This window comes from Pseudomonas sp. RIT357 (assembly GCF_000632245.1).
GTDB classification, from domain to species: Bacteria; Pseudomonadota; Gammaproteobacteria; order Pseudomonadales; family Pseudomonadaceae; genus Aquipseudomonas; species Aquipseudomonas sivasensis.
The window spans coordinates 108,884-224,226 of sequence record NZ_JFYX01000034.1 but is presented as its reverse complement, the minus strand read 5'-3'; the positions used below and the strand labels follow the sequence as shown (position 1 = coordinate 224,226).

General features: G+C 59.8%; 100 protein-coding genes and 1 pseudogene (2 of these 101 running past the window's edge). 49 read left to right on the top strand and 52 right to left on the bottom strand.

The features are described 5' to 3' along the window. A protein-coding gene (locus tag BW43_RS08810) for a LysR family transcriptional regulator (protein WP_032888875.1) crosses the window boundary here: on the top strand, positions 1-362 show its 3' portion. It extends 544 nt beyond the left edge of the window; 362 of the gene's 906 nt are visible here — the last part of the coding sequence; the start codon falls outside the window, past its left edge; it ends in the stop codon at positions 360-362. Here the strand turns inward: BW43_RS08810 and BW43_RS08815 are convergent. Beyond that, positions 359-982 (bottom strand): HAD family phosphatase, encoded by a 624-nt coding sequence (locus BW43_RS08815; RefSeq protein WP_032888873.1) that lies wholly within the window; start codon positions 980-982, stop codon positions 359-361. The genes BW43_RS08810 and BW43_RS08815 overlap by 4 nt on opposite strands. A gap of 304 nt (positions 983-1,286) precedes the next feature. Here BW43_RS08815 and BW43_RS08820 point away from each other — a divergent pair, with 304 nt between their 5' ends. Next, positions 1,287-2,456: an anthrax toxin-like adenylyl cyclase domain-containing protein gene (locus BW43_RS08820; RefSeq protein WP_081797758.1), complete on the top strand. Its 1,170-nt coding sequence runs from the start codon at positions 1,287-1,289 to the stop codon at positions 2,454-2,456. Positions 2,457-2,519: 63 nt separating this feature from the next. Here BW43_RS08820 and fabV read toward each other — a convergent pair whose 3' ends face one another. Further along, a complete protein-coding gene (gene fabV / locus BW43_RS08825) occupies positions 2,520-3,716 on the bottom strand; it encodes an enoyl-ACP reductase FabV (RefSeq protein ID WP_032889283.1) in 1,197 nt (398 codons plus the stop codon). 192 nt (positions 3,717-3,908) lie between these two features. Here fabV and BW43_RS29330 point away from each other — a divergent pair. From BW43_RS29330 to BW43_RS08835, 3 genes and pseudogenes are all read left to right on the top strand, one after another. Next, a pseudogene (locus BW43_RS29330) lies at positions 3,909-4,007 on the top strand (beta-hydroxylase); the annotation flags it as partial. Between the two features lie 148 nt (positions 4,008-4,155). Continuing rightward, a complete protein-coding gene (gene ppnN / locus BW43_RS08830) occupies positions 4,156-5,529 on the top strand; it encodes a nucleotide 5'-monophosphate nucleosidase PpnN (protein WP_032888871.1) in 1,374 nt (457 codons plus the stop codon). A gap of 194 nt (positions 5,530-5,723) precedes the next feature. Next, positions 5,724-6,095 carry a hypothetical protein gene (locus BW43_RS08835; protein ID WP_032888869.1) on the top strand — a complete coding sequence of 124 codons (372 nt, stop codon included), beginning with the start codon at positions 5,724-5,726 and terminating at the stop codon, positions 6,093-6,095. An 8-nt stretch (positions 6,096-6,103) separates the two neighbouring features. Here the strand turns inward: BW43_RS08835 and BW43_RS08840 are convergent, their stop codons facing one another. Next, the gene (locus BW43_RS08840) at positions 6,104-6,433 is read right to left on the bottom strand and encodes a YXWGXW repeat-containing protein (RefSeq protein WP_032889281.1); all 330 of its coding nucleotides are present in this window, start codon (positions 6,431-6,433) and stop codon (positions 6,104-6,106) included. Between the two features lie 212 nt (positions 6,434-6,645). Continuing rightward, entirely contained in the window at positions 6,646-8,292 is a 1,647-nt protein-coding gene (gene mqo / locus BW43_RS08845) for a malate dehydrogenase (quinone) (RefSeq protein ID WP_032888867.1), read from the bottom strand. Positions 8,293-8,729: 437 nt separating this feature from the next. On the opposite strand from mqo, the gene BW43_RS08850 reads away from it, so the two are divergent. From BW43_RS08850 to BW43_RS08875, 6 genes are all read left to right on the top strand, one after another. Continuing rightward, positions 8,730-9,302: a fimbrial protein gene (locus tag BW43_RS08850; RefSeq protein ID WP_032888865.1), complete on the top strand. Its 573-nt coding sequence runs from the start codon at positions 8,730-8,732 to the stop codon at positions 9,300-9,302. A 66-nt stretch (positions 9,303-9,368) separates the two neighbouring features. Next, a complete protein-coding gene (locus tag BW43_RS08855; RefSeq protein ID WP_032888863.1) occupies positions 9,369-10,067 on the top strand; it encodes a molecular chaperone in 699 nt (232 codons plus the stop codon). Positions 10,068-10,108: 41 nt separating this feature from the next. Further along, positions 10,109-12,685 (top strand): fimbria/pilus outer membrane usher protein, encoded by a 2,577-nt coding sequence (locus BW43_RS08860; protein WP_032888861.1) that lies wholly within the window; start codon positions 10,109-10,111, stop codon positions 12,683-12,685. 3 nt (positions 12,686-12,688) lie between these two features. Continuing rightward, positions 12,689-13,597, top strand: coding sequence for a fimbrial protein (locus BW43_RS08865; protein WP_256226621.1), 909 nt, complete (start codon positions 12,689-12,691; stop codon positions 13,595-13,597). Positions 13,598-13,604: 7 nt separating this feature from the next. Beyond that, a complete protein-coding gene (locus BW43_RS08870) occupies positions 13,605-14,072 on the top strand; it encodes a fimbrial protein (RefSeq protein ID WP_032888859.1) in 468 nt (155 codons plus the stop codon). Continuing rightward, positions 14,069-14,557: a fimbrial protein gene (locus BW43_RS08875; protein WP_032888857.1), complete on the top strand. Its 489-nt coding sequence runs from the start codon at positions 14,069-14,071 to the stop codon at positions 14,555-14,557. The genes BW43_RS08870 and BW43_RS08875 overlap by 4 nt, the downstream gene beginning before the upstream one ends. A 5-nt stretch (positions 14,558-14,562) precedes the next feature. Here the strand turns inward: BW43_RS08875 and BW43_RS08880 are convergent, their stop codons facing one another. The 4 genes from BW43_RS08880 to BW43_RS08895 all read right to left on the bottom strand — a co-directional run bounded on the left by BW43_RS08880 (position 14,563) and on the right by BW43_RS08895 (position 22,271). Beyond that, positions 14,563-15,210 carry a response regulator gene (locus tag BW43_RS08880; protein WP_032888855.1) on the bottom strand — a complete coding sequence of 216 codons (648 nt, stop codon included), beginning with the start codon at positions 15,208-15,210 and terminating at the stop codon, positions 14,563-14,565. Between the two features lie 28 nt (positions 15,211-15,238). Further along, the gene (locus tag BW43_RS08885; RefSeq protein WP_032888853.1) at positions 15,239-18,136 is read right to left on the bottom strand and encodes an ATP-binding protein; all 2,898 of its coding nucleotides are present in this window, start codon (positions 18,134-18,136) and stop codon (positions 15,239-15,241) included. Between the two features lie 125 nt (positions 18,137-18,261). Beyond that, the gene (locus BW43_RS08890) at positions 18,262-19,461 is read right to left on the bottom strand and encodes an EAL domain-containing protein (protein ID WP_032888851.1); all 1,200 of its coding nucleotides are present in this window, start codon (positions 19,459-19,461) and stop codon (positions 18,262-18,264) included. Beyond that, positions 19,458-22,271, bottom strand: a complete 2,814-nt coding sequence (locus BW43_RS08895; protein ID WP_032888849.1) for an ATP-binding protein — start codon at positions 22,269-22,271, stop codon at positions 19,458-19,460. The genes BW43_RS08890 and BW43_RS08895 overlap by 4 nt, the downstream gene beginning before the upstream one ends. Positions 22,272-22,434: 163 nt before the next feature. Between BW43_RS08895 and BW43_RS08900 the strand changes: the two genes are divergently transcribed. The 5 genes from BW43_RS08900 (at position 22,435) to tal (ending at position 28,177) form a co-directional block, all read left to right on the top strand. Continuing rightward, positions 22,435-23,622 carry an MFS transporter gene (locus BW43_RS08900; RefSeq protein ID WP_032888847.1) on the top strand — a complete coding sequence of 396 codons (1,188 nt, stop codon included), beginning with the start codon at positions 22,435-22,437 and terminating at the stop codon, positions 23,620-23,622. A gap of 160 nt (positions 23,623-23,782) precedes the next feature. After that, the gene (locus BW43_RS08905) at positions 23,783-24,622 is read left to right on the top strand and encodes a lipopolysaccharide kinase InaA family protein (protein WP_032888845.1); all 840 of its coding nucleotides are present in this window, start codon (positions 23,783-23,785) and stop codon (positions 24,620-24,622) included. A 530-nt stretch (positions 24,623-25,152) separates the two neighbouring features. After that, a complete protein-coding gene (locus BW43_RS08910) occupies positions 25,153-25,881 on the top strand; it encodes a metallophosphoesterase (protein WP_032888844.1) in 729 nt (242 codons plus the stop codon). Between the two features lie 152 nt (positions 25,882-26,033). Then, on the top strand, positions 26,034-27,020 hold the full coding sequence (gene dusA, locus BW43_RS08915; RefSeq protein WP_032888842.1) for a tRNA dihydrouridine(20/20a) synthase DusA: 987 nt from the start codon (positions 26,034-26,036) through the stop codon (positions 27,018-27,020). A gap of 230 nt (positions 27,021-27,250) precedes the next feature. Then, a complete protein-coding gene (gene tal / locus BW43_RS08920; RefSeq protein ID WP_032888840.1) occupies positions 27,251-28,177 on the top strand; it encodes a transaldolase in 927 nt (308 codons plus the stop codon). A 183-nt stretch (positions 28,178-28,360) separates the two neighbouring features. Here tal and rssC read toward each other — a convergent pair whose 3' ends face one another. Both rssC and rssB read right to left on the bottom strand, forming a co-directional pair. Then, positions 28,361-28,843 carry an anti-sigma factor antagonist RssC gene (gene rssC, locus BW43_RS08925; RefSeq protein ID WP_032888838.1) on the bottom strand — a complete coding sequence of 161 codons (483 nt, stop codon included), beginning with the start codon at positions 28,841-28,843 and terminating at the stop codon, positions 28,361-28,363. After that, positions 28,843-30,024, bottom strand: a complete 1,182-nt coding sequence (rssB, locus tag BW43_RS08930) for a two-component system response regulator RssB (protein ID WP_032888836.1) — start codon at positions 30,022-30,024, stop codon at positions 28,843-28,845. The genes rssC and rssB overlap by 1 nt, the downstream gene beginning before the upstream one ends. Before the next feature lie 278 nt (positions 30,025-30,302). Here rssB and BW43_RS08935 point away from each other — a divergent pair, with 278 nt between their 5' ends. Beyond that, positions 30,303-30,599, top strand: a complete 297-nt coding sequence (locus BW43_RS08935; RefSeq protein ID WP_032888834.1) for a PilZ domain-containing protein — start codon at positions 30,303-30,305, stop codon at positions 30,597-30,599. A 62-nt stretch (positions 30,600-30,661) separates the two neighbouring features. Here BW43_RS08935 and BW43_RS08940 read toward each other — a convergent pair whose 3' ends face one another. Further along, a complete protein-coding gene (locus BW43_RS08940) occupies positions 30,662-31,351 on the bottom strand; it encodes a VacJ family lipoprotein (protein ID WP_032888832.1) in 690 nt (229 codons plus the stop codon). A 195-nt stretch (positions 31,352-31,546) separates the two neighbouring features. Between BW43_RS08940 and BW43_RS08945 the strand changes: the two genes are divergently transcribed. Further along, entirely contained in the window at positions 31,547-32,155 is a 609-nt protein-coding gene (locus tag BW43_RS08945; protein WP_032888830.1) for a hypothetical protein, read from the top strand. Positions 32,156-32,265: 110 nt separating this feature from the next. Further along, positions 32,266-32,532, top strand: coding sequence for a DUF4404 family protein (locus BW43_RS08950; RefSeq protein WP_032888829.1), 267 nt, complete (start codon positions 32,266-32,268; stop codon positions 32,530-32,532). 125 nt (positions 32,533-32,657) lie between these two features. On the opposite strand, the gene queF is transcribed toward BW43_RS08950, so the two are convergent. Beyond that, positions 32,658-33,488 (bottom strand): NADPH-dependent 7-cyano-7-deazaguanine reductase QueF, encoded by an 831-nt coding sequence (queF, locus tag BW43_RS08955; RefSeq protein ID WP_032888827.1) that lies wholly within the window; start codon positions 33,486-33,488, stop codon positions 32,658-32,660. Between the two features lie 66 nt (positions 33,489-33,554). Continuing rightward, positions 33,555-34,067 carry a plastocyanin/azurin family copper-binding protein gene (locus BW43_RS08960; protein WP_032888825.1) on the bottom strand — a complete coding sequence of 171 codons (513 nt, stop codon included), beginning with the start codon at positions 34,065-34,067 and terminating at the stop codon, positions 33,555-33,557. Between the two features lie 157 nt (positions 34,068-34,224). Between BW43_RS08960 and BW43_RS08965 the strand changes: the two genes are divergently transcribed. Together BW43_RS08965 and BW43_RS08970 are read left to right on the top strand one after the other, a co-directional pair. Beyond that, on the top strand, positions 34,225-34,905 hold the full coding sequence (locus tag BW43_RS08965; protein WP_032888823.1) for a heavy metal response regulator transcription factor: 681 nt from the start codon (positions 34,225-34,227) through the stop codon (positions 34,903-34,905). Then, positions 34,902-36,257: a heavy metal sensor histidine kinase gene (locus tag BW43_RS08970; protein ID WP_032889276.1), complete on the top strand. Its 1,356-nt coding sequence runs from the start codon at positions 34,902-34,904 to the stop codon at positions 36,255-36,257. The genes BW43_RS08965 and BW43_RS08970 overlap by 4 nt, the downstream gene beginning before the upstream one ends. A gap of 104 nt (positions 36,258-36,361) precedes the next feature. Here BW43_RS08970 and BW43_RS08975 read toward each other — a convergent pair whose 3' ends face one another. From BW43_RS08975 to BW43_RS08985, 3 genes are read right to left on the bottom strand one after another with little or no spacing between them, the layout of a single operon-like run. Beyond that, on the bottom strand, positions 36,362-37,606 hold the full coding sequence (locus BW43_RS08975; protein ID WP_032888822.1) for a lipoprotein-releasing ABC transporter permease subunit: 1,245 nt from the start codon (positions 37,604-37,606) through the stop codon (positions 36,362-36,364). Between the two features lie 58 nt (positions 37,607-37,664). Further along, a complete protein-coding gene (gene lolD, locus BW43_RS08980; protein WP_024074097.1) occupies positions 37,665-38,348 on the bottom strand; it encodes a lipoprotein-releasing ABC transporter ATP-binding protein LolD in 684 nt (227 codons plus the stop codon). 7 nt (positions 38,349-38,355) lie between these two features. Next, positions 38,356-39,606, bottom strand: coding sequence for a lipoprotein-releasing ABC transporter permease subunit (locus tag BW43_RS08985; protein ID WP_032888819.1), 1,251 nt, complete (start codon positions 39,604-39,606; stop codon positions 38,356-38,358). A gap of 94 nt (positions 39,607-39,700) precedes the next feature. Between BW43_RS08985 and BW43_RS08990 the strand changes: the two genes are divergently transcribed. Both BW43_RS08990 and BW43_RS08995 read left to right on the top strand, forming a co-directional pair. After that, positions 39,701-40,279 carry a PilZ domain-containing protein gene (locus BW43_RS08990; RefSeq protein WP_032888817.1) on the top strand — a complete coding sequence of 193 codons (579 nt, stop codon included), beginning with the start codon at positions 39,701-39,703 and terminating at the stop codon, positions 40,277-40,279. Between the two features lie 44 nt (positions 40,280-40,323). Beyond that, positions 40,324-41,046 carry a glycerophosphodiester phosphodiesterase gene (locus BW43_RS08995; RefSeq protein WP_032888815.1) on the top strand — a complete coding sequence of 241 codons (723 nt, stop codon included), beginning with the start codon at positions 40,324-40,326 and terminating at the stop codon, positions 41,044-41,046. Positions 41,047-41,088: 42 nt separating this feature from the next. Here the strand turns inward: BW43_RS08995 and sthA are convergent, their stop codons facing one another. Beyond that, on the bottom strand, positions 41,089-42,483 hold the full coding sequence (gene sthA, locus BW43_RS09000) for a Si-specific NAD(P)(+) transhydrogenase (RefSeq protein WP_032888814.1): 1,395 nt from the start codon (positions 42,481-42,483) through the stop codon (positions 41,089-41,091). Positions 42,484-42,744: 261 nt separating this feature from the next. On the opposite strand from sthA, the gene BW43_RS09005 reads away from it, so the two are divergent. Beyond that, positions 42,745-43,278, top strand: coding sequence for a chalcone isomerase family protein (locus tag BW43_RS09005; RefSeq protein ID WP_032888812.1), 534 nt, complete (start codon positions 42,745-42,747; stop codon positions 43,276-43,278). A 194-nt stretch (positions 43,279-43,472) separates the two neighbouring features. Here the strand turns inward: BW43_RS09005 and BW43_RS09010 are convergent, their stop codons facing one another. Continuing rightward, positions 43,473-44,936 carry a glyceraldehyde-3-phosphate dehydrogenase gene (locus BW43_RS09010; protein ID WP_032888810.1) on the bottom strand — a complete coding sequence of 488 codons (1,464 nt, stop codon included), beginning with the start codon at positions 44,934-44,936 and terminating at the stop codon, positions 43,473-43,475. Between the two features lie 340 nt (positions 44,937-45,276). Here BW43_RS09010 and mfd point away from each other — a divergent pair, with 340 nt between their 5' ends. Genes mfd through BW43_RS09025 form a run of 3 tightly spaced genes read left to right on the top strand, consistent with a single transcriptional unit; the run spans position 45,277 to position 52,001 of the window. Continuing rightward, positions 45,277-48,726, top strand: a complete 3,450-nt coding sequence (gene mfd, locus BW43_RS09015) for a transcription-repair coupling factor (RefSeq protein WP_032888809.1) — start codon at positions 45,277-45,279, stop codon at positions 48,724-48,726. An 11-nt stretch (positions 48,727-48,737) separates the two neighbouring features. After that, complete coding sequence (locus BW43_RS09020) at positions 48,738-49,304, top strand: CsiV family protein (protein ID WP_032888806.1); 567 nt, start codon at positions 48,738-48,740, stop codon at positions 49,302-49,304. A gap of 9 nt (positions 49,305-49,313) precedes the next feature. Then, positions 49,314-52,001, top strand: a complete 2,688-nt coding sequence (locus BW43_RS09025; protein WP_032888805.1) for a DEAD/DEAH box helicase — start codon at positions 49,314-49,316, stop codon at positions 51,999-52,001. A gap of 87 nt (positions 52,002-52,088) precedes the next feature. Here the strand turns inward: BW43_RS09025 and nagZ are convergent, their stop codons facing one another. After that, positions 52,089-53,099 carry a beta-N-acetylhexosaminidase gene (gene nagZ / locus BW43_RS09030; RefSeq protein WP_032888802.1) on the bottom strand — a complete coding sequence of 337 codons (1,011 nt, stop codon included), beginning with the start codon at positions 53,097-53,099 and terminating at the stop codon, positions 52,089-52,091. A gap of 144 nt (positions 53,100-53,243) precedes the next feature. Continuing rightward, positions 53,244-53,951 carry a TetR/AcrR family transcriptional regulator gene (locus BW43_RS09035; protein WP_032888800.1) on the bottom strand — a complete coding sequence of 236 codons (708 nt, stop codon included), beginning with the start codon at positions 53,949-53,951 and terminating at the stop codon, positions 53,244-53,246. Between the two features lie 263 nt (positions 53,952-54,214). On the opposite strand from BW43_RS09035, the gene lexA reads away from it, so the two are divergent. Next, the gene (lexA, locus tag BW43_RS09040; RefSeq protein WP_003172575.1) at positions 54,215-54,823 is read left to right on the top strand and encodes a transcriptional repressor LexA; all 609 of its coding nucleotides are present in this window, start codon (positions 54,215-54,217) and stop codon (positions 54,821-54,823) included. Positions 54,824-54,833: 10 nt separating this feature from the next. After that, a complete protein-coding gene (gene sulA, locus BW43_RS09045; RefSeq protein ID WP_032888798.1) occupies positions 54,834-55,307 on the top strand; it encodes an SOS-induced cell division inhibitor SulA in 474 nt (157 codons plus the stop codon). A 258-nt stretch (positions 55,308-55,565) separates the two neighbouring features. Here the strand turns inward: sulA and BW43_RS09050 are convergent, their stop codons facing one another. From BW43_RS09050 to BW43_RS0127635, 7 genes are all read right to left on the bottom strand, one after another. Further along, on the bottom strand, positions 55,566-55,799 hold the full coding sequence (locus BW43_RS09050) for a hypothetical protein (protein ID WP_032889274.1): 234 nt from the start codon (positions 55,797-55,799) through the stop codon (positions 55,566-55,568). Positions 55,800-55,917: 118 nt separating this feature from the next. Next, positions 55,918-56,439 carry a DUF6586 family protein gene (locus BW43_RS09055; RefSeq protein ID WP_032888796.1) on the bottom strand — a complete coding sequence of 174 codons (522 nt, stop codon included), beginning with the start codon at positions 56,437-56,439 and terminating at the stop codon, positions 55,918-55,920. Positions 56,440-56,566: 127 nt separating this feature from the next. Beyond that, on the bottom strand, positions 56,567-59,188 hold the full coding sequence (topA, locus tag BW43_RS09060) for a type I DNA topoisomerase (protein ID WP_032888794.1): 2,622 nt from the start codon (positions 59,186-59,188) through the stop codon (positions 56,567-56,569). A gap of 114 nt (positions 59,189-59,302) precedes the next feature. Next, positions 59,303-59,539, bottom strand: a complete 237-nt coding sequence (locus tag BW43_RS09065; protein WP_010212074.1) for a DUF1653 domain-containing protein — start codon at positions 59,537-59,539, stop codon at positions 59,303-59,305. Positions 59,540-59,636: 97 nt separating this feature from the next. Further along, positions 59,637-60,812 (bottom strand): acetyl-CoA C-acyltransferase FadA, encoded by a 1,176-nt coding sequence (fadA, locus tag BW43_RS09070; RefSeq protein ID WP_024074080.1) that lies wholly within the window; start codon positions 60,810-60,812, stop codon positions 59,637-59,639. Positions 60,813-60,841: 29 nt separating this feature from the next. Beyond that, positions 60,842-62,989 (bottom strand): fatty acid oxidation complex subunit alpha FadB, encoded by a 2,148-nt coding sequence (fadB, locus tag BW43_RS09075; RefSeq protein ID WP_032888792.1) that lies wholly within the window; start codon positions 62,987-62,989, stop codon positions 60,842-60,844. Between the two features lie 493 nt (positions 62,990-63,482). Continuing rightward, positions 63,483-63,920, bottom strand: coding sequence for a hypothetical protein (locus BW43_RS0127635; protein WP_032888790.1), 438 nt, complete (start codon positions 63,918-63,920; stop codon positions 63,483-63,485). A gap of 105 nt (positions 63,921-64,025) precedes the next feature. Between BW43_RS0127635 and BW43_RS09080 the strand changes: the two genes are divergently transcribed. Beyond that, a complete protein-coding gene (locus BW43_RS09080; protein ID WP_032888788.1) occupies positions 64,026-64,466 on the top strand; it encodes a universal stress protein in 441 nt (146 codons plus the stop codon). Positions 64,467-64,604: 138 nt separating this feature from the next. Here the strand turns inward: BW43_RS09080 and BW43_RS09085 are convergent, their stop codons facing one another. Beyond that, positions 64,605-66,524 carry an ATP-binding cassette domain-containing protein gene (locus BW43_RS09085; protein ID WP_032888786.1) on the bottom strand — a complete coding sequence of 640 codons (1,920 nt, stop codon included), beginning with the start codon at positions 66,522-66,524 and terminating at the stop codon, positions 64,605-64,607. 213 nt (positions 66,525-66,737) lie between these two features. Between BW43_RS09085 and BW43_RS09090 the strand changes: the two genes are divergently transcribed. Together BW43_RS09090 and BW43_RS09095 are read left to right on the top strand one after the other, a co-directional pair. Continuing rightward, the gene (locus tag BW43_RS09090; RefSeq protein WP_032888785.1) at positions 66,738-68,666 is read left to right on the top strand and encodes a transglycosylase SLT domain-containing protein; all 1,929 of its coding nucleotides are present in this window, start codon (positions 66,738-66,740) and stop codon (positions 68,664-68,666) included. A 209-nt stretch (positions 68,667-68,875) separates the two neighbouring features. After that, positions 68,876-72,772, top strand: a complete 3,897-nt coding sequence (locus tag BW43_RS09095; protein WP_032888784.1) for a hypothetical protein — start codon at positions 68,876-68,878, stop codon at positions 72,770-72,772. A gap of 22 nt (positions 72,773-72,794) precedes the next feature. On the opposite strand, the gene BW43_RS09100 is transcribed toward BW43_RS09095, so the two are convergent. After that, positions 72,795-74,561 (bottom strand): ABC transporter transmembrane domain-containing protein, encoded by a 1,767-nt coding sequence (locus BW43_RS09100; RefSeq protein WP_032888782.1) that lies wholly within the window; start codon positions 74,559-74,561, stop codon positions 72,795-72,797. 243 nt (positions 74,562-74,804) lie between these two features. On the opposite strand from BW43_RS09100, the gene BW43_RS29020 reads away from it, so the two are divergent. Further along, on the top strand, positions 74,805-74,978 hold the full coding sequence (locus BW43_RS29020; RefSeq protein ID WP_032888780.1) for a PA1571 family protein: 174 nt from the start codon (positions 74,805-74,807) through the stop codon (positions 74,976-74,978). A 53-nt stretch (positions 74,979-75,031) separates the two neighbouring features. On the opposite strand, the gene pdxB is transcribed toward BW43_RS29020, so the two are convergent. Beyond that, the gene (gene pdxB, locus BW43_RS09110; protein ID WP_032888779.1) at positions 75,032-76,174 is read right to left on the bottom strand and encodes a 4-phosphoerythronate dehydrogenase PdxB; all 1,143 of its coding nucleotides are present in this window, start codon (positions 76,172-76,174) and stop codon (positions 75,032-75,034) included. A gap of 256 nt (positions 76,175-76,430) precedes the next feature. Between pdxB and BW43_RS09115 the strand changes: the two genes are divergently transcribed. After that, entirely contained in the window at positions 76,431-77,825 is a 1,395-nt protein-coding gene (locus BW43_RS09115) for an MATE family efflux transporter (protein ID WP_032888778.1), read from the top strand. Here BW43_RS09115 and tusA read toward each other — a convergent pair. Together tusA and rlmM are read right to left on the bottom strand one after the other, a co-directional pair. Next, positions 77,822-78,073 (bottom strand): sulfurtransferase TusA, encoded by a 252-nt coding sequence (tusA, locus tag BW43_RS09120; protein WP_032888777.1) that lies wholly within the window; start codon positions 78,071-78,073, stop codon positions 77,822-77,824. The genes BW43_RS09115 and tusA overlap by 4 nt on opposite strands. 13 nt (positions 78,074-78,086) lie before the next feature. Beyond that, on the bottom strand, positions 78,087-79,163 hold the full coding sequence (gene rlmM, locus BW43_RS09125) for a 23S rRNA (cytidine(2498)-2'-O)-methyltransferase RlmM (protein ID WP_032888775.1): 1,077 nt from the start codon (positions 79,161-79,163) through the stop codon (positions 78,087-78,089). Between the two features lie 190 nt (positions 79,164-79,353). On the opposite strand from rlmM, the gene acnA reads away from it, so the two are divergent. Next, complete coding sequence (gene acnA / locus BW43_RS09130; RefSeq protein ID WP_032888773.1) at positions 79,354-82,095, top strand: aconitate hydratase AcnA; 2,742 nt, start codon at positions 79,354-79,356, stop codon at positions 82,093-82,095. Positions 82,096-82,252: 157 nt separating this feature from the next. Here acnA and BW43_RS09135 read toward each other — a convergent pair whose 3' ends face one another. Both BW43_RS09135 and cysK read right to left on the bottom strand, forming a co-directional pair. After that, positions 82,253-83,191 (bottom strand): aspartyl/asparaginyl beta-hydroxylase domain-containing protein, encoded by a 939-nt coding sequence (locus BW43_RS09135; protein ID WP_032888770.1) that lies wholly within the window; start codon positions 83,189-83,191, stop codon positions 82,253-82,255. A 145-nt stretch (positions 83,192-83,336) separates the two neighbouring features. Next, positions 83,337-84,311, bottom strand: coding sequence for a cysteine synthase A (gene cysK / locus BW43_RS09140; protein ID WP_032888769.1), 975 nt, complete (start codon positions 84,309-84,311; stop codon positions 83,337-83,339). Positions 84,312-84,435: 124 nt separating this feature from the next. On the opposite strand from cysK, the gene BW43_RS09145 reads away from it, so the two are divergent. From BW43_RS09145 to BW43_RS09155, 3 genes are all read left to right on the top strand, one after another. After that, on the top strand, positions 84,436-85,512 hold the full coding sequence (locus BW43_RS09145) for a DUF748 domain-containing protein (protein WP_032888766.1): 1,077 nt from the start codon (positions 84,436-84,438) through the stop codon (positions 85,510-85,512). 185 nt (positions 85,513-85,697) lie between these two features. Next, positions 85,698-86,543, top strand: coding sequence for a MoxR family ATPase (locus tag BW43_RS09150; protein ID WP_003210690.1), 846 nt, complete (start codon positions 85,698-85,700; stop codon positions 86,541-86,543). Then, on the top strand, positions 86,543-87,721 hold the full coding sequence (locus BW43_RS09155; RefSeq protein WP_032888763.1) for a VWA domain-containing protein: 1,179 nt from the start codon (positions 86,543-86,545) through the stop codon (positions 87,719-87,721). Before BW43_RS09150 ends, BW43_RS09155 begins: the two co-directional genes overlap by 1 nt. A gap of 149 nt (positions 87,722-87,870) precedes the next feature. On the opposite strand, the gene BW43_RS09160 is transcribed toward BW43_RS09155, so the two are convergent. From BW43_RS09160 to BW43_RS09170, 3 genes are read right to left on the bottom strand one after another with little or no spacing between them, the layout of a single operon-like run. Then, positions 87,871-88,779: a biotin-dependent carboxyltransferase family protein gene (locus BW43_RS09160; protein WP_032888761.1), complete on the bottom strand. Its 909-nt coding sequence runs from the start codon at positions 88,777-88,779 to the stop codon at positions 87,871-87,873. Continuing rightward, positions 88,776-89,480 carry a 5-oxoprolinase subunit PxpB gene (gene pxpB / locus BW43_RS09165; RefSeq protein WP_032888758.1) on the bottom strand — a complete coding sequence of 235 codons (705 nt, stop codon included), beginning with the start codon at positions 89,478-89,480 and terminating at the stop codon, positions 88,776-88,778. The genes BW43_RS09160 and pxpB overlap by 4 nt, the downstream gene beginning before the upstream one ends. Continuing rightward, positions 89,477-90,217, bottom strand: coding sequence for a 5-oxoprolinase subunit PxpA (locus BW43_RS09170; protein WP_032888756.1), 741 nt, complete (start codon positions 90,215-90,217; stop codon positions 89,477-89,479). The genes pxpB and BW43_RS09170 overlap by 4 nt, the downstream gene beginning before the upstream one ends. Before the next feature lie 177 nt (positions 90,218-90,394). Between BW43_RS09170 and BW43_RS09175 the strand changes: the two genes are divergently transcribed. Further along, positions 90,395-91,309, top strand: a complete 915-nt coding sequence (locus BW43_RS09175) for a LysR family transcriptional regulator (protein WP_032888752.1) — start codon at positions 90,395-90,397, stop codon at positions 91,307-91,309. Between the two features lie 123 nt (positions 91,310-91,432). On the opposite strand, the gene BW43_RS09180 is transcribed toward BW43_RS09175, so the two are convergent. The 3 genes from BW43_RS09180 to BW43_RS09190 are packed head-to-tail and all read right to left on the bottom strand — an operon-like array spanning position 91,433 to position 93,318. Beyond that, positions 91,433-91,975 (bottom strand): DUF2937 family protein, encoded by a 543-nt coding sequence (locus BW43_RS09180; protein WP_032888750.1) that lies wholly within the window; start codon positions 91,973-91,975, stop codon positions 91,433-91,435. 11 nt (positions 91,976-91,986) lie between these two features. Further along, positions 91,987-92,763: a class II glutamine amidotransferase gene (locus tag BW43_RS09185; RefSeq protein ID WP_024074057.1), complete on the bottom strand. Its 777-nt coding sequence runs from the start codon at positions 92,761-92,763 to the stop codon at positions 91,987-91,989. Positions 92,764-92,784: 21 nt separating this feature from the next. After that, positions 92,785-93,318, bottom strand: a complete 534-nt coding sequence (locus BW43_RS09190; protein ID WP_032888746.1) for a hypothetical protein — start codon at positions 93,316-93,318, stop codon at positions 92,785-92,787. Positions 93,319-93,342: 24 nt separating this feature from the next. Between BW43_RS09190 and BW43_RS09195 the strand changes: the two genes are divergently transcribed. Continuing rightward, a complete protein-coding gene (locus BW43_RS09195; protein ID WP_032888744.1) occupies positions 93,343-95,385 on the top strand; it encodes a S9 family peptidase in 2,043 nt (680 codons plus the stop codon). A 67-nt stretch (positions 95,386-95,452) separates the two neighbouring features. Then, entirely contained in the window at positions 95,453-95,926 is a 474-nt protein-coding gene (locus tag BW43_RS09200) for a cyclic nucleotide-binding domain-containing protein (RefSeq protein ID WP_032888741.1), read from the top strand. Here BW43_RS09200 and BW43_RS09205 read toward each other — a convergent pair. Then, positions 95,923-96,201 carry a hypothetical protein gene (locus BW43_RS09205; RefSeq protein ID WP_032888738.1) on the bottom strand — a complete coding sequence of 93 codons (279 nt, stop codon included), beginning with the start codon at positions 96,199-96,201 and terminating at the stop codon, positions 95,923-95,925. The genes BW43_RS09200 and BW43_RS09205 overlap by 4 nt on opposite strands. A 78-nt stretch (positions 96,202-96,279) precedes the next feature. Here BW43_RS09205 and BW43_RS09210 point away from each other — a divergent pair, with 78 nt between their 5' ends. Next, positions 96,280-96,966 carry a spermidine synthase gene (locus BW43_RS09210; protein ID WP_032888736.1) on the top strand — a complete coding sequence of 229 codons (687 nt, stop codon included), beginning with the start codon at positions 96,280-96,282 and terminating at the stop codon, positions 96,964-96,966. A 131-nt stretch (positions 96,967-97,097) separates the two neighbouring features. Here BW43_RS09210 and BW43_RS09215 read toward each other — a convergent pair whose 3' ends face one another. Further along, the gene (locus BW43_RS09215) at positions 97,098-98,018 is read right to left on the bottom strand and encodes a ParB/Srx family N-terminal domain-containing protein (protein ID WP_032888733.1); all 921 of its coding nucleotides are present in this window, start codon (positions 98,016-98,018) and stop codon (positions 97,098-97,100) included. Positions 98,019-98,119: 101 nt separating this feature from the next. Here BW43_RS09215 and BW43_RS09220 point away from each other — a divergent pair, with 101 nt between their 5' ends. The 3 genes from BW43_RS09220 to BW43_RS09230 all read left to right on the top strand — a co-directional run bounded on the left by BW43_RS09220 (position 98,120) and on the right by BW43_RS09230 (position 99,548). Then, positions 98,120-98,494: a YajD family HNH nuclease gene (locus tag BW43_RS09220; RefSeq protein ID WP_003210675.1), complete on the top strand. Its 375-nt coding sequence runs from the start codon at positions 98,120-98,122 to the stop codon at positions 98,492-98,494. Between the two features lie 168 nt (positions 98,495-98,662). Next, positions 98,663-99,130 carry an RNA methyltransferase gene (locus BW43_RS09225; RefSeq protein WP_003189607.1) on the top strand — a complete coding sequence of 156 codons (468 nt, stop codon included), beginning with the start codon at positions 98,663-98,665 and terminating at the stop codon, positions 99,128-99,130. A 67-nt stretch (positions 99,131-99,197) separates the two neighbouring features. Then, positions 99,198-99,548, top strand: coding sequence for a DUF2892 domain-containing protein (locus BW43_RS09230; protein ID WP_032888730.1), 351 nt, complete (start codon positions 99,198-99,200; stop codon positions 99,546-99,548). 145 nt (positions 99,549-99,693) lie between these two features. On the opposite strand, the gene BW43_RS09235 is transcribed toward BW43_RS09230, so the two are convergent. Both BW43_RS09235 and BW43_RS09240 read right to left on the bottom strand, forming a co-directional pair. Further along, positions 99,694-100,914 carry a hypothetical protein gene (locus tag BW43_RS09235; RefSeq protein ID WP_032888727.1) on the bottom strand — a complete coding sequence of 407 codons (1,221 nt, stop codon included), beginning with the start codon at positions 100,912-100,914 and terminating at the stop codon, positions 99,694-99,696. 13 nt (positions 100,915-100,927) lie between these two features. After that, positions 100,928-101,377, bottom strand: coding sequence for a YcgN family cysteine cluster protein (locus tag BW43_RS09240; RefSeq protein WP_003172524.1), 450 nt, complete (start codon positions 101,375-101,377; stop codon positions 100,928-100,930). Positions 101,378-101,530: 153 nt separating this feature from the next. Here BW43_RS09240 and BW43_RS09245 point away from each other — a divergent pair, with 153 nt between their 5' ends. Beyond that, a complete protein-coding gene (locus BW43_RS09245; protein WP_032888724.1) occupies positions 101,531-102,115 on the top strand; it encodes a nitroreductase family protein in 585 nt (194 codons plus the stop codon). A 46-nt stretch (positions 102,116-102,161) separates the two neighbouring features. On the opposite strand, the gene BW43_RS09250 is transcribed toward BW43_RS09245, so the two are convergent. The 6 genes from BW43_RS09250 to BW43_RS09275 all read right to left on the bottom strand — a co-directional run bounded on the left by BW43_RS09250 (position 102,162) and on the right by BW43_RS09275 (position 109,496). Next, the gene (locus BW43_RS09250) at positions 102,162-104,696 is read right to left on the bottom strand and encodes a hypothetical protein (protein WP_155989977.1); all 2,535 of its coding nucleotides are present in this window, start codon (positions 104,694-104,696) and stop codon (positions 102,162-102,164) included. Positions 104,697-104,838: 142 nt separating this feature from the next. Further along, positions 104,839-105,771 carry a D-2-hydroxyacid dehydrogenase gene (locus tag BW43_RS09255; RefSeq protein ID WP_032888721.1) on the bottom strand — a complete coding sequence of 311 codons (933 nt, stop codon included), beginning with the start codon at positions 105,769-105,771 and terminating at the stop codon, positions 104,839-104,841. 107 nt (positions 105,772-105,878) lie between these two features. Beyond that, complete coding sequence (locus tag BW43_RS09260; protein ID WP_032888718.1) at positions 105,879-106,172, bottom strand: YcgL domain-containing protein; 294 nt, start codon at positions 106,170-106,172, stop codon at positions 105,879-105,881. Beyond that, the gene (gene rnd / locus BW43_RS09265; protein WP_032888717.1) at positions 106,169-107,302 is read right to left on the bottom strand and encodes a ribonuclease D; all 1,134 of its coding nucleotides are present in this window, start codon (positions 107,300-107,302) and stop codon (positions 106,169-106,171) included. Before rnd ends, BW43_RS09260 begins: the two co-directional genes overlap by 4 nt. Positions 107,303-107,424: 122 nt before the next feature. Then, complete coding sequence (locus BW43_RS09270; protein ID WP_032888714.1) at positions 107,425-108,024, bottom strand: class I SAM-dependent methyltransferase; 600 nt, start codon at positions 108,022-108,024, stop codon at positions 107,425-107,427. A 101-nt stretch (positions 108,025-108,125) separates the two neighbouring features. Beyond that, complete coding sequence (locus BW43_RS09275; RefSeq protein ID WP_032888711.1) at positions 108,126-109,496, bottom strand: glutamine synthetase family protein; 1,371 nt, start codon at positions 109,494-109,496, stop codon at positions 108,126-108,128. A gap of 367 nt (positions 109,497-109,863) precedes the next feature. Here BW43_RS09275 and BW43_RS09280 point away from each other — a divergent pair, with 367 nt between their 5' ends. Both BW43_RS09280 and BW43_RS09285 read left to right on the top strand, forming a co-directional pair. Continuing rightward, complete coding sequence (locus BW43_RS09280; protein ID WP_032888708.1) at positions 109,864-110,637, top strand: transporter substrate-binding domain-containing protein; 774 nt, start codon at positions 109,864-109,866, stop codon at positions 110,635-110,637. A 49-nt stretch (positions 110,638-110,686) separates the two neighbouring features. Beyond that, on the top strand, positions 110,687-111,526 hold the full coding sequence (locus BW43_RS09285; protein WP_032888706.1) for a cache domain-containing protein: 840 nt from the start codon (positions 110,687-110,689) through the stop codon (positions 111,524-111,526). 70 nt (positions 111,527-111,596) lie between these two features. On the opposite strand, the gene BW43_RS09290 is transcribed toward BW43_RS09285, so the two are convergent. Both BW43_RS09290 and pobA read right to left on the bottom strand, forming a co-directional pair. Beyond that, positions 111,597-113,114, bottom strand: a complete 1,518-nt coding sequence (locus tag BW43_RS09290) for an MDR family MFS transporter (RefSeq protein WP_050442851.1) — start codon at positions 113,112-113,114, stop codon at positions 111,597-111,599. A 66-nt stretch (positions 113,115-113,180) separates the two neighbouring features. After that, positions 113,181-114,365, bottom strand: coding sequence for a 4-hydroxybenzoate 3-monooxygenase (gene pobA, locus BW43_RS09295; RefSeq protein ID WP_177326451.1), 1,185 nt, complete (start codon positions 114,363-114,365; stop codon positions 113,181-113,183). A gap of 189 nt (positions 114,366-114,554) precedes the next feature. On the opposite strand from pobA, the gene BW43_RS09300 reads away from it, so the two are divergent. Continuing rightward, on the top strand, positions 114,555-115,343 hold the 5' portion of the coding sequence (locus tag BW43_RS09300) for a helix-turn-helix domain-containing protein (RefSeq protein ID WP_032888697.1). The gene runs 90 nt beyond the window's last position; the window shows 789 of its 879 coding nt (coding positions 1-789); it begins with the start codon at positions 114,555-114,557; the stop codon falls past the right edge of the window.

Below are 115,343 nucleotides of genomic sequence, written 5' to 3'. Positions count from 1 at the left end.
CTGTAGACCTGCAGCACCACGACTGCCTGGCCTTCGCCTACCCATCCACCGACGACTGGCGCAATGCCGACAAGCTCTGGCGCATGACCGGCGCAGAGGGCGAATTGGAAATCCCGGTGTCCGGTTCGCTGACCATCAACAGCTCCCAAGCCCTGCGCCAGGCGGCAGTGCAAGGCATGGGCATCGTCATGCTGCCCGACGCCCTGGTACAGCCCGACCTGCAGAGCGGCAAGCTGGTGGCGTTGCTAACCACTTACCAACTGCCCAGCCGTCCCATGCACTTGCTGTATGGCCAGGACCGCTATCGCCTGCCAAAGCTGCGCGCCTTTGTCGATTTCGCCATGGAGAAATGGGCGCGCTAGAAGCCCACACCCAACTCCCGCAGCCGAGCCGCCGTCTGTTCGGCTGACACATGGTGAATGCCTTGCCAGCCGAGGGCGATGGCCGCGTCGATATTGCCGGCAACATCATCGATAAATACGACTTCTCCTGGCTGGATATCCGGCAAATGGGCACGAACTTGACTGAGGCTGGCGTGGTAGATCGCCGGATCGGGCTTGATCAGCTTCAACTCGCCAGACACCACGATGTCGCGAAAACACTGCAGGAATGGATAGTGGGCACGGGCATAGGGAAAGGTTTCGGCTGACCAGTTGGTAAGCCCAAACAAGGGCATGTTGGCTGCATGCAGCGCCCTGAGAATCGCCACGCCTTCGGGCAACGGACCACGCAGCATTTCATGCCAGCGGTCGTAGTACGCCGTGATCAGGGTTTTGTGGTGTGGGAATTGATTGACCAGAACGTGCGTGGCTTCGGCCAGCGACCGACCCGCGTCCTGCTCGGTGTTCCAGGCCTGGGTGCAGATATTCTCGAGAAACCATTGCCGCTCATCATCATCGGCAATCAGCTTGCGGTACAGGTGTTGCGGGTTCCAATCGAACAACACACCGCCGAAATCAAACACTACTGCGCGAATCGTCATGGGGTCCTCCCGTGTGTGAAACGACATAACCATCACAGTCTGGCATGCCTGCGACCTGCAAGAGCATGTAAGAGCGAGTAGGAACGCTCTGAGAATTCGACCAGGCCCGGCGATGGGAAACAGCGGAGCTCCCGTGCAGTACGCGGTTTTAACTGACTTGTGCGAGTTCAACTTCACACAGACAGTCACACTCGTTCTCTGCGATTGAGGGCGCTTTCACCTTAGTGTCGGTCGGACAATTCAAGGAGCTGGCGTTTGGAGGGAATCGTTCAACTTCGCAGTAGACATACGTGGAGAAACTTCAATGACAGGCATGATTTCCTCAGTGATTTCCCCTTGCGCGCACAGCCTTCATGCGCTGCAAAGCTACCGTGCCCAGGGCGCGAATGATCCCGCAGCCGATCTGGTCGGCCAAGTAAAAAACCAAACAGGCATCGTGACGAGCCATCTTGCCCCGTTGCAAGGCATCGCGGTAATCACCAACTCCATCATTGGCGTACGCCCGGTCGAAACTGTGGCAACAGGCCTGATAGAAGCCGGGCACCCCACCAAGGACTTCCATATCAAAGGGAAAAGCGCCAACTGGGGCCCCCAGGCAGGTTTTATCTGTACAGATCAGGCGCTCAGCAAGCTTGAGCAATTTGCTGAAAAAACGCCGGCCAAAATGGCCAAGGCCAATGAGCAAATCCAGGCGTGCATCCAGGAAGGCCATGCAGTTGCAACCCCTCTGAAACTCTCGGGCCAGCGCATTGATGAGCTGCTCAAGCTCGGCCAGATAACCCAACTGGCAGCCCATGGACCTGACGGCACGTTGCAGTTGAGCGCCTGCGGGCCCAGTCAACAGTCGTATACATTCGAAGGCCATCGCACGTCGCCTTCAAGTGACAGCTACCTCATCACTCATCAGGGCAAGCCCCTCGAAGTGCTGGCCAAGCAATCAGAAGGCAAACCGTTGACCGCCGATTACGACCTGCACATGATCGCGCCCCACATCAGCGACTTTGGTCCACAGGACAAACTCCCCGTGCCGGACGTGGCCCACCGTGTCTTCAGGGATCGAGTTGAGCGCTACAAGCAGGTTCCGAAAGAGCTACGCGCAGACTTTGAAAGTGCGGCGCACTTCTACCAGAAAGAAGATCCCCACCTCGGCAATGCGACACCGCGGATAGAGCAGATGATAGAACTCATCAATCAAACGTTGATAGGCGAGGGAGAGCGCGTGGTTCATCACAATGCGGACTCGGGCAGCCCGGCGACGGAAGTGGCCGACAATTACCCGGCGACGTTTTTCCTGCCGGCAAAACTGGGCCGATTCAATGAAATCAGCATCATCCGCGACAGTAGGGAAATGGCAGAACTGATAAAGACCGCCAAGGACAGCGGTTATCACGTACCGCTGAATCCACTCTGGGAGAAAGAAGTGACCACTGTCAGGCGGTCCGACTTTGCCCTGGCAAAAAACCGTCTTTCTTGAATCAAGAAAGCGCTGACAGCGGCCTGATAACCCGGTTATCAAGACCGCTGTCAATCACATCATTTACGCCTGGACCAGACCGTTGATCTTCACGGTCGGGTTCACGTCAGCGTCGTAGTCCACGCCATCGACTTCAAAGCCGAACAAGCGCAGGAACTCCGCCTTGTAGCCGGCAAAATCGCTGATCTCGTTGACGTTTTCGTCAGTAACCTGATCCCACAGTGCCGCAACGGCGTCCTGGACCTTAGGCTCCAACTCAGCCAGATCGGCACGCAGGCGGCCGTCGGCGTCGAGTTTCGGCTCGCTGCCGTACAGGCTGTCCTTGAACAGACCGTAGACCTGCTCGATGCAGCCTTCGTGGGTGCCCTGCTCTTTCATCACGCGGAACAGCAGCGACAAGTACAACGGCATGATCGGGATCGCCGAACTGGCCTGGGTCACCACGGCCTTGAGCACCGACACGCGGGCGTCGCCCTTCAGTGCGGCCAGGTTGTCGCGCAGGGTCAGGACTTTCTTGTCGAGGTCTTTCTTGGCTTCGCCGATGGAGCCGTTCCAGTAGATATCCTGGGTCAGCTTCTCGCCGAGGTAGGTGAACGCGGTGGTCTTGGCGCCTTCGGCCAACACGTCCGCATCACGCAGGGCGTCGATCCACAGCTGCCAGTCGGCGCCACCCATGACATTCACGGTGCCGTCGATTTCTTCCTGGGTTGCAGGCTCAAGGGTGGTGTCGACCACAACGCCTTTGTCGGTATTGATACCGCGCAGGGTCACAGCCTTGCCAATTGGCTTGAGGGTGGAGTTATAGACTTCACCGGTTTTAGGATCGGTACGGCGCGGCGCCGCCAGGCTGTAGACCACGAGGTCGATCTTGCCCAGGTCTTTCTTGATGGTTTCGATGGTCAGGCGCTTGATCTCGTCAGAGAACGCGTCGCCGTTGATGCTCTTGGCGTACAGGCCTTTTTCGACGGCAAACTTCTCGAACGCAGCACTGTTGTACCAGCCAGCGGAGCTGAGCTTGCCTTCTTCGCCTTCTTTCTCAAAAAACACGCCCAGGGTGTCGGCGCCGCAGCCAAACGCAGCACTGATACGCGCGGCCAAGCCGTAGCCGGTGGAAGCACCGAGGACCAGCACCTTCTTGGGGCCGCCTTCGATGACGCCGTTTTTAGTGACGTAGTCGATCTGCTCTTTGACGTTCGCTTCACAGCCAACAGGGTGAGCGGTCACACAGATAAAGCCACGAACCCGCGGTTTGATGATCATAAAAATTTCTGCCTCTTCCAAGGTGCCGAAGGCCAATGGTGGCCATTCAACTTCAATCGTACCGGTCTATGACGCCTGAAAAACCGAAGCGTCACGATAGACGTAAATCTTCCGTTTACAAAATTCAATCCACACAAGGCTGGCAAGGCTTGGAAACGATGTAAAGCCTGCACAAGGTCGCACGCCGTTGCGGTGTTGCCGTCGGTGCTCAACGCCGTGATCCCAGGGTTTTGCGGGATGGCCGTTACCCTGCGTCGGGTTTTCTACAAAAACTGGAAGCTGATTCGGTAAGTTCTGCGGCATGATGGGGGTGGACGGTATTTGCGCTGGGCCCCGCGCCTGAGGTAAATATTCGGCTCGTGCGACCGTTTACGGCGCCCACCATTCTCAAGCTATCGCGCCTCGTCGGGTGCGGTGGCTGTGCTTTCAAGGAATCAGAATGCCCCAACGCCAAGTCATCAATGCCTCCGTCAGCCCCAAGGGCAGCCTCGAAACCCTGTCCCAACGTGAAGTCCAGCAACTGAGCGAAGCCGGTACCGGCAGTATCTACACCCTGTTCCGCCAGTGCGCCCTGGCGATCCTCAACACCGGCGCGCATATCGATAACGCCAAGACCATCCTCGACGCCTACAAAGACTTTGAAGTGCGCATCCACCAGCAGGACCGTGGCGTGCGCCTGGAACTGTTGAACGCGCCTGCCGACGCGTTTGTCGATGGAGAAATGATCGCCAGTACCCGTGAGATGTTGTTCAGCGCACTGCGCGACATCGTCTACACCGAGAACGAACTGGACAGCCAGCGCATCGACCTGAGCAACTCCCAAGGCATCACCGACTACGTGTTCCATCTGTTGCGCAACGCCCGCACGCTGCGCCCGGGCGTGGAACCGAAGATCGTGGTGTGCTGGGGTGGGCACTCGATCAATACCGAAGAATACAAATACACCAAGAAAGTCGGCCACGAACTGGGCCTGCGCAGCCTCGACGTATGCACCGGTTGCGGCCCCGGCGTGATGAAAGGCCCGATGAAGGGCGCGACCATTTCCCACGCCAAGCAACGCATCACCGGCGGCCGCTACCTGGGCCTGACCGAGCCGGGCATCATCGCCGCCGAAGCGCCGAACCCGATCGTCAACGAGCTGGTGATCCTGCCGGACATCGAAAAACGCCTGGAGGCTTTTGTGCGTGTCGGCCACGGCATCATCATCTTCCCAGGCGGTGCCGGCACGGCTGAAGAGTTCCTGTACCTGCTTGGCATCCTGATGCACCCGGACAACCGCGACGTGCCCTTCCCGGTCATTCTCACCGGGCCGAAACAGGCTGCGCCGTACTTGCAGCAGCTGCATGCCTTCGTCGGTGCCACCCTGGGCGAAGCAGCGCAGGCGCACTACCAGATCATCATCGACGACCCGGCCGAAGTGGCCCGCCAAATGACCGTCGGCCTCAAGGCGGTGAAACAATTCCGCCGCGAACGCAACGACGCGTTCCACTTCAACTGGCTACTGAAAATCGACGAAGGCTTCCAACGCCCGTTCGACCCGACCCACGAAAACATGGCCGGCCTGCAACTGAGCCACGCACTTCCACCCCACGAACTGGCGGCCAACCTGCGCCGCGCCTTCTCGGGGATCGTGGCCGGCAACGTGAAGGACAAGGGCATCCGCTTGATCGAGGAGCATGGGCCGTACGAGATCCACGGCGACCCGGCCATCATGAAGCCGCTGGATGAGCTGTTGCAGGCGTTCGTCGCCCAGCACCGCATGAAATTGCCGGGCGGTGCGGCGTACGTGCCTTGTTATCGCGTAGTGCAGTGAGATAAAGGGGCTGGCCGGTCGGTCATCGTTTTTATCGCCTTGGCCCGTCGGCAAGGTTGTGAACACACCGCCACCTTCGACCTCAATGCGGTCAAGGTGGCGGGCATCAAGCGCCTGACCTGAACCCGCGCGTTGCGGCGAAGGGCAGGCTTTGGTAAAAACCACCTCTGCCCCTGATCGAGAGAAAGCCCCACGTGCGCTCGTTTCTTCTTGCTGCCCTGGCCCTGTCGCCGTCCCTCGCCCTGGCCGATATCGCCTGGCCTGAGCTACCGAAAACCTGCTTCGTCAGCGGCCGTTCGGCCACCAGTACAGATGTCGACACTGGCTGCGCGGCGTTTCTGATCAACGTGAAGGGCAAGGCAGCGGGTACACCGATCAAGCTGGATATTCCCCAGTACGCGATGCACGTCGACGAAGCCACCGGCAAGGAAACACCGGTGATCATCATCCAGGCGGAAGAGAACGGTGAGGTTAAAGCCGTGGGTTACAAGGAGCTGGGCACCGATCAACTCGGCGCCGCGCTGTTACGGGAAGTCAGGCTCTTGGGTACGAAAAAGCCCTCTTAGGACGAGGCTCAGCGAATCCACCCACCAACCTGCCAGTGGTATCCATCACTGCGCTGCACCCAATGCGGATGCACATAACGATAGCCCTGGCGCACGGGCTCCCAATGGCCGTGTACCGCAACATAGCGCCCACCTTCCCAGCGCCAGTAACCACGCGACCATATGTAACCTTCGCGTACCGCAGGCTCGACCTCGATCACCTGCACCGGTGGCGGTTGTGGCGCAACCACCTCGACATACTCACGTTGTGGCGGTCGACGCTCATGCACGACACGCTCTTGCACACACCCGGATGCCGCAACGACCATGGCCGCCAATGCTGCGTAACGTAGCAACATATAACCCCCTCGGGCGCTGACGCCCAACACTTGCACCAGTAAAAAATGCCCCCGTATTTGAGCCACGCTCCTGCTAAGGCCTGGGTACTTTTTTAACAGGTGATGTCTGTCGGATTGCTGAACTGTTCTCACGGCCATGAAAAAGCCCGCTGACCGTCACCGGTTCAGCGGGCTTTTTTACAGTTGGACCTGAATCAGCGCCCTACCTGTTTTTACAGCGCCAGATCAGACGCCGGCTTGCTCGGCTCAGCCGCAGGCTTGGCAGCCTCGGTCGCCTTGGGAGCAGCCATTGCCGGGATCACCGGCGGTGTAGGCAGTTGCAGGATATTGGCGGTGTAGGCCCATTCCTTGGCAACGGCTTCAGGACTGTCGTTCAGCTTGGTGCCGTAGCTTGGCACGATCTGATGCAGCTTTTCCTGCCAGGCCGGAGTAGCCACCTTGTCCTTGAACACTTTCTGCAGCACGGTCAGCATGATCGGAGCCGCGGTGGACGCGCCTGGCGATGCACCCAGCAGGCCTGCGATGGTGTTGTCGGCGGAGCTGACCACTTCGGTACCGAGTTTCAGGACGCCGCCCTGCTCTTCGTCACGCTTGATGATCTGCACGCGCTGACCGGCTTGCCACAGGCGCCAGTCGGATTGCTTGGCGTTCGGGAAGTACTCTTGCAGCGCCTTGAAGCGGTCGTCATCGGACAGCATCAGTTGGCCAGCAAGGTACTCAACCAGTGGGTATTCACGAATACCGACTTTGGTCATTGGCCAGATGTTGTGGGTGGTGGTGCTGGTCAGCAGGTCCAGGTACGAGCCTTCTTTCAGGAACTTGGTCGAGAAGGTGGCAAATGGGCCAAACAGAATTACGCGCTTGCCATCCAGCACGCGGGTGTCCAGGTGCGGAACCGACATCGGTGGCGCGCCAACCGAAGCCTTACCGTAGGCCTTGGCCAGGTGCTGCTCGGCAACGGTTGGGTTATCGGTCACGAGGAACGAACCACCCACCGGGAAGCCAGCGTATTCCTTGGCTTCAGGAATGCCCGACTTTTGCAGCAGGTGCAGTGCACCGCCGCCGGCGCCGATGAACACGAACTTGGCGTCGGTTTCAGTCTTGGTGCCATCTTTCAGGTTTTTGTAGCTGACACGCCACGAACCGTCGGCGTTCTTGGTGATGTCCTGCACTTCGCTGGACAGTTTCAGGTCGAACTTAGGTGTGGTTTGCAGGTGAGCAACGAACTGGCGGGTGATCTCGCCGAAGTTCATGTCGGTACCCAGCGGGCTCCAGGTGGCCGCGATTTTCTGGTTCGGGTCACGCCCTTCCATCATCAGCGGGACCCATTTGGCGATCTGCGCCGGGTCTTCGGAGTACTGCATGCCGGCGAACAGCGGGCTCGCTTTCAGGGCTTCGTAGCGCTTCTTGAGGAACTTGATGTTGTCATCGCCCCACACAAAGCTCATGTGCGGAGTGGTGTTGATGAACGAACGCGGGTTCTTCAGCACGCCCTGCTGGACCTGCCAGGACCAGAACTGACGGGAGATCTGGAACGCTTCGTTGATCTCGACCGCTTTCGGGATCTCAACGTTGCCGTTCTTGTCTTCCGGGGTGTAGTTCAGCTCGGCCAGGGCCGAGTGACCGGTACCGGCGTTGTTCCAGCCGTTGGAGCTTTCTTCGGCCACGCCGTCGAGGCGCTCGACCATTTCCATCGACCAGTCCGGTTCCAGCTCGTTAAGCCAGACACCGAGGGTTGCACTCATGATGCCGCCGCCGATCAGCAGCACATCGACTTTCTTTGCCTCTTCCGCATGAACGGACGTGATCCCCAGCGACAAAGCCAGCCCCAGCAGGGCAGTGTTTACTTTTTTAAACATCAGTAGCACCTATGATAAAACGCCATCCGCCCCACTGCCCCTGATCATGGGCAACCCTCAATCACGCTACGCCAGGCAACGTACCGCGGGGTTTGCACACTCACATGAAGGCCACAGGGTGGGCACACAAAGCCGACGTATCGACCTCACTTTTATGTCCCTTCTGCGCTGACTTTTTATCTTTATTGGCTTCAGCAACCTGGGCGACAGTCAACCGCTGGGACGTATACGGATGTACGTACCAAGGAAAGACTAGACCAAGACGGCGCGCAGAATATCACGCCCGGCGTCGGATATGGACTCACCGGTCGAACGGCCATCAGTAGGCCAGCTTTTAAGATCTGTCTCATGTGCCTCCAAATCCCAGCATTGCACTATGGATTGGCTTACCCAAGGGGGGTAAGCAGACAACCATCCATCTCGTAAAGGGCATTGCAATGCTGAACAAACTGAGCCAAATCACTCTCGCATGCGGCGCTTGCTGGCTGCTGGCCGGTACCGCACAAGCTGCGGACGGGCAGATCCAATTCACCGGTTCCGTGACCGACAACGCGTGCACCATCAAAACCGGCGACGAGAGCAAGTCCGTGACACTCGATCCGGTGCGCATCGCTGACTTCGGGAAAACAGTGGGCGCCACCGCCAAGCCGAAAGCGTTCTCGATCAGCCTGGACAACTGCAGCACCGCGACCAAGAAAAACGTCGCGATTACCTTCAGCGGCCAGGAAGACGCCAGCGACTCCACCTTGCTGGGCCTGACCGGTGAAAACCAGGTCACAGGTATCGCGATCAAGATCGCTGACGCGCGTACCGGAAACGCGGTTCCACTGAATACCGCGACCGCCGACTACGACCTGCGAGCGATGTCCAACACCTTCAACTTCACCGCCGCCTATGTGCGCACCGCCGCCGATGTGACTACGGGCACGGGCGACGATGCAGTGACCACGTCTGGCATCGGCACCGGTCAAGTCAACGCCCTGGCCAGCTTCGACGTTACCTACAAGTAATTGCTCGTCAACACCGTGGGCCTGGCGCCGCCGCGCCGGCCTACGGACTTTTAAAGGTCTCCCATCATGCGTTTGAAACTGTATTTTTTGCTCGCGCTCTTACCGCTCTGGCATGTCGCAGCAGCGGACGCCGCCGTGACCGTAGGCGCCACGCGCCTGATCTACAACGGCGCCTCCAACGAAGCCAATCTGAATGTGAGCAACCGCGAAGACACCTCGCCTTACCTGGTGCAGTCCTGGGTCAGCCGTTTCGGCGGCACCAGCGAAGAAAGCGTCGACAGCTTTATCGTCACCCCGCCGCTGTTCCGGCTCGACGCCAACAAGGAAAACATCCTGCGTGTGATCTTTGCCGGTGGCGCCGATGTGCCACAAGACCGTGAAAGCCTGTTCCTGATGAACGTCAAGGCGATCCCGGCCATGAGTGACGACCAGAAAGGCAAGAACGTGCTGCAGATCGCCCTCAAGACCACCATCAAGCTGTTCTACCGCCCCGCCGGCCTTAAAGGCGAACTCAAGGACGCGGTGGCGCAAGTGAACTGGAAGGCCAATGCCGGCGCGCTGATGTTCAACAACACGTCCAAATTCCATGTCGTGGTCAGCGAGCTGAAGCTCAACGGCCAGCCGATCACCCAGGCACCGGATGTGCTGCGCCCCGGCCAACAGCAGGAACTAGCGATCCAGGCCAAGCCCGGTGATGAAGTGCAAATGAGCTACATCGATGACTACGGCAGCGTCGTAACCGCCCCCGTCGTCCGCCTTCACTGATACCCAAGCGCCAACCTCGAAACGCCATTTCAGGAACGCCCATGCCCCGTTCACTCCCATTCATGCGCCGTTGCGCCATGAAGGCTTTCGGCTGCCCGATCGCGGCGGCCTTGGCCTTGCATTTGGCCCCTGCACAGGCTGGCTACGAGTTCGATGCGTCGTTCCTTGAGATCGGCGGCGGGCAGAGTTCGGCCGCCGTGAAACAACAGGTCAGCGCCATGAGCGAAGGCCAGTTGCCAGGGATTTACCGGGTAGACGTGTTGGTCAATGAGCATTCGGTCGAGCAGCGCGATGTACGCTTTATTCGCGCCAGCGGTACGTCGGACCGCTCCTCCACCGGGCTTTTCCCGTGCCTGGATACCGACTTTTTTCGTAGCCAAGGGGTTGCCGATACCGCCCTGCAAAACCGCAGCGACGCCGACGCTACCTGCATCGCGTTCGACCAAGGCCTGGCCGGGATGGTCTACGACTACGATTTCAACCGCCAGGTGTTGTCGATTGAGATCCCCCAAGCGTACCTGGGCAGCATCCCGTTTGAAGTACGCCGCCGGCAGTGGAGTGACGGCGAGCAAGTGGCGTTCACCAACTACAGCTTTTCCGGGAGTACGGTGGAGTCCGACACCGGCAGCCGCCAGGACCAGTTCGGCAGCCTGCGCAGCGGTATAAACGCCGGAGCCTGGCGGCTGCGCAATTTCTCCACCTGGCAGAAAGGCACAGGCGACACAGGGCGTTGGGAGTCGATGGAAACCTACGCCCAGCGCAACATGGGCAACATGATGGCGATTGCCACAGTGGGCGACTCCACCACCGAAGGTGACCTGTTCGACGCCATCCCCTATCGCGGGCTGGGCATTGCCTCGGACATGGACATGCTGCCCGACCAGGCCCGCCAATTCGCGCCAGTGATTCGTGGCATCGCCAACGGCCGCTCGCGGGTGATCATCCGCCAGCGCGGTTACGTGATCCATGAGCAGTGGGTGCCCTCGGGGCCGTTCGCGTTGACCGACCTGTACCCCACCGCCAGCAATGGCGACATTGAAGTCACCGTGGAAGGCCCCGATGGCCAGCGCCAGGTGTTTACCCAGTCGTTTTCGTCGGTGCCTTACATGCTGCGTGAGGGCCAACAGAGCTACTCGGTATTCGCCGGCCAGTACCGCCCGGCGCAAGCGACCACGCAGCAGGACACCCCACGCTTTATCCAGGCGTCCCTGCGGCGCGGCCTGGCCGGCGGCACCACGCTGTTCGGCGGCAGCCTGCTGAGTGATCAGTACAGCGCCGGCCTGCTAGGGTTCGCCCACGACTTCGCCGGTTTCGGTGCGATTTCAGTGGACATGACCCACGCGCGCAGCGAAGCCATGGGCCCGGCAAAAACCACCGCCAGCGGCCAGTCGTTTCGCTTTCGCTACTCCAAAGCCCTGGCGGCCACCGACACCAACTTCAGCCTGATCGGTTATCGCTATTCCACCGGCGGCTACTACTCGTTCAACGAGGCGCTCAACAGCCGCACCAACGAGCAGTCGCTGGAGATGTACCGCAGCGGCCATATGAAGAGCAACTTCACCGCCAACGTGTCCCAGCAACTGGGCGGCTACGGCGGTGTGTATGCCAACGTGACGAAAACCAACTACTGGGACAAGAGCAATGCCGACACCTCGATTCAACTGGGCTACAGCGCCAGCGTCGGGGACATTTCCTACACTCTCGGCTTGAGCGCTAACAAAGGGGACAGCAGCAATGACCGCACGCTGTCCCTGAGCATCAGCATGCCGCTGGGCGGTACACGCAACCAGCGTGTATCGGTCAACGCGAACCAGAGCGCGCGGGGCACGGCCTCGCGCACGGCGACGTTGAGCGGCAATGCGCTGGAGGACGACACCCTGGCCTACAGCGCTGGCGTGTCGCAGCAAGTCAACGCTAATGACCGCGTGATGGGCAGCACGTTTGCCGCGCGCTATGACGCACCCAACGCCATCGTGCACGGCGGCTATAACGAGACCTCCGGTAGCCGGCAACTGGACATGGGCATCGAGGGCTCGGTGGTCGCCTATGACCGCAATCTGATTTTCAGTCAGCCTCTGGGCGAAACCAACGTGATCGTGGCCACACCCGGCGCCGCAGACGTGGGAATCGCCAACAAGCGGGGTGTGCGCACCAATGCCAATGGCTACACGGTGGTGCCGTCTGCCCTGCCCTACCGCAAGAACCGTATGTCGCTGGACACCCAGTCGATGCCGGCTGACGTCGACATCGCCCAACTGGTGCAGGAGGTCACGCCGAATCGCGGTGCCTTTGTGCTGGCGGACTTCGAGACCCGCAAAGGCCAACGCATTCTGTTCCGCATCATCGATGCACGCGGCGAAGCGGCACCGTTTGCCGCCAAGGCCGAACTGTTCGCCCCGGATGGGCGCTCTTTGGGTAGCACACTGGTGGCTGACAAGGGCCGTGCGTACCTGAGCGGCGTACCGGCGCAGTCACGCCTGTTGATCAGCGTGGATAACCAGCCGTGGTGCAGCCGCGAATTGAAACTGGACGATAAAGGGCCTGCCGAGGGTGGGATTACACAACTGAACATTCAATGTGAGCGCGCGGCCGGTGGGTCGGGTGCCAAGGATTCGTAAGTAATGATCATGAAAATCAAGCCTGGAAACTGCTTGCTGAAGCTCATGACACTGGTGGTACTGGGTTGGCTGTCGCCTCAAGCACAGGCTTTCATCAGTGGAAGCATAAAATGCTCTCTCTCGGGCTATCCATCCAACGGTTACGAATTCGCCGCCGGAGCCGAGATGAAAGTCCCATTCAGCGGTACCTGCACAGCGGTACGTACCTACCCGTCTGGCGCAGGTACCAATTTGGAAATCACGGCGATTTCCGGAACGTCCCCCGCTAACCTGCAGGTCCTGGACCCCTATAGCAACACCTATATGCTTCAACTGCCGCTGGGCAGTTGGGGAGCCGCATGCTTGGGTGGGACTTGCGCGCCCATACTCGCCGGACGCTCGGTTTCTTACGTGTACTACGTAGTGGGAACCGCCCCGAGTACGCCGGGCCGGCGCACCGCGAGAGTGAAGCTTGGCGTGACCTCTACAGGTGGTTGGCAGGCCTATGCGGAATGGTTCCATGAGTGGCTATTCATCTACAACGTCCGCGCCGTCAGTTGCAGCTTGAGTTCTCCGAGCGCCGTCAACTTGAAATTCGGCACTATCAGCAGCGCTAATCTCAGCGCCGTTTCGCAGTCGACCAGCGTGTCACTCAATTGCCCGTCGTCGATGCGCGCCAACGTGACCTTGACGCCGAGCCAGTCAGTGGTCAACGCCAATACCGGAGTATCACGCACCACGCTTGCGGGGCTGAACATGCAGGCTATCTGGACCGACAGCGGCAACCCGGTGGTTTTTACCAGCCCGCGCGCGATGCTACTGAGGGCCGGCAGCAACAGCGTGAATTTGAGTTTCAAGCCGCAACTGGAGGCAGGGAAATCGCCTGCCGGTGCGTTCCAGAGCCAATACACCCTGAACATCAATTACCAATGAGGCTTTCATGAAAACGTCATTGCTCGCCCTGGTACTGCTCGGCACTGCCGCCCAGGCCGCCGACACCGTGAATATCACCGTAAGCGGCACCCTCACCCGACCGCCCTGCGTACTGACTTCTGGCACCTCCCTCACGGCAGCATTCGGTAATGTGCGCACCGACCAGGTCGGCACCACCGATACCGTAGCGGTTCCCGTGAAAATGACCTGCCCGGCTGGCTCATCGCTGAACGTAAGCTTCGCTTCCAGCAAAGGCACGCACACCGACACCGTGGCCAAGACCACGGCCGACAACCTCGGCGTTTCGCTGTTGTGGGCAGACAATACGGTGGCCAACCTCAAAGGCACCGCCAAGGCCTACAGCAACCTGAGCGGCAACGTCGACATCAGCCTCAAGGCGAAGCTGATCGCACAAGGCACCCTGACGCCGGGCGCGTTCACCTCGTCGATCGTCATGACCATCAACTACCTATGAAAGCGCTTATCTGGATACTGCTGGCGGTGACCGGCACGGCGGTTGCGCAACCGGCGGATGAGGCGAAGATCGATGTCAGCGGCAAGTTGATCGCGCCGCCCTGCACACCACGCTTTCCCACCTCGCAACAGTTGAAACTGGGTGACGCCAACCTCAACCAGTTGGTCGATGACAGCGTCGCCGCTACCGACGTACCGCTGATCTTCGATTGCCAAGCTGACAGCCAGGTGAGCCTGACGTTTTCAGCGGGGTTGGGCAGCGCTGACAACCAGACCCTGCTCACCAATCGCGTTGGTCTGGGACTGCGCCTGGGGCTGCTGAATAAAAGCGCGAAGGCCGATTTCAGTCTGGGAGAAACCAGCAACTGGACGGTGGAAAAAGAACCATTGGAACTGACCCTACGAGTCAAACCGGTGACCGTGGGCGAACTGCCCGAAGCGGGCAGCTACAGCGCAACGCTGTTGATGCAGATGACGTACCGCTAACCCCCCTACTGAAACTGCCGGGCCTCGATGCAATAGGTCAGCAGCGCCTGATCACTGTCCACATCCAGCTTGCGCATGGCCGAGATCTTCTGTGCGCTGACGGTCTTGTTGCTGCGGCTCAATTGCCTGGCAATGTCGCTGACACTCATCCCCGTGACGAATAAACGCAGCACCTCCATCTCCCGTGGCGACAAGCTCTGGAACCGCTCCTGCACCTGAAACCCGTTGCCCACCACCGACGTCGCCGCCGGCATCGGTGCCCGGTAACTGCGCTGGGCACTGATGGCGCCCAGGGCTTTCTCGATTTCACCGTGCAGGTGGTTCTTCTGGATCACGCCGGCCACGCCCAACTCCTGCAAACGCGTGAGGATCAGGCTGTTGGAGATCATGGTCAGCACCAACACTTGGGTCTCGGGGAAGTGGCGCAGGATGTACTCGATCAACTTCAGGCCATCGCCATAAGTGTCATCGCCGGGCATGTTGAAATCGGTGATCAGCACTTGCGGCCGATGGCTGCGCAACTGCTCGATCAACTGCGTCGAACTGACCGCCTCGCCCACCAGGCGGTAGCGGGCGTCGCGCTGCACGATTTCGCGCACGCCCACCAACACGATGGGATGGTCATCGGCTATGACGACGTTCATGTCTCGCATGGTTCAGCTCTCTTGTAGGGGGCGTTCATCAGGTGGATGACTCGGCCAGCAGGCACTGCGCGACGGCCGTCAAGCGCGCGCACAACACACGGATCTGCGTGGTGGCATGGCTGTCCAACGGGCCATCGTAGAGGGTGTTTTCCCATGTCTGACAGGCGTTGGACAACAGCCCGGCGCGCACGCTGGCCAGCGCGCCGTTGAGGCTGTGCAGGCGTTGGCGCACCCGATCGGAGTCGCCGGCGTCCAGGCCCTGTTCGATGAGTTGCACGTCGACCAGCAGGGTCTCGCCCATCAGTTTGCGCATGGACGGCGACAGCTCGATCCAGCCTTCCCGGTCGCGGTCCGGCGCCGGTGTCGTCAGGGCCGTGGCGCGCCTGCAGTGCGCCATCAACGCCTGGCGCAACATGCTCAGGCTCAGCGGTTTGACCACCCAGGCATTCATGCCCACCGCGAGGCAGCGTTCGCCTTCCTCGCGCAACGCATTGGCGGTGACGCCGATAATCGGCACCTGCACGCCCTGTTCGCGCAAGGCGCGGGCCAGGTCGTAACCATTGAGGCGCGGCATGTTGATGTCGGTGATCACCAGATCAAAAGGCTGCGAGCCCCAGATCTGCAACGCATGCTCGCCGTCCCGCGCCACGGTGGCCTGGGCCCCGAGCGCTTCGAGCTGCTCCTGCAATACTGCCTGGCTGACCGGGTTGTCTTCGGCCACCAGCACCCGCACGTTCAGGCACGGCGCATCCAGACAGGGCGAGGCCAGCGCCGGGCTGGTGGCTGAGGGCACGGGAGTGAGAATCGGCAAGGTAATGAACAGCGAAAAACTGCTGCCAAGGCCCGGTTCGCTGACCACGCGCATGCTGCCGCCCATCAATTCACTGAGACGCGAGCAGATCGACAGCCCAAGGCCCGCGCCATTGCCATCCTGGCCGCCAGCCACTTGGTAGAACGGTTTGAAGAGCTGTTCCACGGCCTTTTCCGGAATGCCCACGCCGGTGTCGGTGACTTGCCACTGCAAGGCGACTTCCTGCTCGAACAGCTGTTGCACGGTGAGGCGCAAACGCACGCGGCCGGAGTCGGTGAACTTGATCGCATTGCCCAACAGGTTGTGCAGGATCTGCCGAATGCGCCCGGCATCGCCGCGCAGTTGCTGCGGCACCTGCGGGTCGATCTCGGCGTCGATCTGCAAGCCTTTGTTGCGCGCCGTGGCGGTGAACGCCAGCACCGACTCGTCCACCAGTTGATGGGGGTCGAAGGCAACCGCCTCCACCGCCATTTGCCCGGACTCGATCTTCGACACGTCGAGCACGTTGCTGATCAACTGGAACAGCACAGTGGACGAGCCCTGGATGATTTCCAGGTACTGACGCTGGCGCTCGCTCATGTCGGTCAGCGCCATCAGCTCCAGATTGCCCAGCACGCCATATAAGGGTGTGCGGATCTCATGGCTCATGGTCGCGAGGAACACCGTCTTGGCCTCGTTGGCGGCGGTGGCTTCCTGACGGGCCTGGTTCAGTAATTGGGCTTCGTCCACATGCCGCGTGATGTCGTTGCAGCCGCAAAGAAATACGTCGTCGCCCTCGTAGCGCGCGGCCACCACCACAACCTGCAAATAACGGCCGTCCACCGCCAGGCACATTTCGCCGGGGGTGTCGGCGCCGTCGTTGGCCTTGAGTACCGCCAGCAAGGAAGCAGTGCCGCCCAATTGCAGGGCGCGCTGGTTCTCCAGCAGCAGTTGCGTGTCGCTGCGCCGCACCACGCACAGCCCGGCCGGGGCGTTGTGGAGCATGATGCGGTTGAACGCTTCGCTCTCGAACAGCCGCTCCTGAGCGCGCTGCGCCGGGCTGACGATGCGCGTCTTGTACCAATGATTGATCCACCAGCCGAGCAGCATGGCGGCGAGGAACGTGAGGCCGAGACCGAGCAGCGGCCATTTGGCGTAGCGCAGGAAGTCCTGATAGGTGATGGCGTACAAGCCGGTCCAGCGTTCACCGCCCGCGCTGGTCATCTTGAAGCGCAAGCCCTGGCGGCTGAAGCTCAAGCCCATGGGCGCCATCTGTTCGTCGCCGAGGCTGCCGAGCAACACGTCGCCCTCGGGCGCGATCAGGGTGAACTGGTTGTAGACCGACAGTCGCAACACCCGCTCGAACTCATCGACCTGGGACGTATCCACCACCGCCGCCAAGGCCAGCAAGCCCTGGCCTTGAGCAGCCGGCAACACAGCGCCGGGCACATCAAGACCGATCATGGCGACCACGCTGCGGCTGTCGTGATACAGCTGCGACGGCGCGCGCATCCAGCGCACGCGGCTGTCATTGAGCAAGGCGGCCTGGCGCTGTTGCAATTCATGCAAGCGCCCGACCACCTCGCGGTACTGTCCGGGCAACAACGGCTGATGCTGGCGTAGGCCGCCAATGCCGGGCACAGCTAGGCTGGTGAGGTTGTCAGGCGTGAGCACGAACAGCTGTGGCGATGCATAAAACGAGCTGGCCCAATAGCCGCCATAGTAGTCGGTCAATTGCACGCCAAATGCCAGCGCGCGCCGTGTGTCATCCGCCGATAAGCCGGGATCATGGGACAAGGTGAACGGCAGCGAGAGCGCAAACCCCTTAGCCTGCAACACCACCTGCCCAGCGTCGCGCTGCACCTCCACCACCGACGTCGATTGCACCGCCGGCAACGGCGGCGAGTTGCGCTGGCTGTAACCGCTGGCCACATTGCGCAGAAACGCCTCATGCTCGTGAATGATTTCCACCACACGGGCAAAGTGAAACTGGATCTTTTCCTGTTCGGCTTCCAACAAACGCGACACTGCCCAATAGCAACTGCTGGACAGCAGCAAGGCGAGCCCGGTGAGCAACAACAGGGCTTTGTTCAGGCGTTGAGAGCTTTGCGCCAGCTTGTCCAGGCGCAGACTTGCATGTTTCATCGTCAGTACCGCGAAAAGCCTGGAATCAGGACGTAGGGTCTATGCTTCATCCGGCATTGACCGATAACACCCGGCTGACCGGATGACCCTTCCTCTGGGCTTCTTGACTGTGTGACCCCGGCCGTTCAGATAAGTGCTGGCGCAGGGCCATCTTCGATCAACAGCGCGCTGAATTTTTCGGCAGCGACGCCGTGGGAAATCAAGAAGCCTTGCACCTGGTCGCAGCGAAAACGCCTCAGCACCGCCAGCTCAGCCTGGGTTTCGGCGCCTTCGGCGATGGTCGTCAGGCCGAGTTTGCGGCCCAGTTCGATGATGCTTTGCAAGGCCGACGCCAGGTGTTCGTTGTCTGCACAACCGTGCACCAGTGAGCGGTCGATCTTGACCTCGTTGAACGGCGTAGACACCAGGTTGAAGTAAGAACTGAAGCCCTTGCCAAAATCATCCTGGGCCAGACCGAAGCCCATCAGGCGCAGGCGACATGCTCCAGCGTAGTAGTTGCTGGCCAACTGTGTGGTGGAGCTTTCCATCAGTTCGAAGGTGATTTGCCGGGGCTCCGCGTCGCGCTGCAGCACTTGGGCCAGCAAGCGATCGACCAGGTCGCACTGGTCGAGCAGATGGGTTGGCAGGTTGATCGACACCGGCAGCCGGTAGCCGAGCTGCGCCCACTGGGCCTGGGCGGTCAGGGTCTGGGCGAGGATGCAGGACAGCAGTTGGGTTTCCAGGCCCTGGCGTTCGATCTCGCCGAGAAACTCGGCGGGCATCAGCAGGCCCTCCTGCGGGTGGACCCAGCGAGCCAGGGCTTCGGCGCCGACAATACGCCCGTCGTGCAGGGATTTCTTGGGCTGGAACCAGGCCTGGATCTCACCGTTGGTCAATGCGCGGGCCAGGGTGTCCCGCGCCAGGTTGACGCCGCGATGGCAACACGGCGTGCGCGCCTGTTCGGCCAGCCGGTCGAGGCAATCGCGCAGGCTGCGCACCTGCGGATCGCTGATCGGTTTGGACAGTAATCCAGCCACCGTCAGGCCCAGGTTGCCCGCGACCTCCCCGGCCCCCACCAGCATGCGCCGCGAAGCCACACTCATCAGCGCCAACGCGGGCGGCGCCTGCAGGCCGGCCAGTTGCTGGATCAGTTGCACACCGTCCATCCCCGGCATCATCAGGTCGCTGAGCAACAGGTCGTAATGCTGGCTGGCCAGGCGCTGCAACGCGGTGGCGCCATCCCAGACCGCGTCGACGTCAAACCCGCCGATGGCCTGGAACACGTTGATCAGGTACTCATGCTGAAAGGGATGGTCTTCCACGATGAGCACGCGATAGGCACTCAAGGCTCGCTCCTTTGAAAGCGCTGCAGGCACTGATAGAGCGCGCGCAGGGTAAACGGCTTGACCAGGCAGTGGTCCATGCCGGCGCTGAGGCAACGCTCGGCTTCGTCGAGCATCGCGTTGGCCGTAGCGCCGATGATCGGCAGCGAACAGCCCAAGCGGCGAAGTTGTTCGGTGAGTTCGTAGCCGTTCATGCGCGGCATGTTGACGTCGGTGAGGACCATGTCGAACGGGCGTTCGCCCCACAACGACAGCGCTTCGATACCGTCGCCGGCGAGCACCACGGTGCAGCCGAGTTCTTCCAACTGATCGCGCAGGATCAATTGGTTGATCAGGTTGTCTTCAGCCACCAGCAGACGCAGGTTCAGGCTGACCTCGGCGGGCGCCTCGCGGGGGATGGGCGACAGGTGTTCCTCGATGCCCTGGGCGCGGCTGACGGCACGATTGAGCGCGTGCAGGTTGTTCAAGCCGATCTGCCAACACGCGCCCGGTCCCAGCGAGACGCCATGCTCATCAGCCGACGCAACTACCCGTGGGCCCGACCAGCGAAGCCGCGCAGCATCGACCGCGCCAGGATAAAGCTCGACCAGCACCGCGCCGGGGTCAGTGGCGACGGATTCGGGCACGCCCAATTGCGCCCGCGCACCCCAGCGCCGCAACCAGCCCCCGATGCTCTCGGCCAGTTCGCGTACCGGTGACACCACATAGACCCGCTCGCCCAACAACGGCAAGGCCCAGGGCTGATCGTCGGTGACCTGCTCCAACGGCAAGTTGAAGGTAAAACTGCTGCCCAGGCCCGGCTCGCTGACCACACGCAACGTGCCGTTCATCAAGTGCACCAGGCGCTTGCAGATCGACAGCCCGAGCCCGCTGCCCGCCACCACATTGGCGTTGCCGCTGGCCTGGAAGAACGGCTCGAACAAATCGGGCTGGTCGTGCGCCGCAATGCCTTTGCCGGTGTCGACCACCTGCCACTGCAACATGCTGCGCTCGCCCTCACGGCTTTCCAGGCGTAAACGCAGGACGATGCGCCCGCTCTCGGTGAATTTGAGCGCGTTGTTGAGCAGGTTGTTGAGGATCTGCCGAATCCGTGTGACATCGCCGCGCACGCGTTCGGGGGTGTGCGGGTCGAGGCAACTGAACAATTGCAGGCCCTTGCTCTGGGCGGCACCGGCATAGCCTTGAATCACTTCCTGCACCAGTTCCAGCGGAGAAAACACCGTGAGTTCCAGGGACAACTGCCCGGCTTCGATCTTGGAGACATCCAACACGTCGCAGATCAATTGCAGCAGGTTCGCGGAGGAACCTTCGATGGCATTCAAGTAGCCGCGCTGCTGGTTGTTGAGCTCGGTGCGGGCAAGCAACTCCAAGGTGGCCAGCACGCCATACAACGGCGTGCGGATCTCGTGGCTCATGGTTGCGAGGAACAGGGTCTTGGCCTCGTTGGCCGCATCCGCCAGGGTTCGCGCCTGCTCCAGCGCCAACTCGACCTGTTTGCGCTCGCTGATGTCGCTGAAGGCACAGATCAACACTTCTTCACGTTGGTAACGGGTAGGTGCAAAGCTCAGGAACAGGTGGCGACCATCGGCCATCTGCAACTCGTCGGTGCTGCCGTGTTCGGCGTCATGGAAGGCACGGCGAACCCAGTCGAGACACAGTTGCCGGCGCTCCTGGCCCTTGCCCAGCCATTGGCGCGACAACGGGTTTTCCAGCACCACTTCGCCGTCACTGCGCCGCAGCACGCACAAGGCCACCGGGGCGATCCGAATGACGGCGCTACTGAACGCTTCGCTCTCCACCAACGCTTCGATGCGATTGGCCGCCGGGATGATCAGGCGCTGGTCGATGCGCCGGACCAGGCGCACCATCAGCAGGCTCGCCAGCGCGCACAGCAGCAAGCAGACCAGCAACGGCAGCGCCAGGCTGGGCAACAGCGAGCTCAACTCCAGGCTGTAGACGATCTGCCAGTGCGAATAGCCCAAGTGCTTGCGGATCGCCAGGCGGTCGGGCAACCAGCGGCTGCCTTCCCAGCCGAAACTGGCGGTGGAGTGATACTGGCGCAACACCTGCGCCGCCGCCGGTTGATGGGGCGCGCTGCTGAAAATCAGTTGGCCCGCACCGTCGAGCAACATGAAGTCGCCGGCCTTCTCATGCTGCAAGGCGTTGATCAGGTCCGGTCCGTCTACCTCTAATCCAAGCCAGCCCGATGAAGGACTGCGCTCGTCCAGGCGCGTAAAAATGTACAGCGATGAATCCAGGCGACTCTGCTCGGTCAGCCACAACTCATCGCTGACCGACACCTTGCCGGTATCCACCGCCATCAAGCGCTTCAACACCGATTCCGGTACGGCCCCCGGCGCTTCGCCCACGGTAAACAGGCGCTCGACCAGCGGCGTGGCACGCTGCGGCACGTAAATCAGGTTGACCTGGTTGGCCTGCAAGTAATCGAGCATGCGTCGGGTCAGCCACAGGCTCCAGATATTGCCTGCTTCACCGAGGGTGATATGCACTTCTTCGGCCGGCACTTCATTGAGGTTGCCCACGGGCGGCGTCTTATGGCTGACGGTGGACAGGCCGAGGCTCTTCAACAGCGTCTGGCGGCTGACGAAAAAACTCTGTGCGTCGGAAATCGCCTCGTTCATATAACTGCGCCGCAGCGAAATTTCCTCGCTGAATGCCGCACGCAGATAACTGTAAGCCCCCACATAAACGCCGAGCACCAACGCAACGGCAAACAAACGCAACAACTTGCGGGCTGCCTTGGGCGTCGAGAAGGTTGAATCGAGGGGTTGCAGGAAATGTTTGAGTTTCATCGCCCAAAGGTTAGGGATGAGCAGGAGCCGGGTGAATAAGACGGATCTCAAAGGCCGGCGCCGTGATGGGATGGAACTCAGGCGTAATCCGCTGTTCTAGACTCCTTCGTGGCCGCCTCGTTAGGATCGGCGGCTCGTCTTTCCCTCCTGCACAGAGCGATCCATGTCTATCCAGCAAACACCCGGGCACGTATTGCCCGCGCGCAGCGCCGCCAAAATGGAAGCCGCCATGGCCGTGGGCGCTTTCGCGATCGGTACCGGAGAATTCGCGATCATGGGCCTGATGCCCGACATCGCCCAGAACCTGGGGTTGAGCGAACCTCAGGTCGGCCACGCCATCAGCGCCTATGCGCTGGGCGTGATGGTCGGCGCGCCGCTGCTGGCGATCCTCGGCGCCAAGCTGCTGCGCAAACATATGTTGTTGCTGTTGATGGGCTTGTACGCGCTGGGCAACTTCGCCACGGCATTCACGCCCACCTTCGGTTCGCTGGTGGCGTTCCGCTTTATCAGTGGCCTGCCCCACGGCGCCTATTTCGGCATCGCTGCCGTAGTCGCCTCCAGCATGGTGCCGAACGACAAACGCGCCGGAGCCGTCGCCCGCGTCATGATGGGCCTGACCTTGGCCATGCTGCTCGGCAACCCCATCGCCACCTTCCTCGGCCAACACCTGGGCTGGCGCTCGGCGTTCGCGCTGGTCAGCGTGATTGCGCTGTGCACCATCGCCCTCGTCTGGCAATTCGTGCCGCACCGCCATGACGAAGAACGCAGCGACCCACGCAAGGAACTGCGTGCCTTCACCAAACCCCAGGTGTGGATGGCACTGTCCATCGGCGCAATCGGGTTTGCCGGGATGTTCTGCGTGTTCAGCTACCTGGCACCGACCATGCTCGAAGTGACCAAAGTCTCGCCACAGTGGATTCCCTTTGGCCTCGCCGCGTTTGGCGTGGGCGGGATCATCGGCAATATCGCCGGCGGCAAGCTGTTTGATCGCATGCAGTTTCGCGCGGTGGGTTGGATCCTGGTGTGGTCGATTGGCGTATTGCTGTTCTTTCCGTTCGCAGCTGCATCGCTGTGGGGCGTGCTGCTGAGCATGGGCCTGGTCGGCACCATGGTGGCGTTGGCTGCACCGTTGCAGATCCGCCTGATGGACATTGCCCACGAAGCGCCAAGCCTGGCGGCAGCGTCCAACCATGCGGCATTCAACCTGGCGAACGCGCTGGGCCCGTGGTTTGGCGGCATGGCGATCACGGCCGGGTTGGGCTGGACCAGCACCGGCTATATCGGCGCAGTCACAGCGTTGGCCGGATTGGGGATCTATCTGATTGCACGACGGATGAAAGGCGGGGAATAAACGAATAGAACTCCTTGAAATCAGGCATCAACGCCAGAAAACGCTCAGAAAACCCTACGTGAAAAATATTTCACTTCCAGACAGGTTACGTTCAGGTTGGATCCAATAGATCGTGCATGTAACATGTCTGTAATACTTTTCCGAATGACAAGGATGTGTTTTGAGCTTTCCCGATAGAAATGTGCTTGAGAATTTTCCCGCAACGCTCAATCACGGCAACGCGACGGTGTTCACCACACACACCAGCGACGACGGAGTCCACCAAGCGATTCAGGACCTGATCGACACTCGCCATCAACTCAAAAACCGCATCAGCGCGCCGTTGAAAGGCATGGAGAACGATCTGTTCGCCAAGTCCCAGCCGTTGGACAGCCTGCGTCCTAAACTGCGCGTCACCTTCGGACGCTCCAAACGCGACGGCACATTCGACTGGCCCGTTGAGGAAGTCATCAACACCCTGGGCGCGCAGAAGCGCGGCGCACCGGTCGCCGGACTGCGTGGTTTCGGTTACAGAAAATCTGCGCTTGGCCTAATCCAGGAATTCTTCATCTTCACCGAGATGCTCGACGGCTACCTCAGCGGCCTGGAATGGCTCAAGCAGGAACGCGGCGTCGTGAGCCTGATCACCGCGTCATTCAAACTGCTGCGCGCCCTGCACAGCAAACACATCATCCACATGGACTTCTGGGCCAACAATGTGATGGTCGACCCGCAGCACCCCACGTGCGCCAAGGCGATTGACCTGGAGAACTGCTTCCTCACCCAGACTGACTACCTCACCGAAGTGCTGGCCTTTCAATTCGGCTTCTATTATCGACGCGAGGTCTTCCGCTTTGTGATCGAGCAGGATTACGACCGCATGGTGATGGAAGAACTGGTCAACTATCCCGGTGTCGACCGTGCGCGTTTTGACGAGATGTACACACTCAGCAAGCACGAAAACATCAGCCGCCGGGCACGGCGTGAGATTTTCCATAAAGGCACTGTCGAAGTGGGCTGACGCAGCCCTGCCTGTAGTAGCGGGCTTGCACAGGGCCGGGCGAGAAAGTGCGGGAAATTTCCTGAGGGATTTAGCGGTCTGAGCTGCACAGCCGCCTCAATCTGTATTTACTGAATTCCCAACTCTGTCGAAGGGCCCACTGTGAAATTCATTTGTGCACTCACGCTTCTATTGCTCGCACAGGCTGCCTATGCGGCCGAGTCCCCCGCGAACCCTGATCCCTACGGCGGCCCTGATAAACGCCCAGAGAACAGTGAAAATGTCACAACGTACTTGAACGAAGATGGCTCCTCCACTACCTCGGCAGTGATGGTTTATGGCGATGGCCATAAGGAACACTGCATTATCCAAATGGCACCGCCTGCAGCGACACATCGGCTACCGAAAGTCACCAGCAAGACGTGTACGAGGATTCGCTCGTACTTTAAATAGCGGGCGCAGGGAGGAAGCCGCGATTTCCATGCGTACGTTACCAAGTCTCCAAGTACGTAGTATCCTTAAAATTAAATATCCCCCCTCGATCACTGACCATGCACAAAACCCAGTCGTTTTTACCCAACAAAATTGGTCGAGATTTTATAGTCGGTGACGTCCACGGGCACTTCAAGCTATTAGAGCTTCTTTTAAAAAAAGTGGACTTCAATGAACGCATAGATCGAATCTTCTCTGTGGGCGACCTCATTGACAGAGGACCCGACTCCATCGATGCCGTGGTCTGGCTACAGAAGCCCTGGTTTCACGCCGTGAGAGGCAACCATGAACAGATGGTTATCGACTGTGTTTCTGGCAATGGCGACATTGCCAGGCATTCGCGCAACGGTGGAGCATGGCTCTACAAACTATCAACTCAATTTCAACAGACCCTGTCTGACGCCTTAAAAGATCTTCCTCTAATAATAGAGGTTGAATTAACAGATGGTCGAAAAATTGGGATTGTGCACGCAGAGACCCCGCTGACGCATAACAATGACACCTGGCAGAGTGCAAAAGACGCTATTACGGGTCAGTTTGGCGAAGTCCATCAACGCCTAGCGTTAGAAAAAGCACTGTACGCCAGAACAAAAATCGAAAGCCTCGATGAAGCTTTAACTCAAGGTATTGATCAAGTTTATGTCGGCCATTCAACTGTATCCTCCCTTACCTATTTGGGAAATACGATCTACATAGATACAGGCTGCTCCTTTGACGACGGAGCGTTAACCCTCATAGAACTAACAACTCAGACGGCTACAAACGTTTCCATGCAAGCAATGCAATAAAGAGACGCCAGGGTCAGGCCACGATATCCGACACAATCATTGATTGAGGATCCTCACCGTGTACCCTGTCGCTTGAGACGGTGAAGAGCGCAAAACACCCCTGATACATCCCTGATAAACTAGGCCACTCGCCTCGTTGACTCAGATTCCCAATGTCCCTACAAACAGCTCCACTCTCCCGCCGCTTCTCCGTTGCCCCGATGATGGATTGGACCGACCGCCACTGCCGGTTCTTCCTGCGCCTGCTCTCCAAACACGCCCTGCTCTACACCGAAATGGTCACCACTGGGGCGATCCTCCATGGCGACCATGAGCGTTTCCTGCGTCACAGCGAGGCCGAGCACCCCCTTGCTCTGCAATTGGGCGGTAGCGTTCCGGCGGATCTGGCGGCCTGCGCGCGCATGGCCGAGGCCGCTGGTTACGACGAAGTGAACTTGAACGTCGGCTGCCCCAGCGATCGGGTGCAGAACAATATGATTGGCGCAATCCTGATGGCTCATCCGGCGCTGGTGGCCGATTGTGTGAAGGCGATGCGTGATGCGGTGTCGATTCCGGTGACGGTGAAACACCGTATCGGGATCAATGGCCGGGACAGTTATGCGCAGTTGTGTGATTTCGTCGGGACGGTGAAGGAAGCCGGTTGCACCAGTTTCACCGTGCATGCGCGGATTGCGATTCTGGAGGGGTTATCGCCTAAGGAGAATCGGGACATTCCGCCCTTGCGCTATGACGTGGCGGCGCAGTTGAAGCAGGACTTCCCTGAGTTGGAGATTGTGCTCAACGGGGGCATCAAGACGCTGGAGCAGTGCCATGAGCACTTGCAGACGTTTGATGGCGTGATGTTGGGGCGGGAGGCTTATCACAATCCGTATTTGCTGGCGGAGGTGGATCAGCAGTTGTTTGGCAGTGCACAGCCAGTGATCAGTCGAGCGGACGCGTTGGCGCAGTTGCGGCCTTACATTGCTGAGCATTTGGCCGGTGGCGGGACGATGCATCATATTACGCGGCATGTGCTGGGACTGGGCACTGGGTTCCCCGGGGCACGCAAGTTCAGGCAGTTGCTGTCGGTGGATATTCATAAGGCCGCGGATCCGTTGGCATTGTTGGATCAGGCTGGGGCTTTGTTGGAAGGGCGTTGATTGGGTGGCTTCCAGGGGAGTCCGTTGATTATTGGCTGAGCTGGCACACCGTCATCGGGCAGTTGGGTTGAACCTGCTGGCGAATTTGCCCTCCTATTTAGCACCACGGCCGGTCATTCAAACGGCTGTTTTCAGGTTGTTGCCCTCGCAAACGATCGAACGCATTTGCGCCCTTGAGCGCCTCTCGGCGCTCGGGTAATGTCATCAGACCCATAGGACAGAGCACGCTCATGACTTCCAAGCTGGAACAACTCAAGCAATTCACCACTGTCGTAGCCGATACCGGCGATTTTTCCACCCTCGCCAAGCTCAAGCCGCAGGATGCAACCACCAACCCTTCCCTACTGCTCAAGGCCGCGTCGATTCCGGGCTATGCCAAGCTGCTGGATGAGTGCGTGCAGGACTGCAACGGTGATGTGGGCCTGGCCAGCGACCGTTTTGCGGTCGCGGTGGGGCAAGAGATTCTTAAAGTTGTGCCGGGCCGCATTTCCACCGAAGTGGATGCCCGCCTGTCGTTCGACGAGGCCGCCATTCTCAAGCGTGCGCACCGTCTGATCGACCTGTACGAAAAAGCCGGCGTTGGCCGCGACCGTGTATTGGTCAAGATCGCCTCTACCTGGGAAGGCATCCGCGCGGCAGAGAAGCTGGAGAAAGAAGGGATCCAGACCAACCTGACACTGTTGTTCTCCTTTGCCCAGGCTGTGGCGTGTGCTGAGGCTGGGGTATTCCTGATTTCGCCGTTCGTGGGCCGCATATACGATTGGTACAAGAAGGCCAACGGTAACGACTACACCGGCTCCGATGATCCGGGCGTGCAGTCGGTTACGCGCATCTACAACTACTACAAGGCTAATGGTTATAAAACGGTAGTGATGGGTGCGAGCTTCCGTAACCTGAGCCAGATTGAAGAATTGGCCGGGTGTGATCGCCTGACCATCAGCCCGGACCTGCTGGAGAAGCTGGCGGCGGATGAAGGCAAGCTGGAGCGTAAGCTGTCGCCTGGCCATGCCGGTGAAGCGCGAGTGCATATGACTGAAGCGCAGTTCCGTTGGGAGTCCAACGAAGATGCGATGGCGACTGAGAAGCTGGCGGAGGGCATTCGTCAGTTTGCCCGTGACCAGGAAAAACTTGAGGCGCTGTTGTCCGCCAAGCTGTAAACAGCGGGGACGGCAAAAAGGGCGGTACCTGTGAGGGTACCGCCCTTTTTTTGTGTCTCAAACCGATCTCAGCTCAACTGCGGGAGCGGCTGCTCCTGATAGCGGTGAGTCAGTTGTGAATGTACTGACTGACACTGCGCTATCGGGGCTCCTCCGACATTTGGAATGTGTTCGACAGAAGGATCAGTGACGCTCGAGGGCGTTGACGAGGTCGTGAAACGCTTCGCGATTGGACTCATTGAGGCCCATCAGGATCTTGTGCGCTTCCAGCACCTTCACCCGCACCATTTCTTCGGACTGATCCTGAGACGGCAGGTCGGTAAGACATTCCGGGCAAGGAATCGGACGATCAACGATGTTGAACACCTGATCAAAGCCCATGGACTGCAGCAGCCGGGTGATGTCTTCGTGGGTGGTGACGACGGTCGGCAACAGGCCAACCTTCTGCCGAGACAGAATGGACAACTTGGCTAATAGCCCAAGGGTGGTGCTGTCAATGCTGCGAGTTTCAGTCAGATCGATCACGATCGCCGAGAAGTTCAGCGCAGTGAAGATCCGCTCAATCGTCGCATCCAGCGCCGAACATAAGGTCAGGCGCACTTCACCGACAAACTTCAGGACGAAGGTCCCGTCTTGCTCAGCGAATTGGATTCTTCCGGTACTCATCAAAGATTCCTGCTCAACACCAATAGGGCGATATCATCCGGCATCTCCCCTAGCGTGGCCAATCCAAAAACCTGCCGCAGGCCATCCAGGCTGCCGCCAGCTGCCTTGACCCGTTGGGGCAAGGCGGCTTCTTTCTCTTTGAGTGTAGGCTCTGGAAGAAGGTCCAGGATGCCATCGGACATCAGCGTCAGGCTGAAGGTCGGCGGCAGTTCCAAAATGTGGTCTTCGTAAGTGGCTTCATTGAACAAGCCGACGGGCAGACCACGCCCTTCCAGGTAACGCACACTGTCTGGAGTGTATAAAACAGGCATCGGCAGGTGACCGCCAATGCTGTAGGTCAAAAGACCGGTTTCTTCATCGATCACGCCGCCTACCATCGTCACGTGCTTGCCCAGCTTGCAGCTGATCAGGCCTCGGTTGATGTGGCCCAGCACCTCGGAGGGAGTGAATTCCGGCAAGGTGCCATTGCGCTTGGATTCAAACAACAGCCGTGTGGTCATGAACTTCAACAACACGGTGACAAAAGCAGAGGAAGCACCGTGGCCCGAAACGTCGGCCAGATAGAACGCCACACGTCGCTCATCCACACGGAAGTAGTCGACAAAATCACCCGACAGGTACAGCGAAGGGATGATTTGGTGCGCAAACTTGAACTCGTCGATGGTCCATGGGCTGACCGGCAGCATGTTCATCTGTACCTGGCGACCGGCGTTCTGGTCTTCCTGGAGCAGGTTCAGGCTGGCTTCGAGCTCGCGATTGGCGGTTTCGAGCTTTTCGCGGTAACGCTGGTTCTCGACCAGTAGACGTGCACGATCCAGCGCGCGGCGCACTGAGTGCTCCAGCACCGCAAGGTCTTCCAGGGGTTTGATCAGGTAGTCGGCGGCGCCCAGGCGCAAGGCCTCAACGGCGTCGTTCATCACGCCGGCACCGGACACAACAATCACCGGAGTCTGCGGGGCAAGCTCAGTCACCTGGCGAATCAGCTCCAGGCCGCCCATCTGGGGCATGCGCAAGTCGCAGATCACGAGGTCGGGCTGGTCGCGCTCGAATACCTGGAGACCCTGTTGGCCATTACTGGCCTGCAGGACGCTGAAGCCACTGTCTTCCAAATAGGCCGCGAGACTCGCGCGCACTACTTCGTCGTCATCGATTATCAGCAGCGTGGCACTGGTTTTTTGCATGTGGGCAAACGGCGCCAGAATTAGGTTGGCGTAGGCAACTCGGCAATGGCCGGGGTCACACTACTGGATTCGCTTTCTAGCCTCTCTGTCCTACAAAAGCGTAGGCGTTTTGCCCACGCACAACTGTAAAGCAGAGGTGCCCTTCTAAGGCGCAGACGGTACTCCCATCCGCCAGGTGTTTCAAGCTCATGCCGATGGTCGCCAGGCGTCTTTACATCGCAAATCACCGGGAGTTATAAGAACAGCCACGACCACAACACAAAGTAAGGATGGAACCCATGAGCGAACACGAGCGCGACTACGCCGAGAAACGCGATTTCATCCGCATGCGAGTGGATGCCGATGTGTCTTTGATCCACGAAGGCCAAGAGATTGCCGGGGTTTGCGTGGATCTTTCCAGCTCCGGAATGCAAGTGCAGGCACCGCGCCAGTTCAACGTAGGAGACCTGCTGAGCGTGCGGATTGATTCAGAACATCCGGCCCTTAAAGGCCTGGAGGCAGATACCAAAGTGGTGTGGGCCAAAACGGAGGGCAATGATCAGCAATTGGGCCTCAGCATCCTGAAAATGCGCTGAAACCCGCGCACAAAAAAGGCGATCACTCAGGATCGCCTTTTTTCATTTCAAACGATCACCTCTTAAAAGTCGTCGACGACCTTGCCATCTTTGACCTTGAACTCACGGTTCTGCAGGTAGGCGTTACGAATGAAGGTGTATTTGTCGCCGGTGATCAGCTTCTCACTGTCGAGCAAGCTGGCACGGGCGTCGACGATGCCAAGGCCCATGACGCTGTTACGCAGGGACACATCATCCATATAGCGATAAGGCTGGGTGTAGCTGTCGACGTACTTGGACGGCGCATCACGCAGGGTGCTTGGACCCAGCAGAGGGATCATCACGTACGGACCGCTGCCAACGCCCCAGTAGCCGAGTGTCTGGCCGAAGTCTTCATCGCTGCGTTGCAGCCCCATTTTGGTGCCTACGTCGATGAAGCCCAGCACACCGAACGTGGTGTTAACCAGCAAACGGGCAGTATCGACACCTGCATTGTGAGGTTTGAGCTGCAACACATTGTTGGCCAGGTTGCCGACGTCGCCGATGTTGCGGAAGAAGTTGTGGATACCGTCTTCAACAAATTGCGGAGTGATCCATTGATAGCCTTGGGCCAATGGCTTGAGGGCATAGGTATCAACAGTGTCGTTGAAGGTAAAGATCGGGCGGTTGACGCTTTCCCATGGATCATCTTCCGACGCAGCTTGCACAGCGAACGGGGCCAGCAGAACGGTGGCACACACCGACAGCTGAGCGAAGTAGTGGCTCCAGCGCATAGCTTTTGCTCCTTGAATGGTCTGTCATGGGCGCTATGCCCTGAATAAGGTAGCCAGTATATGACGGAAGTGCCCAATTAGGCAGCCGCCGGGAAAACTCATACCGCAAATGGACAAAATTCCTACAATTGAGCCAACTGTCATCGGACTGTCATCCTGCCTCGATAGCGTCACAGCTATTTCAGGGATGTCGACATGCCTCAAGCCGAGATTGCAATCACCAGCGCACCCGCCTTGACCGCCGTGCTGTTTGGCCTGAGTGGCTGCCTAGTGGATTTTGGCTCACAGGCGCGCACCGACTCTCCTTCCCCGGATTCACAAGCCACGCCGGGCGCCCTGAAAATCCTGCGCAACCTCAAAGAGCTGGGCGTGCCCTGCGCTTGGCTGGATGAGCTGCCGCCTGCGGTGACCACTCCTTTGGCCGCCACCTTGCCCACCTGGCTCAAAGCAGCCTCGCCCTCCTCCATCCGCTGGCCCGCCCCCCACGCGTGCTGGCAAGCGCTGATGGAATTGAATATCGAACGCCTTGAAGGCTGCGTCCTGGTCAGCGGCGAGCCGCGCTTGTTGCAATCGGGACTTAACGCCGGGCTGTGGACCATCGGCCTGGCCTCTTGCGGTTCGCTGTGTGGCTTAGCGCCCGAGCAATGGCAGGCACTGAGCGACAAGGAACGCGAACACAAGCGCGGCAAGGCCACCGTGACGCTGTATGGGCTGGGAGTGCATTCTGTGATCGATCACTTAGGCGAACTCGGCACCTGCCTGGCAGACATCAGCCGGCGCCAGCTCAAAGGCGAGAAGCCCTGATCGAGATCATGCACAGTCGGCGCCGGTGGATTAATCTACAGTTCATCCCGTAGACCTTTCTCAGCGTGCCGTGGTCTATGCCAGTGCCTATCGATAAAAGGAAGAACGTCATGCCTGATCGCAAAAAACTGGAAGAACAGGTCAATATCCTGCGCGGGCAATTGGAGCAGGAGCCACCGCTATCGGAAGAAAAACGTGAAGCGCTGGAAGGGTTGATTGCCAAATTCGAAGTGCAACTTGAATTGGAACCGGCCACCCAGACACCGAGCATCGCCGATGATGTGAACCGTGCAGTGGAAGGTTTTGAACTGGATCACCCGGGCATTGCCGGGACACTGCGCAATATCGTGATCACCCTGGGCAACATCGGCATTTAACCCGAACCCAAGCCAGACACAGAACCAGAATGTGGGAGGGGGCTTGCCCCCGATTGCGGAGCGTCAGTCACCGAACCTGTGCCTGAACCTCTGCTATCGGGAGCAAGCCCCCTCCCACATTTGTTTTACTGGCGGGCCAGGCGCACGTTCTGGAACGCCACATCCTCGGTACTGCGATAAGGGTTGATATCCAGCCCGCCGCGCCGCACATACCGTGCATACACCGTCAATTTCTCCGGCTTCAGCAGGCGCTGCAGGTCGAGGAAGATGCGCTCCACACACTGCTCATGGAAGTCCGAGTGCTGGCGAAAGCTCACGATGTACTCCAACAGGCTGGCGTGATCCAACGCGTGACCACGGTACTCCACCACCACGCTGCCCCAGTCCGGCTGACTGGTAACCGGGCAATTGGACTTGAGCAGGTGGCTGTGCACGCTCTCCTCGACAATCCGCGAGTCGTCACAACGCAACAACTCAGGACGCGGATGTTCGTAGCTGCTGACGTTGATATCCAGATCGTCAATGCATACGCCCGGCAATGCCATCACACCCTCGGCCTCGATCTCTGCAAGCCTGCGGATGCGTACGGTCACTGGTTTACCGGCGGCGGCACTCAGGTCATCGCGCAGTGTCGACTCAAGGCTTTGCGTATCGGCAAAGGCGGTCTGGTTCAGCGAGTTGAGGTACAGCTTGAATGACTTGGACTCGATGATATTCGGCGAGTCGGCCGGGATACTGAACTCACCAATGGCCACCACCGGCTTGCCCGACGGCAACAGCCAGGACAGTTCGAAGCAGTTCCAGAAATCCACGCCCTTGTAAGGCAGGGTCTCGGCACTCAGGCCCAGCTCGGCCCACTTGGCGGCGCGAGGAATCGGGAACAGCAACGAAGGCGTGTACGTGGAGATGTATTCACTGGACTTGCCCAGCGGCGAATGTTCGGCTGCGGGATGCATGGCGGAAACCTGGCTAAATAAACCGCGCCAGTCTACCAGCCTTTGCCCCCGCCCTTAAGAAACGCCTTACTCAACGGTCAGCTTGCCGACCATGCCTGCCTGGTAATGCCCGGGCAGGTTACAGGCGAACTCCAGACCGGTGGCCTGGGTGAATGTCCACGTCAGCTCAGCAGTTTTACCGGGCTCGACCAGCACACTGTTCGGGTCATCGTGCTTCATTGCACCATGGCCCATGGCGCTGTGGTCCATCTTGCCCATGCCGGTGGACGTGAGCATGCCGCTGGCCTGCATCTGCAACATTTCCTTCTGATGCGCCGCGTGCATCGCCGCGTCACCGAGGTTGAATTCATGCAGCAACTGGCCCTTGTTGACCAGCACGAAGCGCACCGTCTCACCGGCTTTTACGTCCAGGGACTTGGGCGCAAAGGCAATATCCTGCAGCGTCACTTCTACGGTGCGCGTGGCCTTGTCAGCCGCTGCTGGTTGACCAAATGCATAGCTGTGGGATGCATCAGCCATTGCATTGAAACTCAACGCCAACAGGCAACCCGCCAACAACTGGGGTGTACGCAACGTCATCTCTCTTCTCCAAAATGTATAACCGGCTTGAGCCGCACTCTAAGATTACGCCGCTGCCAGCCAACTGACTGCTAGATTACAACTTTGTCAGGTTGCGCCCCGCACCTGGTCCCCACGGTATAAAGCCCCCTCGCCACCCGTTGCCAAGAGCTACCCCATGAAATTGCTGATCGTCGAAGACCAACCGAAAACCGGCCACTATCTGCGTCAAGGCCTGGCCGAGGCTGGCTTTACCACCGAACTGGTGGCCGACGGCACCAGCGGCCAGCACCTGGCGCTGACCGGCGATTATGACCTGCTGATCCTGGATGTAATGCTGCCCGGTCGCGACGGTTGGCAAATCCTGCAAGCGGTGCGCAGTGCCGGTCTGGAGATCCCGGTGCTATTTCTGACCGCCCGGGATGCCGTAGAGGACCGCGTGCATGGCCTGGAATTGGGCGCCGACGATTACCTGATCAAACCCTTCGCCTTCTCCGAATTGCTGGCGCGGGTGCGCAGCCTGTTGCGCCGTGGCAGCAGTACGCCCCAGGAAACCGCCCTGCAAGTGGCCGACCTGCGTTTGGACCTGATCCGCCGCCGCGTCGAGCGCGACGGCCAACGTATCGACCTGACCGCCAAGGAGTTTTCTCTACTGGAACTGCTGCTGCGCCGCCAGGGCGAAGTGCTGCCCAAAACGCTGATCGCCTCCCAGGTGTGGGACATGAATTTCGACAGCGACACCAACATCATCGAAGTAGCGATCCGCCGCCTACGCCTCAAAGTCGATGACAACTTCCCTAATAAGCTGATCCACACCGTTCGCGGCATGGGCTATGTGCTGGAGGAGCGGTGCAATTGATCAAGCGCCTGTCCCTCGCCAGCCGCCTGGCACTATTGTTTGCGGCTTGTACGGCAGTGGTGTCGCTGATTGCAGGCGTGCTGTTCAACCAAGCCAGTGAGGCGCACTTTGTCGAGTTGGACCAGCAGCAACTCGACAGCAAACTTGTGGCGTTGCGCAGCACCTTGCAGGGCGTCGACTCACCTCAAGCGTTCAACCAACGCGAGGCGCAACTGCGCGTCGAACTCAATCGACAGCCCGACCTTGCACTGCGCATCACTTCAGCCGGCCAGCGCTGGCTGGACGATGCGTCGAACGTCGCCCTGCCCACCGCGCCCGGCCTGCATAGCCTACAAAATGCCGGCACCGATTACCGCGTCTACAATGCGCCACTGAACGCTGGCCAAGCTGACTCACCGCAACTGAGCCTGATACTCGACATCACCCACCACCAGCACTTCCTGCAACGCATGCAGCGTTTGATCTGGCTCACCGTTGGCCTCTCTGCCCTCGCCACCGCGCTGCTGGGTGCCTGGGCCGCACGCAGCGGCTTGCGCCCATTGCGGCGCATGGGCGAAGTGGCTGCCAGCGTATCGGCCCACTCCTTGACCCAGCGCCTGCCTCAGCAACACATGCCGGCGGAACTGGCTGAACTGGCCCAGGCCTTCAACGCCATGCTGGGACGATTGGACGACGCGTTCCAACGCCTGTCGGCCTTCTCCGCCGACATTGCCCATGAACTGCGCACGCCGCTGTCGAACCTGCTGACCCAGACCCAAGTCATCCTCACCCAGCCACGCCCGCTGGAGGATTACCGCGAGGCGCTGCACAGTAATTTGGAAGAGCTGCAATGGATGGCCCAACTGGTCAACGACATGCTGTACCTGGCCAAGGCGGACCACGGTTTGCTGATGCCCAAGCGTGAGCCATTGGCCCTGGCCGATGAAGTGGAGGCGTTGCTGGAGTTCTTTGCGTTGCTGGCCGAGGACGCGCACGTATCGCTGGTACGAGAAGGCAGCGCTCATACAGCCGGGGATCGCGGCATGTTGCGCCGGGCTTTGTCGAACTTGCTGGATAACGCCCTCAGGTTCACCCCGGCAGGCGGCGAAGTGCGGGTAAGAATAACCGAAGGCGCAATGGGCGTGACGCTAGCGGTGGAGAACACCGGTGAAGGCATCCCCGGGACGTTGCTACCGAGGCTGTTTGATCGGTTCTATCGGGCCGACCCGGCGCGCCATGAAGGCAGCAGCGAACATGCGGGGCTGGGGCTGGCGATTACCCAGTCGATCGTGCGCGCCCATGGGGGGAGGATTTTTTGTGAGTCCGGGGCTGGATGGACGCGGTTTGTGATTGAGCTGCCAGCTGTAGATTGATGCAAGCTGCACCGACCCTATCGGGGGCAAGCCCCCTCCCACACTTTGATCTATGAATACCTCAAATGTGGGAGGGCGCTTGCCCCCGATAGCGGTCTCAATAATTACGAGTATCTCAGCGCATGCGCCGGCTCAATCTTCGCCGCCCGATACGCCGGATATAGCGTCGCCAAAAAGCTCAACACAAACCCGGCGGTGCAGATCAGCACCACATCACCACCTTGCAGCTCCGAAGGCAGGTTGCTGACGAAGTACACATCCGAACTAAAGATATGCTGCCCGCTCACCCGCTCGACCCAGCCCACCAACTCGCTCACGTTGAGCGCTGCAATAACCCCCAGCACGCCGCCGATCAAGGTGCCGACAATGCCGATCACCGTGCCCTGCACCATGAAGATCGCCATGATCTGCCGTGGCGTGGCGCCGATGGTGCGCAGGATCGCGATGTCCGCGCCTTTGTCATTCACCACCATGATCAAGGTGGCGATGATGTTGAACGCGGCCACGGCGACGATCATCAGCAGCAGCAGGCCGATCATGGTCTTTTCCATTTTCATCGCGCTGAACAGGCTGCCCTGGGTGTGGGTCCAGTCATCTGCCTTGTAGGCCGCGCCGAGGCTGGTGGCAATGTCCGTGGACACCTTGGGCGCTGCGTACAAATCTTTAACCGCCAAGCGCACACTCTGCACCTGGTTCGGCTGCCAATGCTGGATTTCCGCCGCGTCGGCCATGTGTATCAAGGCCATGGAACCATCCAGCTCGGCGCCGACCTTGAAAATCCCCACCACGTTCAACCGCTGCATACGCGGGGTGATGCCGCCCGGTGCAGTGCTGATTTCCGGCACGATCAGGGTGAGCTTGTCGCCCACGTTCAAGCGGAAACGCCGGGCGGTGATCTCACCGACCACCACGCCGAACTCGCCGGGTTTCAGGTCGTCCAGTTTGCCCTGAACGATGTGCTGGGCCACGATCGACACCTTGCCTTCCTGGGCCGGGTCGACGCCGCTGATCTCGATCGGCTGCATCGCGCCCTTGTAGGAGAACATGCCGTCCATCTGCGTGAACGGTACTGCAGCGGTCACTTGCGGATTCTTCATCGCCGCCGCGGCCACCGGCTGCCAATCATCAATCGGCTTCACGCCGACGATGGTGGCGTGAGGCACCATGCCGAGGATGCGCGAGCTCATTTCGCGCTGGAAGCCGTTCATCACCGACAGCACCACGATCATCGCCAATACGCCCAGGGCGAGGCCGATCATCGATGTCATCGAGATAAACGAAACAAAACGGTTGCGGCGCTTGGCGCGGGTATAGCGCGTGCCGATGAAAATCGATAACGGTCTGAACATTCGCGGGCACCGTTGGAAAAATAGAAAACCCGGCGTCAGGCACCGGGCTTGAAACAGGTCAGATGGCGACCAGATGACCTTCCTGCAGGTGCAGCACGCGGTCCATCTGGCGGGCCATGCTCATGTCATGGGTCACCACCAGGAATGCAGTGCGCATCTGGGTGCTCAGTTCCAGCATCAAATCCTTGATGCCCTGGGCGGTGTGGGAGTCGAGGTTGCCGGTGGGCTCGTCGAGCATCACCAGGCCTGGGTTGTTCACCAGGGCGCGGGCGATTGCCACACGCTGGCGCTCGCCGCCGGACAGTTCGGCCGGCTTGTGCTCAAGGCGATGGCCCAAGCCGACACGCTCCAGCAAGGCCTTGGCACGCTGGCGTGCTTCCGGGATTGCGGTCTTGCCGATCAGCAGCGGCATGCAGACGTTTTCCAGTGCGGTGAATTCCGGCAACAAGTGGTGAAACTGGTACACAAAACCCAACGAACGGTTGCGCAACTGGCCACGGGCCTTTTCATTCAAGGCTGACAATTCTTCGCCAGCCAGCCAGACGCTGCCCTGGGACGGCGTGTCGAGGCCGCCCAACAGGTTCAGCAAGGTACTTTTGCCGGAACCGGAACTGCCGACGATCGCCACGCGTTCGCCTGGATGCAGCTCAAGTTGCAGGTTGGACAGCACCACCACTGACTCAGGGCCTTCCTCGTAGGATTTGCCCAGGTTGCGGCAGCTCAGGATTGCTTTTTCACTCATGCCCGATTCACTCATAACGTAAGGCCTGTGCTGGCTGGGTACGTGCCGCGCGCCAGGCTGGATACAGGGTGGCAAGGAAACTCAGGACCAACGCAGCCCCGCCCACCATCAACACGTCCTGGGCCTGAACCTGGGACGGCAAGTAGTCGATGAAGTAGACGTCTGCATTGAGAAACTTGTGGCCGATTACTTTCTCAAGCAAGGCGATGGCTGCGCTGACGTTAAGCGCGGCCAGGATGCCCACGGCGGTGCCGATCAAGGTACCCACCACGCCGATCACGGTGCCCTGCACCATGAAGATCGCCATGATCTGCCCCGGCGTGGCGCCCAGAGTACGCAGGATGGCGATGTCGCCTTTCTTGTCATTCACCACCATCACCAGCGTGGAAATGATGTTGAACGCGGCCACAGCGACGATCAGCAGCAGCAGCAGGCCGATCATGGCTTTTTCCATGCGGATGGCCTGGTACAGGTTGCCGTGGGTACGGGTCCAGTCACGGGCGTAATACTCGGTTTCACCCAAGTGCTGGGCGATATCCCAGGCACCGCGCGGGGCGTCGAACAAATCGCTGAACTTCAGGCGCAGGCCCTGCACCTGATCCGGCTGCCAGCGCTGGAGGCGGGCCAGATCGGTGAGATTGGTCAGCCCGAGGTAGCCGTCGATTTCGCCGGCGCCCACATGGAAGGTGCCGACCACGGTAAAGCGTTTCATGCGCGGAAACATGCCCGCCGGGGTCACGGTGACTTCCGGCGCGACGAAGGTCAGCTTGTCGCCGAGGCCCACGCCGAGCTTGGCTGCGGCCTTGTCGCCAATCACGATGCCGAAATCACCAGGCGCCAGATCGTCGAGTTTGCCCTGCAACATGAACTTGTCGATGATCGACACGTTGCGTTCCTGGGCTGGGTCGATGCCATTGAGCAAGATCTTCTGCACCTTGCCATCATGGGTCAGCAGCCCCTGCATCTGGGTAAACGGCGCAACGGCCACGACCTTGGGGTTCTGCTTGACCTTGGCGGCCAGGTTTTGCCAATCGTTGATCGGCTCGCCCGACTCGATGGTCGCGTGGGGCACCATGCCCAGCACGCGGGTGCGCATCTCATGATCGAAGCCGTTCATCACCGACAGCACCACAATCATCACGACTACGCCCAAGGCGAGCCCGATCATCGAGGTCAAGGAAATGAACGACACAAAATGATTGCGGCGCTTTGCACGGGTATAACGCGTGCCAATAAATACGAAGAGAGGTCTGAACATGTCGGGGCTTGTTCGGAGGAAAAGAAGACGTCCCGGTGGCGGGGTCTGGTAAGCAGCTTTACACTCTGACCATTACCGTTACCTGGGGTTCGCCATGTCGACATTAGATGAAGAAGAGCGCCGCGAATACTACCGTATCGACGACATGATCGCACTCCAAATCAAAAACCTGTCGGCCCCCGAAGCGGCGAGCAAGGAAGTGTTGCTGGATGATTCACCGCTGTTCAACCTGCTCAGCGAATTGCACCTCAGCGAATTCGAAGCCCAGCACCTGCTGCGCCAACTGAGCGAGAAGGACCGCACCCTCGCCGCCTTCCTGCGCGTGCAGAACAAGCGCGTAGACCTGCTCAGCCAGATCATGGCACGCGGCCTGCTCGATGAGGTGGGCGCACCGCAGCCGGTGATCATCTCCGAAGGCGGTATCGACTTCCAACACCCTACCTCACTGGTCACCGGCGCTCACTTGGCCGTCAAGCTGGTGCTGATGCCCCAGGCGCTCGGCCTGCTGTTGCGGGCGCGGGTCACCCATTGCGATCCCAAGGGCGATGGCTTTGACGTGGGTACGGAATTTGAGTCCATGACCGATACCCAACGCCAACTGCTGGCGCGCTACATCCTGCAAAAACAGGCCCAGGAACGCCGCCTGGCGCGGGAACAAAGCGACGACATCTGAATTCGTATTCACTACGCCAGCCAGCCTGGCGCAAAGGAGCAACTGTGACCCTGATTTACGGCCACCGCGGTGCCAAAGGCGAAGCACCGGAAAACACCCTGACCAGCTTCCAGGAGTGCCTCAAGCACGGTGTACGCCGCTGCGAACTGGATCTGCACCTGTCCATGGACGGCGAGTTGATGGTCATCCACGACCCGACCCTCAAGCGCACCGCTGACCGGCGCGGCAAGGTCGTCGAGTATTCGGCGGCGGACCTTGTGAAGATGGACGCACGCAAAGGCGGCCCAGGCTGGATCAAACCGTGCCCGATCCCGCGTCTGGAAGAGCTGTTCGAGCAGTGCGACTTCGATCACTGGCAACTGGAAGTCAAAAGCGCTTCGCGCACCCGCGCCGCGACCACCGTGCTGGCAATCCGTGAGATGGCGGTACGTTTCGGCCTGATGGACAAAGTCACCGTGACTTCAAGCTCGCGGGAAGTATTGAAAGCGGCGGTTGAACTCACCCCGGACCTGTCACGCGGACTGGTCGCCGAATACGCCTGGCTCGACCCACTGAAGGTCGCGCAAAACTACGGCTGTGAGTATCTGGCATTGAACTGGACGTTGTGCACCCCGGAGCGTCTGGAAAAAGCCCAGCGCCAGGGTTTGCACGTGTCCGTATGGACGGTCAACGAACCTGCGCTGATGCGCAGGCTCGCCGACTTCGGCGTAGATAGCCTGATTACAGACTTTCCCGGTTTGGCCACTGCCACCCTCGGGAATTACTGAAATCGGTCTCCCCGGCCGGCTCAGGCCACCGGCCGGAGCCGCTCAAAAAAGCCGGTTGAGGCCGTCGTAGGCCGCTACCCGATAGGCTTCAGCCATGGTCGGGTAGTTGAACGTGGTGTTCACAAAGTACTTGAGGGTATTTTGCTCGCCCGGCTGGTTCATGATGGCCTGGCCGATGTGCACGATCTCCGACGCCTGGTAGCCGAAGCAATGCACACCGAGCACCTCAAGGGTCTCGCGGTGGAACAGGATCTTCAGCATGCCTTGGGGCTCACCAGCGATCTGCGCACGCGCCATGCTCTTGAAGAACGCCTTGCCGACTTCATAAGGCACCTTGGCCTTGGTCAGTTCGTGCTCGTTCTTGCCAATCGAGCTGATCTCGGGAATCGTGTAGATCCCGGTCGGCACGTCGTTCACGTAGCGCCAGCTGCCGTTGTCGACGATGCTGCCAGCAGCCGAACGGCCCTGGTCATGCGCCGCACTGGCCAGGCTTGGCCAGCCGATTACGTCACCAGCGCCGTAGATGTTGGTTACACAGGTGCGGTAGTTCTCGTCCACCTCGATCTGGCCACGGTTGTTGACCTTGACCCCGATGTTTTCCATGCCCAGCTTGTCGGTGTTGCCGGTACGGCCGTTGCACCACAACAAGGCGTCGGCCTTGATCTTCTTGCCGGACTTGAGATGCAGGATCACACCGTTGTCCAGGCCTTCGACCCGCTCGTACTCTTCGTTGTGGCGCACGGTGATGTTGTTGTTGCTGAAGTGGTAGCTCAACGCCTGGGAAATTTCCGAGTCGAGGAAGCTCAGCAATTGGTCGCGGTTGTCCACCAGTTCCACCAATACACCCAGGCCGCTGAAGATCGAGGCGTATTCACAGCCGATCACGCCGGCGCCGTAGATGATCAATTTGCGTGGGGTGTGGCCCAGGCTCAGGATGGTGTCGCTATCGTAGATACGCGGATGGTGGAAATCGATATCGGCCGGGCGATACGGGCGCGAACCGGTGGCGATGATGATGTGTTTGGCCACCAGCTTCTCGACCACGCCGTTGGCGCACACCACTTCGACGGTTTGCTCGTCGGCGAAGCTGCCGGTGCCGAAGAACAGGTCGACACGGTTACGGGCGTAGTAGCCGGTACGCGAAGCCACTTGTTTGGAGATAACTTTCTCGGCGCTCTTGAGCACGTCCGGGAACGAGAACCAGCGCGGCTCACCAATGGCCCGGAACATCGGGTTGGTGTTGAACTGCATGATCTGGCGGACCGAGTGACGCAAGGCCTTGGACGGGATGGTACCCAGGTGGGTGCAGTTACCGCCGACCTGGCGACGGCTATCAACCATCGCCACCTTGCGCCCTGCCTTCGCGGCGTTCATCGCCGCACCTTCTCCAGCCGGGCCGGAACCCAGTACCACCACGTCGTAGTTGTAGACAGCCATGCGTACTCCTCAGAACAGGCCAGGCGTACGGTTGGACGCCTGGCTAAATCATGCCGCGGCCAGCGGTCATGAAGGACAATTTGGCTCAAGTGTGTGAACCGGGGCACAGTCTATATAAGGCTCAACGCCGCGCACATTAACCCTTGGTCGCGTCGTAGGCCAGTATTGCCTTTACTACACGGCGCAGATTACCGCTAAATCCTGACACGGCCAGAAATTGAATTACCCTGTAGGCACGCACGTTTTTCAGGACGGGGCATTATGCGACATATAGTTATCTGTTTGATGATGATGCTGTCGATCACGGCGCATGCTAATGAGGCGGATCGATTGAAGCAGGCCGATTTCCCGGCACAGTCCCAGGAACTGGTCCTGAAAAACCAGGCGGTGCTCACGTACCTCTGGGCGGACGTGTACGCGGCGGCGCTATATGCCCCTGCGACGCTGAGCGCCAGACAGGCCTGGGACCAGCAAAAGGCGCTGCGCCTGGTGCTTTATTACTATCGCGACATCGACCGCTCCGACGTAATCAAGGCCGCCACCGCTACGCTGGAGCGCCAGCAAGCCAGCGCACGCTTGAAGCCCGAGCTGGATCAACTGCATGCCAGCTTTCGCAACATACGCAAAGGTGATCGATATGCCTTGGACTTTCATCCAGGGCGCGGCTTGAACCTTGAGATCAATGGCCAAGTGGTGTTCAGCAGCCGTAATGAGGCACTGGCCAGGGCCTACCTGGGTATCTGGCTGGCGCCCAAAGGGCTGTCTGATGAGTTGCGCGGCAAATTGTTGAAATGAAAATGGCCTGCCGTGGGGTATGCATCCACTGAACGACCGCTATCGGGGGCAAGTCCCCTCCCACATGTCGATTTGTGAGTACATTCAAATGTGGGAGGTAGCTTGCTCCCGATGAGGCCCTGATCGACAACACAAAACCTGCAGCCATAAAAAAGCCCCGAACCAGTCGGGGCTTTTTCATTCAACGCAGAGGCTTAGCGCGGAAACGCAGGCGGGTTAACCCCAGCCATGTCTTCCATCACGCGAACCACCTGGCAGCTGTAGCCGAACTCGTTGTCGTACCACACGTACAGCACAACACGGTTGTCCTGGGTAATGGTCGCTTCCGCGTCCACCACACCGGCGTGGCGCGAGCCAACGAAGTCGGTGGACACCACTTCCTGGGAATTGACGTAGTCGATTTGCTTGTGCAGATCGGAGTGCAGCGCCATGTAGCGCAGGTACTCGTTCATCTCTTCACGGGTGGCGGCTTTCTCAAGGTTCAGGTTGAGAATCGCCATCGACACGTTAGGCGTCGGCACACGGATCGCGTTACCGGTCAGCTTGCCGGCCAGCTCAGGCAAAGCTTTGGCAGCAGCGGTGGCAGCACCAGTCTCGGTGATAACCATGTTCAGCGCGGCGCTACGACCACGGCGATCGCCTTTGTGGAAGTTGTCGATCAGGTTCTGGTCGTTGGTGTACGAGTGAACGGTTTCAACGTGGCCGTTAACGATGCCGAACTTGTCGTTCACGGCTTTCAGCACCGGCACGATGGCATTGGTGGTGCAGGAAGCGGCGGACACGATCTTGTCGTCAGCAGTGATTTCACCGTGGTTGATGCCGTGCACGATGTTCTTCAGCTTGCCTTTGCCAGGTGCGGTCAGAACAACACGGTCGACACCCGGGCAGGCCAGGTGCTGGCCCAGGCCTTCGGCATCACGCCATACGCCGGTGTTATCCACCAGCAGAGCGTCCTTGATGCCGTACTGGGTGTAATCCACCTCAGACGGGTTCTTCGCGTAGATCACCTGGATCAGGTTACCGTTGGCGGTGATGGTGTTGTTTTCTTCATCGATGACGATGGTGCCGTTGAACGGACCGTGTACCGAATCGCGACGCAGCAGGCTGGCGCGTTTGGTCAGGTCGTTGTCGGCGCCTTTGCGCACGACAATGGCACGCAGGCGCAGGCCGTCGCCGCCACCGGTTTTTTCGATCAGGATGCGTGCCAGCAGGCGGCCGATACGACCGAAGCCGTACAGAACCACATCAGTGCCTTTACGGGCAGCGGCGTTTTGCTGGCCAACCACATCGGCCATTTCTTCACGCACGAACTGCTCGGCAGTGCGGCCCGCGCCTTCTTTGCGGAATTTGTACGCCAACTTGCCCAGATCTACCGAGGCCGCACCGAGCTTGAGCTCGCTCATGGCCTTGAGCAGTGGGAATGTTTCGTGGACGGAGAGTTCGCTGTCGTCGGCAGAGCGATGGCGCGCAAAACGGTGCGCCTTGAGAATCGCGATGACGGACTGGTTGATCAGGCTGCGGCCATAGATCGAGCTCACCACATTGTTATTGCGGTACAGCTGACCGATAAGCGGGATCATCGCTTCTGCGAGTGCTTCACGGTCGATCCATTCACCAAGACACTGGTCGGGCTTCTGAGTCACGGGAACCTTCCACATGTAGGGGCTGAAAAAAGGGGCTACATTATGCCGCCCGACCGCCCTCGTCGCAATGCGCGCCAGGCAACAAAAAGTCCTTGCTAAAAAATACCGCCCCGCTGCAGCCCAGTAAATACGCGGGTTCCAGAAGGCCACTAGTTCAACGAGTCGGCCGACTTGTCCGTAACCCTCCTAAACATTCACGCTTTTTGGCACTACATATTGAGTCAAAACACGCCATTGTTTGTCTTAGCCACTACATTTCCTACAAACCGTAATAGGCTCAGTCAGCAACTGACAGGCGGCACCTCGGGCCGTTACAATTACCGACTTTGTCGCAACGCTTGGAGCTCAACCTTCCGTGCCCGTTCTGCGTCTACCGCTACTCCCTGCCGCGGCAGGTAAACAGCACTGGGGCAACCTGCCCGGTGCCGCCCTGAGCCTGGCCATTGCCGAGGCTGCCAGCGCAGCCAAGCGCTTTACCCTGCTGCTCACCGCCGACAGCCAAAGCGCCGAACGGTTGGAGCAGGAGCTGAGCTTCTTCGCCCCCGATTTGCCGGTGCTGCATTTTCCCGACTGGGAAACCCTGCCCTACGACCTGTTCTCGCCGCACCAGGACATCATTTCCCAGCGCATCGCCAGCCTGTACCGCTTGCCGGAACTGGCCCACGGTGTGCTCGTGGTGCCGATCACAACGGCCCTGCACCGTCTGGCACCGACCAAGTTCCTGCTGGGCAGCAGCCTGGTGCTGGATATCGGCCAGAAACTCGATGTGGAACAAATGCGCACGCGCCTGGAAGCCAGCGGCTACCGCTGCGTCGATACGGTGTATGAGCACGGTGAATTCGCGGTGCGCGGCGCCCTGATTGACCTGTTCCCGATGGGCAGCAAGTTGCCGTACCGCATCGACCTGTTCGATGACGAAATCGAAACCCTGCGCACCTTCGATCCGGAGAACCAGCGCTCTATCGACAAGGTCGACTCGGTCAAGCTGCTACCCGCGCGGGAATTCCCGCTGCAAAAAGACGCGGTGACCCGCTTCAAGGCGCGCTTCCGCGAACGCTTCGATGTCGACTTCCGTCGCTGCCCGATCTTCCAGGACTTGAGCAGTGGGATTACCCCCGCCGGTATCGAGTACTACCTGCCGCTGTTTTTCGACGAGACCTCCACCCTGTTCGATTACCTGCCCCAGGACACCCAGGTGTTCTCGCTGCCGGGTATCGAGCAAGCCGCGGAAAACTTCTGGAACGACGTGCGCAACCGCTACGAAGAGCGCCGCGTCGACCCGTCCCGTCCTTTATTGCCACCCGCCGAGCTGTTCCTGCCGGTGGAAGACTGTTTCGCGCGCCTGAAAAACTGGCCGCGCGTTGTCGCCAGCCAGCAGGACGTGGACGCCGGCAGCGGCCGCGAACGCTTCCCAGCCGGAACGCTGCCGGATTTGGCGATTCAAGCCAAAGCCACGCAGCCCCTGGAGGCTTTGTCCAACTTCCTCGGCGACTTCCCCGGCCGCGTGCTTTTTACCGCCGAATCCGCCGGCCGTCGCGAAGTGCTGCTGGAATTGTTGGAACGTCTGAAGCTGCGGCCAAAAACCGTCGACAGTTGGCCAGACTTTGTAAAAAGCAAAGAACGCCTGGCGATCACCATCGCACCGCTCGACGAAGGCCTGCTTCTGGATGATCCGGCCCTGGCACTGATCGCCGAGAGCCCCCTGTTCGGCCAGCGCGTGATGCAGCGGCGCCGTCGCGAAAAACGCGCCGACGCCAACAACGACGCCGTGATCAAGAACCTCACCGAGTTGCGCGAAGGCGCGCCGGTGGTGCATATCGACCACGGCGTGGGTCGCTACCTCGGTCTGCAGACGCTGGAGATCGATAACCAGGCCGCCGAATTCCTCACCATGGAGTACGCCGAGGGCGCGAAGCTCTATGTGCCGGTTGCCAGCCTGCACCTGATCGCCCGCTACACCGGCAGCGACGACGCACTGGCGCCGTTGCACCGCCTGGGGTCCGAGACGTGGCAGAAAGCCAAGCGCAAGGCCGCCGAACAGGTGCGCGATGTCGCCGCTGAACTGCTCGACATTTACGCCCGTCGCGCCGCCCGCGAAGGCTATGCCTTTGCCGACCCGAAAGCCGACTACGCCACCTTCAGCGCCGGCTTTGCCTTCGAAGAAACGCCGGACCAGCAAACCACCATCGAAGCCGTGCGCGCCGATATGCTCGCGCCAAAGCCGATGGACCGCCTGGTGTGCGGCGACGTGGGTTTCGGCAAGACCGAAGTGGCGATGCGCGCAGCCTTCATTGCCGTCCACGGCGGCCGACAAGTTGCGATCCTGGTCCCGACCACCCTGCTCGCCCAGCAGCACTACAACAGCTTCCGCGACCGCTTTGCCGACTGGCCGGTGACCGTCGAGGTGATGAGCCGCTTCAAGTCCGCCAAGGAAGTGAACGCCGCGATCGCCGACCTGGCCGAAGGCAAGATCGACATCGTGATCGGCACGCACAAGCTGCTGTCGGACGATGTGAAGATCAAGAACCTGGGTTTGGTGATCATCGACGAAGAACACCGCTTCGGCGTGCGTCAAAAGGAACAGCTCAAGGCCCTGCGCAGCGAAGTCGACATTCTTACGCTCACTGCGACGCCGATCCCACGCACCCTGAACATGGCGGTGTCGGGCATGCGCGATCTGTCGATCATCGCCACACCGCCGGCACGCCGGCTGTCGGTGCGCACCTTCGTGATGGAGCAGAACAAAAGCACGGTCAAAGAAGCACTGCTGCGTGAACTGCTCCGTGGTGGCCAGGTGTACTACCTGCACAACGACGTAAAAACCATCGAGAAATGCGCCGCCGACCTCGCCGAACTGGTACCGGAAGCACGCATCGCCATCGGCCACGGTCAGATGCGCGAGCGTGAACTCGAACAGGTGATGAGCGACTTCTACCACAAGCGCTTCAACGTACTGATCGCCTCGACCATCATCGAGACTGGCATCGACGTACCGAGCGCCAACACCATCATCATCGAGCGCGCTGATAAGTTCGGCCTGGCGCAGTTGCACCAACTGCGTGGCCGCGTCGGCCGTAGTCACCACCAGGCTTACGCCTACCTGCTGACTCCGCCGCGCCAACAGATCACTTCCGACGCCGAGAAGCGCCTGGAAGCCATTGCTAACACCCAGGACCTGGGCGCCGGATTTGTGCTGGCCACCAACGACCTGGAAATCCGTGGCGCCGGCGAACTGCTGGGCGACGGCCAGAGCGGGCAGATCCAGGCCGTCGGCTTCACCTTGTATATGGAGATGCTTGAACGCGCGGTGAAAGCTATCCGCAAGGGCGAGCAGCCGAACCTCGATCAACCCCTGGGCGGCGGCCCGGAAATCAACCTGCGCTTGCCGGCCTTGATTCCCGAAGATTACCTGCCGGATGTGCACGCACGGTTGATCCTGTACAAACGCATCGCCTCGGCCACCGACGAAGAAGGCCTCAAGGATTTGCAGGTTGAAATGATCGACCGCTTCGGCCTGCTGCCGGAACCGACCAAGAACCTGGTGCGCCTGACCCTGCTTAAATTGCAGGCCGAGCAGCTGGGTATTAAGAAAGTCGACGCAGGGCCACAGGGCGGACGCATCGAGTTCGAAGCGCAAACGCCGGTTGACCCGTTGGTGCTGATCAAGCTGATCCAGGGCCAACCCAACCGCTATAAGTTCGAAGGGGCTACGCTGTTCAAATTCATGGTGCCAATGGAACGTGCCGAAGAACGCTTTAATACCCTGGAGGCGCTGTTTGAGCGCCTCATCCCGAAATCTGTTTGAAGGACGCCCCAATGCGCCTGTTCCGCATTTTGAGCTTGTTGTTGGTGGTACTGGCGCCTTCGGCATTTGCCGACAGCCCTTACCAGGTAGAAATGATCCTGGTGCGCCAAAACGCGGAGCCGGTGATCAACAGCCGCGCCGCGCCGGAAAACTGGGATGCCGGGGCTGTGCGCCTGGGCGACAAGATGAGCCCGCCGCGCCTGAACAATATCGTCGACAAGCTCAGGGCCGATAACAGTTACACCGTGTTGGCGCACAAGGCGTGGGAACAGAACCTCGGTGAACAGCCGGTCAAAATCGCGATCACCGACGGCGAGGAGCAGTTCGGCCAGTTCCCTATCGAGGGCACGCTGAACCTGCAACTGGGGCGCTTTACCGATATCGATGCGCAATTCTGGATCAACCAGTTCGACAGCAAGGGCAGCGTGATTGCCAGCGAGCACCTGAACCAGACCGACGTGCGCACCAAGAACAACCAACTCAACTATCTGGACGGCGGCCATCTGGCACTGCTGATCAAGATCACTTCGCTGACCGCCAAGCCACCCAGCGCACCACCGCCCGACATTCAGGACTGATCCAGCGCCATGCCCCTGACATCGTCGCTGACCAAACCCCTGGCCCCTTCGTGGGCCAATCGCTTCAAAGAGCAGAGCCTGGAGCGCGGGCGACGTTACGCGCTGGAGAATCGGGTGCGCATCGTCGAATCCGGTGACAGCACCATCATCGCCAGTTGCGAAGGCTCGGGCGGCAACGTTTACCGACAAACCATCTCGCTGCGCGAATCGGCCAAGGGCTCGCTGATTCTGGTAGACAGCCGCTGCACCTGCCCGGTGCACACCAATTGCAAACACATCGCTGCCGTTTTGCTCAAGGTCCAGGAAACACTGGCGTATCCGGCAGCCGCACAGGACGCCGAATTGCTGGAAAAACTCCAGGCCGTACTGGATAACCGTGTGGTGTTGCCGCAGGTGGTGATGGAGGACGTGCTGCCGGTCCCGCGCCTGTGGCTGGCGAGTGTCGAGTTCAGTGCGTTCGAACCGCGCAACGGCAAGATGCAGCGCTATATCCAGCACCGTGCCGCGCTCTCGTTCAATTACTTGGGCAACTATGTCAGCGGGCAAAAGAACGCCGACATCATCGTGCGCCAGGAAACCCAGAGCCTGCGCATCAAGCGCCATCCGGAGCTGGAACAACCCTTTCGTGAACGACTGCGCCTGCTGGGTTTCAAGATCGCCACCCGCCAGAGCAAGGCACTGCCGGAAAGCGCTGGCGAGCTCTTCGAAATGGTCAATGACAGCGCCTGGCTGAACTTCACCCTTAACGTCTCACCCACCCTGCGCGCCGAAGGCTGGGAATTGCAGATCGATGAGGATTTCGGTTTCGACCTGAGCCCGGTGGACGACTGGTACGCCACTGTCGATGACGGGCCTGAGCGCGATTGGTTTGACCTGGAACTGGGCATCATCGTCAACGGAGAGCGGCTGAGCCTATTGCCGATCCTGCTGAATTTGATGCGCTCCCACACCGAGATCCTCAACCCGGAGAAACTCGCTCGGCGCCGCGATGACGAACTGATCCTGGTGAATATCCCCGGCCTGCCCAACGGCCACGGCCCACTACAAGTGGCATTACCTTACGGCCGCCTGAAACCGGTTCTGGCAACGCTTGGCGAGTTTTACCTACAGGACCCTGGCACCACGCTGCGTTTGGCCAAGGCCGATGCAATTCGGTTGAACCCGCTGGAAGACCTGCCACTGCAATGGGAAGGCGGCGAGAAGATCCGCAACTTTGCCCAACGCCTGAGGGATATCAAGGACTTCACCTGTGCGGCGCCCGAGGGTTTGAACGCGACGTTGCGCCCGTATCAGTTGGAAGGCCTGAGCTGGATGCAGTCGCTGCGGCAATTGGACGTCGGCGGGATCCTTGCGGATGACATGGGCCTGGGTAAAACCCTGCAGACCCTGGCGCATCTGCTCAGCGAAAAGATTGCCGGACGCCTGGACCGGCCCTGCATGGTGGTGATGCCCACCAGCCTCATCCCTAACTGGCTCGACGAAGCCGCGCACTTCACACCGCAACTCAAGGTATTGGCGCTGTACGGCGCGGGTCGCAAGAAACACTTCGCCAACCTGCAGGACTACGACCTCCTGCTCACTACCTACGCCCTGCTGCCCAAGGATATCGACCACCTCGCCGCCCTGCCCTTGCACGTATTGATCCTCGACGAAGCCCAGTACATCAAGAATCCCTCCAGCAAGGCGGCCCAAGCGGCGCGCGAGCTGAATGCTCGGCAGCGCCTGTGCCTGAGCGGCACGCCCTTGGAAAATCATCTGGGCGAACTGTGGTCACTGTTCCACTTCCTGCTGCCAGGCTGGTTGGGCGACGTAAAAAGCTTCAACCGTGATTACCGTGTGCCCATCGAAAAGCGCGCCAGTGAGGTGCGATTGCAGCACCTCAACGGCCGGATAAAACCCTTCCTGCTGCGCCGAACCAAGGAACAAGTGGCGACGGAGTTGCCACCCAAGACCGAAATCATCCACTGGGTCGACCTCAACGAGGCCCAGCGCGACGTTTACGAAACCATGCGCCTGGCCATGGATAAAAAGGTCCGCGACGAGATCACCCGCAAGGGCGTGGCGCGCAGCCAGATCATCATCCTTGAAGCGCTGCTCAAGCTGCGACAGGTCTGCTGCGATCTACGCTTGGTCAACGACGCCACTCTGCCTGCCCGCGGCAGCAGCTCGGGCAAGCTCGACAGCCTGGTGGAAATGCTCGACGAGTTGTTTGCCGAAGGGCGCCGGATCCTGTTGTTTTCCCAGTTCACCTCGATGCTGAGCCTGATCGAAGTCGAACTGAAAAAACGCGGCATTGCCTACGCGCTGCTCACCGGCCAGACCCGGGATCGGCGCACGCCGGTGAAGGATTTCCAGAGCGGCAAGTTGCAGATTTTTCTGATAAGCCTGAAGGCCGGTGGCGTGGGGCTTAACCTGACGGAAGCCGATACCGTGATCCACTACGATCCGTGGTGGAACCCGGCGACGGAAAACCAGGCCACTGACCGTGCGTATCGCATCGGGCAGGAGAAGCCGGTATTTGTCTATAAGCTGATTGCCCGAGGGACGGTGGAAGAGAAAATCCAGCACCTGCAGAAGGAAAAATCCGACCTGGCGGCGGGTGTGCTGGATGGACGAACCACCGGGGATTGGCAGTTGGGCAATGAGGAAATTGAAGCGTTGTTTGCGCCGCTGCCTGATAAGCAAGAGAAGCGCTGACCGTTAGATTGTTTGGTAGGCAAGCCACACACCCGGAATGAACACCCTGTGAGAGCTGACTTGCCTGCGATGGCCTCGCCGCGATGTTCAGCCGATCAACTGAGCCTTTCGCAACGCAGTGAGCGCCGCCAACCAACGCGGATCCTGCTTGTAATCGGTCGAAGCAATCGCCTTACCACGCATGCGCGCAATTCGGGGCGATGGAGTGACTTTCATCCGCTGCGCCGCAGTGAGGGCAAGCTCCGCAGCAGCACGGTCATTGCACACCAGCCCCATGTCACAGCCGGCCGTCAATGCCGCTTCGATACGACTGGCCGCATCGCCGACCACATGGGCACCGGCCATGGACAGGTCATCACTGAAAATTACCCCGTCAAATTGCAGCTCGCCGCGCAGGATGTCCTGCAACCAACGGCGCGAGAAACCAGCAGGCTGGGCGTCGACTTGCGGGTAGATGACGTGAGCCGGCATCACCGCCGCCAATTGCTTGCTCAGACGTGCGAAAGGCACCAGATCATTGGCACGAATCTGTTCCAGGCTACGTTCGTCATTGGGAATGGCGACGTGGGAATCAGCCTCTGCCCAACCATGTCCCGGGAAGTGTTTGCCGGTCGCAGCCATGCCAGCGCTGTTCATGCCACGAATAAAGGCACCTGCGAGCACCGCTGCACGCTCGGGGTCGCCCTCAAAGGAACGGGTGCCGACCACCGCGCTGCGTTGGTAGTCCAAGTCCAGCACCGGGGCGAAGCTTAAATCCAGGCCGACAGCCAACACTTCGGTGGCCATTATCCAACCGCACTGCTCGGCCAGGTATTCAGCGTTGGGGTTGTCCGCCAGCGCACGCATAGCCGGCAGGCGCACGAAGCCTTGGCGCAAACGCTGTACACGACCGCCTTCCTGATCGACGGCCAGCAGCAAATCCGGGCGCACTGCGCGAATCGCCGCGCTCAGTTCACGCACTTGGCGCGGATGCTCGATATTGCGCGCAAAAATAATCAGGCCACCCACTTCAGGCTGACGCAACAGGTGGCGATCCTCGGCCGTCAGCCAGGTACCGGCAACGTCGACCATCAAAGAACCTTGCAGGGCAGCAGTCATAAACCTTCCTTAAATAACGCACACAACCCGGTGCACTTGCTTCGCGCGATACGCGCGGCAAGCACAACGGGTTGCGAGTAAATAGCTGAATTCGGCATGGCGGCTAGCTTAGCGGATGCAAGCAGCCGCGCACACCCGGCGCAGTCAAACCTTGGCAGGAACCGGCGCAGTTTTGCTGCGTGGACGCAACTGAGCAGCGGCCATGCCCGGATCGGTCACACCGGTTTCGGCGCGCATACCGGCGGCGAGGAACGGCACCATCAGGCGCATGACCTGTTCGATGGAGGTGTTGACGCCGAAATCGGTCTCGGCAATCGCACGCAGTGCCTTGATGCCCGACATGCTGAACGCCGCCGCACCCAGCATGAAATGCACGCGCCAGAACAGTTCGATAGGCGGGATACGCGGCGCCGCTTCGTTGACCAGCAACATATAGCGGCGGAACACCTTGCCGTACATGTCTTCCAGGTAACGCCGCAAGTGGCCCTGGCTTTGGCTGAAAGCCAGGCCCAACAGGCGCATGAAAATCGATAGGTCGTTGCCACTGCGCGGTTGAACCACCAGGGCTTGCTCGACGAGGATCTCCAGCAGCTCTTCCAGGCTGGGCTTGTTGTCGGCCTTGGCCTGGCGACGCTCTAGCTCACGATCGAGACTTGCGCAAAACGGCCCCAGGAAGCGAGAGAACACCGCCTGGATCAGGGCTTTTTTCGAGCCGAAATGGTAGTTCACAGCGGCGAGGTTGACCCCTGCCTTGCTAGTGATCAGCCGCAATGAAGTTTCAGCAAATCCTTTTTCCGCGAACAATTGCTCGGCAGCATCGAGAATGCGTTCAACGGTTTCCGACTGGGCCATGACTACTCCGCCTGACAAACACTTGTTTGAAACATACGTTTCAGGGTGTGTCTTGTCAAGCCTGCGGGTTCGCTTTCCGGCCGGTCAGTCATCTATTTCATCGCTATTTAATCACATCCCTTCAGGTCTGTAGGCAGTGCCATACCTGCGTTGTAGGAAGGATGGCGAATGACCGTCCAGCGGAGTCACAGAAAAGGATGATTGCCAAGCGCAGTTCACTGTATATAATCCCAGTCACTGTATAAAAAGACAGAGCGATCAACATGCTAAAACTGACGCCACGCCAAGCTGAGATTCTGGCTTTTATCAAGCGCTGCCTCGATGACAACGGCTACCCGCCGACACGAGCTGAGATTGCGCTGGAACTCGGGTTCAAGTCCCCCAACGCCGCCGAAGAACACCTCAAGGCACTCGCCCGCAAAGGTGCGATCGAGATGACCCCCGGTGCCTCGCGCGGTATTCGCATCCCTGGCTTCGAAGCCAAGGCCGACGAATCAACACTGCCGATCATTGGCCGCGTTGCCGCTGGTGCGCCGATCCTGGCACAACAGCACGTCGAGGAGTCCTGCAACATCAACCCGACTTTTTTCCATCCGCGTGCCGACTACCTGTTGCGGGTGCACGGCATGAGCATGAAAGACGTGGGCATCTTTGACGGCGACCTGCTAGCCGTCCACACCACCCGCGAAGCCCGTAATGGCCAGATCGTCGTCGCCCGCATCGGCGATGAAGTCACCGTAAAACGCTTCAAGCGCGAAGGCAGCAAGGTCTGGCTCCTGGCCGAGAACCCTGAGTTCGCTCCGATTGAAGTAAACCTGAAAGATCAGGACCTGGTGATCGAAGGCTTGAGCGTCGGCGTCATTCGCCGCTAAAGGAGGCATCATGCAGCTCGTACACACCCCACAACACACACAACTGTCGCTGTTCGAGGCCTTTATGGCTCAACCCCTTGCGCCCATCCTCAAGCAAACGGTAGAGGCGCCCTGGAGCGCTGAACCCGAGGCGTTCAGTGAACTGTCGTTGCGCGGTGCGGCCGGGAGCTGCCTGAGCCTATTGGCACCTATCCTGCGTGATCTGAGCGAAGATCAGGATGCACGCTGGTTGACCCTGATTGCCCCGCCCGCCAGCCTTACACAGGCCTGGCTGCGGGACGCCGGCCTCAATCGTGAGCGCATCCTGTTACTGCAACCGCGCGGCGCGCAAAGTGCCCAGCAGTTGACATGCGAAGCGTTGCGCCTGGGTCGTAGCCATACGGTGGTGAGCTGGTTGAATCCGCTGAATGCGACGGCCAAGCAGCAATTGATCAGTGCCGCACGCACGGGTGATGCACAGAGTTTGAATATTAGATTGGGATAAAAAGCTGGGTTTGATGAGGGCGCGAAGAGGGCTGATCTTAGTGAGCATGCTCATTATGCTTAGCGAGCTTCTGTGGCGAGCGAGCTTGCCCCGCGCCGGGCTGCGAAGCGGCCGTGAATAGATTGATGCGGTATATCAGATAATCCACGGCGCCTGATTTTAGGGCTGCTTCGCAACCCAGCGCGGGGCAGGCCCGCTCACCACAACAAGTACACTCATCAAAAAATCCGCTCGCAATAAGCAGCGCGCGGCACAGACTCAGTGAAGAACCCGCGACCCATCCTCTTTCTCCGGCTCGCCTTCCGCCAGGCGACCAGCCATCTGCACACCTACGCTCAACATGGCTTTTGCCACTTCCACGTGCTGGCCTTGCAGGAACGCTTTTGCGTCCTCTGAAAAGTCCAGAATAACCAGAGAACCCTCGTCCTCAGCCCGACGCAGCTCGATTCGGCCGTCAGGCAACTCAACAATTTCCAGAAAGGACGTCGGCATAAAAGTCTGTTCTCCACGAAAGGCCGGGATTATATCAGTCATCCACCCAGCCTCGCTGAGGATCTAGGGAGGTTTCTTTACAGCTTGATGAACGGTGCTTTCTAAACCTACTCGGGGTTTAGCACTCGTTCAGGCCCTCACGAAAGCGCAGCGCCATCTTCTTCAGCTCCTGACGCCAGCCCTCCAACTCTTCCCGGCTCAATGACTTAGGCTCGCCCTCCTCCAGCGCAACTGCCAAGATCAATGGCTGCCTCACGTCACCCTTAGGCACATGGGGAACACGCGGCGGCTGAAACATATCGGCATGGGCCTTGAGCAGGCGCGCCACCCAGCTGTCTGGGCTCTGGGCCATCTCTACCAGTTCCGCCAGCTCAGGAATCGCCATGGTCTCCAGCACTTCACGGCTCATGATCATTTCCGCACGGGGCGAACCAGCCTGGGGCAAGCGGTAGAACCCGGCGATTTCATGGCACAGGCCCAGCAAGGCGCCGTACAGGTGGAATAAGGCTGCTTCACGCCCCGCCTGAACCAGCGCGATAGCATTCATCTCCTTCCCTTCCTCGGCACGACCAAGGGCTTCCAGGGACAAACCCGCGAAGTAAATTTTCTGATTGGTACGGGTATAGAGTTCGTTGGCCATGACGGCAATCTCCACAACGAATGAGGCGCGATGCTGGCTTAACAGTGTCACGGATCAACCGAGCCCGCTGCAAGCGCAAAAAAAGGCCGCCCATACAGGCGGCCTTTGTCTATCGCAAATTAGTCGATCAAGCGCCTTGGCGCTTGTCTTCGACCTTCCACTTGCCGCCGTCGTAGAACGCTTTCCAGCCGGTAGGCTTGCCGTCTACTTCGGTCTGTACGTACTGCTCCTTGGTCTTGCGGCTATAGCGGATCACGGCTGGACGACCATCCGGGTCCTTCTTCGGCGCTTCACACAGGAAGTGGTACTTCGGATCGATCTCGTCCTTGTGCGGAACGATTTCCAGCACCAACGGCGCGCGGGTCTCGCGGTTTTTCGGGAACTGGCTTGCCGCCAGGAACAACCCCGAAGCGCCATCACGCAGGATGTAGGTATCGTTAACCTTCTCGCACTTGAGTTCCGGCATCTTCACCGGATCCATCTTCGGCGGCGCCGCATCACCGCTTTTCAGCAGTTTGCGAGTGTTCTTGCAGGTCGGATTGGTGCAACCGAAGAACTTGCCGAAACGACCCGTCTTGAGCTGCATCTCGCTGCCGCACTTGTCGCATTCCAGGCTCGGCCCTTCGTAGCCCTTGATGCGGTAGGTGCCCTCTTCAATCTCGTAGCCGTTGCAATCCGGGTTGTTACCGCAGATGTGCAGCTTGTGCTTCTCGTCCAGCAGATAGGCGTCCATAGCCGTGCTGCAGATCGGGCAGCGGTGCTTGCCACGCAAGACCAGCGACTCGGACTCACCTTCGTCATCGGCGGCGATTTCATCACCCGGCACCAGATTGACCGTGGCCTTGCAGCGTTCTTTCGGCGGCAAGCTGTAGCCCGAGCAACCAAGGAACACGCCGGTGGATGCCGTACGAATCTGCATCGGGCGGCCGCACGTCTGACACGGGATATCGGTCATAACCGGCTGGTTGGCACGCATGCCGCTCTCAGGGCTCTCAGCTACTTCGAGTTTCTTCTTGAAGTCGCCGTAGAACTCGTCGAGTACATTTTTCCAGTCGCGCTCACCTTGGGCCACGTCATCGAGGTTCTCTTCCATGCCGGCGGTAAAGCCGTAATCCATCAGGTTGGAGAAGCTCTCGGACAGACGCTCTGTAACGATGTCGCCCATCTTTTCCGAATAGAACCGACGGTTGTGGAGCGCTACGTAACCACGGTCCTGGATGGTGGAGATGATCGCCGCGTAGGTCGATGGACGACCGATACCGCGCTTTTCCATTTCCTTGACCAGGCTGGCTTCCGAGTAACGCGCCGGTGGCTTGGTGAAGTGTTGGGACGGGTCGAGCTTGATCAGCTTCAACGTATCGCCCTGGGCCATGTCCGGCAGTACATCGTCGTCACCAGGCTTGGCGATTTGCGGCATCACGCGGGTGTAGCCATCGAACTTGAGGATACGGCCCTTGGCACGTAGTTCGAAGTCGCCAGCACCCACGCTGACGGTTGTCGACAGATATTGCGCCGGCAGCATCTGGCAAGCCAGGAACTGGCGCCAGATCAGCTCGTAGAGGCGCTCAGCGTCGCGCTCCATGCCACTCAGCTTGCTTGGCTCGGTATTGGCATCGGAAGGACGAATCGCTTCGTGAGCCTCCTGGGCGCCTTCTTTGCTGCTGTAGACGTTCGGCTTCTCCGGCAGGTACTTATTGCCGAATTCGCTTTCAATATAGGTACGCGCCATTGCCACCGCGTCTTGCGACAGGTTGGTGGAGTCAGTACGCATATAAGTGATGTAGCCAGCTTCGTACAGACGCTGGGCCATCATCATGGTTTTCTTCACGCCGAAGCCCAGGCGGTTGCTCGCGGCCTGCTGCAGGGTGGAGGTGATGAACGGTGCCGACGGTTTGCTGCTGGTCGGCTTGTCTTCGCGCTTGACGATGCTGTAGCTGGAGGCCTTGAGCTTCTCCAGCGCGGCCATGGCCTGAGCTTCGTTCAGCGGTTTGAAGGCTTCACCTTTCTCGCGGGCCACTTCAAAGCGCACGTTGTTGCCCTTGGCAGTGCCCAGGTCGGCGTGGACTTCCCAATACTCTTCAGGGTTGAACGCACGGATCTCACGCTCACGCTCCACCACCAGCTTGACCGCTACCGATTGCACACGACCGGCGGACAGGCCACGGGCGATCTTGGCCCATAGCAGCGGCGAGACCATGTAACCCACGACGCGGTCGAGGAACCGACGGGCCTGCTGCGCGTTGACACGGTCGATATCGAGCTCGCCCGGCTTGGAGAAGGCTTCCTGAATGGCTTTCTTGGTGATTTCGTTGAACACCACACGCTTGTAGCGGCTGTCGTCACCGCCAATGGCTTCGCGCAGGTGCCAGGCAATGGCTTCCCCTTCGCGGTCCAAGTCCGTCGCGAGATAGATGGTGTCGGCATCTTTGGCGAGCCGGCGCAGCTCTTCGATGACCTTTTCCTTGCCCGGAAGGATTTCGTACTTGGCCTTCCAGCCATGATCCGGGTCCACACCCATGCGCGAGACCAGCTGCTTGCGCGCTTTCTCTTTAGGCGTGAGCACCGGACCTTCGCCCGCAGCTGCCTTGCCGCGCTTGGCGGCAGGCTCCTTGCTGGCGCTAGCCGAACCGCTGGTGGGCAGGTCTCGGATATGGCCGATACTCGACTTCACCACGTACTCGTTACCCAAGTACTTGTTGATGGTCTTGGCCTTAGCCGGGGATTCCACAATGACCAGCGATTTGCCCATGGATCGGAAAATTCCTGAATTCGAGAAGTGAAAGGCGGTTGGCGCCTGACGCGGCAACGCTATATATAGTGGCAACAAGGTGAGGTCAAGCGCAGCATTCTGCGCCGCCTGCCGTTATTGCCCTGAAAAAAGACTGGGTTCGGCCTGGACCAAAGCAAAGCGCGGGACCTGCTCGCCGTCAACTTCGACGGTCTCCAGGAACATGCTCAAGGGACGCACCCAAAAGCCGTAATCGCCATACAGTGCTTGGTAGAACACCACTTCTTCTTCGGTCTCGGAATGCCGTGCCACGCTGAAAACGCGGTACTGCGGACCTTTATAATGTTGGTAGAGCCCTGGTTCGACTTTCATGCTCTGGCCCCCTTACAAAATTTGTTGAAAAAAAATATTAAAAATTCCAAAAAACAAAAACCGGGGCACTTGGCCCCGGCTTCCGTCAACTCAACGCTTAGACGCGTTCGAAGACGGTGGAAATGCCTTGGCCGAGACCAATGCACATGGTTGCAACCCCAAGGTTACCGCCATTTTGCTTCATCACGTTAAGCAAAGTGCCGGAAATACGCGCACCGGAACAACCGAATGGGTGGCCCAGGGCAATCGCACCGCCGTGCAGGTTAACCTTCTCGTTCATCTTGTCGAGTACTTTCAAATCTTTCAGCACCGGCAGGGCCTGTGCGGCGAAAGCTTCGTTGAGCTCGAAGAAATCGATATCGGAGATAGTCAGGCCCGCGCGCTTCAACGCTTTTTGTGTGGCCGGTACAGGACCATAGCCCATGATTGCCGGGTCCACACCCGCCACTGCCATCGAACGGATCACTGCCAGCGGCTGGATGCCCAGGTCCTGGGCACGCTGCGCCGACATCACGATCATGCACGAAGCACCGTCGGTGATTTGCGACGAAGTACCCGCTGTCACGGTGCCGCCCTTTGGATTGAATGCCGGCTTCAGGGCCGCCAAGCTTTCCAGGGTGGTGTCCGGACGAATGGTTTCGTCGTAGTCGAACAGTTTCAAGAAGCCGTTCTCGTCGTAACCGTTCATCGGGATGATTTCATCCTTGAACTTGCCTTCCACAGTCGCCTTGTGGGCGAGTTGGTGGGAGCGCAAGCCGAACGCGTCCTGGGCTTCGCGGGTAATGCCGTGCATCTTGCCGAGCATTTCTGCAGTCAAGCCCATCATGCCAGAGGCTTTCGCCGCGTAGAGCGACATGTGCGGGTTTGGATCGACGCCGTGCATCATGCTGACGTGGCCCATGTGCTCCACGCCACCGACTACAAACACATCCCCGTTGCCAGTCATGATCGCCTGGGCGGCGGTGTGCAGCGCGCTCATGGACGAACCGCACAAGCGGCTCACGGTCTGGCCAGCAGCTGTGTGCGGGATCTGAGTCATCAGCGACGCCATGCGCGCGATGTTCCAGCCCTGCTCCAGGGTCTGGTTGACGCAGCCCCAGATCACGTCTTCGACTTCGTTCGGGTCGACCTTGACGTTGCGTTCCAGCAATTTGCTGATCAGGTGCGCGGACATGTCTTCAGCGCGGGTGTTGCGGTGCATGCCGCCCTTGGAGCGGCCCATCGGTGTGCGACCGAAGTCGACAATCACCACGTCTCTTGGATTCAAGCTCATAAATATTCTCGCTCTAGTCGTCTGGGCGCTTAACCGAAGAAGCTCTGGCCATTTTTGGCCATTTCACGCAGCTTCGCGGTCGGGTGGTACAGCGGGCCCAGATCAGCGTATTGATCAGCCAGGGCAACGAATTCGGCCACACCGATCGAGTCGATGTAACGCAGCGCACCGCCACGGAATGGAGGGAAACCAATACCGTACACCAAGCCCATATCGGCTTCGGCAGCGGTTTCAACGATACCGTCTTCCAGGCAGCGTACGGTTTCCAGGCACAGGGCGATCATCATCCAGTTGATGATGTCCTCATCGGACACCTCACGCTGTTCGTAGATGACAGGTGCGAGCACTTCGTGAACCGATGGATCGGCGACTTTTTTCTGCTTGCCCTTCTTGTCGGTCTCGTAGGCGTAGAAGCCCTTGCCGTTCTTCTGGCCCAGGCGCTTGGCTTCATAGAGAGCATCGACAGCGGACCGGCGGTCGTCTTTCATGCGGTCCGGGAAGCCTTCAGCCATCACGTCACGACCGTGGTGGCCGGTGTCGATGCCGACCACGTCCATCAGGTAAGCCGGGCCCATCGGCCAGCCGAATTTTTCCATGACTTTGTCGATACGCACGAAGTCAACACCGGCGCTCACCAGCTTGGCGAAACCACCGAAGTACGGGAACAGCACGCGGTTGACCAGGAAGCCTGGGCAATCGTTGACTACGATCGGGTTCTTGCCCATTTTCTTGGCGTAGGCAACGGTGGTGGCAATCGCCAGCTCGCTGGACTTCTCGCCACGGATCACTTCCACCAACGGCATCATGTGCACCGGGTTGAAGAAGTGCATGCCGACGAAGTTTTCCGGACGCTTGAGGGCCTTGGCCAGCAGCGAGATGGAAATGGTCGAGGTGTTCGAGGCCAAGATGGTGTCGTCTTTGACGTGGCCTTCAACTTCAGCCAGTACCGCCTGCTTGACCTTCGGGTTCTCGACAACGGCTTCGACCACCAGGTCGACATGGCCGAAATCGCCGTAGGACAGCGTAGGACGAATACCGTTAAGTACTTCAGCCATTTTCGCTGCGGTCATGCGACCTTTATCAACGCGCCCCACGAGCAGCTTGGCGGCTTCGGCCAGACCTTGCTCGATACCGTGCTCATTGATGTCTTTCATCAGGATCGGCGTGCCTTTGGACGCCGACTGATAGGCAATACCGCCGCCCATGATACCGGCGCCGAGTACGGCAGCCTGTTTCACGTCCTTGGCGATTTCGTCGTAGGCCTTGGCCTTTTTCTTCAGTTCCTGATCGTTCAGGAACAGGCCAATCAGGCTTTGGGCAGCCGAGGTTTTCGCCAGTTTGACGAAGCCTGCCGCTTCCACTTCCAGGGCTTTATCGCGACCGAAGCTCGCAGCTTTCTGGATGGTTTTGATCGCTTCAACCGGCGCTGGGTAGTTCGGACCGGCCTGGCCAGCGACGAAACCTTTGGCGGTTTCGAACGACATCATTTGTTCGATGGCGTTGAGCTTGAGTTTTTCCAGCTTCGGCTGACGCTTGGCCTTGTAATCGAATTCGCCGCTGATGGCGCCCTTGATCAGGTTCAGTGCGGCTTCGGCCAGTTTGTCCGGAGCAACCACGGCGTCGACGGCACCGACTTTCAGCGCGTCTTCAGCACGGTTTTCCTTACCGGCGGCGATCCACTCGATGGCGTTGTCGGCCCCGATCAGGCGCGGCAGGCGCACGGTGCCGCCGAAACCTGGGTAGATGCCCAGTTTGACTTCAGGCAGGCCGATTTTGGCGGTGGCCGACATGACGCGGAAGTCTGCGGCCAGGCACATTTCGAAGCCACCGCCCAGCGCGATGCCATTGATCGCGGCAACGGTCGGTACGTTGAGGTCTTCGAAATCGCTGAAAATCTTGTTGGCTTCGAGGTTGCCAGCCACCAGCTCGGCATCGGGCAGCTTGAAGTTGTCGACGAATTCGGTGATGTCAGCGCCGACGATAAACACGTCCTTGCCGCTGGAGACGATCACGCCCTTGACCGAAGCATCTGCTTTGATGGTGTCTACGGCCTGACGCAGTTCATTCAGGGTTAGACGGTTGAACTTGTTGACGGACTCACCCTTGAGGTCGAATTTCAATTCGACGATGCCACTTTCAAGAGCCTTAACCGTGATGGCTTTACCTTCGTAAATCATCAACTGATCTCCACGATATGGAAGCTGAACAGTACACATTGGACGCTGGCCTCTGGTTGGACACTGGCCTTTAGGTCAATGCTCACTCCAATCCGCCAGGCACACCCGCCAATGCGATAGTCGGGATGTATGTGCGCGCGGTCTGACAGACAAACGCTCAATTCATACGCCCGTTTGATTTGGGTACGCCACCTTCATCCAATTCCAGGCAATTGTCAATCGCTCGAAAGGCTAGGAAAAACGCGACTTTCCAGTCATTTCAGAACTCAAACCATAGGCGCACGCTTCGCCAATATTCAAATATTCACGAAATCAATTATAGGAAGGATGTGGGAAAAGACTGTACAGAACGGGATATCCGGCTAGGCTAGACGCAACCATAACGCGCACGGATGAACATCCGACGCAGCAAGCACAGATTACCGGCCTGCCTGGCCAACTCCAGCCCGATGATGATGTCGGGCTTTTTATTGCCTGAAATTCAGTAGACGCTTCAGGCCAGCGCTTTGAGCAGCGCATCAATGGCGAGCAAATCACTCGCTTCGCCCTTCTCGCCCCAATACAGGGCAATCATCTGCTTGTCGGCCTCGACCTTGTAGACGTTGGCCGGCAGCGTTGCAAAATGCGGCAACAACTTCTCATCGTCGCAGACTTCACGCCATTGATTAACCCACACACCCGGCTCCAACTGCCAATAACTCCAGGTTGCCGGCGTGCTGCCGCGTCGTGGCCGGCAGTATTGCGCACAGGGGCTCGGCGGCTCTTGCTTGAGCCAGTGCGGCCACTCCTGAGGTGCCAATTGCATGGCCAGGCCGATGCGGCGCGCCTCCATGCGCAGGGCCATTCGCCCGCTCTGGTGGCGCGAAGGGCGTAGCCATGCCAGAGGGCTCAGAACCACCACAAGGATTGACACCACTATCCAGACCGTCATATGAGTACCCCCGAATTTCTAGATGAGCGGATTTGACCTGACGCAACCCCATCCGCTTGAAAGCAGCCATACTGAACTTATTGCAGTCCCCTGGAGGAACGCCCCATGTCCTACACACATATTCTGGTCGCCGTCGACCTGACCGAAGAGTGCGATCCAGTGATCAAGCGCGCGCAGGCTTCAGCAATCGCCAACGGCGCCAAGCTGTCACTGGTACACATCGTCGAGCCCATGGCCATGGCGTTTGGCGGCGATGTGCCGATGGACCTTTCCCAACTGCAACAACAACAGTTCGATCAGGCCAAAGAACGCCTGGACCGGTTGATCATCAAATACCCGGAACTGACCAAGGAAAACTCCCACCTCACTTACGGCCAACCGCGCCAGGAGATCCACCACCTGGCTAAGGAACAGAACTGCGATCTGATCGTGGTGGGCAGCCATGGCCGTCACGGCTTGGCGTTGCTGCTGGGCTCCACCGCCAATGATGTACTGCACGGAGCGCCGTGCGATGTGTTGGCCGTTAAGTTGGTAAAAAGCTCGTAACGCCGATGAAGATGCAATGCGGGAGGGGGCTTGCCCCCGATAGCAGCCTCTCAGTAGAAACACCACTGACTGAGACACCGCTATCGGGGGCAAGCCCCCTCCCACATTTGAGCCGCTTTTTTACTGACCTCAAGTCACTCAGGCATCTAACTCTGCCCAACGCTCCATCAGCACTTCCAGCTCCTGGTTCAACTTCTCCAGAGAAGCGATGACCTTGGCAGTTTCCGCCGCCGGACGCAGATAAAAACCAGCATCAGCCATGTCGGCTTCTACCGCAGCAATTTGCTGTTCCTTGGCGTCGATATCACCCGGCAAGGCTTCCAGCTCGCGCTGCAACTTGTAGCTGAGCTTCTTCTTGGCCGTCGGCGCAGCCTCGGGTGCAGGGGCAGCAGCGGCAACAGGTGTGACCACCGCCGAGTTCAAGTCGGCCTTGCCGGACTTGCTCTCGGTCACGCCCAACAGGCGCGGTGAACCGCCCTGGCGCAGCCAGTCCTGATAGCCACCGACGTATTCGCGCACCTTGCCTTCACCTTCGAAGACCAGGGTGCTGGTGACCACGTTATCGAGGAATGCCCGGTCGTGGCTGACCATCAGCACAGTGCCGTTGAAGGTCAATAAGACCTCTTCCAGCAGTTCAAGGGTTTCTACGTCGAGGTCGTTGGTCGGTTCGTCGAGCACCAGCAAGTTGGCAGGTTTGCTGAACAGTTTGGCCAACAGCAAGCGTGCGCGCTCACCACCGGACAAGGCCTTGACCGGCGTCCGTGCGCGCTGCGGGCTGAACAGGAAGTCGCCCAGGTAGCTCAGCACGTGGCGGCTCTGGCCGTCGATGTCGATAAAGTCGCGGCCTTCAGCCACGTTGTCGATCACGGTTTTTTCCAGGTCCAACTGATGGCGTAACTGGTCGAAGTAAGCCACGTCGATGCGTGTGCCCTCCTCCACGGTGCCGCTGGTCGGCTTCAGACCATTGAGCATCAGCTTGAGCAAGGTAGTCTTGCCGGTACCGTTGGCGCCCAGCAGACCAATACGGTCGCCACGCTGCAGGACCATGGAGAAGTCCTTGATCAGGAACGGACCGTCCGGGTGATGGAAGCTGACGTTTTCCAGCACCATCACTTGTTTACCCGACTTGTCGGCGGTATCGAGCTGGATATTGGCCTTGCCGGTGCGCTCACGACGCTCGCTACGTTCAACACGCAGGGCTTTGAGGGCGCGCACGCGGCCTTCGTTACGGGTGCGGCGCGCCTTGATGCCCTGGCGGATCCAGACTTCTTCCTGGGCCAGCTTTTTGTCGAACAGCGCGTTGGCAGTTTCTTCAGCCGCCAGCGTCGCTTCTTTGTGCACCAGGAAGCTGGCGTAGTCGCCGTTCCAGTCGATCAAGCCGCCGCGATCCAGTTCAAGGATGCGCGTGGCCAGGTTTTGCAGGAAAGAACGGTCGTGCGTGATGAACAGCACGGCGCCCTGGAAATCCTTGAGGGCTTCTTCAAGCCAGGCGATGGCGCCGATGTCCAGGTGGTTCGTTGGTTCGTCGAGCAGCAACAGATCCGGCTCGGACACCAGGGCCTGGGCCAGCAGCACGCGGCGACGCCAGCCGCCGGACAACTCGGCGAGGGTCTTGTCGGCCGGCAGTTGCAGGCGGCTCAGGGTGCTGTCCACCAGTTGCTGCAGGCGCCAGCCATCACGTGCTTCGAGGTCCTGCTGAACGTGCATCAGCTTGTTCAGGTCTTCCTCGGTGACGCAGTTCTGCGCCAGGTGATGGTATTGCGCAAGCAACTCGCCCACACCGTCCAGGCCTTCGGCAACCACGTCGAACACTGTCCGTCCGTCGGCCACCGGCAATTCTTGCGGCAATTCGCCAATCTTGAGGCCCGGGGCGCGCCAAACAGAGCCGTCATCGGGCTTTTGGTCGCCTTTTACCAGCTTCATCATGCTGGACTTGCCGGTGCCGTTGCGGCCGATGATGCACACCCGCTCACCACGGGCGATCTGCCAGGACACCTTGTCCAACAACGGCATAGCGCCGAAAGCAAGGGACACATCGCTGAATTTGAGCAGGGTCATACGCTTCTCCAAAAACTGGGCGCGCATTCTACCTGAGTTGAGGGTGGGATGCGGCCAGCATTTTCAAGGCCGACACGTTCCGTAGGACATTTCCCGCAAACCTGAACGAACCGGCCAGCAAAGCTTTCGCCGGTCGCTGGCAAAAGGCTAAGCTAGGGGCAATCAGCGTCGGCAGTGCCGGCGCTAGTCGTGATTTCTCTGCACGGACGTCTCATGCGCAGTCGCCTTTTCAACTTTTTATCTTGTCTGCTTCTTTCCGCCACCGCCGTTCAATCCGCCCAGGCCGTGGACCTCACCACCCAACGTCAATATTACGATGAAGCCAAGCGCGCTCTGGCCAAGGGCGATACCGGCCCGTACATGCAATACAGCCAGGCCCTGGCCGATTATCCGCTTACACCGTACCTGGCCTACGACGAACTGACTGCGCGCCTGAAAACCGCGAGTAACCAGGAAATCGAGCAGTTCCTGGCCAAAAACGGCGACCTGCCCCAGGCGAACTGGATGAAACTGCGCTGGTTGCGCTGGCTGTCCGAGCGTGGCGACTGGCAAACCTTTGAAAAGTACTACGACCCCAAACTCAATTTCGTCGAACTGGACTGCCTGCACGGCCAATACCAGCTCACCCACAACCTCAAGGCCGAAGGCTACAAGACCGCCGAAAAGCTGTGGATGACCGGCAAATCCCAACCCGCCGCCTGTGATGCCACGTTTGGGCAGTGGGCCGCCGACGGCCAACTCACCGAACAGAAAATCTGGGACCGCACCAAACTCGCCGCCGAAGCGCGCAACTACGCGCTGGCCAACAGCCTGGTAAAAACCCTGCCAACCCTCGGTGCCCAAGGTCGCCTGATGGTGGACGTGGCGCAAAAGCCCGACATGCTAAGCGATCCATCGCGCTTCCAGCCGGCCACCGAGGCTATGTCGGATGCCGTAGGCCTGGGCCTGCGCCGCCTGGCGCGCCAGGACCCGGACAAAGCCATGGCCCTGCTCGACGGTTACGCCAGCAGCATGCACTTCTCCCGTGACGAAAAAGTGGCAATCGCCCGTGAAATCGGCCTGACCCTGGCCAAGCGTTTCGACCCACGCGCCCTTGAGGTGATGACCAAGTACGACCCGGAACTGCGCGACAACACCGTCTCCGAATGGCGCCTGCGCCTGCTGTTGCGCCTGGCGCGCTGGGAAGATGCCTACCAGTTGACGCGCAAACTCCCACAAGACTTGGCCACCTCCAACCGCTGGCGCTACTGGCAGGCGCGCAGCCTCGAACTGGCTGAGCCGAAGAACCCGCAAGCATTGGTGCTCTACAAGAACCTTTCGCGGGAACGGGACTTCTACGGTTTCCTCGCCGCCGACCGCTCCAAGGCTCCGTACCAGTTGAACAACAAGCCGCTGGTGATGAGTCAGGCGCTGGTCAATAAAGTGCGTAACACACCCGGCGTGCGTCGCGCTCTGGAGTTCTACGCCCGTGGCCAGATCGTGGATGGCCGCCGCGAGTGGTACCACGTCAGCCGTCATTTCAACCGTGATGAGATGGTCGCCCAGGCCAAGCTGGCGTACGACATGAAGTGGTACTTCCCGGCCATCCGCACCATTAGCCAGGCCCAGTACTGGGACGATCTGGATATCCGCTTCCCAATGGCCCACCGCGACACCCTGGTGCGTGAAGCCAAGGTGCGGGGCCTGCATTCGAGCTGGGTATTCGCCATTACCCGCCAGGAAAGCGCCTTCATGGACGACGCCCGCTCCGGCGTAGGCGCCAGCGGCCTGATGCAACTGATGCCCGGCACCGCCAAGGAAACCGCGCGCAAATTCAGCATCCCGCTGGCCTCCCCGGCCCAGGTCCTGGACCCGGACAAAAACATCCAGCTCGGCGCCGCCTACCTGAGCCAGGTGCACAGCCAGTTCAACGGCAACCGCGTGCTCGCTTCCGCCGCGTACAACGCCGGCCCCGGCCGCGTGCGCCAGTGGCTGCGCGGAGCGGATCACTTGAGTTTCGATGTATGGGTGGAAAGCATCCCATTCGACGAAACCCGTCAGTATGTGCAAAACGTGTTGTCTTATTCGGTGATCTACGGGCAAAAACTCAACTCACCACAGCCGCTTGTGGATTGGCATGAGCGCTATTTTGATGACCAGTAAGGTCTGAAGCCACTCTGAAAATGCCCGCATCTTTCGATGCGGGCATTTTCATTTCCACGGCTGCAAATATTCTGATCGCCCGGGGAAATACACATACAGAAAAAACATGATGGAACGCGAAAAGTCTGATGTTCACTCAGCCCACGAGCTCAGTCGATAAATCATCTCTGAGTGACTGACTTCAAAATGGCCTAGAGAGAAACTCAGACATGACACTCACGTCCATCAGCAGCCGCATAAACACTCAGCCCGCGACCAACATCATCACCCCCCCGCCACTCTTCGAGATCAAGAGTGAAAAGCCGCACACGCCTGATCAAGATGCCGGCAAAACGCCGCAAGCCAAGGCCGATCAGGAATTGGCCGTGCTGTTTGCCGCCGTATCAGCCAGATCGGCGAAAACCGGCCCATCGTACGATGGCATCGAGAGCGTTGAGGGTATCCCGCCAAGTTCGACCTTCGGCCAGTGGTGGACGCACCTGCATACGCTGCTCAAGCATCCCCAATTCGTCGAATGGGCAACGCAAAGGCACATTAATCTTTCCAAACCCCTAATGATCAGTCTGCGTGACGAGATCACCTTCACCATGACTGATGGGCGCCGGGAGGTGTTCAGGGCAACGGATGAAAACCCGCTCTGGCCGGTCGTTGTGGCGCCGATTCTTCGCGCCGCCAACGTCGTGGCGGCGGGCAACAGCCCCCTTCGTCTGTCCGCATCGGACCCCACATCTGCGCCCTTTGAAGTGGTGGCGAATTTTCACGGTGAATCGGTACCCCTCACGACGTCACGGACAGCAGAGCTGCAGCAGACCCAGACATTCACCAAAAACGCCGCCAACGCGGTTCCGAACAAGGTCGAGGATGGGCCGGCCAATACGGGCAAGCTCAATACAGAGCGGACCGCCCTTGGCGACCTGGTGGACACGCGCGCGCTCTGCGAAAAGCTCAAGGGCCTTGTGCGCTATGGTACTGAGGGGATTGAGGAGCGGTTAAAGAACACAACGATAGAGGTGCACCCGCACTCGTCATTCGGCCAAGGCCCCGAAACCGGTCCTGGACGCACCGTGACACTTGAGCAATTTATCCTGGCAAATAACTGGCGGTTGCCCAGCACGCTTGAAGCACTGGAGAACATGATCAGCACGCTCAATGCCCCACCGTTGCAGGCACCACACCTAGGCAGCCTGGGTGGGGCGATCTCGTGGCCGGCCCCGCTGAGCGACCACGACCAAAAGAGCGTTTACAGTCATTTTCACTACAACCTGCAACTACCGGCGTTGGTGAAGGAAAGAACGGAGCCCCAAAACCCACGGGGAGTTTTGGGTTATCTCACAAGCCACCTGCACATTTCCCAAAACGAATTGCGCGACCCACTTAAAGTCATCGAAAAAATCATCAACACACCAAAAGCCATCGAACTCGAAGCCGCCTTGCACCAAAAGATGGGGGATGGCTGGAAGACAAGCTCCAGCCATGACTGGCTGTTGACTGCCATCGCTACCACTCTGGACCCAGAAAGCATGTTTGGCCCGCAACTCAATCATCTCGCGGGTTTCAATCTGGCCGACGGACGTTTCATGGGGCAGCCCCTCGCAACTATCAAGCGGGCGTTCATTGACCACCTGATAAAACTGAACAGAGCCTCGCCGGACATGGCGCCCATTGCTGCACAAATGCTGCTTTCGCGTACAGCGCCGGAGTTATTGGTCAAAAACGTTCCTGCCAGCATTACGTTGGGATCGGCAGCGTGGGTGAGTTTCAAAGCGGCGGTGACGCGGATCGAGGCCTATAGCCCTGGTGCCACGATGCAGATGACGTTTGCGCAAGTATGTGCCCGAGATGCCCTGGACCCGATTTCGCAAGAGGGGCAGGCCATTCAGCAAGTCACATCGCGAGCGGCGCTTATTGAGTGGGGCAAGATCAACGGCGAACTCGTGCCCCGCGATGACGGGAACTATCCTCAGGCTGACATTGATCGGGTCCAGCGCGCGCTCGCTGACAAAACTTCAACGTTGCAACAAGCCGTCGAGCAACTTGCCAGTAAGGTGCCGACCCAACGCGATGTGGCGCTACAGCAACTCAAGCAACAATTCGGCGAGGGGCTTCCCTACGAACTTAAATGCTTTCGCGATAATAGCCCCCGCGGCAGAGGCCACGGAAACCTTGCTAGCTCCACGCAGCCAAAATATTCGCTACTGGACTTTTATCTTTCAAAACCCGAAGTCAATCCGTTTTCTAATTGGGTATCCGATAACAACACGATTGCCCCCAGCATGATTGCCCGTCTTGCTCACTTGCCAGACGCAAAATTCCTGCATAAGCAAGCCTTTGTCGGCTACACGGAAGGCACCAAAAAAGCACAGGCGAGCGTGATAAAAAACCAGCTTGCGAAACTTCCTCTGGAAGATCGCCAGAATCTTGAGTTTGGCAGCATTCGTATATTCATAGAGGGTCAGGTCAGCCGTTATGAAAGCAACCTCCCAGGTTTCACAATTAATGACGAAGATAAAGTACCCAGCCAGCCGAAAGAGCAAAAGGCACTGATCTTCCAGACCGAGCGCGACGGGAACCTGGAGTTTTATGAAATATCAGCGCAAAAAGGCCAAATAAATAAACGTGACGATCTGAAGACAAACTTTAAGGAAGGCCCCCAAGAAGATTGGGTCAAGGTGCCCAGCCATCAAGGGTCAAAATGGACAAATACGGCGATCCATGAAGTCAAACCAAGCGCCTCCCAAGATGCAGTACAACAACGGGCCCGGCAATTGCCAGTGGCCATCCCTGCCTCGTTCAGCAGCACGCGCAGTGCCTATATCAGTAATACGGTAGTCAATTACTCCAATCCGGAATCAAACTTTGAGCAACTACTGGAACTGACCAAAAGCATCACGACATTCGATGAAGAGGCCGATAAGGAAAAAGCCCTGTTCAACATAATTGTAGGGCTAATACCTGGGGCGTCTGCCGTTAAAAACCTGATCAACGGAGACCCCTTGGCGGCACTGGGAGATCTGTTGTTTGACGGGGTGATGTACTTGACCGGCTCGGCCCTGGGCAGAGGCGCGAGTGCCGTTGGCGGTCCCAGAGGCGCGACCCGGGTGGCCATGGCGAGCAGCCGAATAGGTCGCGGCGTGCTGGGTAAGGCCTCGGGCGCGCCGGCCAGCAGTGCCCGGCTGGCCGCAGGCACGAAACCCCTTAATGCACGGCAGCTGTCGCAGAGCACGATGGATCACGCTCAACTGCGCGCGTTTGCCGAACGAGCCGACATAGCGGAAGGCACTTATCGCGCCCCCGGTGCACTCGAACCCAGCCGAGTAACCGCCCAACTGGATAACAAAACCGGTCACTGGCTGCACTATGACGTGAATAAAAACACAGCTTACGGGAAGAAACTGGATAACTTCTCACCCGACAATCATCGGCCAATTTCAACCGCAACAGGCAGTCAACCTGCAACTTCACCTGTGTCTTTCGAAAAAAGTCTGGCCTATGACAACGTCATACAAATGAAAGGCACGATGAAAGACCTCAAACTTGTGGCCAATGAAATGCATGTGTTCGTCGACACCTATAAAGGTGTTGATCGCCTGAATATTGTCGCCCACGGTCTTGAGCGCAGCCGACTGGACAGATTTTTGAACCGTGGAAGCAGCATCGTTATCGACAATACCGCGTACTCGGCCAAAGACTTGGTCGCCTTGTTGAACACGAAAGGCGTCGACCCCAGCGCCTTTAACAATGTGCGGCTATTGGTTTGCTACTCTGGCGAGGGTGGCAGTCGCGCCTTCGGCAGCTTGCTGCAAAAGGAGATCAACCGGCCGGTGAAGGCGTTCGAGGGCTCGGTTTCAATGCAACACGGCTCTAGGTCATTGACGGCCGCGCGAGACGACCTGATTGCGCGGATCAACGAGATCAGCCCCGGCATCTCTGCTAAAAACGCCGAGCGGCTGGCAGATATGAACATGTATCAGGCCTTTGTAGGGAAAGTCACCCAGCACGTTGTCAAGACTCACGGTAGCAAGATAAAGATGAACGTGGCGCTTCTGGGCGAGCCCAAACACTATGTGGACACTAGGGTTTCGTACAAACCTGTCTACTTCCGTTAGCACTGGTGCCAGGCATAGCAGGTCATTGCGCTTGCGCACCACTATTGAACTGCAATGCCGCCAACCGCGCATACAACGGGTTGCTCGCAATCAGCTGCTGATGCGTGCCCACCGCAACCAGTTTGCCTTGGTCCATTACCGCAATGCGGTCGGCGTTCTTCACCGTCGCCAGGCGGTGGGCAATCACCAGCGTAGTACGGCCCTGCATCAATTGCGGCAGTGCCTGCTGGATCAAGTGTTCACTTTGCGCATCCAGAGCGCTGGTGGCTTCGTCCAGCAGCAGGATTGGTGCGTCCACCAGCAACGCGCGGGCGATGGCCAAGCGCTGGCGCTGGCCACCAGAGAGGCCCAGCCCGCCATCACCGAGGTGGGTCTGGTAGCCGTCGGGCATTTGCAAGATGAAGTCGTGAGCATGGGCGATGCGTGCAGCGGCTTCGACTTGCTCGCGGGTAGCTGAGGGATTGCCGTAGCGGATGTTCTCTTCGACGCTGCCGAAAAACAACGCCGGGCTCTGGGACACCAGGGCAAAGTGGCGACGCAGGTCCAGGGGGTCGAGGTCGGTCAGCGGATGGCCTTCGACCAGGATTCGGCCATGCTGCGGATCGTAGAAACGCAGCAGCAGGTCGAAGATCGTCGACTTACCCGCGCCGGACGGGCCGACGAGTGCCAGGGTTTCACCGGGGTTGATGGTCAGGTTCAACCCGTCGATAGCGTAGCTGTCAGGTCGCGAGGGATAGGAAAAGCGCAGATCTTGCAGCTCCATACGGCCACTGACCCGCTCGGGCAATTTCACGGTATCGGTTGCCGGAGCCTGGATTTCATTAGTCGACTGCAACAGCTCACCAATCCGCTCAGCTGCACCGGCTGCACGCTGCAGCTCACCGAGCACTTCGCTCAGGGTGCCGACCGCGCTGCCGACGATCAGGCTGTAAAACACGAACGCCGCCAGTTCGCCGCCGGAAATGCGCCCACTGATTACGTCCATGCCGCCGACCCACAACATCACACCCACGGCGCCGAGCACCAGCATGATCACCAGCGTGATCAGCCAGGCGCGCTGGGCGATGCGTTTACGCGCGGTGGCAAAGGCTTCTTCCACGGTCACGGCAAAGCGCTGCTCGTCCTGAACCTGGTGGTTATAGGCCTGCACGGTCTTGATCTGGCCAAGGGTTTCGGACACATAACTGCCCACATCGGCAATGCGGTCCTGGCTCAGGCGCGACAGGCTACGCACGCGGCGCCCGAAAATCAGGATCGGCGCCAGCACCAGCGGCAATGCAACCACCACGATGCTGGTGAGCTTGGGGTTGGTGACGAACAGCAACACGATGCCGCCAATGACCATCAAGGCATTACGCAGGAACAGTGACAGCGACGAGCCGATCACCGATTGCAGCAAGGTAGTGTCGGTGGTCAGCCGCGACTGGATTTCCGAACTGCGGTTGTTCTCATAGAAGCCGGGATGCAGGTAGATGAGGTGGTTGAACACCTGCCGACGAATATCCGCCACCACTCGCTCGCCAATCCAGGAGACCAGGTAAAACCGCGCAAAAGTACCCACCGCCAAGCCAAGCACCAGGATCATGAACAGGCCGATGGACTGGTTGAGCAGGTGTGGCGATTGGGTCATGAAGCCCTGGTCCACCAGCAGGCGAATGCCTTGGCCCATGGACAAGGTAATCCCGGCGGTAACGATCAGCGCCAGCAAAGCACCCAGCGCCTGCCAGCGGTATGGCGCGATAAAACGGCTGGCCAGGCGAATCGCGCGGCGTTGACGGGTTGAGAACATAGGGGCATCACCGATGAGGAACCTGTACCCAACATTGGGGGAACTTGGGCAAATAACAATGAGTCAGGTTAATTATGCCCGCCGATACTCATCCCTAGAGGCTATCGGTCTAATGCCCGGCTGGAAATCGGCCGCCGTTTCTGGTGGACTGAGTATTCGAACCGGTGGTCGTGCAGGGAGTTGTAACAGCGCGGTCACGCGGGGGTTTTAAAGTAGGTATACAACCTGATGAGGAGACAGGCCATGACCTTGCAAAACAGCAGCGATGCCAAAATTGAAGTGATCCGCCAACCCCAGCAGTTGCCTTGCTCCGTCATCGACGCCCAAGGCCATGAGGTGCAGATCACCGAAGAAATGATCCAGCAAGCGTGCCGCGAACTGGAAGAAAAACTGGTCAAGCCTGCCCAGCAAGGCTGAAGCGCCCAAGCTCTTTCAGACCCGGCCTCGATGGCCGGGTTTTTTATGGGCGCTTAAACAGCTACCGCGCCCAGTGCGGACACGATCTTCGACAACGCCGCCGACTCCCCATTGATGCGCACGCTCAAGCCATCAATCTCGCGACGCTCGGGATAGTGCTTGCGCAGCAGGTCGAACGCCTTGCGCTGCTCTTCCACAGTTCCAACCAGGCTCCGACGGAAATCCGCATCATCCCGGCGCGGGTCGTACACGCTGCGGCACAAGGTCGCCAGCGCCCAGGCCGGGTCGGTCGAGGCATTCAAGTGCACTTCAGCCAACCACAGCGCAGGCAACAGCTCACTCAAGTGAATGCTCGGTTCCTGACCCAGGTACGCGCAAAACGCCTGGTAGATCTGCGCCGTGCCGCGCTGACGGCCTTCCAGGCTATAACCGGCGATATGCGGTGTGGCCAGCACGCACAGGTCGGCCAGGTCCACATCCACTTCGGGCTCGCCTTCCCATACATCCAGCACCGCTTGCAGGTCTTCGCGTTCCAGCAGCACCTCGCGCAGGGCGGCGTTGTCCACTACCGGGCCACGGCTGGCGTTGATCAGCCAAGTGCCGGGTTTGAGTTGTTCGAGGCGCTGACGGTCGAATAAATGCCAGGTAGAGCCATTGCCGGACTTGGTCAAAGGCGTGTGCAGGCTGATCACGTCACACTGCTCGATGATCTGCGCCAGGCTCACATAGTCGCCCCCTTCGGCGATCTGCCGCGGCGGGTCGCACACCAGGACATTCCAGCCCAGGCCTTTGAGCACCTTGACCAACCGCCCGCCCACTTCACCGGCGCCGACAATGCCATAGGTGCGTTGGTTGAGGTCGGCGCCTTCGATCTCGGCGAGGGTCTGCAGGCTGCCCAGCACGTAGTCCACCACGCCACGGGCATTGCAGCCAGGCGCGCTGGACCATTGGATGCCGGTCTGCTTGAAGTAGTCGAGGTCCAAGTGATCGGTGCCGATGGTGCAGGTGCCGACAAAACGCACCTTTGAGCCCTCCAGCAACGCGCGATTGACGTTAGTCACCGAGCGCACCAACAGTACGTCAGCCTGCTCGACCGTGGCGCGATCAAGGGAACGGCCGGGCACCCGGCGAATCTCGCCAAATCCTTGGAAGAAGGCATCGAGCAGCGGGATATTTTCGTCGGCAACAATCAGCATGGCAGGCTCCTTTGGCGGATCAGCAGTGTACAGGGATGCGATCTGCAATGTGGGAGGGGGCTTGCCCCCGAATAGCCGTGTGTCAGCGACTATCCAGTGACTGACACTCTGCAATCGTGGGCAAGCCCCGTCCCACCAGGGATATGCGGTGCCCTGGGAGGTCGCTTACAAATCCCTAACACAGGTTTTTTCCTGACCATGGCGTCAAGGCGTAGAATCCGCCGTCCTTGCGCTATTTTCTATTGGACACCCGCACGTGAACACTGCCGCCACCCCCCTCACCCGCCCCGCCCGTATCAGTCGGGAAGTGCGCGACCTGCTGACGCTCGCTCTGCCAATCATGATCGGCCAACTGGCTACCACCGCCATGAGTTTTGTCGACGCGGTGATGGCCGGACGTGTCAGCCCCCAGGACCTGGCGGCAGTGGGGTTGGGCAACTCGATCTGGATCCCGGTGTACTTGCTGATGAGCGGCACGCTGCTGGCCACCACACCAAAAGTCGCTCAGCGCTACGGTGCCGGCAAATTCAGCGAAATCGGACCGCTGGTGCGCCAGGCCTTGTGGCTGGCGGTGGTCGTGGGGATCCTCGGAGGATTGCTGCTGCTGTGCGCCGAACCGATCCTGCATGCCATGAAGGTCGAGCCTGACCTGATCGTGCCGTCCATGGGCTACCTGCACGGCATCGCCGCGGGGATGCCAGCGATTGCGCTGTATTACGTGCTGCGCTGTTTCAGCGATGGCCTTGGCCGTACGCGACCGAGCATGGTCATGGGCCTGGTCGGCCTGGCGCTGAATATTCCGCTGAACTACATCTTCATTTACGGCCACTTTGGCGTGCCGGCCATGGGCGGCGTGGGCTGTGGCTGGGCCACCGCCATTGCGATGTGGGTGATGATGCTCGGCCTGGCCGTCTGGACGCGCTGGGGCCCGGCCTATCAGAGCAGTGAATTGTTCAAGCGCTTTGACTGGCCGCAATGGGCCGTGATCAAGCGTGTATTGGGGATTGGTCTGCCGATTGGCGTCGCGATCTTTGCCGAGTCGAGCATTTTTGCAGTGATCGCCCTGTTGCTCGGCAGCCTCGGCGCCACGGTGGTGTCCGGGCATCAGATTGCACTGAACGTCAGCTCCCTGGTGTTCATGATCCCCTACTCCCTGAGCATGGCCGTCACCGTGCGCGTCGGTCAGGCCCTGGGGCGTGGCGAAGCACGTGAAGCGCGCTTCGCCGCCGGGGTCGGCATGGGCACCGCGCTGGCATATGCCTGCCTGTCGTGCAGCCTGATGCTGTTGTTTCGCGAGCAGATCGCGACGATCTACACCCCGGATCCGGTGGTGATCCACCTAGCGTCGACGCTGATCGTATTCTCGGCGCTGTTTCAGTTCTCGGACTCGATCCAGGTCACTGCCGCTGGCGCATTGCGGGGCTATCAGGACACCCGGGTGACCATGGTGCTGACGTTGTTCGCCTACTGGGGCGTGGGGTTGCCGGTGGGCTACGCCCTGGGGCTGACTGACTGGCTCGGCGCGCCCAGCGGCCCAAGCGGTTTGTGGCAAGGGCTGATCGTGGGCCTGAGCTGTGCGGCGGGGATGTTGCTGGTACGCCTGGCGCGCAGTGCACGCCGGCGTATCCGGGCGGATAAGGCGCGCGCTTAGTCGGCCTTTTTGCGAATCCAGTACAGGTAGGTGCCGGCCTGTTCCTGCTGATCCACCAATTCGTGGTCAAGGAACACGCAGAACTTGGGAATATCGCGACGGGTTGACGGGTCGGTCGCGATCACTTTGAGCAAGCCGCCTGCCGGCAGGTCGCGGATGTGCTGGTGCAGCATCATCACCGGTTCCGGGCAGTTGAGGCCTGTTGCATCGAGAACGCCGTCTACGGGGCTGTCGTTAATATCGCTCATTGATTACTCCTCGTTAACGGGCCTTGGTTTTCTTCGCATCCACCAGCCGACGCAGGTGGCACGTCACTTCCTCACGGTCGTGGTAAAGCTGCTTGCAACCGATCTCCACGCGGATGCCGCGCGCCTTGAAACCCTCTTCGATGCGCTCCAGCAGACGCTTCACTTCGGCATAACGCTGCTTCATCGGCAACTTCAGGTTCACCACCGCCTCGCGGCAATATCCTTCGCCAATCCAGGTTTCCAGCAGCGCGGCGTTGCGTGCGGGTTTCTCCACAATGTCGCACACCATCCAGTCAACCGGTTGCTTGGGCACGAAGGTGAAACCGTCGGCCATCAGGTGCTGCACCAGGCCGGTGTCCATCAGGCTTTCGGCCATGGGGCCGTTGTCGATGGCCGTCACCAACATGCCGCGGTTGACCAGTTGCCAAGTCCAGCCGCCCGGCGCGGCGCCGAGGTCGACGCCGGTCATGTCGCCGTGCAGGCGCTCGTCCCATTGATCGCGGGGGATAAAGTGGTGCCAGGCCTCTTCCAGCTTGAGGGTTGAGCGGCTTGGCGCGTCGCGCGGGAATTTCAGGCGTGGAATGCCCATCGGCCACATCGCCGAGTTGTTCGACTCGGCCAGCCCCATGAACACTTCGCGGCCGCTCTTGAACGTCAGCAGCAAGCGCGGCTTGCTCGGGTCGTCCACCAGTTTGCCGGCGTTGAGCAGGGCTTTGCGCAGGTGCACTTCGAATTTCTTGCAGAAGTTCGACAGTTCCTTGCCATCGTTGGTGTCGACCATCTCCAGCCAGAGGCTGCCGCACACCGGGAATTCACGCAGGTGAGCGAGGATCACGCTGATGCGATCGGTTTCCGGCAGGTCGATAAACACCCCGCGCGCCCACTGCCTCGGGAAGATCAGCTCGGCAAAGCGTTGGCCGTGCATCAAGCGCTGGGCGCCGTCTTCTTCGGTGCAGACAAATTCGGCGCAGGCGCTGCCGGTCTTGGCTTTGGCGTAGCCGGAAACGTTCAGACGCGCGGCGTGTTCCGCGATCTCGGAACAGACTTCGCCTTCAAAACCCGGGCGGCAGTGCATAAAAAGGGTGTTCATTGAATCTCCTGGCAACTGGCTTGCTCGATCGCAATGCCTGTCATGAAAACGCGCGCATGATAGCCGAGTTCGGAACCTTGGACTTGCCCATAGAGTCCAGTTATTAGCCTGCTAATGAAAACAGCGCTAGTTTTAAAGCTCTGTTCGTCCCGTCAGGTCCGTAGCCGTGCGGACCATAAGGAGTCATGTAATGTCATCCCTTGATAGCCTGAGAACCCTTAAAACTTTAGAAATCGACGACAAGACCTACCACTATTTCAGCCTGCCCGAAGCCGCCAAGAGCCTGGGCGACCTGGATAAGCTGCCGATGTCGCTCAAGGTGCTGCTGGAAAACCTGCTGCGCTGGGAAGACAACAAGACCGTCACCGGCGCAGACCTCAAGGCCATTGCCGCCTGGCTCAAAGAGCGCCAGTCCGACCGTGAGATCCAGTACCGCCCCGCCCGCGTGCTGATGCAGGACTTCACCGGTGTACCCGCCGTAGTCGACCTGGCCGCCATGCGCGCCGCCGTGGCCAAGGCCGGGGGCGACCCGCAGCGCATCAATCCGCTCTCCCCCGTGGACCTGGTGATCGACCACTCGGTAATGGTCGACAAGTTCGGCAATGCCGACGCCTTCGAAGAAAACGTCGATATCGAGATGCAGCGCAATGGCGAACGCTACGCCTTCCTACGCTGGGGCCAGAGCGCCTTCGACAACTTCAGCGTGGTGCCGCCGGGCACGGGCATCTGCCATCAGGTCAACCTGGAATACCTTGGCCGCACCGTCTGGACCAAGGACGAGGACGGCCGCACCTACGCCTTCCCCGACACATTGGTCGGCACGGACTCCCACACCACCATGATCAATGGCCTCGGCGTACTGGGCTGGGGCGTGGGCGGCATCGAAGCGGAAGCGGCGATGCTCGGCCAGCCGGTGTCGATGCTGATCCCGGAAGTAATCGGCTTCAAGCTCACCGGTAAACTCAAGGAAGGCATCACCGCCACCGACCTGGTGCTGACCGTGACCCAGATGCTGCGCAAAAAAGGCGTGGTGGGTAAGTTTGTCGAATTCTACGGCGACGGCCTGGCCGATCTGCCCCTGGCCGACCGCGCCACCATCGCCAATATGGCCCCGGAATATGGCGCCACCTGCGGATTTTTCCCGGTGGATGACGTCACCCTGGATTACCTGCGCCTGTCCGGTCGTCCGGCGCAAACCGTGAAACTGGTCGAGGCTTACACCAAGGCCCAAGGCTTATGGCGCAATGCCGGTCAGGAACCGGTGTTCACCGACAGCCTGGCCCTGGACATGGGCAGCGTCGAAGCCAGCCTGGCTGGGCCAAAACGTCCACAGGACCGTGTGGCCCTGCCGAATGTCGGCCAGGCCTTCAGCGACTTCCTCGACCTGCAATTCAAACCCACCAACAAGGAAGAAGGCCGCCTGGAAAGTGAAGGCGGCGGTGGTGTGGCCGTGGGCAACGCCGACCTGGTGGGCGAAACCGACTATGAATACGAAGGCCAGACCTATCGCCTGAAAAACGGCGCCGTGGTGATCGCCGCCATCACCTCCTGCACCAACACGTCCAACCCCAGCGTAATGATGGCCGCCGGGCTGGTGGCGAAAAAAGCCGTGGAAAAAGGCCTCACGCGCAAACCGTGGGTGAAGACCTCACTGGCTCCCGGCTCCAAGGTAGTCACCGACTACTACAAGGCGGCAGGCCTCACTCAATACTTGGACACCCTCGGCTTTGATCTGGTGGGCTATGGCTGCACCACCTGCATCGGCAACTCCGGGCCATTGCCCGAGCCGATTGAAAAAGCCATCCAGAAGGCCGACCTCGCCGTGGCCTCGGTACTGTCCGGCAACCGTAACTTCGAAGGCCGCGTGCACCCATTGGTGAAAACCAACTGGCTGGCATCGCCGCCGCTGGTGGTCGCCTATGCGCTGGCTGGCACCGTGCGCATCGATATCAGCAGCGAGCCGTTGGGTAACGATCAGAACGGAAACCCGGTCTACCTCAAGGACATCTGGCCAAGCAGCAAAGAAATTGCCGACGCCGTGGCGCAGGTCAGCACCAGCATGTTCCATAAGGAATACGCCGAGGTGTTTGCCGGCGACGAGCAGTGGCAGGCCATTGATGTGCCCCAGGCCGCGACGTACGTGTGGCAGAAGGATTCCACCTATATCCAGCATCCACCCTTCTTCGAGGACATCGACGGCCCGTTGCCGGTGATCAAAGACGTCATGGGCGCCAACGTGCTGGCGATGCTGGGCGACTCAGTCACCACCGACCACATCTCCCCCGCCGGCAATATCAAGGTCGACAGCCCCGCTGGCCGCTACCTGCGCGAGCAAGGCGTCGAACCGCGGGACTTCAACTCCTACGGCTCACGCCGCGGTAACCATGAAGTGATGATGCGCGGCACGTTTGCCAATATCCGCATCCGCAATGAAATGCTCGGTGGCGAAGAAGGCGGCAACACGCTGTACATCCCCACCGGCGAGAAGATGCCGATTTACGATGCGTCAATGAAATACCAGGCTTCGGGCACGCCGCTGGTGGTCATTGCAGGCCAAGAGTACGGCACCGGCTCCAGTCGCGACTGGGCGGCCAAAGGCACCAACCTGCTGGGGGTCAAGGCGGTGATCGCCGAGAGCTTCGAGCGGATCCACCGTTCCAATCTGGTTGGCATGGGTGTGTTGCCATTGCAGTTCAAGCTGGATCAGAACCGCAAGGCGCTGAAGCTCACGGGCAAGGAGAAGATCGATATTCTCGGGCTGAGCGAGGTGGAGATCGTGCCGCGGATGAACCTGACGCTGGTGATTACCCGCGAGGATGGCAGCCGCGAGAAGGTCGAGGTGCTGTGCCGGATCGACACCTTGAATGAAGTGGAATACTTCAAGTCGGGGGGGATTTTGCACTATGTGCTGCGGCAGTTGATTGCGTCGTAAGGCGATCTCAAAAGCAATGGAGAACTAATGTGGGAGGGGCGGTGCGACGATTCGACTTGCCCCCGATAGCGGTGGATCAGTCATAGATGTTCTGACTGACATACCGCCATCGGGAGCAAGCCCCCTCCCACACTTTGACCGCGTTTAACGCTTCAGATCAGCCGAACAGCCACTTCCACAACAGCACCAGAACGACCACTGCCAGCACCGGCCGCGCAATGCGGTAAGCCTTTGGATGCTTGCGCTTCCACTGTTTGACCACACCACTGAACTTGTCACTGAAGGTCTTGCTCCAGGCATACGCCTGGTTGATGCCGCCGACGCGCTCGTCATCCAGGTTCTGCGGCGCGGTGGCGCGGCCCAGTTGCTTGCTGACCCAACGGTTGACGCGGGTCATCACGCGATTACTCAGCGGGCGCTCGATGTCGCAGAACAGGATCACGCGTGTCTTCTCGGTTTCGTTCTTCACCCAGTGCACGTAGGTTTCGTCGAACATCACGTCCTCACCGTCACGCCAGGCATACACCTGGCCGTCGACGAAGATGCGGCAGTCGTCGGAGTTCGGCGTGGACAAGCCCAAGTGATAACGCAGGGAACCGGCAAACGGGTCACGGTGCGGGTTGAGGTGGCTGCCGCCCGGCAACAACGCAAACATCGCCCCTTTGACGTTAGGAATGCTGCTCACCAAGGCCACGGTTTTCGGGCACAGCGCCTCGGCCGATGGCAGGGGTTTGTCGTACCACTTGAGGTAGAAACGCTTCCAACCCTTTTTGAAGAACGAACCGAAACCGGCGTCGTTGTTCTTTTCGGCGGCGCGAATGTAACCCTCGTCGAACAGGTGCATGGCCTCTTCGCGGATCACTTCCCAGTTGTCCTTGAGTACATCCAGTTCCGGAAACTTGCTGCGGTCCAGGTAAGGTTTGGACGGCACGGCCGAGAACAGGTACATCAAGGCGTTATAGGGGGCGAACAGCGCCGAATGGTTAACGAACTGGCGCAACATCGGTAAACGGGCCTTGCCGCGCAGGTGTACATACAGCGTGCTACCGATAAACAGCAGCAACACCGACAGTTTGGCGGCCAAAGAAAAGGTCATGCAGCAACTCCTGGAAATAAGCGTCTGGCCAACAACTTCCCGTCACGGGGAAACCAGACGTAGCAGCCAGCCATGATAAACAGTTGGGCCAGTATGCAGAAGGCCCAGGGTAACGGGGCTGACACACATCAACCCCAAACGCTCATCAGGCCTGGTTTTCCTGCTCGGTAAACAAATCGCTGAATAGCATGCTCGACAGGTAGCGCTCGCCGGAGTCCGGCAGGATCACCACGATGGTCTTGCCCTGCATTTCCGGCTTCTCGGCCAGGCGCACGGCCACGGCCATCGCTGCGCCACAGGAAATACCGCACAGAATTCCCTCTTCCTGCATCAGGCGCCGTGCCATGGCCTTGGATTCGTCGTCGGTCACCAACTCGACGCGGTCAACCATCGAAAGATCGAGGTTTTTCGGCACAAAGCCGGCGCCGATGCCCTGGATCTTATGCGGGCTGGGCTTGATTTCTTCACCGGCCAGCGCCTGGGTGATCACCGGCGACACAATCGGCTCCACCGCTACCGACAGAATCGGCTTGCCCGCTATGTTCTTGATATAGCGCGACACACCGGTAATGGTGCCGCCGGTGCCCACGCCCGCTACCAACACATCGACCGCGCCGTCGGTGTCGTTCCAGATTTCCGGACCGGTGGTTTTCTCGTGGATCTCGGGGTTCGCCGGGTTTTCAAACTGGCCCGGCATGAAGTAGGTGGCTGGATCGTTGGCGACGATTTCGCCGGCCTTTTCGATAGCGCCTTTCATGCCTTTGGCCGGCTCGGTCAGGACCAACTCGGCGCCCAGCGCCTTGAGCACCTTGCGGCGCTCGATGCTCATCGACGCCGGCATGGTCAGCAGCAGCTTGTAACCACGGGCGGCGGCGACAAACGCCAGGCCGATGCCGGTGTTGCCAGATGTGGGTTCGACAATGGTCATGCCCGGTTTGAGTTTGCCGGTGCTTTCTGCGTCCCAGATCATGTTTGCGCCAATGCGGCACTTCACCGAGTAACCCGGATTACGCCCTTCGATCTTGGCCAGGATGGTCACGCCACGGGGGGCGATCCGGTTGATCTGCACCAGGGGCGTGTTACCGATGGAGTGCGCGTTGTCTGCAAAAATGCGGCTCATGACGGGTCCTATAGGCAATTTCAAGAAGGCAATAAGGGTATGCCTCGTGCTGCAAAGCGTCCAGTCAGAGGAACGTTGCTCGGCTCGCGGCAGTCCATGTTTTACCTGCAAGGAGAACTGCCCGATGAAACGTCGCTACAGCTGGCCACTATGGACCGTCGCCGGATTGCTGGTGGTCATGGTTGCCTTAAGCATCGCCCTGCCCTACTTAGTGCGTAATTATCTGAATGACAAGCTCGCCGACATGGGCGATTACCGAGGCCGAATTACCGACGTGGACCTGGCGCTGTGGCGCGGCGCCTACCGGATTAATGGCCTTGAGATCGTCAAGGTCGACGGCAAAGTGCCGGTACCGTTCGTCAAGGCGCCGCTGATCGACCTGGCGGTGAGCTGGCATTCGCTGTGGTACGACCATGCAGTGGTCGCCAAAATGCGTTTTATCGAGCCTGAAGTGAATTTCGTCGACGGCGGCGCTAACAAGCAGGCGTCCCAGACCGGTAAAGGCACCGACTGGCGCGAGCAGTTGAGCAAGCTGGCGCCGATCACCCTTGATGAAGTGCGTATCGAAGAGGGCAAGATTGCCTTCCATAACTTCAGTTCCAAACCGGTGGTGAAGATCGACGCGACCAACGTCAACGCCAGCTTCTATAACCTGACCAACGTCGTTGACGTCAAAGGCAAGCGCGACGCCCGCTTCGACGGCAAAGCCCTGCTGCAAGGCCAGGCCCCGCTGGAAGCCAGCGCCACCTTCGACCCGCTGAGCAATTTTGAGAACTTCGAATTTCGTTTCCGCGCCAAAGACCTGCAACTCAAGCGCATGAATGACTTTGCCTCGGCCTACGGTAAGTTCGACTTCAAGGCCGGCACCGGCGATGTAGTCATCGAAGCCCAGGCCGAAAAAGGCCAACTGACTGGCTATATCAAACCGCTGCTAAGGGATGTGCAGGTGTTTGACTGGCAGCAAGACGTGGAGAACAAGGACAAGAACATCTTCCGTTCGATCTGGGAGGCCGTGGTGGGTGCGAGCGAAACCGTGCTCAAGAACCAACAGAAAAACCAATTTGCCACCCGCGTCGAACTCAGTGGCAGCGTGCATCAGAAGGATGCCAGCGCGTTCTCTGCGTTTTTAGCGATTTTGCGCAATGGTTTTATCCAGGCGTTCAATGCGCGCTATGAACAGCCCAAACCCAGCGCAGATTAAAATGTGAGGGGGGGGGCTTGCTCCGATGGCGGCGGATCAGCCAATGAGTCTGTTGGCTGAAACCTTGCCATCGGGGGCAAGCCCCTCCCACATTGGTCATTCAGAGACTGAATAACCCGTCTGCGTTCACAGTCGCCGGGGCTGCGCGGTATAGTCCCGGCATTGATGAATGCGAGGAAACACCGATGAAGTTCGAAGGCACCCAGGCCTATGTGGCTACCGATGACCTGAAACTGGCCGTCAACGCCGCCATCACCCTGGAGCGGCCGTTGCTGGTCAAGGGCGAACCGGGCACCGGCAAGACCATGCTCGCCGAGCAACTGGCCGAATCCTTCGGCGCCAAGCTGATCACCTGGCACATCAAATCCACCACCAAGGCCCATCAGGGCTTGTACGAGTACGACGCGGTCAGCCGCCTGCGTGACTCGCAGTTGGGCGTGGACAAGGTGCACGACGTGCGCAACTACCTGAAAAAAGGCAAGTTGTGGGAAGCGTTCGAATCCGAAGAACGGGTGATCCTGCTGATCGATGAAATCGACAAGGCCGACATCGAGTTCCCCAACGACCTGCTGCAAGAACTCGACAAGATGGAGTTCTACGTCTACGAAATCGACGAGACCATCAAGGCCAAGAAACGCCCGATCATCATCATTACCTCCAACAACGAAAAAGAGCTGCCGGACGCGTTCCTGCGCCGCTGCTTCTTCCATTACATCGCCTTCCCCGACCGCACCACCCTGCAAAAGATCGTGGATGTGCACTACCCCGACATCAAGAAGGACCTGGTCAGCGAAGCGTTGGACGTGTTCTTCGACGTGCGCAAAGTACCGGGCCTGAAGAAAAAGCCATCCACCTCCGAACTGGTGGACTGGCTCAAGCTGCTGATGGCCGACAACATCGGCGAAGCGGTGCTGCGCGAGCGCGATCCGACCAAAGCCATCCCGCCGCTGGCCGGTGCCTTGGTCAAGAATGAGCAAGACGTGCAACTGCTGGAGCGTCTGGCGTTCATGAGCCGTCGCGGTAATCGCTAATGTTGCTCAACCTGTTCAACGAGATGCGCGCCGCCAAGGTGCCGGTGTCCGTGCGCGAGCTGCTCGATCTGATCAACGCGCTCAAGCAGCGCGTGATCTTCGCCGACATGGACGAGTTTTACTACTTGGCCCGGGCGATCCTGGTCAAGGACGAGCGGCATTTCGACAAGTTCGACCGCGCGTTTGGTGCCTATTTCAACGGCCTGGAAAAGCTCGACGACCATTTGCAGGCGCTGATCCCCGAAGACTGGCTGCGCAAGGAATTCGAGCGTTCGCTGAGCGATGAAGAACGCGCGCAGATCCAATCCCTTGGTGGCCTCGACAAGCTGATCGAGGAATTCAAAAAGCGCCTGGAAGAACAGAAAGAACGCCATGCCGGCGGCAACAAATGGATCGGCACCGGCGGCACCAGCCCGTTCGGCTCCGGCGGCTACAACCCCGAAGGCATTCGCGTCGGCGACGCCGGCAAGCGCCAGGGCAAGGCGGTGAAAGTCTGGGACCAGCGCGAGTACAAGAACCTCGACGATCAGGTTGAGCTGGGCACGCGCAATATCAAGATCGCCCTGCGCCGCCTGCGCAAGTTCGCGCGCCAGGGTGCGGCCGAAGAGCTGGACATCGACGGCACCATCGACCACACCGCCCGCGACGCCGGTTTGCTGAATATCCAGATGCGCCCGGAACGGCGCAACACCATCAAGCTTCTGTTGCTATTCGATATCGGCGGCTCGATGGACGCCCACGTGAAAATCTGCGAAGAGCTGTTCTCGGCCTGCAAGACCGAGTTCAAGCACTTGGAATATTTCTACTTCCACAACTTCGTGTACGAGTCGGTGTGGAAGAACAACCAGCGCCGCACCTCGGAGCGCACTTCCACTCAAGACCTGCTGCACAAGTACGGCGCCGACTACAAAGTGATCTTTATCGGCGATGCGTCGATGGCGCCGTATGAAATCACCCAGGCTGGCGGCAGCGTCGAGCACTGGAACGAAGAGCCGGGGTATGTGTGGATGCAGCGCTTCATGGCCAAGTACAAAAAGCTGATCTGGATAAACCCGTATCCCAAGGATACGTGGGGTTACACCGCGTCAACGGGGATTGTGCGGGAGTTGGTGGAGGATCAGATGTATCCGCTGACATTGCGCGGGCTGGAAGAAGGGATGCGCTTCCTCTCCAAATAAACGCCGACCCAAATAATGCAGGAGATCTAATGTGGGAGGGGCGGTGCGACGATTCGACTTGCTCCCGATAGCCGTGTTTCAGTCAACACATCAGTGACTGAACCATCGTCATCGGGAGCAAGCCCCCTCCCACATTTTAAATTGCGGTGTTATGTAAATCGGCGCAAATATTCGACATGCTGCCGATGCGCCGTTTCCTGGACCACCGGTACCAACCTCACTTTCTCTCCCGGTAAACACTGCGCCAGTCGCGCCAGCGACAAAGGCGTCAACGCCCCCAGACGCGGATAACCGCCAATGGTCTGCCGATCATTGAGCAACACAATCGGCTGCCCATCCGGCGGCACCTGGATGCCACCCAACGGGATACCTTCGGAAATCAGCGACGGCCCTTGGTACTGCAACGGCGTACCGAGCAAGCGCATGCCCATGCGGTCAGCGCGACTGTCCAGGGCCCAATCGGTATTGAAGGCATCGAACAGGCTCTGGCCGCTGAACTGGCCGATTTGTGCACCGACGATCACATCCAGCGGCGCCTTGGCGGGCAACGCCTGTGCGCTCAGCACTTTCATCGCGCCGCCCGTCCCGGAATAGGCCAACCGCCCACCCTCGGCCAACGCCTTGCCGAATCCGTCCGGCCCGCCCAGTGCTTCACGCACCACCGTCGCACAACTGCCCAGCACATCCGGCGCATCAAACCCGCCGGGTGCCGCCAGGTACGCCCGCGCACCGTTGAACGGCTGGGTAAAGCGCAAACGCTGGCCTTTTTGCAGGATAAAACTGCGTCCCGGACTGATAGGGCGTTCATCGACATACGCGCCCAGGTCCGCACCGGCCAAGGCCAGCAGGCAATACTCCTCGGCCTGCACGGTAAAGCCGCCGAGGGTGATTTCCACCACCGGTGCGTCCAGCGCATTGCCCAGCAGCCAATTGGCCCACGACATCGACACCCAATCCAGCGCGCCGCCCTGGGTCACGCCCAGGTGGCGTACGCCAAAACGACCGGCGTCCTGCAACAGGCACAGCGGCGTGCTGGCCTCGATGATCAAGCGGCTCATGCCTGCGCCTCCAAAGGCGTGTCATCGCCACCCAGGTTGATAAATTCGGCACGACTGACCGCTTCGAAGCGCACCGTGTCGCCAGGTTGCATGAGGCTGTAGCCGTCTCGCGCGCGGTCGAACAGTTTGGCGGGGGTGCGACCGATCAGGTTCCAGCCACCCGGAGAAACCACCGGGTAAGCAGCCGTTTGGCGCTCGGCGATCCCCACACTGCCAGCCGCCACGCGTTTGCGCGGTGTGCTGAGGCGTGGGCTGGCGAGGACTTCGTCCACCAACCCCATAAAGGCAAAACCGGGGGCAAAGCCAAGGGCGAACACCTGATATTCGTGGGCGCTGTGGAGACGGATCACGTCGTCGACGGCCAGGCCACTGCGCTGGCTGAGCAAAGTCAGCTCCGGGCCGACGCTCAGGTCGTACCACACCGGCAGCACATGGCATTGACCGCTTCCCTGAGCCTGCGGCTGCAAGTCGGTGAGGCCGTGGTCGATCAGCTCTCGGGCCTGGGCAGGGCTCAGCGCGATGAGGTCGTAATGCACCATCAAGGTGGTGTAGGACGGCACCAGATCCACCAATGCAGCGCCGAACCCTTCTCGCAAGCGTTGCGCTGCGGCGAGCATCCACGGCATGTTGGCTTCTGCAATCGCATCGAACAGACGCACCATCAGGCAGTCGATGGCCACCACTTCAATCCGCGGCTTCATGCTGGCTTCAACGCCTCGCGGATACGCTGCACGGCAGCAATTGAACTGGCGTTGTCGCCATGCACGCACAGGGTATTGGCGTTTAGTATGAGGGCGCTGCCGTCGCTGGCCGTCAACGGCTCGCCACGAGAAATGGTCAGGGCTTGCTGGATGATCGTGTCGGCGTCGTGGTGCACAGCGCCGGGTAACTGGCGGGAAACCAAGTGGCCGTTGTTGTCGTAGGCGCGGTCGGCGAATGCTTCAAACCACAGGGTCACGCCATACTCATCGCCCAATGCCTGGGCTGCGCTGTTATCGCGAGTGGCCAGCAGCATCAGCGGCAAGTCACCATAAGCGGCCACCGCCCCGATGACCGCACGCAGTTGTTTCGGGTTGGCCATCATGTCGTTGTACATCGCGCCATGGGGTTTGACGTAGCTGACGCGACCGCCTTGGGCACGGCAAATGCCATCGAGGGCGCCGATCTGGTAGTGCAGCAGATCCTGGATTTCCTGAGGGGTATAGGCCATGGAACGGCGGCCGAAGCCTTGCAAATCCTGGTATGCCGGGTGCGCCCCCACTTGCACGCCATGCTTGAGCGCCAAGCTAACAGTTTTGCGCATGATGCTTGGGTCGCCGGCATGAAAGCCGCAGGCCACGTTGGCGCAATCAATGAACGGCATGACCTCGGCGTCCAGACCCATGGTCCAGTTACCAAAGCTTTCGCCGATATCGCAATTCAGTAAAAGACGGCTCACGGTCTGGCGCTCCTGTAGGACTTATTTTTTTGCAGTGTGGGATTTTTAACGCAGAACGTGCAACCTGTCCTGACACCCCCACGACGCTCATCGTGGAATACGCTCGATTTTTGGCGCTTGCCCGGTACGGCGTCCAACTAATAAAAACCGATCCATGCATAAGAAAAAGTTGATCCCATGAATTTGAAGTTCCTCGAAACCTTCGTCTGGGTGGCCAAGCTCAAGAGCTTTCGCCTGACTGCCGAGAAGCTGTTCACCACCCAGGCCTCGATCTCCAGCCGCATCGCCGTGCTGGAAAGCGAGCTGGGGGTGAAACTGTTTTTGCGTGATTCTCGAGGCGTAAGCCTGACCCCGGAAGGCTTGAAGGTGCTCGATTATGCCGAGCAGATGATGGTGACCATGCGGGGCCTGAAGCAGTCCCTGGAGACCACCAGCAGCAAGGTCGGGCGCATTCGGATCGGCGCGATGGACACGGTGATTCACACTTGGCTGAGCCCGTTGGTGGCGGAACTGATGGACCATTTCCCCTTGGTCGAAATCGAATTGGTCGCTGATACCGCGCTTAACCTCAGCGATCAGCTGCAAAAAGGCTTCCTTGACCTGATCCTGCAAACCGACCTGCTGCGCCTGGAAACCGTGCGCAGCCTGGAACTGTGCAGCCATCCCATGGCCTGGATCGTCGCCAGCCAATCGATCTATAACCGCGACTACGCCTCCCTCGCCGAACTGGCTCAGGAGCGGATCATCACCTACTCGAAAAACTCGCACCCACATCAGGATGTGCTGAGCCTGATGCAGGCCAACGGCGTGGCCGCGCCAAGGATGAACTGTGTGAATTCGGTGTCTGCGATTACGCGGTTGTTGCGCGATGGATTCGGCATTGGCGCACTGCCGCCGGTGCTGGTCAGTGAGGAACTGGCGCGCGGGGAATTGGTAATGTTATCGATGGCGCAGAAACTGCCTAACCTGCAGGTGGTGGTGTCGTGGCGTGTGGGGGTGGAGTTGGTGGAGGAGATTGTCGGGCTGTGCCAGAAGGTCGTTGCCCGCTATGCCGAGGAAGTCGGCGAAGAGCGGATGGTGCTGGCCCCCTGACGAAACCCGGTTAAAACTGTGGGAGGGGGCTTGCTCCCGATAGCGGTGGGTCAGTACCTGAAGTATTGACTGACCTACCGCTATCGGGAGCAAGCCCCCTCCCACATTTGACCGAGTTGGGCGTTAGAGACCTTTCAAGTCCCGCTCTTCAATCGGCCGGCTCTGGCGCAGGCGCTTGCCGCCCAACACGACCCAGTCGATCAGGCGGAACAGGCATTCCAATCCAAACGACAGCAGCATCGCCCCGCCCAATCCCCAACCCATGGCTTCTGGGGTCAGGAGGATCTGATAGCTGTAACCGTTCCAGGTTTCCTGGCGGATATCCGGGTCGGCGGCCACCGCCACTTGCAACGCACGGATGTACCACGGGCCTTGCATGGCCTGGAATTGCTTGTCCAACGCAACTTGGCGATCAAGCATGGCGCCCAGGCTGTTGGCGTCGCTCTGGAAAACCGGGTCGTCACTGGCGCGGTAATGCGCGACCAACGCCTTCAAATCACCGTTGAAGAACTGCCGTGCGGTGGTTTCAAACCCGCTCAGCCCCGTCTGGGCCTCTATCAAGTGGGCTTCGACGCGCTTGGCGTAATCGTTGATAAATCCCGGCACTTGCACGCCGACCAACAGGCCAATGGCAAACAGCACCAACCGCAGATAGCTGAGCAACATGGTCGATATCCTTACTCAGTAATGCCCTGGCTGACGCATTCACCGCGTCGCCACAGGCTCCATTGGCCCGGTTCGTAACGGGTCCAGTTTTCGTTGTCGGTCAACGGTTCGGTGGCGATTACCGTCACTACATCATTGGGTGTTGTTTCGGCCTGAAAATCGACGATCACGTCGACATCTTTCAAGCGCGCCGGACCGAACGGGGCACGTCGGGTGATCTGCGCCAATTTGGTCGAGCAGTAGCAAAACAACCAGTCGCCATCGCTGAGCAGGCAGTTGAACACGCCTTTGCTGCGGTATTCGGCACAGGCGGCGATCAGGTCCGGCAGCATCTGTTCGATGTCCACCGGCTCGGGGAAGGCTTCGCGCACGCGGTTGAGCAAGTCGCAAAAGGCCGCTTCGCTGTCGGTATCGCCGACCGGGCGGTAGAAGGTGGCGCGGGGGTTGAAGTCCGCCAGTTGGCCGTTATGGGCGAAACACCAGTTGCGGCCCCACAGTTCGCGCACGAACGGGTGGGTATTGGCCAAGCTCACCTTGCCCACGTTGGCCTGGCGGATATGGCCGATCACCACTTCGCTCTTGATGGGATAACGCTGCACCAGCAGCGCGACTTCCGATTCACTGCTGGCGGCCGGGTCCTGGAACAGACGCAGACCACGTCCTTCGTAGAAAGCGATGCCCCAACCGTCGCGGTGGGGGCCGGTGCGCCCACCGCGCTGCATCAGCCCGGTAAAGCTGAACACGATATCGGTGGGGACGTTGGCACTCATGCCCAATAATTCACACATGCCAGGGCTCTCGCTGCAACGTTAAAGGCGCGGTTCGACCCGCATGCCACTGACAGGCGCCGGACGGCGGAATGGCTCGTCGTCTTCTTCCGCCGGCTCAGCGGCCAGGGCTGCATCGGTGGCAGCCTGGCGCTCACGACGCGCATTGGCGGCGCGCTCGATGGGCCAGCGGATCAACACAATCACCAGGTACACGCCAAAGGCGATCATGGTGTACATGAACAAATCGGAAATAGCCCGCCAAGCGTTATTGCCGACCTTGAGCACCAGGTCCAGGGCGGTAATTGCCACGGCCGGCGCGAACTGAGTCTTGACCGGGTCTACGATGGTCGGGCTGAACAGCAACACGGCCATCAGCAATTGCAGCGGCTCGCGCAACCAGCGCCACATCCAGCGCGTCATGCGCCACCACACCAACAGGCAGCCCAAAGCGGCGAAGGCGTAAAGGCCCCAAGCGGTCAGATAGTCGTTCTCGGTCATGGTGTCCATGGCAAGGTAGGCAAACAGGCGGCTATGATAACGGCTTTTGCGTGTCGCGGCTGCAAAGCCTGCCACCGTCCGCCAGATAGAGAATAATCCATGCCTGTATCGACGCCCCCGATTGCCCGAAAGGCCCCTGGCCAAGACCCTTACGCCTGGCTGCAAGAACGCGACAGCGCTGAAGTACTCGATTACCTCAAGGCCGAAAACGCCTGGCAGGAAGCCCAGCTCGCCGATCAGGCAGCCTTGCGCGAAAGCCTGTTTGAAGAGATCAAGGGCCGCATTCTCGAAACCGACTTGTCCCTGCCCTCGCCGTGGGGCCCGTACCTCTATTACCCCCGCCCCACCGCCGGTGACGAGTACGCCCGTCACTACCGCTGCCGCCGTCCGGCCGATGACAGCAACGTGGTGGACGACAGCAGCGAAGAGCTGTTGCTGGACCCGAACGAACTGGCCAACGGTGGCTTTTTCTCTCTCGGCGCATTCAGCATCAGCCCCGACCACAATCGCCTGGCCTACAGCCTGGACACCACCGGCGAAGAGATCTACACCCTGTTCGTGAAGGAATTGGCAACCGGCAAGGTCAGCGAGCTGGAGTTCCAGGACTGCGACGGCAGCATGACTTGGGCCAACGACAGCCTGACCCTGTTCTTCGGCGAACTGGACGAAACGCACCGCCCCCACAAACTGTATCGCTATCGCCTGGACGGCACGGCGGCGCAGGAAGTGTTCCATGAGCCCGACGGGCGTTTCTTCCTGCATTGCTACCGTTCCAGCTCCGAGCGCCAGTTGCTGGTGGCCCTGGGCAGCAAGACCACTAGCGAAGTCTGGGCCCTGGACGCCAACCAACCGCAGCAGGATTTCACCTGCCTGGCGCCACGGGTCGACGATCACGAATACGATGTCGACCACGGCCAACTGAATGGCGCCTGGACTTGGTTTATCCGTAGCAACCGTGATGGCATCAACTACGCCCTGTTTGTCGCAACCGACATTGGCGACGTGCCGACCGAGGATGAATGGCAGAACCTGATCCCCCACAGCGATGAGGTGATGCTCGACGGCGTCAGCCTGAACACCAGCGCCATGACCTTAAGCCTGCGCATCGGCGGCCTGCCGGTGATCGAAGTGCACCCCGAGGGCCTGCCTGCCTATCGCGTGGAATTACCTGACGCCGCCTACAGCCTCTACGTACAGAACAGCCTGGAATTCGTCAGCGACAAGATCCGCCTGCGCTACGAAGCCCTCAACCGTCCGGCCCAGGTACGCCAGCTGGAACTGGCCAGCGGTGCGCAGCAGGTGCTGAAGGAAACCCCGGTACTCGGCGTGTTCAATGCCGATGACTATGTCAGCCAGCGCCTGTGGGCCACCTCCGCCGATGGTACCCAGGTGCCGATCAGCCTGGTGGTCAAGCGCGACCAACTCGGCAAAACCACACCGCTGTACCTTTACGGCTACGGCGCCTACGGTTCGAGCTTAGACCCATGGTTCTCCCACGCACGCCTGAGCCTGCTTGATCGCGGCGTGGCGTTTGCCATCGCGCATGTGCGTGGCGGCGGCGAACTGGGTGAAGCCTGGTACCGCAATGGCAAGCAGGAACACAAGCAGAACACCTTCAGCGACTTTATCGCCTGCGCCGAACACCTTATCGCTCATGGCCTGACCACCTCCAAGCAGCTGGCCATCAGCGGCGGCAGTGCCGGTGGCCTGTTGATCGGTGCGGTGCTCAACCAGCGTCCGGCGCTGTTCCAGGCGGCGATTGCCGAAGTGCCTTTCGTTGATGTGCTCAACACCATGCTCGACCCGGAGCTGCCGTTGACCATCACCGAGTACGACGAATGGGGCAACCCCGAGGAGCCCGAGGTGTACGAGCGCATCAAGGCCTACGCGCCGTACGAAAACGTCCAGGCCCAGGCCTACCCGCACATGCTGGTGATCGCCGGCTACAACGACAGCCGCGTGCAGTATTGGGAAGCGGCCAAGTGGGTGGCCAAGCTGCGTGACACCAAGACCGACGACAACCTGCTGTTGCTCAAGACCGAACTGGGTGCCGGCCATGGTGGGATGAGCGGTCGTTACCAAGGATTACGTGACGTAGCGCTCGAATATGCATTTGTGTTCAAGGCGCTGGGGTTGATTTAGGAACTTAGCGCGGCGGGCCTGTCTGAACACAGGACCGCCTACTGATTGATGGACCAAGATTGCAGCCATGGCACTACCGACGCTAATGAATACCGAAATCCGCGACATGCTCATGGACTGCGGCCTGTTCGACCCTTTGTTGCCGGAAGATTTTCACGTCGCCGCCGGCTACTTCAATATCAGCAGCATTGCCCAGGACGAAGCGATCTTCCTCGAAGGCGATGCCGGCACCTTCATGTGCATCATCCACAGCGGCCAGGTGGCGGTGCAGAAAACCAATCACGACGGCCAGCGCCTGACCATCGCCACTCTGCGCAGCGGCCGGGCTTTCGGTGAGATGGCAGTACTCGACGGCGAGCGTCGCTCCGCCAGTTGCGTGGCTGCCAGTGATTGCGTGCTGTTGAACCTGGGCAAGGACTCCCTGGAAAAGATGCTCAACGAAACCCCGCGGGTGGCCGCGAAGATCATCCGCGCGATTGCGATTGCCCTGTCCAAGCGCCTGCGCATGGCTGATGGGCAGTTACTGTCGCAACAGTTTTAACCGCCGGGGGTCTTTGGTTTGCTGTCGTTCTGCTGCAGGCCGGGCACCGTCTGGTCCTTCGGTGGCGTCGGTAACACGATGGGCGCCAAGGGCGGCGAGCCGTTGGTCTTGGGCAGCGCTGGCGGGCTGACTTGGGGATACAGCGTCGGCGTCGGCGTGCCCGGTGCACCGGGGGTTGGCGCGGGCGCGACCGGTACGGTTTGCAACTCCTGAGCCTGCGCCGCACCCAATGCGAGCGCGCTCAACACAATGACCGTTAGAATGCTGCACTTCATCGATGGCTCCATGGCCTGACCGGAATGTCGTAAGGCTACTCCCAACCGCGCAAGAATGCCCTTCCCAATGAGATTTCCATGAAACGTTTCGTTCTGCTGGACACCACCCCGATCCCCGACAACGGCGGTGCCTTGTGCCTGTTCGAATACGGCGAGGATTTTGTCATCAAGATCCAGGGTGGTGACGGCGGCCAGTTGATGAACACGCGCATGCACGGCTCCGAAGATGCGCTGGCAGAAATTCCCTGCCGCAAAGTTGCCGGTCGTCCTGATTCACGGGTGCTGATTGGTGGTTTGGGCATGGGCTTTACCCTGGCCTCGGCCCTCAAGCATTTGGGCAAGACTGCCGAAGTGGTTGTCGCCGAACTGGTGCCGGGCGTCGTGGAATGGAACCGTGGGCCGCTGGGGGAAAAATCCGGGCGCCCACTGCTGGACCCGCGCACCGTGATCCGCATGGAAGACGTGGCCAAGGTGCTGCAAGCCGAGCCCCAAGGCTTTGACGCGATCATGCTCGACGTCGACAACGGCCCCGAAGGCCTCACGCAAAAGGCCAACAGCTGGCTCTACTCTGCCGGTGGCCTGGCCGCCTGCGCCAAGGCCTTGCGGCCCAAGGGCGTGCTGGCGGTGTGGTCAGCGAGTGCCGACAAACTGTTCAGCGACAAACTGCGCAAGGCCGGTTTCAAGGCCGAGGAAGTGCAGGTATTTGCCCATGGCAACAAGGGCACCCGACACACCATCTGGATTGCGGAGAAGCTCAAGGGCTGAGCACCATTAACCAAACCACTGGAGATCCAATGTGGCAGGGGGCTTGCCCCTGATAGCGGTGGTTCAGTCAAAACATTTGGTGACTGACACTACGCTATCGGGGCAAGCCCCCTCCCACATTTTGATCCCTGTCAGTTGTGGGATTTGCGGTAGTCGATCACGTACGGGACTTTTTTGTCGAAGGTCTTCTGCAGCTCATCGCGATCCAGTTGGGTCATCCCACCCAGTTGCTGGGCGGTAAAACCGCTGCCTCCCACCGGTGATCCCGGCGCCAGGCTGACCATGCGCTTGGCGACTGCTTCGATCGCATCCTTGTAGCCGCCTTTTTTGTCCAGGTTGTACTGGCCCAGATCAATCTGCGTGCGCAGCCAGTTACCCCAATAGAACTCCAGGAATTCCGGGGCGATCTCGCCGCCATCCGGCTTGCCATAGGCGGCCTTGCGGGTGAAATACACCAGGCTGCGGAAGGTGTCGTCCTGCAGATTCTTGAAGCCCAGGTGAGCAGGCAGTTGCGTAGGCGGCAGGGTCTGGCCCCGATTGTCCTTGAGCCAGACCTTGCGCGCCGCTTCCATACGCTGCCAGAAGGTGGCGAGGTCTGGGCTGTTGCTGAAATCGTCAGTCACCTTGACCCACATTTTCAACTGAGGGCCGGCACCCGGCGTTTGCCAAAGGGTGGTGAAACTGTGGTGACCGTCGGTCAGGTACAACTGGCCACCAGGGCCGACCACCACGGTTTTCATGTCCTCGGGATGAGTGCCGACCGGGTCTTTGCACGTGAAGCTGGAAGGCGCAAGCAGGCTGGCGTTCTTGGGCACCTTGTCGGCCTCGCCCTGGCCGTTGGTTTCGCAGTATTCATCGAAGGCTTTGGTGGGTTTGTCGGCGAACAGCCCGAGGCTGTAGTAGATCTGGTCGAAACCCACCACGGCCTGGGTCGGGTGCAACTGTTCAAGGGTGACCTCAATCACCTGCCCGGGCTTGGGCGTCGAAAACGCCTGGGCTTGAGCCGCCAGCGCGCAGAAAAGCAGTGCAATTGTCCACGTGTACCAACGCATAGGTTTCAGATCCTTGTGAAATGAATGAACCGATACTACAAACGCCCGCCGACGGCTAGAATCAACGTTATCCGTGACCCACAAAATAGCCAGGAGCCATGATGAGCTCGACCAACCCGCCCTCCCACACCGCCAAGCTGGACCGCATCCTCGCCGATGCCCAGCGCGACCGGGAAATGGGCTACCGCGACAAAGCCCTCAAGATGTACCCCCACGTGTGCGGCCGCTGCGCCCGTGAATTCGCCGGCAAGCGCCTGAGCGAACTCACCGTACACCACCGCAACCACAATCATGATGACAACCCTCAGGACGGCTCCAACTGGGAGTTGTTGTGCCTGTACTGCCACGACAACGAACACTCGCGCTACACCGATCAGCAGTACTTCGGCGAAGGCTCCACCAGCAGCCCGACGATTGCCAAGGCCACGCATAACCCGTTTGCGGCGCTGGCGGGGTTGATGAAGAAAGACGACTGAAGAGTGTCGTCGCCTGTCCTGGCCTCATCGGGAGCAAGCCCCCTCCCACATTTGAAAGTGTTCACAACTCAAAATGTGGGAGGGGGCTTGCTCCCGATAGCGTTAGCCCAAGCAATACATCACCTTCAAGCCGTATAATCGCCGCTTTTCTCCAAGGCACCCTTCCCCGTGGGCAATAAACGCTACAGCTGCATCGGTCTGTATAACCCCAAATCCCCCGAAAACGTCGGCTCGGTCATGCGTGCCGCCGGTTGCTACGGCGTGGCCTCGGTGTTCTACACCGGCGTGCGTTACGAGCGCGCCCGGGACTTCATCACCGACACCAAGAAGGTCCATCACGATATTCCGCTGATCGGCATCGATGACCTGAAAAAAATCCTGCCCCTGGGCTGTATCCCCGTCGCCGTGGAACTGGTGGAGGGCGCCCGTCCCCTGCCTGAGTACACCCACCCCGACCGCGCGCTGTATATCTTCGGCCCGGAAGACGGCTCGCTGGATAAAGAAATTCGGGACTGGTGCGAAGACGTGGTCTACATCCCGACCACCGGCTGCATGAACCTGGCCGCCACGGTCAACGTGGTGCTCTATGACCGCCTGGCCAAGGGCAACAACACCCGTTCGGGCCCCAAGTATTGATTTTTTGGGAACATCCAACGCCCGCCAGCAGTCAGCTACTTACACTTGCCCTTGTTGGAGACAGATCATGAGCGACAGCAAAAACGTGCGACCTATCATCGAGCACACGCCCTTCCAGAGCCAGCCGACGCAAAACGTCCACGGCTGGGAACGCATCGGCTCGGTGGCCGGTGGCGTGATAATGCTCGGCAAAGGCCTGCGCCGTGGCGGGATTTTCGGTTTGATCCAGGTGGCGATTGGCGGTGTGGCACTGGCCCGTGGTTTTACCGGGCACAGCTCGCTCAAGGACAAGCTGGAACAGGGTCGCCAGGAAATGAACAGCGTGCGTACGAAGATCGAGCGTGCGGGTGCAGAGCTGAAAAACCTGAAGACCAAGGCTGAAGTGGCGGCTGAGAAACCTGTGAAAACCACAGGCTGAACCTGGCTTTCGGTAGGTTAGAGATCCAAAAGTGGGAGGGGGCTTGCTCCCGATAGCAGAATGTCAGTCAGCACATGTTGTGACTGAATCAGCGCTATCGGGAGCAAGCCCCCTCCCACATGTTGATTGATGCAGAGGTTGAAAATCAGCGCAGTAGCTTGGTATCCAGCACCACCGACGACTCGCCAATAATGCTCTCAGCCAGCTGCACGAACTCCGCCGTCGTAATGCTGTTCGCCCGCATCACCGCTTGCGCGAGGTCATCCAGCGAGCGTTTATTATGGGTTTTCACCCGAATCTCGCTGTCCAGCTCCTGCAATATCACCACTGCCCGCGACACGGTTGCACCACTGACATGCTCGCCGCGTAGCGTCGTGACATCTTTGCCCTCCTTGCTCAACCGCGCCTGTATCGCCTGATACCGCTCATCGGTGATCCCACCGGCACGGCGCACCAGTTCGATGGCGTAATACTCCCCAAGCCCTTCGCTGATCCAGTCACTGGTGTCGTGATCGTTGAAACGTCCAATCGCCTGCACTACTTCACGAATCAACGGGCTGCTGCCGTTTTCGCTGACCAGCGGTGTGCGGCTGTTGAGGTAGATCGAGTCATGCGCCGAGAACACGCCACGGCGCATCGGATCACTGGCGCCCACCACCAACAGCTTGGCCGGATGACGCGGGAACGCGGCTTCGACCTGGGGCCAGACAAAGGTCAGCAACGTCAGCACGTCCATGCGGCGCATGGCCTGACCCTTGGGCGACGCCACGGTGACTTCGGTTTCGCCCAGGCGCACGCGGCGACTGCCAAGCGTGCCCGCGAGCATCCAGCCGGTGGGCCGGTCGAACAGGCGGGAAACGTTGTCGATGCGAAATTTATTCTTGCCGATACGGGGCCAAGCGGTTTCGACGCTTTTCCAGCCCGCAGGTAATTCGAACAGCAGGCGCGAGACCAACTCGACGCCGTCCTGCTGGTCGAGCCGCGCGGTCGGCACCAGGTCTTCGCCGCGAAACAGCGCCCAACTCGCAGTCATACGTGCTTCATAGCTACCCGGCTTGCGCGCCTGGGTGAGGTGCACGCGGTAGGTCAGACTGGCCTTGTCGGCGCTGGGCTGCCACACGCCCCGCTGGCCACTGACCTTCCACTGGCCGTCGGCCTTGAAGTCGCTGTAACTGCCTGCCGGGCCCAGGTCAAAGTCCAGGCTGCGCACGGCCGAGCCTTGTGACAGGCTCAGGCGTACTTCAGCCTGATCGCTCTGGGGCAGCAATTTAACGTGATAATCCAGGTCGACTTTCCTGGCGCACCACGCAGGCATGCTCAGCGCCAGCAGCACCAGGCATGCCGCCAGCTGGGTTCCCACCTTCATACACACTCCTTTTTCAGCCTGCGCGGAAGATCAGGTAATCCTCCCAGTCGTCTTCAGGCACGCTGCCTTCGCTGAGCATGCGTCCAGACTGGGAAATGCGTTCGTGGTGCACGGCGTCGCGGTCGCCACAGACCAGGTGGTGCCACAGCGGTAAATCCTTGCGCTCGCTGACCAGGCGGTAGCCGCAGGTGGGCGGCAGCCATTTGAACTGATCGGCCTGGCCTGGGGTGAGCTGGATGCAGTCGGGCACCGAGGCGCGGCGGTTGGGGTAGTCGGTGCACTGGCAGGTTTTCAGGTCCAGCAGTTTGCAGGCGATACGGGTGTAATAGACGCTGTTGTCGTCTTCGTCCTCAAGCTTTTGCAGGCAGCACAGGCCACAGCCGTCGCACAATGACTCCCACTCCTCCTGGTCGAGGTGTTCAAGGGTTTTGCGTATCCAGAAAGGTTCGACTTTGGCGGCCATGGCTCTGCATCAGTATCGGTAGGTGAAAAGGCCGCCAGTCTAGTGCCCAAGCCCCTTGGAACCAAGCGCTTACGACTGGCGGTGTTACAACACTTGTCAGTCTAGCGGGCGCGCAGTAGCTTTGAGCGCCGAATTGACGATCAGGACCTGCTCATGACACGTGTTGCCGACTATCCGATCCACACCCAGTTCACCGACCGCTGGTCGCCCCGCGCCTTCACTGGCGAGAGCATCTCGAAAGAGACGCTGCTGAGTTTCTTCGAAGCCGCACGCTGGGCGCCGTCGGCCTACAACTCGCAGCCGTGGCGGTTTCTCTACGCGCGCCGCGACACGCCGGACTGGGAACGTTTCCTGGGCCTGCTCAATGAATTCAACCGCGGCTGGGCGCAGCATGCCTCGGCCCTGGTGATCATCGCCTCGAAAACCGACTTCGTCGCTCCCGGTGCCACCGAAGAAACCCCGGCGCTGTGGCACACCTTCGACACCGGCTCGGCCTGGGGCCACCTGGCGTTGCAAGCCAGCCTCAGCGGCTGGCACACCCACGGCATGGCCGGTTTCGATCAGGAGCTGACGCGCAAGGAGTTGAAGATTCCGGAAGGTTACGCGCTGCACGCGGCCGTGGCCGTTGGCAAGCTGGGAGACAAGTCGACCCTGCCGGAGTACCTGCAAGGGCGTGAAGTGCCGAGCCCGCGCAAGCCGCTGAGCGAGCTGGTGTCCGAAGGTGATTTCGGCCTCTGACAGCCAGCACCCTGCCGCCTGAACGCGGCAGGGTGTCTCTTGAGGACTACCGGGCGATCAGTTCGCTGAACGCCGAGCGCAGCTGCGTGATTTGCCGGTCATACACGTTCTTGACCGCCGGCACCATGAACTCGGCGGGCATACCGTTCATGTCGATGGGATAGAGCTTGTTGTCTGTTTTTGAGTACATGAAGTTACTCAACTGCGGGTCGTTATGAAAAATATCCCTGGCCTCCATTTGCGCTACCGCGTCGTCGAGTAACGAACGAGCTTCGGCGGGCAGGCTGCCTTTTTCGACATGGGCAAGATCAACCCCGTCAATTTTGCCCATCTTTATGTATTTGCGGCCGTCCTCGATCAATACCTCGGCAAAGCCCTCTCCGTAGTACTTGTTCAAATTGACCACTTCCATGTCGACGTAGCCCTCTACCGAGGTCAAGCGGGTCGGCCCCAAATCTTTATAAACACTCTTACCGTCGAGGCTTGTATACACCACGCCTTCGCCCCCACGGCCGATTTCGGGGCCGAGATCGGCTTTGACCGCAACCGGCTGGCCGCCCCGCGCACCCAGTCGCCGCCATTGGTCACCCTGCACATGTTCGAGTAACAACGGAGTTTGCCGGTTGTTGTGGTACACCCGCGCCTGCACGCTGCCGTCCGCGCCGCGGGACACCTGCCGGACCTCATAAACGCCAGCCTGGCCGGACGCGTCGAGATGGCGCACATACGAGCGATGGCCGTCGGCAGCAACGTACACGCCCTGATTATTGCGCGAGAGCCCGGCGAGGCTCGACTCCGGTGCCCTGTAATGACGAAACAGCCCGTTGCTCAGCTCACCAGCAGAAGCACTGCCCCTGGTCACCCACCTGCCGCCGCTCACCAGCAGATCGCCGACGCCGCTCAAGGGGTTGAAGGCCTCCACCGCCGTTGCGCCAACAAACCTCACCGCCTTGGCCGCCTGGCGCGCAGTGGTCAAGGCGCCGCCCAGCACCTTACCCGCCTGCACGGCTTTGCCGGCGCCCAACGTAACCAGGCCAACCGCATCCAGGCCCAGGTCGAACACGCCCTGCCCAATGTTGCCGTTTTGGAAGTTGACGATAGCCGAGCGCAAGGGGATCAGGTTCAGGAAGAATTCGCCAATGGCTTCATTGCGGGCGCTGTCCCGATCAAAGGACGTCAGGCCCCGGGCCTCGTTCATCAGATCGTCGTTGTTCAGGTCGAGGGATTTGACGAACACATCAGCAATGGCATGGCTGCGCTGCGAGTTGAGACTGTCAGAGGCTTGGGTGCCTTGGGGTTGCGCCGGGAAATCGCTGCCGGGCTCAAACTGAACGGTTCTAGAAAGAATATTCGCCTCGCGCGATTCCATATTCGCAGCGGTGTAAGGCGGAGTACGTCGGCGCAATAGAAAGTTTTCTTTCTCAACGGTGCCGTTTCGCGTGTCGAGGGTATAGAGATTGACCTCGCCGTTTCGAGTCGCCTTCACCTCCAGCGTATGGCCGCGCACGTGCAGCGCCGGCGGAGTAAACAGGTCTTTGGCGATTGTGTACTGGTTGGTGTGGAAGAATTCGAGCTTGCCGAACTCCAGGTTATTGCGGTCCTCCAGGGGCAACGTGGCGATCATCTGCCGCACGCGACTCTGTTGCCCGGTTTGATGGGCGCTGATCGCCTGGTCGTAGGCCTTCGTGAATGCGCTGGCGACCTCCAGCTTGCCTTGTTGGTAAAGGCTGCAAAAACGGTCAATGGGCAGGCGTTTGTTATTGCTCACCCAATGCTCATCGGTCGCCAATGGGCCGCCGTGCATGACGATATCCAGCATAGAGCGTGAGCCGGGATGGATGCCTGGGCGCCCTTTGGTGAGCCTGGCCTTTTGAAAATGCCTGACTTCGAAGAGGCTCGGGTCGACGTCAGGAAACGCCCGCTCAAGCAGGGCCAGCGCCATGGCTCTGCGGCTGGGGATTGGCGTTTGCAGGAGGGCGCTGGTGCTTTTCAGCGCGCTGAGCTGTTCGTTGTAGGCCGCCCTCAGGCGCTCCATTGCACTGGCCGATGGCATCTCATCGGTGCGGGTCAGCACACCGTTGGCCACGCCCCACTCCGTCAGGGCCTGCCCATCGATGCGCTGGCGAGTGGCAGCGTCAAGGGTGAGCGATTCGGCGTTCAGCAAAATTTCGGCATACCCCATACCGAGCGTGCGGCCTGGCGCGTGAGCTTCGATCCTGCCCACAGCCATCGCCAACTGAGCCCAGAGCACACTGGCGCAGGTCACGCTGGCGGGAATGTCCTTGACCAAATATTCAGGTGCGGAATTGATCAGTAAGCGATACGCGGCCTGGTGGGCTGCTTGAACGCTGGCACCGCCTTTTTCGAATAAATGGCTGGCCAATCGTTGGATGACGACCGAGGGCGGCTGCCCCCAGTGGTCGCTACGCGTCAGGTCAAAGCCGGACAAGTCTTCAAGCGGTGCAGGGACATCGACCGGACGCGACGGGTCAGGCTCGCGGTCGGGGGTGCGGGTTACGTCGTTGTGGTGGGCGGGCGCCATCGGGCGCGGCTGAACAGCGGGGGAAATAAGGGGCGTCATGGAAATACCTGTCCTTAGCCAAAAGGAGTCCGTTAAAGGCGCGACCTTGCGCCCTTTGCGGCCCTTGGGTGGAACGCGCCGTCAATGCGGTTCCATCCTGACTGTCAGGTTTTATGTAGGCCCAGCGAGCGGCGCGGTGACGTCAGTACCCGCGCTCGAAATCCACTTCTCCGCGTAATGCCTGCTTGGCCTTATACGCGCGGATATTTTCCAAGAACAACTCCACCATCATAGGCGGCGACGTGGGTGCGGAACTGTGCCCGGTCAACAGCAACCCCCAGGCGGTCCAGAATGGATGACGCTGCGGCAGTGGCTCCTGGCGACATACGTCGATCACTGCGCCGGCCAGGTGCCCTTCCTTCAGGGCTTCGACCAGATCAGCATCCACCACCGCCACACCACGGCCGACATTGATAAACAAGCCCGTCGGCTTGAATTGCTTGAACAGCGCGGCGTCGTACAGGTCATGGGTGTTCGGCGTGTTGGGCAGCAGGTTGATCACGTAGTCCACCTCACCGACCAGACGCCCGATCTGATCAAGCCCGGCCACTTCGATAAACGGGGCCTGTTCACGCTCAGTACTGGCAATGCCATACAGCTTGACGCCAAACGGCACCAGAAACTCAGCCACACTCTGGCCAATATCGCCGGTGCCCACAATCAACACCTTGCGCCCCGCCAGGCTCTGGCCGGTGCGGCTGTCCCACTTGCGCTCGACCTGGCTGACCAACCGCGCCAGTACTTCGCGTTCGTGGCCGAGCATATAAGTGAGGACAAACTCGGCCATGACCTGGCCAAAAATACCGACGGCGCGGGTCAAGCGATAGTCGCGGGGCAAGCCTTCGGCCAGCAGGGGCGTGATACCGGCCCAAGTCGATTGCAGCCATTGTGGTTGGTGGCCCTGGCGCAACAGAGTGGCCAGCAGGTCCGGTTGGCCAAGCCAGACCGGGCAATCGGCGGCCAGACGAGACAGTTCGGCCGAGTCGCCACTGGTGAGCACCTCAAGGTCCGGCGCCACGTCATTGAGCAGTTGGGCGTAGAGCGGGTGATCCTGTTCAGCAATCAGAACACGCATGGTTCAAACCTTTCAAAAACAGTGCAGACGGCCGCCCGCTTCCTTACGGCCACCGCCCACTAATACGATTCCATTGAAACCTGTGCCCTCAAGCGGGCACTGACCGATTACATCGGGTCGTTACGACGCAGCAGCTCTTCGGGCAAGTGCTCGATGTACTCGTCCTCGGCCGGCGGCATTTGCAGGTGGTAGCCCTGCTTATCGAGGTTTTCCAAGACCACGACGATGTCTTCGCGCGACAGCTTGCGCTCTGGTGTCAGCACCATGTCGAAGGCGTGGTGCGGCTTGCCGAAGGCGACCATCAATGGCTCCGGCACGCGCTCAAGTGCATCGCTCTTGAGCACGTAGAGGTACATGCCGTCTTTTTTCAAGCTGCGGTAGATGGAGCAAATACGTTTCAAGGCTGTTCTCCGGCAGTGGCCAGGCTGTCGAGCAGCGCCTGGCCCATCATCTCGCGGCGCCAGCCACGCAGCGAGTCTGGCAATTTATAAGGCCCATCGGGGTAGCCACTTTTAACCAGGGCTTCGAGGGTTTTCTTGCGCAGCATCAGTTCCGGCGCCATTTCCAGGCGTTCGGCGAATGTCTGGCCCAGGGCGCGCAGTTGCTTGATCAGCGTGGCGGCATCCACCGGCAGCGGTTCAGCCACAGCCGGCGGCCATTGGTCCGCAGGCACGCTGCCGGCACGTTTGATCAGGTCCAGCAGGAACTGGCCATCCTGACGCACGGTGCGCGGGTGCATGTCTTCGATCTTGCCCAGGGCGGCGAGGTTATCCGGCTGGGATTTGGCCAGGGGCCACAACGAGTGTTCACGAACGATGCGGTTGCGCGGCAGGTCACGGGCGCGGGCTTGCTGTTCGCGCCAGGCGCACAGTTCACGCAGTACGGCGAGTTGGGCGCGGGACAGTTTCCACGCCAGCTTGGCGTCGCGGTACACCTCGTACGGGTCGACTTCCCGGCGCAGGTTGGCCACCAGTTCGGCGCCATCTTCCAGCACCCAGGCATATTTATCGTCTGATAGCTGCGGCCGCAGGCGAATGTAGACCTCGGCCAGGTGTACCGCGTCTTCGGCGGCGTAGCTGATCTGGGTTTCGGACAACGGCCGCTGCAGCCAGTCCGAGCGGGTCTCGCCCTTGGGCAGCTCGATGTCGAGTACGGCTTGTACCAGGCGCGAGTAGCCCATGGAGAAACCGAGATTCAGGTAAGCGGCGGCCAATTGGGTGTCGAACAACGGCACTGGCAGGCTGCCAGTCAGGCGCAGCAACACTTCCAAGTCTTCGCTGCAGGCGTGCACCACCTTGATCACGGCAGGGTTTTCCAGCAGCTCGGCGAGGGGTTTCCAGTTGTCGATGGTCAGGGGATCGATCAGGTAAGCGCGTACGCCATCACCAATCTGGATCAGCCCGGCAATGGGATAAAAGGTGTCGACCCGCATGAATTCGGTGTCGAGGGCGACGAATGGCAACTGCTGCCATTCGGCGCAATGCTGGCCGAGGCTATCGTTGTCGCAGATCCAGTGAATATCGATGGCCACACGGCTCTCCCTTGAAGAATGGCGCGCAGTATATATCGCGAAAGAGGCTAGCGAGCATCCGCAGTGCACTGGCAACCATGAAAACTCAGACAGGGGATGAAGAATAGCCCTACAGGCCAGAGTTATCCTTTCTTACGAAGCACATAGACGCGCCACAGGCTGGAGCCTGGCATGAATTCCTGCTGGTTCAGGACCTTGAAGCCAGCCTGACGAAACTCGTCGTCTACCGCCGTTCGCGAATTGACCGAGACAATCACCGTATCGCGGCTGACGCGGTGAAACTCCCGCAGCAACGCCAGACGTCCTTCGCTGCTGGGCACATGGCGAAATAACTCCAGGCAAAAGATGCAGTCCACTGCATTCGCCGACAAACCGATGGAAAACGCCGAACCCTGAAAGGTTTTGATCCGCTTTAGCAGCGTCGCCGGATGGTGGGTGCGCGCGTGATCGAGCATGTCCTGGGAGTTGTCCGAGGCAAGGATCACCCGGTTGATATGCTCGGCCAATACCGGCCAGAACCGTCCCGAGCCGCAGGCCAGGTCGAGGATCAGCCCCGGTTCGCCGGCAACCTTGAGTGCGTGGCGAACCAACCACTCGTCGCGCCATGACGCAAGGCGCCGCAGCATTCCGGGTGGGCGCGTGTCCGCACAGACCTTGGCATGTTCAAGGCCACAGCGCTCTGCGTATTCGATCTCGATGGAGGATGGTGGTTGTGGCGACATCACGGGCTCATTGGATTTAAACAGTGGTGAACGACCTTGATTCGCAGCTTAACCACCGCAACGTGAAAAAAAGGTCGAAGCCTCCACGCCCGTCAATCCATTCAGGCTTGATGCAGATACCAACGCCAATCCTGTTCGCCCACCTCGCCCATGAACTGCCGATACTCAGCGCGCTTCACCGCCAGGTACACCCCCAGGAACTCACTGCCAAACGTCTCGCGCGCCCAGCTTGAAGCTTCCAGCGCGCGCAGGGTGGTGAGCCAGTCGGTGGGCAGAAATTCCGTGGCCTGGGCGTAGCCGTTGCCTTCCACTGGTGCGCCCGGGTCGCGCTGTTCGCGGATCCCGCGATGAATACCTGCCAAGATCGCGGCAGCGGCAAGGTATGGGTTGGCGTCAGCGCCGCAGATGCGGTGTTCGATATGCCGGGAATTTGCCGGGCCACCGGGCACGCGCAGGCTGACGGTGCGGTTGTCCACGCCCCACGTGGCGGCCAGGGGCGCATAGCTGTTGGTTTGGAAGCGGCGATAGGAGTTGGCGTTGGGGCAAAACATCAGCAGCGAATCAAGCAAGGTGCTGAGCATGCCACCCACGGCCTGGCGCAGCAGCGGCGTGCCGTCGGCAGCCTCGTTGGCGAACAGGTTATTGCCTTGGGCATCCGCCAGGCTGACGTGCATGTGCATGCCGGTGCCCGCCAGGTCGTCGAAGGGCTTGGCCATGAAGCAGGCAGCCATCCCGTGTTTGTGTGCCACGCCCTTGACCAGACGCTTGTAGCGCACCGCTTCATCCATGGCTTGCAGGGCGTCGGCGCGGTGTTCCAGAGTGATTTCCACTTGGCCGGGAGCGTATTCGGAGATCGCCGTGCGCGCCGGGATGCCTTGGAGCTTGCAGGCGCTATACAGGTCGGCGAGGAAGGGTTCGATCTGCTCCAGTTCGCGCAGGCCGTAGACCTGGGTCGAGCGTGGGCGACCACCGTCCACATCCCGCGCCGGTTGCGGGCGGCCGTGGCTGTCGGGCTTCTGGTCCAGCAAGTAGAACTCCAGTTCGGCGGCCATCACCGGGTAATAGCCATCGGCTTTAAGCCCGTCGATGACCTTCGCCAGCACATGCCGAGGGTCGGCCACGGTGGCGGGCAAACCTTCGGTGGGGTGCATGCTGACTTGCACCGCTGCGGTCGGGATCAACCGCCACGGCATAGGTTGCAGGCTGCCACTGACCGGATAGGCGCGGCAGTCGATATCTCCCACCTCCCACACCAGACCGGAGTTCTCCACGTCGTCGCCATTGATGGTCAGGCCGAGGATCGTACTGGGCAGGGGCCGGCCGCTTTCATACACCGCCAGCAGTTCATCGCGGTGCAGCAACTTGCCGCGAGGTACACCATTGTTGTCGAGGATAAACAGCTCGAACATCTCGATGTCCGGGTGTTGCTCAAGGAAGGACTGGGCTTCTTGCAGGCGCGCGAAATCGCTCATTGGGTTTCTCATACGTGTTCGTCAGGCAGGCGCACAGGCGCTGCCGGGCAGATGCGCAGGGGGCCGCGTCATCCATGGGGGTAGATCAACGTAGGAGAAAGGCATCCGGCGGGCGCGCATGCCGACAGTGGAACAGCGCCCAGAACGCCAGTATGGACGGCAGTGTCGCGAGGTGGGTGGCGGCGGAACCGTCCATGGAAGAATCACGGTGATGAAGATGCCCGCAGCCTCACACGCCTGGATACGCTATTAAATTCAGGGATGACGGAGTTTGGTTACACCCACGCTAAACATTCGCCACGCCTTGCCACCCTGCCCCGCGCTGGAAATAATGACCGCCCCGACCATGCCCCAAGGACTCGACCGCATGAAAGCTCCCTTCGCCCTGTGTGTACTTGCGAGCCTGGCCACCAGCGCCCTGGCCGACACTGCCCCGTCACGCCTCGACGACGTGCTCCAGCGCGGCACCCTCAGCGTGTGCACGACCGGCGACTACACGCCCTACACCAAGCTGCGCGCAGATGGCACTTATGAAGGCATCGACATTGCCATGGCCGAGTCCCTGGCCAAGAGCCTCAATGCGAAAATCACCTGGGTGCCCACCACCTGGAAAACCCTGATGCCGGACTTCCTCGCCCAACGCTGCGATATCGCCGTGGGCGGTATTTCGGTGTCGCTGGAGCGTCAGAAAAAAGCCTTTTTCAGCCAGTCCCTCGGCGTTGACGGCAAGATCCCGCTGGTGCGCTGCGCCGATGTACAGCGCTACCAGACCGTCGAGCAGATCAACCAGCCCCAGGTGCGCGTGATCGAACCGGCGGGCGGTACCAATGAAGTGTTTGCCCGCGCCCATCTGGGCCAGGCGCAGATCCGCCTGCACGACAACGTGACCATCTTCGACGAACTGCTCGCCGGCAAGGCGGACGTAATGATCACCGACGCCAGCGAAGCCCGTTACCAGCAGAAGCAGAAGCCCGGGCTGTGCGCGGTCAACCCTGAGCGGCAAATGCAGTACAGCGAAAAGGCCTTTTTGCTGCCCCGCGATGATGTGGCCTGGAAAAGCTATGTCGACCAGTGGTTGCACCTGAGTGTCGCGACCGGTGTGTACCAGGGCATTGTCGACCAATGGTTGGCAGCGCCGTGAGCTAAGGCCGACTACGCTCTTGTCACACCAATAAGAACGAGGACGGAACATGAAGGGATTGCTCCGCATCACCTGGCTGCTGCTGTTGTGTTTCAGCCAGGTGCACGCCGAAACGACTCAGGATGAGGACGCCCAGGCGGCCAAGGCCCTGCTGGAAAAAGCCCTGGCTTACTACAAGACCAATGGCGACAAAGCCCTCGCCGTGTTCAGCCGCCAGGGGGAATTTATCGACCAGGACCGTTATGTGTTCGTGATCGATACCAAGGGCGTGCTACTGGCCAGTGGCGGCCCCTCCTCCGCGTTGATCGGCCGGGACGTTAACGAGGTATTGGGGCCGGACCTGAGCCAGTCATTCAAGGATGCCCTCAAGGTGCCTGAAGACCAGGGTATCCAGCAGGCCGATTACCGTTGGCAGAACTGGAACGACGGCAAGGTAGAGCGCAAACATGTGTTTTATCAGCGGGTGGGGGATCGCATCCTGGCCGTGGGCTACTACCTTCCACGAGCCACGCCGGAACAGGCGCGAGCCTTGCGCAACAAAGCGGTCAACGCGCTGCTCAAGGATGAACCCGGTACGCTCAAGGCCATCAACTCATTGCAAGGCGGCTTCCTACAGGATGACCTCTACGTGTTTGTGGTGGACCTGAACACCCAACGTTACGTGGCGCACGGCACCAACCTGCGGCTGGTCAACACTGACTTCAGCAAGATCAAGGACCCGGACGGCAAGCCGGTGGGCGAGCCGATCCTCAAGTTGATGGCGGAGCAGGACCAGGGGGAATACAAGTACCGCTGGAAAAACCCGGTGACCGACAAGATTGAGAACAAGCATGCCTATGTGCGCAAGGCCGGGCATTTCATGGTTGCGGTGGGTTACTACAGCCCGTGATCTGGACTGAAATGCAGTCAATTGTGGGAGGGGCGGTGGGACTCCCACATTTTGATCGCTATCGAGTCAGTTACTTAGCTTTGTCTTCCCGACCGCGCAGCACTCGGTTCGGCATCGCAATTGCCGCCGCCAACCCCAGCAACGAGACCGCCGCACTCACCATCAACAAATGTCGGAACGTCACCGCCAGCTCCCCGCGCAGTGCATCTTGCGCCGGGCCTGGAGCGGCGTTCAGGCCATCCAACAGCACATTGCCGGAGCTGCCCTCGGCCACCAGCGAACCGCTGGCCAAGTGAGCGAAGCTCGAATCCTGCAACAACGCCAGCAGCAGCGCCGACATGCACGCCACGCCCACCGCACCACCAAGGGAACGGAACAGGTTGGTGGTGCTGGTGGCGACGCCAATGTCGCGCTGTTCCACCGAGTTTTGCGAGCCCACCAGGGAGGTAGGGAATTGCATCCCGCCGGCGATCCCGCACAACAACATGAACACGCCGGTAAGCACTACGTCCTGGGGCGCGCTGAAGGCCATGCCCAGGATCGCCAGCGGGCTTAACAGTGCGCCGCCAAGGATCATCGGTTTATAACGCCCGGTCACCGAGGTCATGCGCCCTGCGGAATACGCGCCAATGGGCAAGCCGATGGCCAGGGGCAACAAGTGCAAAGCGGCACTGTCGGCCCCGCCTCCGGTCACGGTCTGAAAGCGCAGGGGCATCAGCACCGTCAGGGAAATCGCCTGGAAGCTGGTGAAGAACACCGTGCACCAACACAGCACCGCGCTGCGGTTGGCGAACAAGTGCATCGGCAGCAACGGCTCCCGCGCACGGCGCTCGTGCCACACGAACAACGTCAATGCCACCAGCGCGCAGGCCAGCAGCCCCAGCACCCCACTGTCACGCCAATGATGACCCTGACCAATTTCGGTGATACCCAGCAACAGGGCGGTCAGGCCAACGATCATCAACACGGTGCCGAGGTAATCGATGATCGGCTTGCGCTGCGGCACAGGCAGCCCCACCAGGGTGCGATGGGCCACGTACCAGGCACCGGCGCCCAGCGGCAGGTTGATCAGGAATACCCAACGCCACGACAGGTACTCGGTCATGTAGCCGCCCAACACCGGACCGGCCACGCTGGCCACTGCGTACATGCTGCTGAAATAGCCTTGATAACGCCCACGTTCACGGGGCGGAATAATGTCGCCGATGATCGCTTGGCTCACCGAGATCATGCCGCCAGCGCCAATCCCCTGGAGCACCCGTGCCAGCACCAACTGCTCCATGCTTTGCGCCATGCCGCAAAACAGCGACGCCACGGTGAACAAGCCCATGCCGATCAGCATCATCGGCCGGCGCCCATACAGGTCGCCGAGCTTGCCGTAGATCGGCACCGCCACTGTCATTGCCACCATGTAGCCGGAGATCACCCAGGCCAGCAGGTTGACATCGTGGAACCGCGCGGAAATAGCGGGCATGGACACGGCGACAATGGTCTGGTCCAGTGCGCCGAGGAAGATCGCCATCATCAACGAGGCGAGAATACTGCGCACCGCGGGCAGCGGTGGCGCGGGCTGATTGAGCTGAGTCACGACAGAACCTTCAAGCAAGGCCCGTGGGAAAAGTCGGCCCACGGCAATGCTCAATACGATAGCAGGCTATTCGATAGCCTCGTAAGGAAGCCCGACGTAATTTTCCGCGATGGTTTTGCGCCCGGCTTCGGAGTGGATGAAGTACTCCAGTTCGCTCTGGGCAATGCGCTGGCTGAAGCCGTCCGCCTCCGGGAATTGATGCAGCATCGAGGTCATCCACCAGGAAAACCGTTCGGCCTTCCACACCCGGCGCAGGCAGATGGCGGAATAGCGCTCCAACAAATCCACGCGCCCCTCGCGATACACCTTGAGCATGATCCTAAATAGCGCACTCACATCACTGGCCGCCAGGTTCAGGCCCTTGGCGCCGGTGGGCGGCACGATATGCGCAGCGTCACCCAGCAGGAACAGGCGCCCGTACTGCATCGGTTCAACCACAAAACTGCGCAACGGCGCGATGCTCTTTTCAATCGACGGCCCGGTGACCAACTGCTCGGCCAGGCTGCTGGGCAGGCGGGTTTTCAGCTCAGCCCAAAAGCGTGCGTCCGACCATTCATCCAACGGTTCTTCAGCCGGCACTTGCAGGTAATAGCGGCTGCGGGTCGGCGATCGCATGCTGCACAGGGCAAAGCCACGGGGGTGTTTGGCGTACACGAGTTCGTCGTGCACCGGCGGGGTGTCGGCGAGAATGCCCAGCCAACCAAAGGGGTACACGCGCTCGAAGATTTTCAGTGATTCAGCGGGGATCGACTGACGCGCCACGCCGTGGAAGCCATCACAACCGGCGATGTAGTCGCATTCCAGACGGAACGCCTCGCCCTGGTGTTCGAAGGTCAGCCAGGGTCGATCACTTTTGAGATCATGGGGCTGCACGTCACGCGCGTCGTAGAGCGTAACCGCGCCGGCAGCCGCGCGGGCGGCCATCAGGTCGCGGGTGACTTCGGTCTGGCCGTAGATCATCACCGATTGGCCGCCGGTCAGCGCCTTGAGGTCGATATGGGTGAGATGTCCGTCGAGCGCGAGCTCGAAGCCATCATGTACCAGGCCTTCGGCATCCATGCGTTGGCTAACGCCGGCTTGGCGCAGCAGGTCGACCATGCCTTGCTCCAGCACCCCGGCGCGGATGCGGCCTTGCACGTAGTCAGCGCTCTGGCGCTCTAGAATAAAGGTCTCGATGCCGGCGTTATGCAGCAGTTGGCCGAGCAACAGTCCGGAAGGACCGGCGCCGATAATGGCGACTTGGGTTTTCAGCGTTTTCATTATTTTTATGGCCCGCAAGTTCCACTCGAACGGATTGAGTGAAAGAGTTGTCATTGGTCTTGTGGCTGACATTTTTCACTTGAGTGCTTGGCATAAGAAGGTGAAAACTGCGACAAACCCTGCGCTTTTTGCCAATTTGGGCGATTACCGCACAACCGTCCTGAGTATCGGATTGAAACCATGACCAACACCGCGATTCCGGTCTTCAAGCTTTACGGGGAAAACCAGCAATGGCCGACCCCCGATTTGTTGCACTGCGAAACCATTTCCCGCCGCAGCCGGGAATACCAGTGGGAAATCCAGCCCCACCGGCACGCGGATCTGTGCCAGTTGTTGTACGTGCACAAAGGCCAGGCTCAACTGGAAATAGAAGGTCAGCGCACCACGCTCAACGAAGCCACGCTGCAGATATTGCCGCCGTTGTGCGTGCATGGGTTTCGCTTTGCCGAAGATGTCGAAGGTTATGTAGTGACACTCTCGGCGCCACTCGTGAGCCACTTGCAGGCCCAACTGGGTGCAACGGCCGGCGGTTTGCAGACCCTGGGCAGTTACCCGGCGGGCAAGGACAGTGACTACCTCAATAGCCAATTCGCCCGCCTGCAGGACGAATATGCAGAAGAGCAACCGGCCCGGGACATGATGATGCACGCCTTGGTCAGCGTGCTGCTGGTGTGGATCAGCCGTCAGGCCATCCAGCGTTGCCATCCGCGTGCGCCAAGAGGCCGCGAGTATTTCCGGCGGTTTACCCAATTGGTCGAACAGCACTACCGTGAGCACCCAAAGATTGAGGATCTGGCCCACAAGCTGGGTATCTCGGTCTCACATCTGAATGGGACATGTCGGGAACTCGGTGGCCAGCCCGCCCTGCAGATCATGCATGACCGCCAGTTGCTGGAAGCCAAGCGCCTGCTGACTTACACCAGCATGACCATCAATGAAATGTCGGAAGTGTTGGGGTTTTCCGACCCG

Coding starts and splice junctions, on each gene's coding strand:
- BW43_RS08875 (WP_032888857.1), top strand. CDS start 14,069: ATGAAAGCGCTTATCTGGATACTGCTGGCGGTGACCGGCACGGCGGTT.
- BW43_RS09010 (WP_032888810.1), bottom strand. CDS start 44,936: ATGTGGAAGGTTCCCGTGACTCAGAAGCCCGACCAGTGTCTTGGTGAA.
- pxpB (WP_032888758.1), bottom strand. CDS start 89,480: ATGAAGCCGCGGATTGAAGTGGTGGCCATCGACTGCCTGATGGTGCGT.
- BW43_RS09100 (WP_032888782.1), bottom strand. CDS start 74,561: ATGTTCTCAACCCGTCAACGCCGCGCGATTCGCCTGGCCAGCCGTTTT.
- BW43_RS09215 (WP_032888733.1), bottom strand. CDS start 98,018: ATGCGTTGGTACACGTGGACAATTGCACTGCTTTTCTGCGCGCTGGCG.
- rssC (WP_032888838.1), bottom strand. CDS start 28,843: ATGAGTACCGGAAGAATCCAATTCGCTGAGCAAGACGGGACCTTCGTC.
- BW43_RS08855 (WP_032888863.1), top strand. CDS start 9,369: ATGCGTTTGAAACTGTATTTTTTGCTCGCGCTCTTACCGCTCTGGCAT.
- BW43_RS08840 (WP_032889281.1), bottom strand. CDS start 6,433: ATGTTGCTACGTTACGCAGCATTGGCGGCCATGGTCGTTGCGGCATCC.
- BW43_RS09005 (WP_032888812.1), top strand. CDS start 42,745: ATGCGACATATAGTTATCTGTTTGATGATGATGCTGTCGATCACGGCG.
- fabV (WP_032889283.1), bottom strand. CDS start 3,716: ATGATCATCAAACCGCGGGTTCGTGGCTTTATCTGTGTGACCGCTCAC.
- BW43_RS09180 (WP_032888750.1), bottom strand. CDS start 91,975: ATGTTGCTCAGCTATCTGCGGTTGGTGCTGTTTGCCATTGGCCTGTTG.
- BW43_RS0127635 (WP_032888790.1), bottom strand. CDS start 63,920: ATGACGGTCTGGATAGTGGTGTCAATCCTTGTGGTGGTTCTGAGCCCT.
- BW43_RS08885 (WP_032888853.1), bottom strand. CDS start 18,136: ATGAAACATGCAAGTCTGCGCCTGGACAAGCTGGCGCAAAGCTCTCAA.
- BW43_RS09195 (WP_032888744.1), top strand. CDS start 93,343: ATGCCTGTATCGACGCCCCCGATTGCCCGAAAGGCCCCTGGCCAAGAC.
- sthA (WP_032888814.1), bottom strand. CDS start 42,483: ATGGCTGTCTACAACTACGACGTGGTGGTACTGGGTTCCGGCCCGGCT.
- acnA (WP_032888773.1), top strand. CDS start 79,354: ATGTCATCCCTTGATAGCCTGAGAACCCTTAAAACTTTAGAAATCGAC.
- BW43_RS09150 (WP_003210690.1), top strand. CDS start 85,698: ATGAAGTTCGAAGGCACCCAGGCCTATGTGGCTACCGATGACCTGAAA.
- BW43_RS09080 (WP_032888788.1), top strand. CDS start 64,026: ATGTCCTACACACATATTCTGGTCGCCGTCGACCTGACCGAAGAGTGC.
- BW43_RS09035 (WP_032888800.1), bottom strand. CDS start 53,951: ATGGCCCAGTCGGAAACCGTTGAACGCATTCTCGATGCTGCCGAGCAA.
- ppnN (WP_032888871.1), top strand. CDS start 4,156: ATGCCCCAACGCCAAGTCATCAATGCCTCCGTCAGCCCCAAGGGCAGC.
- BW43_RS09135 (WP_032888770.1), bottom strand. CDS start 83,191: ATGACCTTTTCTTTGGCCGCCAAACTGTCGGTGTTGCTGCTGTTTATC.
- BW43_RS09250 (WP_155989977.1), bottom strand. CDS start 104,696: ATGACGCCCCTTATTTCCCCCGCTGTTCAGCCGCGCCCGATGGCGCCC.
- BW43_RS29020 (WP_032888780.1), top strand. CDS start 74,805: ATGACCTTGCAAAACAGCAGCGATGCCAAAATTGAAGTGATCCGCCAA.
- BW43_RS08880 (WP_032888855.1), bottom strand. CDS start 15,210: ATGCGAGACATGAACGTCGTCATAGCCGATGACCATCCCATCGTGTTG.
- BW43_RS09155 (WP_032888763.1), top strand. CDS start 86,543: ATGTTGCTCAACCTGTTCAACGAGATGCGCGCCGCCAAGGTGCCGGTG.
- BW43_RS08985 (WP_032888819.1), bottom strand. CDS start 39,606: ATGTTCAGACCTCTCTTCGTATTTATTGGCACGCGTTATACCCGTGCA.
- BW43_RS08815 (WP_032888873.1), bottom strand. CDS start 982: ATGACGATTCGCGCAGTAGTGTTTGATTTCGGCGGTGTGTTGTTCGAT.
- BW43_RS09200 (WP_032888741.1), top strand. CDS start 95,453: ATGGCACTACCGACGCTAATGAATACCGAAATCCGCGACATGCTCATG.
- BW43_RS09245 (WP_032888724.1), top strand. CDS start 101,531: ATGACACGTGTTGCCGACTATCCGATCCACACCCAGTTCACCGACCGC.
- sulA (WP_032888798.1), top strand. CDS start 54,834: ATGCAGCTCGTACACACCCCACAACACACACAACTGTCGCTGTTCGAG.
- BW43_RS09185 (WP_024074057.1), bottom strand. CDS start 92,763: ATGTGTGAATTATTGGGCATGAGTGCCAACGTCCCCACCGATATCGTG.
- BW43_RS09095 (WP_032888784.1), top strand. CDS start 68,876: ATGACACTCACGTCCATCAGCAGCCGCATAAACACTCAGCCCGCGACC.
- BW43_RS08945 (WP_032888830.1), top strand. CDS start 31,547: ATGCCTCAAGCCGAGATTGCAATCACCAGCGCACCCGCCTTGACCGCC.
- BW43_RS09175 (WP_032888752.1), top strand. CDS start 90,395: ATGAATTTGAAGTTCCTCGAAACCTTCGTCTGGGTGGCCAAGCTCAAG.
- BW43_RS09235 (WP_032888727.1), bottom strand. CDS start 100,914: ATGAAGGTGGGAACCCAGCTGGCGGCATGCCTGGTGCTGCTGGCGCTG.
- BW43_RS08850 (WP_032888865.1), top strand. CDS start 8,730: ATGCTGAACAAACTGAGCCAAATCACTCTCGCATGCGGCGCTTGCTGG.
- BW43_RS08935 (WP_032888834.1), top strand. CDS start 30,303: ATGAGCGAACACGAGCGCGACTACGCCGAGAAACGCGATTTCATCCGC.
- BW43_RS09255 (WP_032888721.1), bottom strand. CDS start 105,771: ATGCGTGTTCTGATTGCTGAACAGGATCACCCGCTCTACGCCCAACTG.
- BW43_RS08910 (WP_032888844.1), top strand. CDS start 25,153: ATGCACAAAACCCAGTCGTTTTTACCCAACAAAATTGGTCGAGATTTT.
- BW43_RS09020 (WP_032888806.1), top strand. CDS start 48,738: ATGCGCCTGTTCCGCATTTTGAGCTTGTTGTTGGTGGTACTGGCGCCT.
- BW43_RS09285 (WP_032888706.1), top strand. CDS start 110,687: ATGAAGGGATTGCTCCGCATCACCTGGCTGCTGCTGTTGTGTTTCAGC.
- BW43_RS09210 (WP_032888736.1), top strand. CDS start 96,280: ATGAAACGTTTCGTTCTGCTGGACACCACCCCGATCCCCGACAACGGC.
- rlmM (WP_032888775.1), bottom strand. CDS start 79,163: ATGAACACCCTTTTTATGCACTGCCGCCCGGGTTTTGAAGGCGAAGTC.
- lolD (WP_024074097.1), bottom strand. CDS start 38,348: ATGAGTGAAAAAGCAATCCTGAGCTGCCGCAACCTGGGCAAATCCTAC.
- BW43_RS09275 (WP_032888711.1), bottom strand. CDS start 109,496: ATGAGCGATTTCGCGCGCCTGCAAGAAGCCCAGTCCTTCCTTGAGCAA.
- BW43_RS08990 (WP_032888817.1), top strand. CDS start 39,701: ATGTCGACATTAGATGAAGAAGAGCGCCGCGAATACTACCGTATCGAC.
- BW43_RS08965 (WP_032888823.1), top strand. CDS start 34,225: ATGAAATTGCTGATCGTCGAAGACCAACCGAAAACCGGCCACTATCTG.
- tusA (WP_032888777.1), bottom strand. CDS start 78,073: ATGAGCGATATTAACGACAGCCCCGTAGACGGCGTTCTCGATGCAACA.
- BW43_RS09085 (WP_032888786.1), bottom strand. CDS start 66,524: ATGACCCTGCTCAAATTCAGCGATGTGTCCCTTGCTTTCGGCGCTATG.
- BW43_RS09240 (WP_003172524.1), bottom strand. CDS start 101,377: ATGGCCGCCAAAGTCGAACCTTTCTGGATACGCAAAACCCTTGAACAC.
- BW43_RS09270 (WP_032888714.1), bottom strand. CDS start 108,024: ATGTCGCCACAACCACCATCCTCCATCGAGATCGAATACGCAGAGCGC.
- BW43_RS09205 (WP_032888738.1), bottom strand. CDS start 96,201: ATGAAGTGCAGCATTCTAACGGTCATTGTGTTGAGCGCGCTCGCATTG.
- mqo (WP_032888867.1), bottom strand. CDS start 8,292: ATGTTTAAAAAAGTAAACACTGCCCTGCTGGGGCTGGCTTTGTCGCTG.
- BW43_RS09065 (WP_010212074.1), bottom strand. CDS start 59,539: ATGAAAGTCGAACCAGGGCTCTACCAACATTATAAAGGTCCGCAGTAC.
- BW43_RS09280 (WP_032888708.1), top strand. CDS start 109,864: ATGAAAGCTCCCTTCGCCCTGTGTGTACTTGCGAGCCTGGCCACCAGC.
- lexA (WP_003172575.1), top strand. CDS start 54,215: ATGCTAAAACTGACGCCACGCCAAGCTGAGATTCTGGCTTTTATCAAG.
- BW43_RS09055 (WP_032888796.1), bottom strand. CDS start 56,439: ATGGCCAACGAACTCTATACCCGTACCAATCAGAAAATTTACTTCGCG.
- fadB (WP_032888792.1), bottom strand. CDS start 62,989: ATGATTTACGAAGGTAAAGCCATCACGGTTAAGGCTCTTGAAAGTGGC.
- tal (WP_032888840.1), top strand. CDS start 27,251: ATGACTTCCAAGCTGGAACAACTCAAGCAATTCACCACTGTCGTAGCC.
- BW43_RS08820 (WP_081797758.1), top strand. CDS start 1,287: ATGACAGGCATGATTTCCTCAGTGATTTCCCCTTGCGCGCACAGCCTT.
- BW43_RS09050 (WP_032889274.1), bottom strand. CDS start 55,799: ATGCCGACGTCCTTTCTGGAAATTGTTGAGTTGCCTGACGGCCGAATC.
- BW43_RS09220 (WP_003210675.1), top strand. CDS start 98,120: ATGAGCTCGACCAACCCGCCCTCCCACACCGCCAAGCTGGACCGCATC.
- queF (WP_032888827.1), bottom strand. CDS start 33,488: ATGCATCCCGCAGCCGAACATTCGCCGCTGGGCAAGTCCAGTGAATAC.
- BW43_RS08895 (WP_032888849.1), bottom strand. CDS start 22,271: ATGAAACTCAAACATTTCCTGCAACCCCTCGATTCAACCTTCTCGACG.
- BW43_RS08975 (WP_032888822.1), bottom strand. CDS start 37,606: ATGTTCAGACCGTTATCGATTTTCATCGGCACGCGCTATACCCGCGCC.
- rssB (WP_032888836.1), bottom strand. CDS start 30,024: ATGCAAAAAACCAGTGCCACGCTGCTGATAATCGATGACGACGAAGTA.
- BW43_RS08900 (WP_032888847.1), top strand. CDS start 22,435: ATGTCTATCCAGCAAACACCCGGGCACGTATTGCCCGCGCGCAGCGCC.
- BW43_RS09145 (WP_032888766.1), top strand. CDS start 84,436: ATGAAACGTCGCTACAGCTGGCCACTATGGACCGTCGCCGGATTGCTG.
- BW43_RS09090 (WP_032888785.1), top strand. CDS start 66,738: ATGCGCAGTCGCCTTTTCAACTTTTTATCTTGTCTGCTTCTTTCCGCC.
- topA (WP_032888794.1), bottom strand. CDS start 59,188: ATGGGCAAATCGCTGGTCATTGTGGAATCCCCGGCTAAGGCCAAGACC.
- BW43_RS09160 (WP_032888761.1), bottom strand. CDS start 88,779: ATGAGCCGCTTGATCATCGAGGCCAGCACGCCGCTGTGCCTGTTGCAG.
- BW43_RS08960 (WP_032888825.1), bottom strand. CDS start 34,067: ATGACGTTGCGTACACCCCAGTTGTTGGCGGGTTGCCTGTTGGCGTTG.
- cysK (WP_032888769.1), bottom strand. CDS start 84,311: ATGAGCCGCATTTTTGCAGACAACGCGCACTCCATCGGTAACACGCCC.
- BW43_RS08870 (WP_032888859.1), top strand. CDS start 13,605: ATGAAAACGTCATTGCTCGCCCTGGTACTGCTCGGCACTGCCGCCCAG.
- dusA (WP_032888842.1), top strand. CDS start 26,034: ATGTCCCTACAAACAGCTCCACTCTCCCGCCGCTTCTCCGTTGCCCCG.
- pdxB (WP_032888779.1), bottom strand. CDS start 76,174: ATGCTGATTGTTGCCGACGAAAATATCCCGCTGCTCGATGCCTTCTTC.
- nagZ (WP_032888802.1), bottom strand. CDS start 53,099: ATGACTGCTGCCCTGCAAGGTTCTTTGATGGTCGACGTTGCCGGTACC.
- BW43_RS09025 (WP_032888805.1), top strand. CDS start 49,314: ATGCCCCTGACATCGTCGCTGACCAAACCCCTGGCCCCTTCGTGGGCC.
- BW43_RS08865 (WP_256226621.1), top strand. CDS start 12,689: ATGATCATGAAAATCAAGCCTGGAAACTGCTTGCTGAAGCTCATGACA.
- BW43_RS08860 (WP_032888861.1), top strand. CDS start 10,109: ATGCCCCGTTCACTCCCATTCATGCGCCGTTGCGCCATGAAGGCTTTC.
- fadA (WP_024074080.1), bottom strand. CDS start 60,812: ATGAGCTTGAATCCAAGAGACGTGGTGATTGTCGACTTCGGTCGCACA.
- BW43_RS08950 (WP_032888829.1), top strand. CDS start 32,266: ATGCCTGATCGCAAAAAACTGGAAGAACAGGTCAATATCCTGCGCGGG.
- BW43_RS09230 (WP_032888730.1), top strand. CDS start 99,198: ATGAGCGACAGCAAAAACGTGCGACCTATCATCGAGCACACGCCCTTC.
- BW43_RS08940 (WP_032888832.1), bottom strand. CDS start 31,351: ATGCGCTGGAGCCACTACTTCGCTCAGCTGTCGGTGTGTGCCACCGTT.